At 66.9% G+C, this 108,629-nt stretch carries 117 protein-coding genes (2 of these 117 only partly in view); 44 read left to right on the forward strand and 73 right to left on the reverse strand.

The genetic code is table 11. The annotated features are described in order from the left end of the window. Both aat and VFG17_RS03905 read right to left on the reverse strand, forming a co-directional pair. Positions 1-64, reverse strand: partial view of a leucyl/phenylalanyl-tRNA--protein transferase gene (gene aat / locus VFG17_RS03900; RefSeq protein WP_325028299.1) — the 5' portion only. The gene continues 728 nt to the left of window position 1, outside the view; 64 of the gene's 792 nt are visible here — the first part of the coding sequence; it begins with the start codon at positions 62-64; its stop codon lies off the left edge, out of view. Then, complete coding sequence (locus VFG17_RS03905; protein WP_325028152.1) at positions 61-891, reverse strand: class I SAM-dependent methyltransferase; 831 nt, start codon at positions 889-891, stop codon at positions 61-63. The genes aat and VFG17_RS03905 overlap by 4 nt, the downstream gene beginning before the upstream one ends. A gap of 79 nt (positions 892-970) precedes the next feature. Here VFG17_RS03905 and VFG17_RS03910 point away from each other — a divergent pair, with 79 nt between their 5' ends. Continuing rightward, positions 971-1,159 carry a hypothetical protein gene (locus VFG17_RS03910; protein ID WP_325028153.1) on the forward strand — a complete coding sequence of 63 codons (189 nt, stop codon included), beginning with the start codon at positions 971-973 and terminating at the stop codon, positions 1,157-1,159. A 3-nt stretch (positions 1,160-1,162) separates the two neighbouring features. On the opposite strand, the gene VFG17_RS03915 is transcribed toward VFG17_RS03910, so the two are convergent. The 6 genes from VFG17_RS03915 to VFG17_RS03940 all read right to left on the reverse strand — a co-directional run bounded on the left by VFG17_RS03915 (position 1,163) and on the right by VFG17_RS03940 (position 7,781). After that, entirely contained in the window at positions 1,163-2,659 is a 1,497-nt protein-coding gene (locus VFG17_RS03915; RefSeq protein ID WP_325028154.1) for a CpaF family protein, read from the reverse strand. A 190-nt stretch (positions 2,660-2,849) separates the two neighbouring features. Continuing rightward, positions 2,850-3,107, reverse strand: coding sequence for an ATP synthase F1 subunit epsilon (locus VFG17_RS03920; RefSeq protein ID WP_325028155.1), 258 nt, complete (start codon positions 3,105-3,107; stop codon positions 2,850-2,852). Positions 3,108-3,153: 46 nt separating this feature from the next. Next, entirely contained in the window at positions 3,154-4,689 is a 1,536-nt protein-coding gene (atpD, locus tag VFG17_RS03925; protein ID WP_325028156.1) for a F0F1 ATP synthase subunit beta, read from the reverse strand. Positions 4,690-4,713: 24 nt separating this feature from the next. Next, on the reverse strand, positions 4,714-5,589 hold the full coding sequence (locus VFG17_RS03930) for a F0F1 ATP synthase subunit gamma (RefSeq protein ID WP_325028157.1): 876 nt from the start codon (positions 5,587-5,589) through the stop codon (positions 4,714-4,716). Positions 5,590-5,646: 57 nt separating this feature from the next. Beyond that, the gene (atpA, locus tag VFG17_RS03935; protein ID WP_325028158.1) at positions 5,647-7,176 is read right to left on the reverse strand and encodes a F0F1 ATP synthase subunit alpha; all 1,530 of its coding nucleotides are present in this window, start codon (positions 7,174-7,176) and stop codon (positions 5,647-5,649) included. 38 nt (positions 7,177-7,214) lie between these two features. Then, positions 7,215-7,781, reverse strand: a complete 567-nt coding sequence (locus VFG17_RS03940) for a F0F1 ATP synthase subunit delta (RefSeq protein WP_325028159.1) — start codon at positions 7,779-7,781, stop codon at positions 7,215-7,217. 256 nt (positions 7,782-8,037) lie between these two features. Here VFG17_RS03940 and VFG17_RS03945 point away from each other — a divergent pair, with 256 nt between their 5' ends. Genes VFG17_RS03945 through VFG17_RS03955 form a run of 3 tightly spaced genes read left to right on the forward strand, consistent with a single transcriptional unit; the run spans position 8,038 to position 10,030 of the window. After that, the gene (locus VFG17_RS03945) at positions 8,038-8,715 is read left to right on the forward strand and encodes a dienelactone hydrolase family protein (protein ID WP_325028160.1); all 678 of its coding nucleotides are present in this window, start codon (positions 8,038-8,040) and stop codon (positions 8,713-8,715) included. Beyond that, positions 8,712-9,245 (forward strand): AAA family ATPase, encoded by a 534-nt coding sequence (locus VFG17_RS03950; RefSeq protein ID WP_325028161.1) that lies wholly within the window; start codon positions 8,712-8,714, stop codon positions 9,243-9,245. The genes VFG17_RS03945 and VFG17_RS03950 overlap by 4 nt, the downstream gene beginning before the upstream one ends. Beyond that, positions 9,242-10,030, forward strand: a complete 789-nt coding sequence (locus VFG17_RS03955; RefSeq protein ID WP_325028162.1) for an alpha/beta hydrolase — start codon at positions 9,242-9,244, stop codon at positions 10,028-10,030. The genes VFG17_RS03950 and VFG17_RS03955 overlap by 4 nt, the downstream gene beginning before the upstream one ends. 5 nt (positions 10,031-10,035) lie before the next feature. Here VFG17_RS03955 and VFG17_RS03960 read toward each other — a convergent pair whose 3' ends face one another. After that, on the reverse strand, positions 10,036-11,574 hold the full coding sequence (locus tag VFG17_RS03960; RefSeq protein WP_325028163.1) for a serine protease: 1,539 nt from the start codon (positions 11,572-11,574) through the stop codon (positions 10,036-10,038). Between the two features lie 102 nt (positions 11,575-11,676). Here VFG17_RS03960 and VFG17_RS03965 point away from each other — a divergent pair, with 102 nt between their 5' ends. Both VFG17_RS03965 and ada read left to right on the forward strand, forming a co-directional pair. Next, a complete protein-coding gene (locus tag VFG17_RS03965; RefSeq protein WP_325028164.1) occupies positions 11,677-12,162 on the forward strand; it encodes a DUF1203 domain-containing protein in 486 nt (161 codons plus the stop codon). Further along, complete coding sequence (ada, locus tag VFG17_RS03970; protein WP_325028165.1) at positions 12,159-13,193, forward strand: bifunctional DNA-binding transcriptional regulator/O6-methylguanine-DNA methyltransferase Ada; 1,035 nt, start codon at positions 12,159-12,161, stop codon at positions 13,191-13,193. The genes VFG17_RS03965 and ada overlap by 4 nt, the downstream gene beginning before the upstream one ends. Before the next feature lie 60 nt (positions 13,194-13,253). On the opposite strand, the gene VFG17_RS03975 is transcribed toward ada, so the two are convergent. Continuing rightward, a complete protein-coding gene (locus VFG17_RS03975; protein ID WP_325028166.1) occupies positions 13,254-14,837 on the reverse strand; it encodes a hypothetical protein in 1,584 nt (527 codons plus the stop codon). Positions 14,838-14,949: 112 nt separating this feature from the next. Here VFG17_RS03975 and VFG17_RS03980 point away from each other — a divergent pair, with 112 nt between their 5' ends. Beyond that, on the forward strand, positions 14,950-15,708 hold the full coding sequence (locus VFG17_RS03980; RefSeq protein WP_325028167.1) for an isocitrate lyase/phosphoenolpyruvate mutase family protein: 759 nt from the start codon (positions 14,950-14,952) through the stop codon (positions 15,706-15,708). 6 nt (positions 15,709-15,714) lie between these two features. Here the strand turns inward: VFG17_RS03980 and VFG17_RS03985 are convergent, their stop codons facing one another. From VFG17_RS03985 to VFG17_RS04000, 4 genes are all read right to left on the reverse strand, one after another. Continuing rightward, a complete protein-coding gene (locus VFG17_RS03985) occupies positions 15,715-17,235 on the reverse strand; it encodes a hypothetical protein (RefSeq protein WP_325028168.1) in 1,521 nt (506 codons plus the stop codon). A gap of 67 nt (positions 17,236-17,302) precedes the next feature. Next, positions 17,303-19,471: a primosomal protein N' gene (locus VFG17_RS03990; protein ID WP_325028169.1), complete on the reverse strand. Its 2,169-nt coding sequence runs from the start codon at positions 19,469-19,471 to the stop codon at positions 17,303-17,305. A 170-nt stretch (positions 19,472-19,641) separates the two neighbouring features. Then, entirely contained in the window at positions 19,642-20,739 is a 1,098-nt protein-coding gene (locus VFG17_RS03995; protein ID WP_325028300.1) for a PepSY-associated TM helix domain-containing protein, read from the reverse strand. A 2-nt stretch (positions 20,740-20,741) separates the two neighbouring features. Next, positions 20,742-22,946, reverse strand: a complete 2,205-nt coding sequence (locus tag VFG17_RS04000; RefSeq protein WP_325028170.1) for a TonB-dependent receptor — start codon at positions 22,944-22,946, stop codon at positions 20,742-20,744. Positions 22,947-23,275: 329 nt separating this feature from the next. Between VFG17_RS04000 and VFG17_RS04005 the strand changes: the two genes are divergently transcribed. Further along, the gene (locus VFG17_RS04005) at positions 23,276-25,597 is read left to right on the forward strand and encodes a patatin-like protein (protein WP_325028301.1); all 2,322 of its coding nucleotides are present in this window, start codon (positions 23,276-23,278) and stop codon (positions 25,595-25,597) included. Positions 25,598-25,698: 101 nt separating this feature from the next. On the opposite strand, the gene dnaJ is transcribed toward VFG17_RS04005, so the two are convergent. Further along, positions 25,699-26,829 (reverse strand): molecular chaperone DnaJ, encoded by a 1,131-nt coding sequence (dnaJ, locus tag VFG17_RS04010; RefSeq protein WP_325028171.1) that lies wholly within the window; start codon positions 26,827-26,829, stop codon positions 25,699-25,701. 61 nt (positions 26,830-26,890) lie between these two features. After that, a complete protein-coding gene (dnaK, locus tag VFG17_RS04015) occupies positions 26,891-28,801 on the reverse strand; it encodes a molecular chaperone DnaK (protein ID WP_325028172.1) in 1,911 nt (636 codons plus the stop codon). 157 nt (positions 28,802-28,958) lie between these two features. Here dnaK and VFG17_RS04020 point away from each other — a divergent pair, with 157 nt between their 5' ends. From VFG17_RS04020 to VFG17_RS04030, 3 genes are read left to right on the forward strand one after another with little or no spacing between them, the layout of a single operon-like run. Next, entirely contained in the window at positions 28,959-29,495 is a 537-nt protein-coding gene (locus VFG17_RS04020; protein WP_325028173.1) for a copper chaperone PCu(A)C, read from the forward strand. A gap of 6 nt (positions 29,496-29,501) precedes the next feature. Continuing rightward, on the forward strand, positions 29,502-29,978 hold the full coding sequence (locus tag VFG17_RS04025) for a vgr related protein (RefSeq protein ID WP_325028174.1): 477 nt from the start codon (positions 29,502-29,504) through the stop codon (positions 29,976-29,978). Positions 29,979-30,035: 57 nt separating this feature from the next. Continuing rightward, on the forward strand, positions 30,036-31,382 hold the full coding sequence (locus VFG17_RS04030) for a DNA recombination protein RmuC (RefSeq protein ID WP_325028175.1): 1,347 nt from the start codon (positions 30,036-30,038) through the stop codon (positions 31,380-31,382). A 105-nt stretch (positions 31,383-31,487) separates the two neighbouring features. Here VFG17_RS04030 and VFG17_RS04035 read toward each other — a convergent pair whose 3' ends face one another. From VFG17_RS04035 to VFG17_RS04070, 8 genes are read right to left on the reverse strand one after another with little or no spacing between them, the layout of a single operon-like run. Further along, positions 31,488-32,198, reverse strand: a complete 711-nt coding sequence (locus VFG17_RS04035) for an META domain-containing protein (RefSeq protein ID WP_325028176.1) — start codon at positions 32,196-32,198, stop codon at positions 31,488-31,490. A 53-nt stretch (positions 32,199-32,251) separates the two neighbouring features. Continuing rightward, positions 32,252-33,067, reverse strand: a complete 816-nt coding sequence (locus VFG17_RS04040; RefSeq protein WP_325028177.1) for an RNA methyltransferase — start codon at positions 33,065-33,067, stop codon at positions 32,252-32,254. Positions 33,068-33,071: 4 nt separating this feature from the next. Further along, positions 33,072-33,350, reverse strand: coding sequence for an HPr family phosphocarrier protein (locus VFG17_RS04045; RefSeq protein ID WP_037555414.1), 279 nt, complete (start codon positions 33,348-33,350; stop codon positions 33,072-33,074). Then, a complete protein-coding gene (locus tag VFG17_RS04050; protein ID WP_325028178.1) occupies positions 33,347-33,775 on the reverse strand; it encodes a PTS sugar transporter subunit IIA in 429 nt (142 codons plus the stop codon). The genes VFG17_RS04045 and VFG17_RS04050 overlap by 4 nt, the downstream gene beginning before the upstream one ends. Positions 33,776-33,789: 14 nt before the next feature. Continuing rightward, on the reverse strand, positions 33,790-34,728 hold the full coding sequence (gene rapZ, locus VFG17_RS04055; protein ID WP_325028179.1) for an RNase adapter RapZ: 939 nt from the start codon (positions 34,726-34,728) through the stop codon (positions 33,790-33,792). Further along, the gene (locus tag VFG17_RS04060; protein ID WP_325028180.1) at positions 34,725-35,171 is read right to left on the reverse strand and encodes an HPr kinase/phosphatase C-terminal domain-containing protein; all 447 of its coding nucleotides are present in this window, start codon (positions 35,169-35,171) and stop codon (positions 34,725-34,727) included. Before VFG17_RS04060 ends, rapZ begins: the two co-directional genes overlap by 4 nt. A 55-nt stretch (positions 35,172-35,226) precedes the next feature. Beyond that, a complete protein-coding gene (locus tag VFG17_RS04065; protein ID WP_325028181.1) occupies positions 35,227-36,849 on the reverse strand; it encodes a stimulus-sensing domain-containing protein in 1,623 nt (540 codons plus the stop codon). Beyond that, on the reverse strand, positions 36,839-37,549 hold the full coding sequence (locus VFG17_RS04070; RefSeq protein WP_325028182.1) for a response regulator transcription factor: 711 nt from the start codon (positions 37,547-37,549) through the stop codon (positions 36,839-36,841). Before VFG17_RS04070 ends, VFG17_RS04065 begins: the two co-directional genes overlap by 11 nt. A gap of 281 nt (positions 37,550-37,830) precedes the next feature. On the opposite strand from VFG17_RS04070, the gene VFG17_RS04075 reads away from it, so the two are divergent. Beyond that, positions 37,831-39,435, forward strand: coding sequence for a phosphoenolpyruvate carboxykinase (locus VFG17_RS04075; protein WP_325028183.1), 1,605 nt, complete (start codon positions 37,831-37,833; stop codon positions 39,433-39,435). Between the two features lie 48 nt (positions 39,436-39,483). Then, complete coding sequence (locus VFG17_RS04080; RefSeq protein ID WP_325028184.1) at positions 39,484-39,930, forward strand: hypothetical protein; 447 nt, start codon at positions 39,484-39,486, stop codon at positions 39,928-39,930. Here VFG17_RS04080 and VFG17_RS04085 read toward each other — a convergent pair. The 3 genes from VFG17_RS04085 to VFG17_RS04095 form a co-directional block, all read right to left on the reverse strand. Continuing rightward, positions 39,927-40,868 carry a DUF2268 domain-containing putative Zn-dependent protease gene (locus VFG17_RS04085; protein ID WP_325028185.1) on the reverse strand — a complete coding sequence of 314 codons (942 nt, stop codon included), beginning with the start codon at positions 40,866-40,868 and terminating at the stop codon, positions 39,927-39,929. The genes VFG17_RS04080 and VFG17_RS04085 overlap by 4 nt on opposite strands. Further along, entirely contained in the window at positions 40,865-42,709 is a 1,845-nt protein-coding gene (locus VFG17_RS04090) for a DUF885 domain-containing protein (RefSeq protein ID WP_325028186.1), read from the reverse strand. The genes VFG17_RS04085 and VFG17_RS04090 overlap by 4 nt, the downstream gene beginning before the upstream one ends. Positions 42,710-42,835: 126 nt before the next feature. Further along, positions 42,836-43,234: a DUF3597 domain-containing protein gene (locus VFG17_RS04095; RefSeq protein WP_037554901.1), complete on the reverse strand. Its 399-nt coding sequence runs from the start codon at positions 43,232-43,234 to the stop codon at positions 42,836-42,838. Positions 43,235-43,410: 176 nt separating this feature from the next. On the opposite strand from VFG17_RS04095, the gene VFG17_RS04100 reads away from it, so the two are divergent. Beyond that, positions 43,411-44,013, forward strand: a complete 603-nt coding sequence (locus tag VFG17_RS04100; protein WP_325028187.1) for a DUF937 domain-containing protein — start codon at positions 43,411-43,413, stop codon at positions 44,011-44,013. A gap of 43 nt (positions 44,014-44,056) precedes the next feature. On the opposite strand, the gene VFG17_RS04105 is transcribed toward VFG17_RS04100, so the two are convergent. The 3 genes from VFG17_RS04105 to rplU form a co-directional block, all read right to left on the reverse strand. Further along, positions 44,057-44,653, reverse strand: a complete 597-nt coding sequence (locus VFG17_RS04105) for a GNAT family N-acetyltransferase (RefSeq protein ID WP_325028188.1) — start codon at positions 44,651-44,653, stop codon at positions 44,057-44,059. Positions 44,654-44,891: 238 nt separating this feature from the next. Then, complete coding sequence (rpmA, locus tag VFG17_RS04110) at positions 44,892-45,161, reverse strand: 50S ribosomal protein L27 (protein ID WP_037554904.1); 270 nt, start codon at positions 45,159-45,161, stop codon at positions 44,892-44,894. A 49-nt stretch (positions 45,162-45,210) separates the two neighbouring features. Next, positions 45,211-45,702, reverse strand: coding sequence for a 50S ribosomal protein L21 (rplU, locus tag VFG17_RS04115; RefSeq protein WP_325028189.1), 492 nt, complete (start codon positions 45,700-45,702; stop codon positions 45,211-45,213). A gap of 228 nt (positions 45,703-45,930) precedes the next feature. Here rplU and VFG17_RS04120 point away from each other — a divergent pair, with 228 nt between their 5' ends. Then, a complete protein-coding gene (locus tag VFG17_RS04120) occupies positions 45,931-46,440 on the forward strand; it encodes a hypothetical protein (protein ID WP_325028190.1) in 510 nt (169 codons plus the stop codon). 98 nt (positions 46,441-46,538) lie between these two features. Here VFG17_RS04120 and pspF read toward each other — a convergent pair whose 3' ends face one another. Beyond that, positions 46,539-47,567 carry a phage shock protein operon transcriptional activator gene (pspF, locus tag VFG17_RS04125; protein ID WP_325028191.1) on the reverse strand — a complete coding sequence of 343 codons (1,029 nt, stop codon included), beginning with the start codon at positions 47,565-47,567 and terminating at the stop codon, positions 46,539-46,541. A 176-nt stretch (positions 47,568-47,743) separates the two neighbouring features. On the opposite strand from pspF, the gene VFG17_RS04130 reads away from it, so the two are divergent. From VFG17_RS04130 to VFG17_RS04175, 10 genes are all read left to right on the forward strand, one after another. Further along, positions 47,744-47,914, forward strand: coding sequence for a hypothetical protein (locus tag VFG17_RS04130; RefSeq protein WP_193749205.1), 171 nt, complete (start codon positions 47,744-47,746; stop codon positions 47,912-47,914). Between the two features lie 114 nt (positions 47,915-48,028). Continuing rightward, positions 48,029-48,691, forward strand: a complete 663-nt coding sequence (pspA, locus tag VFG17_RS04135; protein ID WP_325028192.1) for a phage shock protein PspA — start codon at positions 48,029-48,031, stop codon at positions 48,689-48,691. A gap of 12 nt (positions 48,692-48,703) precedes the next feature. After that, a complete protein-coding gene (gene pspB / locus VFG17_RS04140) occupies positions 48,704-48,982 on the forward strand; it encodes an envelope stress response membrane protein PspB (RefSeq protein WP_037554911.1) in 279 nt (92 codons plus the stop codon). Position 48,983: 1 nt separating this feature from the next. After that, on the forward strand, positions 48,984-49,364 hold the full coding sequence (pspC, locus tag VFG17_RS04145) for an envelope stress response membrane protein PspC (RefSeq protein WP_325028193.1): 381 nt from the start codon (positions 48,984-48,986) through the stop codon (positions 49,362-49,364). A 42-nt stretch (positions 49,365-49,406) separates the two neighbouring features. Then, positions 49,407-49,706: a hypothetical protein gene (locus VFG17_RS04150; RefSeq protein ID WP_325028194.1), complete on the forward strand. Its 300-nt coding sequence runs from the start codon at positions 49,407-49,409 to the stop codon at positions 49,704-49,706. Positions 49,707-49,720: 14 nt separating this feature from the next. Beyond that, complete coding sequence (locus VFG17_RS04155; RefSeq protein ID WP_325028195.1) at positions 49,721-50,038, forward strand: hypothetical protein; 318 nt, start codon at positions 49,721-49,723, stop codon at positions 50,036-50,038. An 11-nt stretch (positions 50,039-50,049) separates the two neighbouring features. Continuing rightward, a complete protein-coding gene (locus tag VFG17_RS04160) occupies positions 50,050-50,313 on the forward strand; it encodes a hypothetical protein (RefSeq protein ID WP_037554916.1) in 264 nt (87 codons plus the stop codon). Between the two features lie 32 nt (positions 50,314-50,345). Beyond that, a complete protein-coding gene (locus VFG17_RS04165; protein WP_325028196.1) occupies positions 50,346-50,609 on the forward strand; it encodes a hypothetical protein in 264 nt (87 codons plus the stop codon). A gap of 23 nt (positions 50,610-50,632) precedes the next feature. Then, positions 50,633-50,878, forward strand: a complete 246-nt coding sequence (locus VFG17_RS04170) for a hypothetical protein (protein WP_325028197.1) — start codon at positions 50,633-50,635, stop codon at positions 50,876-50,878. A 148-nt stretch (positions 50,879-51,026) separates the two neighbouring features. Continuing rightward, positions 51,027-51,437, forward strand: a complete 411-nt coding sequence (locus tag VFG17_RS04175; RefSeq protein WP_325028198.1) for a SufE family protein — start codon at positions 51,027-51,029, stop codon at positions 51,435-51,437. Positions 51,438-51,539: 102 nt separating this feature from the next. On the opposite strand, the gene VFG17_RS04180 is transcribed toward VFG17_RS04175, so the two are convergent. The 6 genes from VFG17_RS04180 to VFG17_RS04205 form a co-directional block, all read right to left on the reverse strand. After that, positions 51,540-54,965 carry a TonB-dependent receptor gene (locus tag VFG17_RS04180; protein WP_325028199.1) on the reverse strand — a complete coding sequence of 1,142 codons (3,426 nt, stop codon included), beginning with the start codon at positions 54,963-54,965 and terminating at the stop codon, positions 51,540-51,542. A gap of 270 nt (positions 54,966-55,235) precedes the next feature. Beyond that, the gene (clpX, locus tag VFG17_RS04185) at positions 55,236-56,507 is read right to left on the reverse strand and encodes an ATP-dependent Clp protease ATP-binding subunit ClpX (protein WP_295322502.1); all 1,272 of its coding nucleotides are present in this window, start codon (positions 56,505-56,507) and stop codon (positions 55,236-55,238) included. 259 nt (positions 56,508-56,766) lie between these two features. Next, positions 56,767-57,417 (reverse strand): ATP-dependent Clp protease proteolytic subunit, encoded by a 651-nt coding sequence (locus VFG17_RS04190; protein ID WP_325028200.1) that lies wholly within the window; start codon positions 57,415-57,417, stop codon positions 56,767-56,769. Between the two features lie 151 nt (positions 57,418-57,568). Next, entirely contained in the window at positions 57,569-57,907 is a 339-nt protein-coding gene (gene fdxA, locus VFG17_RS04195; protein ID WP_325028201.1) for a ferredoxin FdxA, read from the reverse strand. 173 nt (positions 57,908-58,080) lie between these two features. Then, a complete protein-coding gene (locus tag VFG17_RS04200) occupies positions 58,081-58,380 on the reverse strand; it encodes an RNA-binding S4 domain-containing protein (RefSeq protein ID WP_325028202.1) in 300 nt (99 codons plus the stop codon). Between the two features lie 8 nt (positions 58,381-58,388). Further along, positions 58,389-61,154 carry a helicase-related protein gene (locus VFG17_RS04205; RefSeq protein WP_325028203.1) on the reverse strand — a complete coding sequence of 922 codons (2,766 nt, stop codon included), beginning with the start codon at positions 61,152-61,154 and terminating at the stop codon, positions 58,389-58,391. 275 nt (positions 61,155-61,429) lie between these two features. Between VFG17_RS04205 and VFG17_RS04210 the strand changes: the two genes are divergently transcribed. The 4 genes from VFG17_RS04210 (at position 61,430) to VFG17_RS04225 (ending at position 66,958) form a co-directional block, all read left to right on the forward strand. Then, on the forward strand, positions 61,430-62,971 hold the full coding sequence (locus VFG17_RS04210; protein ID WP_414712930.1) for a peptidoglycan DD-metalloendopeptidase family protein: 1,542 nt from the start codon (positions 61,430-61,432) through the stop codon (positions 62,969-62,971). Between the two features lie 180 nt (positions 62,972-63,151). Next, a complete protein-coding gene (gene hemB, locus VFG17_RS04215; RefSeq protein ID WP_325028302.1) occupies positions 63,152-64,150 on the forward strand; it encodes a porphobilinogen synthase in 999 nt (332 codons plus the stop codon). A gap of 4 nt (positions 64,151-64,154) precedes the next feature. Beyond that, positions 64,155-66,407, forward strand: coding sequence for a fused MFS/spermidine synthase (locus tag VFG17_RS04220; protein WP_325028205.1), 2,253 nt, complete (start codon positions 64,155-64,157; stop codon positions 66,405-66,407). Beyond that, complete coding sequence (locus VFG17_RS04225) at positions 66,404-66,958, forward strand: gamma carbonic anhydrase family protein (RefSeq protein ID WP_325028206.1); 555 nt, start codon at positions 66,404-66,406, stop codon at positions 66,956-66,958. Before VFG17_RS04220 ends, VFG17_RS04225 begins: the two co-directional genes overlap by 4 nt. Before the next feature lie 33 nt (positions 66,959-66,991). Here the strand turns inward: VFG17_RS04225 and VFG17_RS04230 are convergent, their stop codons facing one another. The 3 genes from VFG17_RS04230 to thiS all read right to left on the reverse strand — a co-directional run bounded on the left by VFG17_RS04230 (position 66,992) and on the right by thiS (position 68,638). Continuing rightward, positions 66,992-67,564 carry a urate hydroxylase PuuD gene (locus VFG17_RS04230; RefSeq protein ID WP_325028207.1) on the reverse strand — a complete coding sequence of 191 codons (573 nt, stop codon included), beginning with the start codon at positions 67,562-67,564 and terminating at the stop codon, positions 66,992-66,994. Between the two features lie 98 nt (positions 67,565-67,662). After that, positions 67,663-68,436 carry a bifunctional sulfur carrier protein/thiazole synthase protein gene (locus VFG17_RS04235; protein WP_325028208.1) on the reverse strand — a complete coding sequence of 258 codons (774 nt, stop codon included), beginning with the start codon at positions 68,434-68,436 and terminating at the stop codon, positions 67,663-67,665. Between the two features lies 1 nt (position 68,437). Next, positions 68,438-68,638 carry a sulfur carrier protein ThiS gene (gene thiS, locus VFG17_RS04240; RefSeq protein ID WP_037554934.1) on the reverse strand — a complete coding sequence of 67 codons (201 nt, stop codon included), beginning with the start codon at positions 68,636-68,638 and terminating at the stop codon, positions 68,438-68,440. A 79-nt stretch (positions 68,639-68,717) separates the two neighbouring features. Here thiS and VFG17_RS04245 point away from each other — a divergent pair, with 79 nt between their 5' ends. From VFG17_RS04245 to VFG17_RS04260, 4 genes are all read left to right on the forward strand, one after another. Next, positions 68,718-69,158, forward strand: coding sequence for a type II 3-dehydroquinate dehydratase (locus VFG17_RS04245; RefSeq protein ID WP_325028209.1), 441 nt, complete (start codon positions 68,718-68,720; stop codon positions 69,156-69,158). An 80-nt stretch (positions 69,159-69,238) separates the two neighbouring features. After that, a complete protein-coding gene (accB, locus tag VFG17_RS04250; protein ID WP_325028210.1) occupies positions 69,239-69,724 on the forward strand; it encodes an acetyl-CoA carboxylase biotin carboxyl carrier protein in 486 nt (161 codons plus the stop codon). Between the two features lie 8 nt (positions 69,725-69,732). Then, positions 69,733-71,094 (forward strand): acetyl-CoA carboxylase biotin carboxylase subunit, encoded by a 1,362-nt coding sequence (gene accC / locus VFG17_RS04255; protein WP_325028211.1) that lies wholly within the window; start codon positions 69,733-69,735, stop codon positions 71,092-71,094. A gap of 97 nt (positions 71,095-71,191) precedes the next feature. Further along, entirely contained in the window at positions 71,192-72,550 is a 1,359-nt protein-coding gene (locus VFG17_RS04260; protein WP_325028212.1) for a L,D-transpeptidase family protein, read from the forward strand. 171 nt (positions 72,551-72,721) lie between these two features. On the opposite strand, the gene VFG17_RS04265 is transcribed toward VFG17_RS04260, so the two are convergent. Next, complete coding sequence (locus VFG17_RS04265) at positions 72,722-73,468, reverse strand: murein L,D-transpeptidase catalytic domain-containing protein (RefSeq protein WP_325028213.1); 747 nt, start codon at positions 73,466-73,468, stop codon at positions 72,722-72,724. 171 nt (positions 73,469-73,639) lie between these two features. Between VFG17_RS04265 and arsC the strand changes: the two genes are divergently transcribed. Continuing rightward, the gene (gene arsC / locus VFG17_RS04270; RefSeq protein ID WP_325028214.1) at positions 73,640-73,984 is read left to right on the forward strand and encodes an arsenate reductase (glutaredoxin); all 345 of its coding nucleotides are present in this window, start codon (positions 73,640-73,642) and stop codon (positions 73,982-73,984) included. On the opposite strand, the gene recF is transcribed toward arsC, so the two are convergent. Continuing rightward, on the reverse strand, positions 73,981-75,090 hold the full coding sequence (gene recF / locus VFG17_RS04275) for a DNA replication/repair protein RecF (RefSeq protein WP_325028215.1): 1,110 nt from the start codon (positions 75,088-75,090) through the stop codon (positions 73,981-73,983). The genes arsC and recF overlap by 4 nt on opposite strands. Positions 75,091-75,102: 12 nt before the next feature. Beyond that, a complete protein-coding gene (locus VFG17_RS04280; protein WP_325028216.1) occupies positions 75,103-75,333 on the reverse strand; it encodes a hypothetical protein in 231 nt (76 codons plus the stop codon). On the opposite strand from VFG17_RS04280, the gene VFG17_RS04285 reads away from it, so the two are divergent. Beyond that, positions 75,332-75,460 (forward strand): hypothetical protein, encoded by a 129-nt coding sequence (locus VFG17_RS04285; RefSeq protein ID WP_268746858.1) that lies wholly within the window; start codon positions 75,332-75,334, stop codon positions 75,458-75,460. The two genes, VFG17_RS04280 and VFG17_RS04285, sit on opposite strands and share 2 nt — an antisense overlap. A 56-nt stretch (positions 75,461-75,516) precedes the next feature. Continuing rightward, on the forward strand, positions 75,517-75,696 hold the full coding sequence (locus VFG17_RS04290) for a PspC domain-containing protein (protein ID WP_325028217.1): 180 nt from the start codon (positions 75,517-75,519) through the stop codon (positions 75,694-75,696). 112 nt (positions 75,697-75,808) lie between these two features. On the opposite strand, the gene nudC is transcribed toward VFG17_RS04290, so the two are convergent. The 3 genes from nudC to VFG17_RS04305 are packed head-to-tail and all read right to left on the reverse strand — an operon-like array spanning position 75,809 to position 78,998. Then, the gene (gene nudC, locus VFG17_RS04295; RefSeq protein ID WP_325028218.1) at positions 75,809-76,675 is read right to left on the reverse strand and encodes an NAD(+) diphosphatase; all 867 of its coding nucleotides are present in this window, start codon (positions 76,673-76,675) and stop codon (positions 75,809-75,811) included. Then, the gene (locus VFG17_RS04300) at positions 76,675-77,961 is read right to left on the reverse strand and encodes a serine hydrolase domain-containing protein (protein ID WP_325028219.1); all 1,287 of its coding nucleotides are present in this window, start codon (positions 77,959-77,961) and stop codon (positions 76,675-76,677) included. Before VFG17_RS04300 ends, nudC begins: the two co-directional genes overlap by 1 nt. Beyond that, on the reverse strand, positions 77,958-78,998 hold the full coding sequence (locus VFG17_RS04305) for an A/G-specific adenine glycosylase (protein ID WP_325028220.1): 1,041 nt from the start codon (positions 78,996-78,998) through the stop codon (positions 77,958-77,960). Before VFG17_RS04305 ends, VFG17_RS04300 begins: the two co-directional genes overlap by 4 nt. Before the next feature lie 26 nt (positions 78,999-79,024). Here VFG17_RS04305 and VFG17_RS04310 point away from each other — a divergent pair, with 26 nt between their 5' ends. The 4 genes from VFG17_RS04310 (at position 79,025) to smc (ending at position 84,690) form a co-directional block, all read left to right on the forward strand. After that, positions 79,025-79,609, forward strand: a complete 585-nt coding sequence (locus tag VFG17_RS04310) for a DUF721 domain-containing protein (RefSeq protein WP_325028221.1) — start codon at positions 79,025-79,027, stop codon at positions 79,607-79,609. Between the two features lie 9 nt (positions 79,610-79,618). Further along, on the forward strand, positions 79,619-80,335 hold the full coding sequence (locus VFG17_RS04315) for a thioredoxin domain-containing protein (RefSeq protein ID WP_325028222.1): 717 nt from the start codon (positions 79,619-79,621) through the stop codon (positions 80,333-80,335). Between the two features lie 38 nt (positions 80,336-80,373). Further along, on the forward strand, positions 80,374-81,111 hold the full coding sequence (locus VFG17_RS04320) for a DsbA family protein (RefSeq protein WP_325028223.1): 738 nt from the start codon (positions 80,374-80,376) through the stop codon (positions 81,109-81,111). A gap of 135 nt (positions 81,112-81,246) precedes the next feature. Next, positions 81,247-84,690 carry a chromosome segregation protein SMC gene (gene smc / locus VFG17_RS04325; protein WP_325028224.1) on the forward strand — a complete coding sequence of 1,148 codons (3,444 nt, stop codon included), beginning with the start codon at positions 81,247-81,249 and terminating at the stop codon, positions 84,688-84,690. A 4-nt stretch (positions 84,691-84,694) separates the two neighbouring features. On the opposite strand, the gene ubiA is transcribed toward smc, so the two are convergent. The 4 genes from ubiA to VFG17_RS04345 form a co-directional block, all read right to left on the reverse strand. Further along, positions 84,695-85,603, reverse strand: a complete 909-nt coding sequence (ubiA, locus tag VFG17_RS04330; protein WP_325028225.1) for a 4-hydroxybenzoate octaprenyltransferase — start codon at positions 85,601-85,603, stop codon at positions 84,695-84,697. A 79-nt stretch (positions 85,604-85,682) separates the two neighbouring features. Further along, a complete protein-coding gene (locus VFG17_RS04335; protein WP_325028226.1) occupies positions 85,683-86,333 on the reverse strand; it encodes a hypothetical protein in 651 nt (216 codons plus the stop codon). Beyond that, the gene (locus VFG17_RS04340; protein ID WP_325028227.1) at positions 86,330-86,899 is read right to left on the reverse strand and encodes a TadE/TadG family type IV pilus assembly protein; all 570 of its coding nucleotides are present in this window, start codon (positions 86,897-86,899) and stop codon (positions 86,330-86,332) included. The genes VFG17_RS04335 and VFG17_RS04340 overlap by 4 nt, the downstream gene beginning before the upstream one ends. Next, the gene (locus tag VFG17_RS04345; RefSeq protein WP_325028228.1) at positions 86,896-88,503 is read right to left on the reverse strand and encodes a pilus assembly protein; all 1,608 of its coding nucleotides are present in this window, start codon (positions 88,501-88,503) and stop codon (positions 86,896-86,898) included. The genes VFG17_RS04340 and VFG17_RS04345 overlap by 4 nt, the downstream gene beginning before the upstream one ends. A gap of 202 nt (positions 88,504-88,705) precedes the next feature. On the opposite strand from VFG17_RS04345, the gene VFG17_RS04350 reads away from it, so the two are divergent. After that, positions 88,706-89,452 carry a 16S rRNA (uracil(1498)-N(3))-methyltransferase gene (locus tag VFG17_RS04350; RefSeq protein WP_325028229.1) on the forward strand — a complete coding sequence of 249 codons (747 nt, stop codon included), beginning with the start codon at positions 88,706-88,708 and terminating at the stop codon, positions 89,450-89,452. 7 nt (positions 89,453-89,459) lie between these two features. Here VFG17_RS04350 and VFG17_RS04355 read toward each other — a convergent pair whose 3' ends face one another. The 22 genes from VFG17_RS04355 to VFG17_RS04465 form a co-directional block, all read right to left on the reverse strand. After that, on the reverse strand, positions 89,460-90,131 hold the full coding sequence (locus VFG17_RS04355) for a glutathione S-transferase family protein (RefSeq protein WP_325028230.1): 672 nt from the start codon (positions 90,129-90,131) through the stop codon (positions 89,460-89,462). 43 nt (positions 90,132-90,174) lie between these two features. Next, positions 90,175-90,819, reverse strand: coding sequence for a ribosome biogenesis GTP-binding protein YihA/YsxC (yihA, locus tag VFG17_RS04360; RefSeq protein WP_325028231.1), 645 nt, complete (start codon positions 90,817-90,819; stop codon positions 90,175-90,177). Between the two features lie 106 nt (positions 90,820-90,925). Beyond that, positions 90,926-92,686 carry a membrane protein insertase YidC gene (gene yidC / locus VFG17_RS04365; RefSeq protein ID WP_325028232.1) on the reverse strand — a complete coding sequence of 587 codons (1,761 nt, stop codon included), beginning with the start codon at positions 92,684-92,686 and terminating at the stop codon, positions 90,926-90,928. A 191-nt stretch (positions 92,687-92,877) separates the two neighbouring features. Next, on the reverse strand, positions 92,878-93,090 hold the full coding sequence (gene yidD, locus VFG17_RS04370; protein ID WP_054586362.1) for a membrane protein insertion efficiency factor YidD: 213 nt from the start codon (positions 93,088-93,090) through the stop codon (positions 92,878-92,880). Between the two features lie 151 nt (positions 93,091-93,241). Then, complete coding sequence (gene rnpA / locus VFG17_RS04375) at positions 93,242-93,589, reverse strand: ribonuclease P protein component (RefSeq protein WP_325028233.1); 348 nt, start codon at positions 93,587-93,589, stop codon at positions 93,242-93,244. Positions 93,590-93,618: 29 nt separating this feature from the next. Then, the gene (gene rpmH / locus VFG17_RS04380) at positions 93,619-93,753 is read right to left on the reverse strand and encodes a 50S ribosomal protein L34 (protein ID WP_054586364.1); all 135 of its coding nucleotides are present in this window, start codon (positions 93,751-93,753) and stop codon (positions 93,619-93,621) included. Positions 93,754-93,854: 101 nt separating this feature from the next. After that, a complete protein-coding gene (locus VFG17_RS04385; protein ID WP_325028234.1) occupies positions 93,855-94,163 on the reverse strand; it encodes a PGPGW domain-containing protein in 309 nt (102 codons plus the stop codon). 260 nt (positions 94,164-94,423) lie between these two features. Continuing rightward, complete coding sequence (locus tag VFG17_RS04390; protein WP_325028235.1) at positions 94,424-95,203, reverse strand: alpha/beta hydrolase; 780 nt, start codon at positions 95,201-95,203, stop codon at positions 94,424-94,426. 189 nt (positions 95,204-95,392) lie between these two features. Continuing rightward, positions 95,393-96,046 (reverse strand): glutathione S-transferase family protein, encoded by a 654-nt coding sequence (locus VFG17_RS04395; protein WP_325028236.1) that lies wholly within the window; start codon positions 96,044-96,046, stop codon positions 95,393-95,395. A gap of 19 nt (positions 96,047-96,065) precedes the next feature. Next, positions 96,066-96,572, reverse strand: a complete 507-nt coding sequence (locus tag VFG17_RS04400) for a VOC family protein (RefSeq protein ID WP_325028237.1) — start codon at positions 96,570-96,572, stop codon at positions 96,066-96,068. Positions 96,573-96,597: 25 nt separating this feature from the next. After that, a complete protein-coding gene (locus VFG17_RS04405) occupies positions 96,598-97,092 on the reverse strand; it encodes a VOC family protein (RefSeq protein WP_325028238.1) in 495 nt (164 codons plus the stop codon). Next, entirely contained in the window at positions 97,089-97,514 is a 426-nt protein-coding gene (locus tag VFG17_RS04410; protein WP_325028239.1) for a VOC family protein, read from the reverse strand. The genes VFG17_RS04405 and VFG17_RS04410 overlap by 4 nt, the downstream gene beginning before the upstream one ends. Positions 97,515-97,538: 24 nt before the next feature. Further along, positions 97,539-98,249: a DUF899 family protein gene (locus VFG17_RS04415; RefSeq protein ID WP_325028240.1), complete on the reverse strand. Its 711-nt coding sequence runs from the start codon at positions 98,247-98,249 to the stop codon at positions 97,539-97,541. A 34-nt stretch (positions 98,250-98,283) separates the two neighbouring features. Further along, entirely contained in the window at positions 98,284-99,078 is a 795-nt protein-coding gene (locus tag VFG17_RS04420; RefSeq protein ID WP_325028241.1) for a VOC family protein, read from the reverse strand. Next, the gene (locus VFG17_RS04425; protein ID WP_325028242.1) at positions 99,075-99,641 is read right to left on the reverse strand and encodes a hypothetical protein; all 567 of its coding nucleotides are present in this window, start codon (positions 99,639-99,641) and stop codon (positions 99,075-99,077) included. Before VFG17_RS04425 ends, VFG17_RS04420 begins: the two co-directional genes overlap by 4 nt. Continuing rightward, positions 99,638-100,282, reverse strand: coding sequence for a glutathione S-transferase family protein (locus VFG17_RS04430; RefSeq protein WP_325028243.1), 645 nt, complete (start codon positions 100,280-100,282; stop codon positions 99,638-99,640). Before VFG17_RS04430 ends, VFG17_RS04425 begins: the two co-directional genes overlap by 4 nt. 207 nt (positions 100,283-100,489) lie before the next feature. Next, positions 100,490-101,209 (reverse strand): DUF1428 domain-containing protein, encoded by a 720-nt coding sequence (locus VFG17_RS21605; protein ID WP_414712921.1) that lies wholly within the window; start codon positions 101,207-101,209, stop codon positions 100,490-100,492. 31 nt (positions 101,210-101,240) lie between these two features. Then, the gene (locus VFG17_RS04445) at positions 101,241-101,915 is read right to left on the reverse strand and encodes a glutathione S-transferase family protein (protein WP_325028244.1); all 675 of its coding nucleotides are present in this window, start codon (positions 101,913-101,915) and stop codon (positions 101,241-101,243) included. Positions 101,916-101,944: 29 nt separating this feature from the next. Beyond that, positions 101,945-102,913 (reverse strand): alpha/beta hydrolase, encoded by a 969-nt coding sequence (locus tag VFG17_RS04450; protein WP_325028245.1) that lies wholly within the window; start codon positions 102,911-102,913, stop codon positions 101,945-101,947. 60 nt (positions 102,914-102,973) lie between these two features. Beyond that, on the reverse strand, positions 102,974-103,393 hold the full coding sequence (locus VFG17_RS04455; protein WP_325028246.1) for a DoxX family protein: 420 nt from the start codon (positions 103,391-103,393) through the stop codon (positions 102,974-102,976). Between the two features lie 25 nt (positions 103,394-103,418). After that, positions 103,419-103,853, reverse strand: coding sequence for a VOC family protein (locus VFG17_RS04460; RefSeq protein ID WP_325028247.1), 435 nt, complete (start codon positions 103,851-103,853; stop codon positions 103,419-103,421). A gap of 68 nt (positions 103,854-103,921) precedes the next feature. Continuing rightward, the gene (locus tag VFG17_RS04465; RefSeq protein WP_325028248.1) at positions 103,922-104,623 is read right to left on the reverse strand and encodes a TetR/AcrR family transcriptional regulator; all 702 of its coding nucleotides are present in this window, start codon (positions 104,621-104,623) and stop codon (positions 103,922-103,924) included. 156 nt (positions 104,624-104,779) lie between these two features. Here VFG17_RS04465 and VFG17_RS04470 point away from each other — a divergent pair, with 156 nt between their 5' ends. Genes VFG17_RS04470 through VFG17_RS04480 form a run of 3 tightly spaced genes read left to right on the forward strand, consistent with a single transcriptional unit; the run spans position 104,780 to position 108,400 of the window. Next, complete coding sequence (locus VFG17_RS04470) at positions 104,780-106,288, forward strand: YifB family Mg chelatase-like AAA ATPase (RefSeq protein ID WP_325028249.1); 1,509 nt, start codon at positions 104,780-104,782, stop codon at positions 106,286-106,288. Next, positions 106,288-106,590, forward strand: coding sequence for a DUF1905 domain-containing protein (locus tag VFG17_RS04475; RefSeq protein WP_325028250.1), 303 nt, complete (start codon positions 106,288-106,290; stop codon positions 106,588-106,590). Before VFG17_RS04470 ends, VFG17_RS04475 begins: the two co-directional genes overlap by 1 nt. Before the next feature lie 55 nt (positions 106,591-106,645). Further along, on the forward strand, positions 106,646-108,400 hold the full coding sequence (locus tag VFG17_RS04480; RefSeq protein WP_325028251.1) for a GGDEF domain-containing protein: 1,755 nt from the start codon (positions 106,646-106,648) through the stop codon (positions 108,398-108,400). A 28-nt stretch (positions 108,401-108,428) separates the two neighbouring features. Here VFG17_RS04480 and VFG17_RS04485 read toward each other — a convergent pair whose 3' ends face one another. Then, on the reverse strand, positions 108,429-108,629 hold the 3' portion of the coding sequence (locus VFG17_RS04485) for a polymer-forming cytoskeletal protein (protein WP_325028252.1). It continues 246 nt past the right edge of the window; only the last 201 of its 447 coding nucleotides appear in the window; its start codon lies off the right edge, out of view; the stop codon is at positions 108,429-108,431.

Here is a 108,629-nt window from a genome sequence, read left to right on the forward strand (position 1 = left end):
GGAAAATGCCCTGCGCATAGGCGCTTAAAAGCAGCGCCGGGTCGATCGATTCGAAATGCTTCAGGACGCGGGCTTCACGAATTTGAGCGTCATGCGGTCCGATTCGCCGATCGCGACATATTTGGCGCGGTCGGTCTCGCCCTCGGTCAGGCTCGGCGGCAACGTCCAGACGCCTTTGGGGTAATCCTTTGTGTCTTTCGGATTGGCGTTGATCTCGCTGCGGCCGGCGAGCTTGAACCCCGCCGCTTCCGCAAGCGCGATGACCGTGCTTTCCTTGAGATAGCCCGATTTCTCTTCCTTCGCGCTATCATCATTCTCATTGAGCCGGTGCTCGGCGACGCCGAGCGTGCCGCCGGGTTTGAGCATCGCGAAGATCTGTTTGAAGGCGTTCGCGGTGTTTTCGGCGCCGCCCGACCGCCAATTGTGGACGTTGCGAAAGGTCAGCACGACGTCGGCGCTGCCGTCGGGGACCTTGGGATTGGCCCCCGCGTTCGGAAATTCGGCGAGCTTCACCGCGCCATAGACGTCAGGTTTGGCGCCCTGCCATTCCTTGATCCGGTTGAGCCCGCGTTCCCACGGTGCCGCGGCGTAGAGCGTGCCGCCGCTGGCCTTGGTCAGCGGGGCGAGGATTTCGGTGTACCAGCCGCCGCCGGGCCACAGCTCGACCACCGTGTCGCCGGGCTTCACGCCGAAAAAGGCCAGCGTTTCGGCGGGATGGCGATAGGGGTCGCGCGGGGTGTTCGCCGGGGTGCGTGTGGGGGCGGCGACCGCGGCGGCGATCGCATCGCCGCCCTGAGGCGCGGCATGACCGGCGTGGCCGTCATGCTGCATCGCGGCAGCGGGAACGGCGATCAGGGCGGCGGCACTTGCAAGCAATGACAGGACACGCATATGGGCACCTCTCTGCTGAGGGATTCGTCTCCTTGCGGAGACTGGGGGAATGCCCCTGTTTGCGAAGGGATGCGCGGCAATGCAAGTGTCGATGCTGTCGGTGGCGATTGCGGCCGCGGTGCTGTTCGGCGTTGCCGAGATCGCCAACTGGCGCCGCAACCACCGGCGCGACGTCGACGACGTCGGTTTCATGCCGTGGCGCGGGATCGCGCTGGCGGCGGCGGCGGTGGCGCTGTTCGCGACGGCGTTCTGGCTGAGTGGCCGTTAGGCCTTACAGGCACGCCTCGAGATAGGGCTGATCGAAGCCATACTGGCGCGCCTTTTCGAGCGTATAGGGGCGCAGGCCCATCGCGCGATATTCGCCGACGATCTTGCCGTCCTTGTCCTCGTCGAGATATTCGAACTTGAACAATTCCTGCGTGACGATGACGTCGCCTTCCATGCCGATCACCTCGGTGACGTTGGTGACGCGGCGCGAACCGTCGCGCAGGCGCTTGATCTGGACGATCAGGTCGACCGAGTCGGCGATCTGCTTCGAGATCGCTTCCTTCGGAATCTTGATGTCGCCCATCAGCACCATGTTTTCCATACGGCCGAGGCATTCGCGCGGGCTGTTCGAGTGGAGCGTACACATCGATCCGTCGTGACCCGTGTTCATCGCGGCGAGCAGGTCGAAACACTCGGCGCCGCGAACCTCACCCATGATGATGCGGTCGGGACGCATGCGCAGCGCGTTCTTGACGAGGTCGCCCATGTGGATCGCGCCATTGCCTTCGAGGTTCGCGGGGCGCGTTTCGAGCGGCAGCCAGTGCGGCTGCTGCAGGCGAAGTTCGGCGGCGTCCTCGATCGTCAGCACACGCTCGCCGGGGTCGATCATTTTCGACAGCGCGTTGAGCATGGTGGTTTTACCCGAGCCCGTGCCGCCCGAGATGACGATGTTGAAGCGGCTGGCGCCCGCGATCTTCAGCGCGGTGCACATTTTCTGGCTCATCGCGCCCCATTGGCAGAGCATGTCGAGCGTGATCGGCTTGGCCGAGAATTTGCGAATCGAAATCGCGGTACCGCGCAAGCTGAGCGGCGGGACGATCACGTTGACGCGGCTGCCGTCCTTCAGGCGCGCGTCGGCGAGCGGCGTGGTCTGGTCAACGCGGCGGCCGACCATGTTACAGATGCGCTGCGCGATCTGGAACAGATGCTGTTCGTCGCGGAACTGGATCGGCGCGATGACGAGCTGGCCCTTGCGCTCGACATAGGTCTGGTACGGGCCGTTGACCATGATGTCGCTGATGTCGGGGTCGGCGAGCAATTCCTCGAGCGGACCGAAGCCGAGCAATTCGTCGACGAGCACCTTTTCGAGCGCGAACTGCTCGCGGCGGTTCAATGTGATGCGGAGTTCAGCGAGCACCTCGAGGATGATCGGGCGGAATTCCTCGGTCAGCTCGTCCTTGCTCAGCGTCGCGGCCGCCTCGGGATCGACGCGTTCGAGCAGGCGCGGCAGCACCTGTTCCTTGATCTTGTGGACCGATGCTTCGAATCCTTGCGCCTTTTCGGGCTCGGCCATTTCGGCGGTCGAGCGCTGATTGAGCCGCTCCATCGCCTCTTCTTCGGGCGTCAGGTTCGACGGGATCGGCGGCGGGGCTTCGGCGGGCGCGGTGTCTATCGCGGGGAATTGCGCGCCGCCGGGCACGCCGGGGCCAGTCTGCATCGGCTTCGCCACGCCAAAGGCGGGGCGGCCAGCGGTTCCGGGGCGGCGTCCGAATGCACTCATCCGTTTTATCCTGCTTCGTATCTCATGCGGGAATGCCGCCGACTTCCCGGCGAAACCCCCATCCGACACGGTGAATAAATCGGAAACTTTGACATTGTCCTAATGCCGCGGGCGTTTGCCGCGCGGACATGAAAAAGCCCGCATCGGCGAGGATGCGGGCTTTTGGTCCCGGCCGCGGACGGCAGGGAATTCAGCCGGCGATATGCTCGGCGAGCACGGTGAGGCCCGCTTCGTTGACCTCGGCGAAACCGCCTTCGACCTCGATGACTTCGGGTTCGGCACCCTGCGACGCATAGATCGTCAGCGGGCCGTTGCGCAGCGTCGCCATGAAGGGCGCGTGGCCTTCGAGCACCGAGAAATCGCCCTCGGTCCCCGGCACGGTGACCATATGGACGTCGGCGGACCGCTCGAGGCGGGCGGGGGTGACGAGTTCGAACTTCAGGGCCATGATATGTCCTTAAACCCCTCCCGCGCGGGGGAGGGGTGTAGGTGTGTTATGCGTCTTCGGCGAGCTTCGCGGCCTTGGCGACCGCTTCGTCGATGCCGCCGACCATGTAGAAGGCCGCTTCGGGCAGGTGATCGTACTCGCCGTCGACGACGGCCTTGAACGACTTCACCGTGTCTTCGATCGCGACGAACTTGCCGGGGATGCCGGTGAAGACTTCGGCGACGTGGAACGGCTGCGACAGGAAGCGCTGGATCTTGCGCGCGCGGGCGACGACCAGCTTATCTTCTTCCGAAAGCTCGTCCATGCCGAGGATCGCGATGATGTCCTGCAGCGACTTGTACTTCTGGAGCGTTTCCTGAACGCGGCGGGCGGTCTCGTAATGCTCCTGGCCGACGGTCGCGGCGGTCAGCACGCGCGAGGTCGAGTCGAGCGGGTCGACCGCGGGATAGATGCCGAGTTCCGAAATCGCGCGGCTCAGCGTCGTCGTCGCGTCCAAGTGGGCGAACGAGGTTGCGGGAGCGGGGTCGGTAAGATCGTCCGCGGGAACGTAAATGGCCTGCACCGAGGTAATCGAGCCCTTGGTGGTCGAGGTGATGCGTTCCTGCAGCGCGCCCATGTCGGTCGAGAGGGTCGGCTGATAGCCCACCGCCGAAGGAATACGGCCGAGCAGCGCCGACACTTCCGAACCCGCCTGCGTGAAGCGGAAGATGTTGTCGACGAAGAAGAGCACGTCCTGGCCTTCCTGGTCGCGGAAATATTCGGCCATGGTCAGGCCCGAGAGCGCGACGCGGGCGCGGGCGCCCGGGGGTTCGTTCATCTGGCCGAACACCAGCGCCACCTTCGACCCGTCGGGGGTCGGGTTGCCATCGGCGTCCTTGGCGATAACGCCGGCGTCGAGGAATTCGTGATAGAGGTCGTTGCCCTCGCGGGTGCGTTCGCCGACGCCCGCGAACACGCTGACGCCGCCGTGGCCCTTGGCGATGTTGTTGATCAGTTCCTGGATGAGCACGGTCTTGCCGACGCCGGCACCCCCGAACAGGCCGATCTTGCCGCCCTTCGCATAGGGCGCGATCAGGTCGATGACCTTGATGCCGGTGACGAGGATCGCGGCTTCGGTCGACTGGTCGACGAATTCGGGAGCCTTGGCGTGGATCGGCGCGGTCATGCCGGCGTTCACCGGGCCGCGTTCGTCGATCGGGTCGCCGATGACGTTGAGGATGCGGCCGAGCGTCTGCGGACCGACGGGGACCGAGATCTGCGCGCCGGTGTCGGTCACCGGCTGGCCGCGCGTCAGGCCGTCGGTCGCGTCCATCGCGATCGTGCGGACGGTGTTCTCGCCGAGGTGCTGCGCGACTTCGAGGACGAGGCGGTTGCCGTTGTTGTCGGTTTCGAGCGCGTTCAGAATCGCCGGCAGCGGGCCGGTGAACTGGACGTCGACGACGGCGCCGATGACCTGTGCGACGCGGCCGGTCGCGGTGCCGGTGGCAGCGGCCTTCGGAGCGGCGGCCTTCTTCGGCGCAGCAGCCTTGGGCGCGGCGGCCTTCTTGGCAGGAGCCTTCTTTTCAGCGGGAGCGGTTGCCATGGTCTTCTTCCTTGGGTTGATCGATTACAGCGCTTCGGCGCCGGCAATGATTTCGATGAGTTCGGTGGTGATCGCCGCCTGACGCGTGCGGTTGTAAACGATGGTCAGCTTGTTGATCAGGTCGCCCGCGTTGCGCGTCGCATTGTCCATCGCGGTCATCGACGCGCCCTGTTCGGAGGCGGCGTTTTCAAGGAGGCCCTTGAAGATCTGGATGGTGACGTTGCGCGGCAGGAGATCGGCGAGGATCGCTTCCTCGTCGGGCTCATATTCGACCGCGGCGCCGCTCGACGCCGGAACGTCTGCCGGCGGCGGAACCGGGATCATCTGCTGCCCGGTCGCGATCTGGAGCAGCGCCGAACGGAATTTCGAATAGAAGAGATGCGCGACGTCGAACGCGCCGGCTTCGTACATCTCCATGACCTTCGCCGAGATTTCGCTCGCCTGGTCGAAGCCGATGTCGCGGATGCCGGTCGTTTCATACTGCTCGACGATCTGGCCCTGGAACAGGCGCGCGATCACCGGGCGGCCCTTGCGGCCGACGAGGAAGAAGAGGACCTTCTTGCCTTCGGCCTGCAGTTCGAGCGCCTTGTCGCGCGCCGCCTTGACGATGTTCGAGTTGAACGCGCCGGCGAGGCCGCGGTCGCTGTTGAGCACGACGAGCAGGTGCGTATCGCTCTTGCCGGTCCCCGAAAGCAGCTTCGGCGCCGAATCCGACGCGCCGACCTTCGACGCGAGGCTCGCGACGACGCCTTCGAGCCGCTCGGCGTAAGGACGCGCGGCTTCGGCGGCGGCCTGCGCCTTACGCAGCTTCGCGGCGGCGACCATCTTCTTGGCCTTGGTGATCTTCTGGGTCGATTTGACCGAGACGATCCGCCCTTTGAGTTCCTTAAGCGATGCCATTACGGCCCCTCTGGTTCGTCAGCCCGGCGCGAAAGGCCGGGCTCACGGTAACTTGGCTTACGCGAAAATCTTGGCGAAGGCGTCGAGCGCCGCGACCAGACCCTTCTTGGCGTCGTCGCCAAGGTCCTTGGTGTCGCGGATCGTTTTCAGCACATCGGCATGGTCGCTGCGCAGATAGGCGAGCATCGCCTGTTCGTAGCGCGACACGTCGGTCGTCGCGACATTGTCGAGATAGCCGTTGGTGCCCGCGAAGATCGACGCGGTCTGCTCTTCGAAAGGCATCGGCTGGAACTGCGGCTGCTTCAAAAGCTGCGTCAGGCGCGCGCCGCGGTTGAGCAGCTTCTGCGTCGAGGCGTCGAGGTCCGAACCGAACTGCGCGAAAGCTTCCATCTCGCGATATTGCGCGAGCTCGAGCTTGATCGAGCCCGACACCTTCTTCATCGCCTTGGTCTGCGCGGCCGAGCCGACGCGCGACACCGACAGACCGACGTTGATCGCCGGGCGGATACCCGCGTTGAACAGGTTGGTTTCGAGGAAGATCTGGCCGTCGGTGATCGAAATCACGTTCGTCGGAATATAGGCCGACACGTCGCCCGCCTGCGTTTCGATGATCGGCAGCGCGGTGAGCGAGCCTGCGCCATTGTCGCTGTTCATCTTCGCGGCGCGCTCAAGAAGGCGGCTGTGGAGATAGAAAACGTCGCCGGGATAGGCTTCGCGGCCCGGCGGGCGGCGCAGCAGCAGCGACATCTGGCGATAAGCGACGGCCTGCTTCGACAGATCGTCATAGACGATCACGGCGTGCATGCCGTTGTCGCGGAAGAACTCGCCCATCGTGCAGCCCGTATAAGGCGCGAGGAACTGCAGCGGAGCGGGCTCCGACGCGGTCGCGGCGACGACGATCGAATATTCCATCGCGCCATTTTCTTCGAGCTGGCGGACGATCTGCGCGACGGTCGAGCGCTTCTGACCGACGGCGACATAGATGCAGTAGAGCTTCTTGCTCTCATCATCGCCGGCGTTCGCCTGCTTCTGGTTGATGAAGGTGTCGATCGCGACGGCGGTCTTGCCGGTCTGACGGTCGCCGATGATCAGTTCGCGCTGGCCGCGGCCGACGGGGACGAGCGCATCGAGCGCCTTGAGGCCAGTCTGGACGGGTTCGTGCACCGAGGTGCGCGGAATGATGCCCGGCGCCTTCACTTCGACGCGCATGCGCTTGTCGGCCTTGATCGGGCCCTTGCCGTCGATCGGATTGCCGAGGCCATCGACGACGCGGCCGAGCAGGCCCTTGCCGACGGGAACGTCGACGATCGTGCCGGTGCGCTTGACGGTGTCGCCTTCCTTGATCTCGGCGTCCGAGCCGAAGATCACGATGCCGACATTGTCGGCTTCGAGGTTGAGCGCCATGCCCTGCACGCCGTTGGCGAATTCGACCATTTCACCGGCCTGGACATTGTCGAGGCCGTGGACGCGGGCGATGCCGTCGCCGACCGAGAGCACCGAGCCGATTTCGCTGACCGTGGCGTCGGTCCCGAAATTGGCGATCTGGTCCTTGATGACCTTGCTGATTTCAGCGGCGCGGATTTCCATTATTCAGCCTTTCATCGGGCAGTTTGGCGTACGGGCTTTCAGCCCTTCATCGCCTGGGCGAAACTGTTGAGACGGGTACGGATGCTGCCGTCGATCAGCTGGCTGCCCAGCTGGACGACGAGGCCGCCGAGAATGGCGGGGTCGACGGTCGTCGCGACGGTGACGTCACGGCCGACACGGGATTTGAGGTTCGCGGTCAGCTCCTTGAGCTGCGCGGCGCTGAGCGGGTGCGCGCTGGTGACCTGTGCAGTCACTTCGCCGCGGTGGTCGGCGACGATCGCGTTGAACGCGTCGATCATGCCGGGCAGGTCGGCGAGGCGGCGGTTTTCGGCGAGCACGCCGAGGAATTTGGCGGTCAGCGAATCGAGCTTGAGCGATTTGGCGACCGCGGCGATGGCATTGGCGGCGTCGGCGCGGCCGACGACGGGGCTGGCGATCAGCGCCGACAGGTCGGCCGAATCGGCGAGGCCGGTCTTGAGCGTCGCGAGGCTTTTCTGAACGGCGTCGATCGCGTTCGATTCGCGGGCCAGTTCGAACAGCGCGCTGGCATAGCGGCCCGCGAGGCCCGCCGTGATGTTGCCCTGAATGCCGCCGGAATTCTCCACGCGCGAAAGTCCTTTTCTTCGATCCCGAGGGGGATGGCTGCGCGGATTGCCCGGCATCCGGAAATGCCCCCGCTGCAAAGTCGGGGCGCGCGTAGCAACGATTGTGCCGCAATGCAAGGCGGGGGTTGGGGACTCAAACCGCCATCCCTCTGCCGTTCGCCCCGAGCTTGTCGAAGGGCCGTCCTTCCTTCAAAGGTTGAAAGAAAGAAGAACGGTGGTTCGACGGGCTCAGCACGAACGGACGAGAGGGAAATCGATGGGCGAGATGATCGCGATGATGATGGACGATGGCGCCGAAATCGCTGTCTATCACGCGCAGCCGTTGGGCGAACGCCGCGGCGGGCTGGTGCTGGTGCAGGAGATTTTCGGGGTCACCGACCATATCCGCGAGCTTTGCGACGAATATGCCGCCGACGGTTATGAAGTGCTCTCGCCCGCGCTGTTCGACCGCGAGCATCCGGGGTTCGAGAGCGACTATTCGGGGCCGCAGTTCGAACGCGCGGTAGAACTCGCGCGCAAGCTGCACCCGTTTGAGCAGAGCCTGAAGGATGCGCAGACCTGCATCGACGCGCTGAAGGGGAAGGGCCCCGTCTTCATCACCGGCTATTGCTATGGCGGCTCGGTCGCGTGGCGGATGGCGCAGATCAGCCCCGACCTCGCGGCAGCATCCGCCTATTATGGCAGCCTGGTTCCGACGCAATTCGCCGATCAGGCGCCCGCCTGCGCGGCCATCGCCCATTTCGGGCGCTTCGATGGCGGCATCCCGATGGCGGGGGTCGAGGCGCTGATCGCGAAGCAGCATCCGACCGCGCAAATCTTCGTCTATGAGGCGGGGCACGGCTTCAACAGCGATCGGCGCAAGGATTATCACGAGCCGTCGAGCGAGCTCGCGCGCGAACGCACGCTGATGCTGTTCCGGGCGTGCGGGGGATGAGGCTGGTCTTCATCCACGGCCCCGCGGCGTCGGGAAAGCTGACGGTGGCGCGCGAACTGGCGGCGCGCAGCAGCCTGCCGCTGTTCCACAATCACCTCATCGTCGACGCATTGCTCGCGGTGTTTCCGTTCGGCAGCCCGGCCTTTGTCGAACTGCGCGAAGCGATGTGGATGGACGTGTTTCGCGCCGCCGCCGCCGAGCGGCGGTCGCTGATCTTCACCTTCCACCCCGAGGCAAGCGTCGCCCCCGATTTTCCGGCGCGCGTCGTGGCGCTGGTCGAAGCGGCGGGCGGCCGGGTCGATTTCGTCGCGCTCAACTGTGCGCCCGAAACGGTCGCGGCGCGGGTCGAGGCCGCATCGCGGCAGGCGAGCGGTAAATTATCGTCGCTGGCGCTGCTGCGCGAGCTGGAGGCACAGGACGCCTTTGCCTATCCGCCGCTGCCCGCCGCGATCGCGATCGACACCGGCGCGGTCGAGCCGGGCGAAGCGGCGATCCGCATATATGAGGGTCTGGAACTGGCGGACCGATGAAGTTCGCGGTCAATCTGCTGGTCTTCCTCGTCGTGCTCGCGCTGGTGACGACCGCGCTGCTCTACACCCAGCAGCGGCGCATCATCTTTCCCGCGCCGCGCGATTATCCGCACGAAGCCCTGCCCGGCTTCCGGCTCGTCCACACGCAAACCGACGACGGCTTGCGGCTCTCGGCCTTCTATCGCCCCGCGGCGCCGGGACGAAAGACGATCCTCTTCTTTCACGGCAATGGCGACAATATGATCGGCGCGATCGAGGCGACGCGCGGGCCGGCGGCCGCGGGGCACGGCCTGATGCTCGTCGAATATCGCGGCTATGGCGGCAACCCGGGTTCGCCGGGCGAGGACGGACTCTATCGCGACGCCGAAGCGGCGATGCGCTGGCTGGGCGAAGCGGGGGTCGCGGCGGATAATATCGCCGTCGTCGGCAATTCGATCGGTTCGGGCCCCGCGACCGAAATCGCGCTGCGGCACGACGTCGCCGCGCTGATCCTCGTGTCGGGCTTGTCCGACCTGCCCGCGGCGGTGCGGCGTCAGGCGCCGTTCGCGCCGCGCTGGCTGGTGCGCGACCGCTTCGACAATCTATCGAAGCTGCGCCGCGTGAAGGCGCCGGTCTTTCTGATGCACGGCGACGCCGACACGCTCGTCACCCCCGACCATCTGGACCGGCTGGCGGAGGCGCGTCCCGATGCGACGGTCGCGCGCGTCGCGGGTGCGGGGCACGAACTCGCCTATACCGCGCCCGCGCAGGCGATCCTGACCCGATGGGTCGACGGGCTGCGCTGACCGCGTCAGTCGCCGGGTGATGTCGCCGCCGCGCCCGTCGCCGGCTGGCAGCGATAGACCAGCCGTTCGTTGGGGGTGCCGGGAAGCGCGCTGCGGATCGCGTCCTGCTGCGCGGCCAGCCCCGCGAGTTCGTCGGGGTCGGCGGTGCAGCTCTTGAGCGTGACGGCGGCACGCGTCTCGCGCGCCTTCGCCATCGTTTCGGCGTCGAGCAGATAGCGTTCGACGCGATAGTCGCGCCCCGCCGAATCGATCGACGCGACGGTGACGGTCGCCTCCTCGTTGGGCACGAGGATGCGCTGCCAGCGGTCGTCGGGCCCCCGCGTATATTGGGTGCGTCCGTTGACGCAGCCGCCCTTGCCGATGCTGATCGGCACGTCGGTCGTCGCCGACACGGTGATGCGGCTGCGGTCGGGGCGGATCGTGCAGAGCAGGCTGCCCTGCGCGAGCTTCGGTGCGTCGGCGGCGGGCGTCTTCGCCGCCTCCTCGGCGATTTCGGCATGCGCGTCGGGGCGCGTCGCGAACAGCACCGCCGCGACCAGAATCAGCGCGACGCCGGTGCCGCCCGCGATCTTGGCCTTGCGCATATTCTTCTGGCCATAGAACATCAGCCCGGCGCCCGCCGCGAGCGCACCGATCACGAACAGCACGCCCGCCAGCGCGATGCGATTCTCGCGCGCGGCGAGCGCCTCGTCCTCGGCGCGCGCCTCCCTGAGTTCGCGGTCGAGCTTCGCGGCGGCGTTTTTCGCGGCATTGGCCTCGGCATCGGCGCGCGCTTCGGCGTCGATCGCGGCGCGGCTCCGCGCGTCGGCCTCTGCCATCGACAGGCAGGGGGTGCCGACGCTCGTATATTGCTGGTCCGCATCGGCGAGGAAGCGCATCAGCTCGCGCCCGGCGATGGCGAAGGCGAAGGGCGAATCGCCGTCGTCGGCACGCGTGATCGCGGTGTTGATGCCCGCGATGCGCCCGCACTGGTCGACGAGCGGACCGCCCGAATTGCCGCGCGAGATTTTCGCGGTATGGATCAGCATCGCGACGCCGTCGACCGTCTGGATATTCGACATATTGCCCTCGCTGCGCGTCGGGGTGCGCGGGGTGATATAGTCGTTGGCGCTGCGCGCGGTCGCGAGGTCGACATTGCCGGGATAGCCCAGGGCGACGACGTCGGCGCCCGATTCGAGCGGGCCGGTGTAGATGGCGGCGGCGGGCAGCCGCCCCTCGGTGATCTCGACCAGCGCGAGGTCGCGCGCGGTATCGATCGCGATCAGTTTGCCGGCATAGCTTTTCTGCCCCTCCGACGGAACGACGCCGAGCGCGACATTGCCCGGGTAGCGCGCGGCCGATTCGACGACATGCGCGTTGGTGACGATGCGCGTCGGCGAGATGGCGATGCCGCTGCCGTGGCCGAAACCGACGACCTCGCCATCCATCATCGCGACGGTGACGACGCGCACGACGCTGCGCGATGCGGCGCTGATATCGTCGGCGGCGCGCGCCGGAAGCGTGAGGGCGAAGAGGGCGAGCAGCAGGGTGAGCAGGCGGGTCATGGCGCGCAAAATAGAGCCGCACGCTTTGAACGCAAGCATCGGGACGCGGTGCGGATCGCGCCGTGGCATTCCCTTTCCGACAGCCGAGAAAGGATGTTTTCGATGACCTATCTGATCGAGGGGCTTTGCCCCGATCGCTTTACGCCCCTGTTTGCGTTCGACGACGCGGGTCTCGCCGCGATCAACGCGCGGCGCGTCACCGCGACCGCCGACCGCGGTTTCCCGTGCCGCATCAGCCTGGAGGATGCGAAGGCGGGCGAGGAGCTGATCCTGCTCCACCACACCAGCCACGATGTCGCGACGCCCTATCGCAGCGCCTATGCCATCTATGTCCGGGCGGGCGTCGCGGCCGCGCGCTATCAGGGCGAAACCCCGCCGGTGTTCGAGGGCCGCCCGCTTGCGCTGCGCGCCTTCGGCGCCGATGGCATGCTGCAAACCGCGCGGCTCGCAGCGCCGGGCGAGGCCGACAGCGCGATCCGCGACCTGTTCGAGGATGCGGGCGTTTCCTATATCGATGCCCATAATGCCGCCTACGGTTGTTTCGCCGCGCGGATCGAAAGGGACGAGCCCCAGAGGAGCGAGAAATGAGCCGCGACCTGATGACCGACGACGACCGCTGGGCGGCGGTGCAGGCGCGCGACAAGGCGTTCGACGGACGCTTCGTCACCGGCGTGCTCACCACCGGCATCTATTGCCGGCCGAGCTGCGCCGCACGCCACCCGCTGCGCGCGAATGTGCGTTTCTTCGCCGACGGCGCCGCGGCGCGCGCGACGGGACTCCGCCCGTGCAAGCGCTGCCTGCCCGATGACGTCGCGCGCGACGAAAGCGCGGTAATCAAGGCGATCGCCGCGATCAAGCAAAGCGAGGAACCGCTCGCGCTCGCCGATCTCGCCGCGCGCACCGGCTATTCGCCGACGCATTTCCAGCGCGTCTTCACTCGTCACACCGGCCTGTCGCCCGCCGCCTATGCCCGCGCGCTGCGCGAGGAGCGCGCGCGCGCCGCGCTGAGCGAGGGCAATCGGGTGACCGACGCGATTTACGACGCGGGCTTTTCGGGGCCGTCGCGCTTTTACGAGAATATGGAGGGACGCATGGGTATGACGGCTTCGGCGTGGGTCAATGGCGGCAAGGGCGCGACGATCCACTGGGCGGTGGTGCCGACCAGCCTCGGCGACATGCTCGTCGCTGCGACCGACAAGGGCGTGTGCCGCCTGAGCTTCGCCGAGGGACGCGAGGCATTGGAGGAGCGTTTTCCCGCGGCCGATCTGGTCGAGGGCGGCGATGACTTCGCCGCGCTGCTGGGGCAGGTCGTCGACGCGGTCGAGGCGCCGGTGAACGGCTTCGACCATATCCCGATCGACGTGAAGGGCACCGCCTTTCAGGAAGCGGTGTGGCGCGAGCTCAGGAAAATTCCGGCGGGCGAGACGCGCAGCTATTCGGACATCGCCGCCGCCGTCGGCAAACCCGCCGCGGTGCGCGCGGCGGGCAGCGCCAATGGCGCGAATAATGTCGCGGTGCTGATCCCCTGCCACCGCGTCGTGCGCAGTGACGGGTCCTTGGGCGGCTATGCCTATGGCTTGCCGATCAAGGAAGAATTGCTGAAGCGCGAAGGGCGCTGAGCGACAGTGGCGCCGGGCAGTGCGACATACGGCCCGGCGCTACTGGTTGACGCGGCCCGCTTAGCTGTCTTCCTTTTCCCGATCGGCGAAAATGCCCGCCATGGTGGCGCGCGCCGCGTCGATCTGGCCGGCGTCGATCTCGTCGACCACCTTGGCGACCTTGTTCGCCTTTTCCTGCTTGTGGCTCGAAAAGGCGAGGGGGGCGAGGACCGATCGCGCGAGCTTGCCCTTGTTTTCGTTGAGCAGCTGGCGCGCGAGGACCATGCGATAACCATCGTCGTAGGACGAATAGTCGAACACGCTTTCGAGCGCGATGAGGGCGGGTTCGGGGATCGGCTCCTTCGCTTCATAGAAGGACATATAATAGCCGATCGCCGCGCGCGGGTCCTTGGGGTCGAGCCGGTACGCCTCGGCGAACCAGGTGCGCGCCGTCGCATAGAGCGCCGGTTTCTTCTCCTCTTCGGCGCGCGTCATGAACAGGCCGCCCATCAGCACCTGGGCGTCCTGCGATTCCGGATCCAGAACGAGTGCCCGCTTCAGCGCGGTCTCTGCCTTCGCGAATTGCTGGGCGTCGGTATAGGCCTCGCCGGCGATCAGTTGCACGGGCAGGCTGTCGGGATATTTTTTGTCCATGCCGTCGACGTCGTCCGCGACGGCGCGCGCCTGACGCTCGGAGACACCACGCTCGCTCCGGATATGCGCCTGGATCACGGCTTCCTCGGGCGCTGTCAGGCGCCGCATATCGACTTTCGGCGCGACATAGTCCGCCGGCTTGACGTTGAGCGTCGGGAACGGCCCGCTCTTGTAGTCGCGCAGTTCGTCCTGCAGCGTGTCGAGGTCGCCGAACGCGCGCTGCGCCGCGGTCAGGCTGTCCTCACCGGCGTTCAGCGCCTTCAGATATTGGGCGAGCTGCCCCTGCCTCGCCTTGTTGAAATTCAGATAGTGGGCGATCATCCAGCCGAACGAATAGGATTGATAATATTCCTGTCCGTCGAGCCGCTTGTTGTGATCGAACAAGCGAGTGAGCCGGATGCCGGGCAGTTCGAACAGGTCGTCTCCGCGGTGCTGCGGGACGTCGCCGACGCGGAAGGCGCCGCCGTCGAGCAGTTCGAGCGTGCCGTAAAGTTCGGCAAAGCCCTCGACATACCAGTGCGGATAGGCGGTGCTGAATTTCTGCAGCATGAAGTGATGTACATATTCGTGGAACAATATGCCTTCGGCGGTCAGCGCCGTCTTCTGGTTGAGTTCGCGCTGGTCGAGATGGCGGCTGAAGCGGTCGCGCTGGCTCTCGACTGCCGGAACGAAGGATACGGCGGCACCGGCGCGCGGAATGTAAAAGCCCGCGACGCCGGAAGTGCCGGCAAGGCGGCCGATGTCGTCGGTGTCGCCAAAGCGATAGACGCGGACCTTGTTCGACTCGCCGATGTCGGGGCCGGGTATCGGAAGCCCCTGCATATAGCGCAACGCGTTGTCGAAACGCTCGAGCCGCGTCGCGAAGCGTTCGGTATCCGCTTTGCTGCTTTCGGAAACGATGATGAAGTGCGCGGTTTCGGCTTCCCACCATTCGGCGTGAGCCACGCTCCCGAAAGCGAGCAGCGCAACGGCGAAACCACCGCGCAGGGCGGCGTTCAGATATGCGATCACTTTGTTTCCCCCGGTAAAAATTCCGCGCCTATCTATATCAAGCCGGACAAATGCTTCAACCGCGCCACCAAACACCGAAGCCGCCCAGCGAAAAATCAAAGGAGAAGATACGATGACCGACAAGATTGCCGCCTTCCGCGCCCTGCATATTCCCGGCGACCCGCTGATCCTCGTCAACATCTGGGATGCGGGGAGCGCGAAGGCGGTGGCAGGCGCGGGCGCGAAGGCGATCGCGACCGGCAGCTTCGGCGTCGCGGGCGCGCAGGGCCGCGCCGATGGCGAGGATTTCCCGATTGAGGATGTCTTCGAGAATCTGGGCCGCATCCTCGCGGTCACCGACCTGCCGGTCACGATCGACATGGAATCGGGCTATGGCGCCGATCCGGCAGCGGTCGGCGTCTCGGTCGGCCGCGCGAGGGATGCGGGCGCCGCGGGGATCAATATGGAGGACCGGCTGCCCGGCACCGCCGAGCTGCTCGCGATCCCCGAAGCGGTGGCGCGCTATCGCGCCGCGGCGGACACCGGCCTCTTCGTCAACGCGCGCTGCGACACGTTTCGCGGCGCCGATGCGGCGAAGGACGGCGACGCGCTCGTCGCCGCGACGCTCGATCGCGCGCGCGCCTATGCCGACGCCGGGGCGGGCTCGCTGTTCGTGCCCTTCCTGCTCGATCCCAAATGCATCGGCGCGATCTGCGACGCGTCGCCGCTGCCCGTCAACATCCTGCGCGGCAAGGGCGGCCCGACGCACAAGGAACTCGCAGCCTTGGGCGTTGCGCGGATCAGCCACGGGCACCAGCCCTGGGCGGCCGCGATGGGCTGGCTCGCGGCGCAGGCCGGACAGGTGATGGGCGGCGCCGAACCCGATTATTGAGCGAAGCTATTCGGCCCCGCCCGTCCCACCGTGGCGCTGGTCGCGCATCCGCAGCAATTGTTCGAGAAAGGGCCGCGCCTGCGCCCCCATATGCGGGTCGAACGCAATCGATTGTGCCAGCCTGATCGCCGAGGTGAATTGACCCCGGTTGGCGAGCGCAAACGCATGGGCGACCCGCAACTCGATATTTTCCGGCGCGAGCCCGAACGCCCGTTCGAGCCCCTGTATCGCAATGTCCGGCGGTGTTTTGCCCTGATCGAGGAAGCTCTGGAAATAGATGTAGAGCGGTAGCGGATCGTCCGGATTGGTCCTGTTCGCAAGAGTGATCGGTTCGCGCGCCTTTTCCCAGCGCGTATCCTCATAGTCGCCCTTGCTGTCGAGTTCGTGCATCAATAGCTCGCCCAGCAAGACATTGGCGCGGACATGATCGGGCTTGATCGCGATCGCGCGGTCGAGCGCGCTCCGGACCGCGGCGAGGTCGCGGGTGTCTTTGTCGAGAGCCCATTCCGCAGCCGCATATTCGAACCACACCGCCGCGTCGCCCGCATGCGTTGCGGAGAGGCTCCGCAGGCTGTCGCGGACCGCACGGCCGCTATCGTCCCCCGGGCGGGCGCTCAGCCGTGCGAGCCGGAGCGGGATCACGGCGTCCTCGCCGGGGCGCAATGCAGTCACGGAGATATTGGTGGGAACAGGAATCGCGTCCTTGGTCATGCGATAGCTGAGCGGGCGCCGGAGATAGGCTGCGAGATCCTTGTCGAGTTGATCGAGATCGCCGAACGCTTGCCGCGCGGCTTGCTCGGCTTCGGTGCCCGCATTGATCGCTCTCGCATAGGCGACGAGTTGCCCCGCGCGCGGCGCGTCGTGGAACAGCATATGGGTCAGAAGCCAGGCGCGCCCGTAATAGACATCGACTTGGCCGACCGTTTTCAATGAATGGGGGTCGGTCGCGAGCAGCGTCTCGACCGGAATCTGCGGCAATTGAACAAGGCCGTACTGGCGGCCATAAGCGGGCTTGCCGATCAGCGCCTTGCCATTTTTGTCGAAATCGATGGTCGAATAATATTCGGCGAACCCTTCGATGATCCACGCCGGATAGGCGCCCGTGCGATAGCGCTTCATGAAATGATGCGCATATTCGTGGAACAGCGTTTCCTGCGACGCCGACGTGCCGCGAGAGCGGCCGCCATTCTCCCGATGCGATACCGCAAAGCTGCCGTCGCGGCCGGTCCGGTAGAAGCCGACGAAAGACGAGGAGCGCGAGCCCGTGTAGAGTTTCGCGACCTCGCCGGTCGAGGCGAGCAGGTAGATGGGCAGACGGTTGGATTCGCCCTGTTCCTTGACATCCAGCAGCAGGCGCAGCGCCACGTCGAAACGCTGAAGTGTCGAGGCGAATTCGCGCAACGATTTTTCGTTGCCTTCGCTGTAGATGATGAAACTGTCGGTCTCCGAACGCAGCCAGCGTGCTTCGGCGACAGTTGCGATAAGTGCCGCGGCCATCGCTGCCGCCGATATCAAAATCCTGATCATGAAAGCCCCCCAGCTTTACTTCCGCCATGCTGGCAGGGAGTTGCCGGACTGTAAAGCCCTCTGCTGGCTAGACAAAGCTGTAGGGATCGATGTCGATCGCGAGCCGCGCCTTCGTCGACCATTCGACGCTGTTCACCCAGTCGCGGATCGTCCCCTGCAGATCGAAGCTGCGCGGCGCGTGGAGCAGCAGGCGAAAGCGATGACGGCCGCGCAGCATCGCGAGCGGGGCGGGGGCGGGGCCATAGACCGCGAGGCCGTCGGCGACGGGCGCCTTCGCGCCCAGCCGCTGCGCCTGCCCGCGCGCGACCTCGATATCCTCCGACGAGATGACGAGCGCTGCGAAGCGGCCATAGGGCGGCGCGCCCGCGAATTTGCGCGCCGCCGCCTCGGCCGAATAAAAGCCGTCGCGGTCGTTCGCGACGAGCGCGGCCATGACGGGGGCCTCGGGAACGCGCGTCTGGATCAGCACTTCGCCGGGCTTGACCCCGCGCCCCGCGCGCCCCGCGACCTGCGCGATCTGCTGGAAGGTGCGCTCCGACGCGCGGAGGTCGCCGCCGTCGAGCCCGAGATCGGCGTCGACCACGCCGACGAGCGTGAGGTTGGGGAAATGATAGCCCTTGGTGACGAGCTGGGTGCCGATGATGATGTCGACCAGCCCGCCCTCGACATTGTCGACAAATTCGGCGGCTTTCGCGGGCGACCAGAGGGTGTCCGAGGTGACGATGGCGGTTCTTGCTTCGGGGAAGCGCAGCGCGACCTCGTCGGCGACGCGCTCCACGCCGGGGCCGCAGGCGACGAGGCTGTCCTCGTCCTCGCACTCGGGGCAGAGCCGCGGCGGCGGCATCACATGCCCGCAATGGTGGCACGCGAGGCGGTGGACGAGCCGGTGCTCGACCATCCACGCGGTGCAATTGGGGCACTGGATGCGGTGGCCGCAGGTGCGGCACAAAGTCAGCGGCGCGAAGCCGCGGCGGTTCAAAAAGAGCAGGCTCTGCTCGCCCTTCTGCAAGCGGTCGGCGAGCGCGTCGACGAGCGGCGGCGCGAGCCAGCGGCCGCGGTCGGGCGGGTCGGCCCGCATGTCGATCGCCGCGAGATCGGGCAGGGTCGCGCCGCCGAAGCGCGCGGGCAGGACGATATGGCGATAGCGCCCCGCCTCGACCATCGCGAGGCTTTCGAGCGCGGGGGTGGCGCTCGCGAGCACCACCGGCAGGCCCTCGAAAGCGCCGCGCATCACCGCGACGTCGCGCGCGTGATAATGGACGCCATCCTCCTGCTTGAAGCTCGTCTCGTGCGCCTCGTCGACGACGATCACGCCGAGCCGGGCATAGGGCAGGAACAGCGCCGATCGCGCGCCGACGATGATTTTCGCCTCGCCCGCCGCGATGCTGTGCCACGTGCGGCGGCGCTCGGTCGAGCGCAGCCCCGAATGCCAGGCGACGGGTTCGCAGCCGAAACGCGCGGCGAAGCGCGTCAGCATCGGTTCGGTGAGCGCGATTTCGGGAAGCAGCACGAGCGCCTGTTTGCCCGCATCGATCGCGGCGGCGATCGCTTCCATATAGACTTCGGTCTTGCCCGATCCGGTGACGCCGTCGAGCAGCAAGGTCTCGAACTTCGCGGCGGCGACCGCCTCGCGAAGCTGCTCCGCCGCCGCCGTCTGCTCGTCCGACAGGTCGGGCGGCGCGAAGCCCGAATCGGGTTCGGGATAGGGCTGGTCGGCCGAAACGCTCACCGCCTCGAGCGCGCCGGTATTGACGAGCCCGCGGATCACCGCTTCGCTGACCTCGGCGAGCGCCGCGAGTTCGCGCACCAGCCCCTGCCGCGTGCCGATCTTTTCGAGCGCGACGGTCCGCTGCGGCGTCATCCGCGCGGGCAGCTCGCCGGTCGCGCGATATTCGACGATCGGGCGCCGCGCGTCGGCGAAGGCGGCGCCGGGGAGCACCATGCGCAGCACCGATCCCGGGGGCGCCAAATAATAGTCGCTCGTCCATTCGATCAGGCGGCGGAGCGGCGCTGCGATCGGCGGCACGGGCACGACTTCGTAAAGATTGCGCAGGCGATTGTCGCCGACCGGCTCGGGCGCGCCGAAGCTTGCATCCTCCCACACCACGCCCCCCATCCGCCGCGGCCCGAGCGGCGCGACGACGACGCTGCCGAGCGGCGCTTTGCTCCCCTGCGGCACGCGATAGTCGAGCGGGCCGAGAGCGGCGGTCAGGAGGAGGACGCGGGCGCGGGTCATGGGTCGGGCAGGATATAGGCGCGCGGGGAAAATAGGAAAGCGCCGAGGTCGGCGAAGGCGGATTTCGACGGAAGGTGGCCGTTTGAAAAGAAAGCCCATCCCCTGAAGGGGAGGGGCTCAAATTTCCCCAACGTCCGCTCCCCACCCCGAAACAGAAACCCGCCCGGCGCCTATGCCGACGCCAGCGCCGCCTTTTTCACCGGGCGTTTCGCGGGTTTCGGCCGCTTGAACCAGAAGGTCCACACCGCAAGGCTGCCGAGCAGCGTCAGCGACAGGCCCGAGATCGTCAGCACGATACGCCACGCCCAGCCGCCGACCTTCGACGCGTGGATCGGGAAGGCCATGTTGAACGCCTGCGCGCCGGGCGCGAGCTTCAGCGCGTCGCGCGCGCCGAGCACCTCGCCGGTCGCGGCGTCGAAGGCGAGCGTCGTACGGCCGTTGGGCAGCCATTCGGCGGGCTGCTTCATGCGCAGACCGATCGGGTCGCCCGCCTTGCGCGGCAGGCTGAGAATACGGAATTCGGCGTCGGGGAAGCGGCGGCGCGCCTCGGCGAGCATCGCGGTGTAGTCAGGTTTGTCGGCGAGCGGGCCGCCGCGGTATTTCGGCGGGTCGAGCGCCTTCGCGGTCTCGGCGACCGGGCCGAAGGGCGCGACCATCCCCAGGGCGAAGGGGCGGAAGATCATCATCGTGCCGGTGACGATCGAGATCAGCAGCAGCGGCGCGACGACGACGCCGAGGTCGCGGTGGTGCATCACGATCGCGGGGCGGCTCATCCGCTTGGGCCACAGGCGGAGCTGGAAGGTCCGCCGCGTGCGCCACCACAGGATGACGCCGCTGATCACGAAGAACAGCCCGCACAATCCCGCGACGCCGATCACCCATTCGCCATTGTCGCCCGCGAAGAGATGGTGGTGGAAATCGAAGATCCAGAGTTCGGGGCGTTCCCACTGGCTCGCCCAGCGCGCGGCGATTTCGCCCGACTGGCTCGCATAGGCGCCCGCGCCCTCATTCCCCGGGCCGCCGAAGCGGAGCTGGTGCAGCCCGAAACGCTCGTCGGCGTAGATGATGCCCTGCGCGCCGGGCATCGCCATCAGCTTTTCGGTGGTCGCGGCGACCGTAGCGAGGTCGCCGCGCAGCGGATCGCCCGTCCCCGGCACCCCGATCCACAGATGCTCATAGAGCAGGATCGTGCCCGACAGGCCGAGCAGCGCGAGCACGAGGCCGATCAGGCCCCCCGTCCAGCGATGCAGCGTGTCGAGCAGCTTGATCATCAGAAGCGATAGTCCCAACCGAGCGTGAAGGTGCGGCCGCGGCCCGCGAAGTTGAAGAAATTGTCGGTCGGCCGCTGGGTGTCGCTCGCGTAGCTGATATATTGCTTGTCGAACAGATTCTGCACCGCGAGGCTGACGCCGCCGAGGCTCGTCTGATAGCGGACGAAGGCGTCGGTCAGATTATAGCCCTCGAAATCGTTGAGTGCGTCGCGGTCGGGGCCGCGGAAGCTGCGCGCGAAGTAGAATTGCGTCTGGATGCGCGCCGACAGCGGACCGCTGGCATAGGCGGCGGCGAGGTTGAGCCGGTCGGGCGAAATGTTCGCGCCGTCGAGGTCGGTCTCGACCACCCCGTCCTGATCCTCGTCGAAGCGTCCGGTGATATGGGCATAGCCGGCCGAAACGGTCAGCCCGTCGATCGGCAGCTTGACCGCGAGGTTGATCTCCAGCCCCTCGATCTCGACGCGCTGGCGCACGACGTCGAAAATGCCGTCGGGCCGCGCGATCAGCAGTTGTCCCTTGGTGCTCGTCGACCAGAAATAGGTCGCGCTGGCGTCGAGCGGCCCGCGCTTCACCTCGACCCCGATCTCGCGGTTGTTCGATATGATCGGCGCGATGTCGAGATAATTGTCGATGTCGACGCCCGCGATCTTCACCGCGCGGGTGATGCGGCCGATGTCGGGAACGGTATAGCCCTCGGCATAGCTCGCATAGGCGCGGATGCCGGCTGCCGGCTCGACGATGACGCCGCCGTTCAGCAAGATGTCGTCGAAGCTGGGGCTGCCGCCCGCGACGTCGACGCCGCCATAGGTCGAAACGCCGCACGGGCCGCTGGGCACCGCGGGCGGTGCGGGGCAGGCGACAAAGGTGTTCGCGGCGAGCGTGCGATAATCGTCGATCTTGATCTTCACATTCTCGTAGCGCGCGCCGCCCGCGAGGCGGACAAGGCCGTCGGCGAGCTTGAGATTGGCCTGGCCGAAGGGCGCGAAGCTGCGGAACTCGCTCGGCGGCACCCACGCGCGGTCGGTCGCGATCAGCCGCTGCTCGGTCGTGTCCCACAGCGCGTCGAAACCGGCGATCAGCGTCAGTGCCTCGAAACCGGGGACCGCGCGCTCATAGCTCAGCTTGCCGCCGATCTTGCGGCTGCGGTTCTGCGACTGGTCGAAGAGCGTGCCGACCGGCGCGATCGTCGGGTCCTGAAAACTGGCGATCGGATTGGGCTCGCCGCCGAAGGTGTCGCGGCTGCGGTTCCAGAAAATCTGGCTGACGAAATTGCCGCCGCCCAGATCGGTGTCGGTGAGCGACAGCGCGACGCTTTCGGTGCGATTGGTCGCGGGCACGCCCGGCGGCACGCCGGGCTCGGCGCTCGTCGGCAGTCCGGCGGCCTTGTCGCCCGCGACCGGGGCATAGTCGCCGTCGCCCTCGAGCTCGAAGCGGCTCGCGATCAGGTCGAGCCGCATCGTGTCGGTCACCGCATAGCCGAAGCGGCCGAAGAGCGAGAGCGCCTTCGAATCCATCGTCTCGCCCTGCGTCAGGTTGATCCCGACCGGACGGCCCTCGCCGTCGCGGAACAGGCCGCGCAGTTCGTAAGCCGCGCCGACCGAGGCGTCGAAACGTCCCGCCTTGTACTGGACGAGCCCCGCGGCCTTGCCGCCCATGCCGGCGTCCGAAAATTCATTATCCGCCGTCGCCTGCAGCAGCGCGCGGCCCGATACGCCCTCTTCGGTCGGGGCGCCGACGGTGACCTGGTTGACGATGCCGCCGGTGCCGCCGATCCCCTGCAGCGCGTTCGATCCGAAGATCACCTCGACCCGGTCGATGAAGAAACCGTCGATGGTGAAGCCGTCGCGGCTGCCGTCGCGCATCGGAGTCGATTGCGGGATGCCGTTGATCGCATAGAGTGGGGCGCGGCCGCGCAGCGTCTCGCCCGCGCCCGACAATTTCTGGCGCGTCGGCGAGAAGCTGGGGGTCAGCGTCGCGACCGCGTCGGTCACCGAGCCCGAAATCGCGATCTGCTGATCGAGCGCCGTCTTGTCGATCACCTCGATCGTCAGCGGCAGCGCGTTCGGCGGCAGGATCGTGCGCGCGGCGGTGACGACGATCGCGTCTTCGCCCGCGGCCGTGTCGGCGGGCGCGGCATCCTGCGCGAAGGCGGGCGAGGAAAGCGCCGTGCAGGCGAGCGCGGCGAGAGCGAATTTGCGATTCATATGAACTCCTGTTTCGGAGCGCGCGCTAGTGCGACACATTCGCAAAAGCAAGGGGTTTGTGGGTGGTGGAGGGGTAGCGACGGTAACGCCAAGGCCCCTCCGTCAGCGCTTCGCGCTGCCACCTCCCCATCGCTGCGCGACAGGGAGGATGTTTCTTTCATCGTCACCCCGGACTTGATCCGGGGTCCATTCAGGCGACGGTTGGAAGAATGGATCCCGGATCAAGTCCGGGATGAAGAAAGTGGGCAACATCAGCTTAATACCCTAAGCAGGCCCAATTACCCCGCAAGGGGTGACTTGGCGGATCAAACCTCGCTATCAGCTTGACCATGCGGGAAAAGGAACTGCGCTTCGCCCTGATTTGCTACGGCGGCATCAGCCTCGCCGTCTATATGCACGGCATCACCAAGGAGATCTGGCGGCTCGCCGCCGCGTCACGCGCCTTTCATGAGGAGGCGGCGCCCTCCGGTGCATGCGGCGTCTATCACGACTTGCTGGCGCACATCGCCGAAAAGAGCGGGGTCAAGCTCCGCGTCCTTGCCGACATCGTCGCCGGGGCGAGTGCGGGCGGGATCAACGGCATCTTCCTGGCGCGCGCGCTCGCCACCGGCCAGTCGCTCGATCCGCTCACCGGGCTGTGGCTCGACGGCGCCGACGTCGACCGGCTGCTCGATCCCGACGCGCGCGCGCTGTCGGCGGCGACGAAATTCTGGGCGGTGCCGATCGCGGGCTGGGCGATGAAACGGCGCGGCAACGTCATCGACCGCACCGTGGGCGAAGCCGCGCAGGACGAGGTGCGCGCCAAGCTGTCGCGCTTCGTGCGTGCACGCTGGTTCGAACCACCTTTCGGCGGCGCGACCTTTTCGAACCTGCTGCTCGATGCGTTCGATGCGATGGACGCGGCCCCCAAGGGGCCGCCGCTCGTCCCCGCCGGGCAGCCCGTCGACCTGTTCGTGTCGGTGACCGATTTTGCCGGGCACAGCGCGCCGCTGTCGCTCAACAGCCCGCCGCGCGTCACCGAGCAGGAGCACCGGCTGATCATGCGGTTCCGCGAGGATCGCCGCACCGGGAAACGCATCGACGATGTCCCCGCGCTGGTCGCCGCGGCGCGCGCGACGGCGAGCTTTCCTGGCGCCTTCCCGCCCTTCACGCTCCGCGAACTCGACCATGTGCTCGAAAAGCGCGGGATCGACTGGCCGGGGCGCGGCGCCTTCCTCGCCGCGCAGCTGCCGGCGAGCGGCGAGGCCGATCCCGCCGACCGCGTGCTCATCGACGGCTCGGTGCTCGCCAACGCCCCCTTTCGCCCCGCGATCGCCGCGCTCAAGCAGCGGCCGGCGCGGCGCGAGATCGACCGCCGCTTCGTCTATATCGACCCCAAGCCCGATTATCGCTCGATCAGCTTCGGCAAGCCGGGCGAGGCGGCCGAAGGGCCCGAGGATGGGGCGCCCAAGCTGCCGGGCTTCCTCTCGACGATCCTCGGCGCGCTGTCGGAGATTCCGCGCGAACAGCCGATCCGCGAAAATGTCGAGGCGATCGAGGGTATGTCGCGGCGGATCCGCCGCATGCAGCGCATCGTCGATGCGATGAAGGTCGAGGTCGAGGAACAGGTCGCGGCGCTGTTCGGCACGACCTTTTTTCTCGACACGCCGACGCCTGTCCGGCTCCGGAAATGGCGCGCCAAGGCGCAAGCTCAGGCGGCGGCGCGCGCGGGCTTCGCCTTTGCGCCCTATGGCCATCTCAAATTGTCGGCGGTGGTCGAGGAATTGGTGACGCTGGTCGACCGGCTCGCCCCCGCCGAGGGCGACATCCATCGCCGCAATAGGCGCGGGGCGATTTGGGACGAGGTCCGCGCGCGCGGGCTCGACCGCATTTCGGGCAAGCGCGGGTCGGGCGCGAGCGACGATGCGGTCACCTTTTTCCGCAGCCACGACCTCGGTTTTCGCGTGCGGCGGCTGCGCTTCCTCGCGCGCGAACTCGACCGCGTGGTCGAGGCGAAGCGCGACACGCGCGATCCGGCGTGCGACGCGATGCGCGACGCCATCTACACGGCGCTCGGCCTCTATCTCGAACGCGAGGGCGACAATTGGTTCGCCGATCTCGATATATCCGCCGAAGCCGGGCCGGGGGCATGGATCGACGCGATCGGCGAACGGCGCGACCTGATCGGCGCCGATGCCGCGGCCGACGCGCTGATGGCCGAGGCGCTGGCGCTGCTGCCCAAGGATGATCGGCGGACGCTGCTCCTCGCCTACCTCGGCTATCCCTTTTACGACATCGCGACCCTGCCGTTGCTGCAAGGCGAGGGGTTCGACGAGTTCGACCCGATCAAGATCGACCGCATCTCGCCTTCGGACGCGACCGCGATCCGCACCGGCGGCGCGGCGGCGATGCTCAAGGGGGTCGAGTTCAACAGTTTCGGCGCCTTCTTCAGCCGCGCGTACCGCGAGAATGATTATCTGTGGGGGCGGCTCCACGGCGCCGACCGGTTGATCGACATCGTCGCGAGCAGTGTGACCGGCGACGGCGCGCTGGCGGCCGACGAGTTGAAGGCCATCAAGCGCCGCGCGTTCCACGCGATCCTCGACGAGGAGGAAGAGCGGCTGCCCAAGGTGAAGGCGCTGATCGCGGAACTGAGGGGCGAGATAGGATAAAGCTCGTCGCCCCCGCGAAGGCGGGGGCCGCTGGAAGTTTGCGCAGCGCCGAAGGGGCAAGGCCGACGGCGGCCCCTGACTTCGCGGGGGCGACGGACCACCTAGTCCGTCAGATCGTCCCACATTTCCTTGATGCGGCCGAAAAAGCCCTGGCTCGCCGGGCATTCCTCGCCGGTCTCGGTCTCGCGGAACTCGCACAGCAGTTCCTTCTGCCGCGCGCTGAGCCTCGTCGGCGTTTCGACGTCGATCTGGACGACAAGGTCGCCGTGACCGCGGCCATTGAGCACCGGCATGCCCGCGCCGCGCTGACGCAGCTGCTTGCCCGACTGGATGCCCGCCGGAATATTGATGTCATGCTTCTTGCCGTCGAGCCCGGGAATGGTGATTTCGCCGCCCAATGCCGCGGTGGTGAAGCTGATCGGCGCGCGCGTGAACAGCGTCGTGCCCTCGCGCTCGAACACCTTGTGCCGCGCCATGTGGAGGAAGATGTAGAGGTCGCCCGGCGCCGCGCCGCGCGCGCCGCTCTCGCCCTCGCCCGCCAGGCGGATGCGCGTGCCTTCGTCGACCCCGGCGGGGATGTTGACGGTCAGCGTCTTGCGCCGGTCGACGCGGCCTTCGCCGTGGCACGAATTGCACGGGTCCGCGATCACCTCGCCCGCGCCCTGACAGGTCGGGCAGGTGCGCTCGACCATGAAGAAGCCCTGCTGCGCGCGCACCTTGCCGTGGCCGGCGCAGGTCGAGCAGCGGTTGGTCGCGGTGCCGGGCTTCGCGCCCGATCCGTCGCACGTCTCGCAGCGCGCGGCGACGTCGACCTCGATCTCGCGCGTGATGCCCGAAAAGGCGTCCTCGAGCCGGATTTCCATGTCATATCGCAGGTCGGCGCCGCGCGCGGGGCCGCGCTGCTGGCGCCCGCCGCCACCGAAGGCCGAACCGAAGATCGATTCGAAAATATCGCCGATGTCGCCGAAGTCGGCATTGCCGTTGCCGCCGAAACCGCCGCCGCCGTTGACGCCCGCCTTGCCGAAGCGGTCGTAGGCGGCGCGCTTCTGCGGGTCCTTCAGGCAGTCATAGGCTTCGCTGATCGCCTTGAAGCGCGCTTCGCTGTCGCCGCAGCCCGGATTCTTGTCGGGGTGATATTTCATCGCGAGCTTGCGATAGCTCGCTTTCAGCGCCGCATCGTCGGCGGTGCGCTCGACTTCCAGCAGTTCGTAATAATCGATGTCGAGCGACATAATCCAAAAGCCCCCTCAACTCCGCCGCACCCATGGGGGCGCGGCGGAGAGAGTTTCATTCTTACTTCTTGTCGTCTTCGACTTCCGAGAATTCGGCGTCGACGACGTCTTCGTCGGTCTTCGCCGCGCCGGCATCTTCGTTGGCGCCGGGGGATGCGGCCGACTGCTGCTCCTTCTCGTAGATCGCCTGGCCGAGCTTCATCGCGACCTGCGCGAGCGCGCCGGCCTTTTCGGTCATCGCGGCGGCATCGCCGCCTTCGACCGCGGTCTTGGCTTCGGCGATCGCGGCTTCGATCTCGGACTTGAGGCCCGCGTCGACCTTGTCGCCATGTTCGGCGATCTGGCGTTCGGTCGAGTGGATCAGGCTTTCGGCGTTGTTCTTCGCCTCGGCCGCCTCGCGGCGCGTCTTGTCCTCTTCGGCGAACTGCTCGGCGTCCTTGACCATCTGGTCGATGTCCGCGTCGCTGAGCCCGCCCGAGGCCTGGATCTTGATCTGCTGTTCCTTGCCGGTGCCCTTGTCCTTGGCGTGGACCGACACGATGCCGTTGGCGTCGATGTCGAAGGTCACTTCGATCTGCGGCACGCCGCGCGGTGCGGGCGGAATGCCGACGAGGTCGAACTGGCCGAGGATCTTGTTGTCCTGCGCCATTTCGCGCTCGCCCTGGAACACGCGGATCGTCACCGCCGACTGATTGTCGTCGGCGGTCGAATAGACCTGCGACTTCTTGGTCGGGATCGTCGTGTTGCGGTCGATCATCTTGGTCATGATGCCGCCTAGCGTCTCGATGCCGAGGCTCAGCGGGGTCACGTCGAGCAGCAGCACGTCCTTGACGTCGCCCTGCAGCACGCCCGCCTGAATCGCGGCGCCGATCGCGACGACTTCATCGGGGTTCACGCCGGTGTGCGGTTCCTTGCCGAAGAAATCCTTCACGACTTCGCGGACGCGCGGCATGCGCGTCATGCCGCCGACGAGCACGACTTCGTCGATCTCGCTCGCCGAAATGCCGGCGTCCTTGATCGCCTTCTTGCACGGTTCGAGCGTGCGCTTGACGAGGTCTTCGACCAGCTTTTCGAGGTCCGAACGCGTGATCGTCTTGACGAGGTGCTTCGGCCCGTTGGCGTCGGCGGTGATGAAGGGCAGGTTGACCTCGGTCGTCGCGGCCGACGACAGTTCGATCTTCGCCTTTTCGGCGGCTTCCTTCAGGCGCTGGAGCGCGAGCTTGTCGCCGCGCAGGTCGATGCCTTCGTCCTTCTTGAAGCCGTCGGCGAGATATTCGACGAGCTTCGAGTCGAAATCCTCGCCGCCGAGGAAGGTGTCGCCGTTGGTCGACTTCACCTCGAACACGCCGTCGCCCACCTCGAGGATCGAGATGTCGAAGGTGCCGCCGCCCAGGTCATAGACGGCGATCGTCTTGTTCTCGGTCTTGTCGAGGCCATAGGCGAGCGCGGCCGCGGTCGGCTCGTTGATGATGCGCAGCACTTCGAGGCCCGCGATCTTGCCGGCGTCCTTGGTCGCCTGGCGCTGCGCGTCGTTGAAGTAAGCGGGAACGGTGATGACCGCCTGCTCGACCTTTTCGCCGAGATAGGCCTCGGCGGTTTCCTTCATCTTCTGAAGGATGAAGGCCGAAATCTGCGACGGCGAATAATCTTCGTTGCCCGCCTTGACCCACGCGTCGCCGTTGCTGCCCTTGACGATCGTGTAAGGAACCAGCTCGGTGTCCTTCTTGGTGATCGGATCGTCGAAGCGGCGGCCGATCAGGCGCTTCACGGCGAAAACGGTGTTTTCGGGGTTGGTGACGGCCTGGCGCTTCGCCGGCTGGCCGATCAGGCGCTCGCCATCCTTCGCAAAGGCGACGATCGACGGGGTCGTGCGCGTGCCTTCGACATTTTCGATAACCTTGGGTTTCCCGCCTTCCATCACCGCGACACAGCTGTTCGTGGTGCCGAGGTCGATCCCGATCACTTTGGCCATTGATAATACGTCCTTGTTGCTTCTTTCGGCGCCCTGAAAAGGCACGCCGTCCATGGGTTTTGATGGGGGCGATATAGGTGCGCTTTGCCTTGGCACAAGGGTTTTGACCGCGTATCTGGAAATCCGAAATATCGCGTTTTTACGGAGTCCTCCCAAAATGAAACCCTTTGCACTTGCCGCTCTCGCCGTCGCCGCGCTCAGCTTGACCGGCTGCGGCGAAAATCTCGGCGCCGGACAGCCGCTCAATGTGGTGAGCGGCCATATCGTGATGGGGGCGACGGCGGACCGCCCGGCGGTCGGCTATTTCCGCGTCGAAGGCGGCCCGCGCGACGTCGAGCTGGTCGCGGTGACCAGCGACCTCGCGCAGCGCGTCGAGATGCACGAGAGCGTGCGCGAGAATGGAATGATGACGATGAAGCCGCTGCTCCGCGCCGCGGTCCCCGCCAAGGGAGAGCTGGTGTTCAAGCAGGGCGGCAAGCATTTGATGATCTGGGGGATCAACGGCGCCGCGGTGCGCGCGGGCAAGCTGCCGATGGCGTTCGTCTTCACCAACAACAATAATGAACGCATCCTCTTCGACATGGTGATCAAGCCCGCCGAAGGCAGCGCAGACGCGGCCGATCATGGCGCGATGGATCATGGGTCGACGGAGAAGGGCGCCGAAACGGCGGCGCCGGACGCGGCGAAGAAATAAGCGCGGGTGCCGCGCCCGTCGCGACCGCTGACGGCTGGCGAGATCGCGCTCGCGCGGACGGTGTTCGGCGACGCGATCGCCTATGACCGCGTCCGGGTGAATCACCATAAATGGATTTTCTTCCAGCCGCGCCACATCGTGATGGCGCCGATGGGCAGCCTGCACTTCAATCCGCACGGCGACCTTTATTGCGAGGATTTCGGCGCCGCATCGCAGCGGCTCAAGGGGCTGTTCATCCACGAGATGACGCATGTGTGGCAGGCGCAGACGCGCGGGCGCTGGTATCTGGTGCTGATGCGCCATCCCTTCGCGACATACGGTTACAGCCTCAAACCCGGCTGGCCGCTCGCCCGCTACGGGCTTGAGCAACAGGCCGAGATCGTGCGCCATTATTGGCTGCTGACGCAGGGCATGACCATCGGCGGCGCGCCGGGGGTTGAGGCCTATCGCGCGATCTTGCCTGCTTCGTGGCACGCGGCGTGATGGCCCGTGAGAAATAGCGACTAGCCAGACGGACCGTGTTCGTCCTATGTTCCGCTCATGGATGGAAGCTCGCTCGTCGCCGCCCTTATTGCCCTTGCCATCGGCGCGCTGATCGGCTGGCTTTTCGCCGGCCGGCAATCGGGCGGGCTCAAGGCCGAGCGCGACGGGCTTTCGGAGCGGTTCAAGAGCGCGGTGACCGATCTTGCGGCCGAGGCCGAGGCGCGCAAGGCGGCCGATATCCGGCTCGCGGCGCTGCTCAGCGAGCAAAAGGCGCGCGACGCCGCGCACGATGTGCAGATCGCGCAATTGAAGGACGCGCAGGCGGCGCTCACCGCGCAGTTCCGCGAGGTCGGGCAGACGATGCTCGGCGAGGCGCAAAAGGCGTTCCTCGAACGCGCCGATGCGCGATTCCGGCAGAGCGAGGAGACCGCGGGGCAGAATCTGAAGGCGCTCCTGTCGCCCGTCCACGAGCGGCTGCAGAAATATGAGGAAGCCGTCGGCAAGGTCGAGGCCGAACGCCGCGACGCCTTCGGGCTGCTCCACGGTCAGATCGCCGCGATGCGCGAAGGCACCGAACGCGTGTCGAGCGAGGCGGCGAAGCTCGTCAACGCGCTGCGCAACGCGCCGAAGGCGCGCGGGCGCTGGGGCGAACAGCAGCTTCGCAACGTGCTCGAAAGCTGCGGGCTTTCCGAACATGCCGATTTCCAGACCGAGGTCAGCGTCCAGGATGGTGACGGCGGCCGGCTGCGCCCCGACGTCGTCGTCAAGGTGCCCGGCGGGCAGAGCCTCGTCATCGACGCCAAAGTCTCGCTCAACGCCTATCAGGACGCCTTCGGCGCGATCGACGAAAGCGAGAAGGTCACGCATCTCGCCGCGCATGCCGCGGCGATGCGCGCGCACGTCAACACGCTCGGCGCCAAAAGCTATTGGAACCAGTTCGACGACACCCCCGACTTTGTCGTGATGTTCGTTCCCGGCGAGCATTTCCTCGCCGCCGCGCTCGATCAGGACCATGAGCTTTGGGACTATGCGTTCGAGCGCAAGGTGCTGCTCGCGACCCCGACCAACCTCATCGCGATCGCGCGCACCGTCGCGGCGGTGTGGCGGCAGGAAAAGCTCGCGGGGCAGGCGCGCGAAATCGCGGCGCTGGGCAAGGATCTTTATGCGCGCATGTCGGTGATGGGCTCGCACATCGCGCGCGTCGGCAAGAATCTCGATCAGGCGACGGGCGCGTACAACGCCTTCGTCGGCAGCTTCGAAAGCCAAGTGCTGACGCAGGCGAAGCGGTTCGAGGCGCTCGACGTCGAGACCGGCGGCAAGGAAATCCCGTCGCTCCCCGTCGCCGAACAGGCGGCGCGCCCGCTCGCGAAGCTGGCGCCGGCGGCGGTCAACGACGGCGATTGAACGCAGATAAATCGTCGCCCCCGCGGAGGCGGGGGCCGCTAGCGGCTTACGCGACGCCGCCGAGTAAGGCCGCAGGCGGCCCCCGCCTCCGCGGGGGCGACGGTTTTAAATCACCCGCTTCAGCACCGTCGTCTGCCCGTCGCTTCCCGTCAGGATCAACGTCCCGTCGGTCGGGAAGGTCAGGCTCACCGGGCCGCGCATCAGCGCGAAAAAGGCGTTTTCCTGCGTCATGCCCGCGCCGGGGCACGCCATCTTGGTCGCCATCAGCGGCCCGGCGGTCAGTGTTCCGTCGGCGAGAGAATAGCCGCCCGAAAACCGGTTGCAGCCCGCGCTGCCGCTCAGCCGGTCAGCTTCGAAGGCGAGCGCGGTCGGGCGATCGGCCGCAACCGGAACCCCGCCGATCGACACGAAGCTCCAGTTGGTTCCCGCGAGCTCGGTCGGCGGCAAGATCCCGCCGCCGCAGCCCTTCACCGTCTTGCCGTCGGCGACGACCGTCACCGTGTCGCGATAGCGGCGGTCGCTCATCCCGTCGCTGCATTCGCCGCGCGTGACCTCGACCTTCAGCCGATCGGTCACATAATGTTCGCCGTTCGCCACAGCGCGCGCGCCGGGGTTCGGCACCATGATCTTGGTCTCGCCATAATCGCCGTCGTAATTGAGCCGCGACGGCGTGATCTCGAGCGTCCAGCCGGGTTCGGTGCCGAGCGCCATATAGGCGGCGGGCGGTTCGCCGGGGCCTTGCGGCATGTCACCGGCGGGCGCGCAGGCGGCTAGGGCGAGCGCGGACGTGAGGGCGGGCGGGGCAATTCTGATCATGCGGCGTCTCCTATCGCGGCGGGACTGATCGACCGATGAACGAGGGGTGGTGGCTATCGGTTCCGCCGCTGGTTCAGCACCTCATAGGCCATCACCGCGGTCGCGACCGCCGCGTTGAGGCTGTCGGCCTTGCCCAGCATCGGCATCTTGACCCGCATGTCGGCGGCGGCGGCATAGGCGGGGGGCAGGCCCTGCGATTCATTGCCGGTGAGGATGAAGGTCGGCGCGGCATAGCGCGCCGCCTGATAATCCTCGGTATCGTCGCCGAGCCAGGTCGCGACGAGCTGGCCGGATCCCTGCCGCAGCCAAGGGAGAAATTCCTCCCAGCGCGCGACCACCAGCTTCTGCGTGAAGATCGCCCCCATGCTCGCGCGCACCGCCTCGACTGCATAGGGATCGGTGCTGTCATCGAGCAGGATCAGCCCGCCCGCGCCGACCGCGTCGCCGGTGCGCAGCATCGTGCCGAGATTACCCGGATCGCGCAGCCGCTCGGCGACGAGCCAGATCGGGGCCGCGGCGCGGTCGAGATCGGCGAGCGTCGTCTGCGGTTCGGCGTAGATGCCGACGACGGTCTGCGGATTATCCTTGCCCGACAATTTGGAGAGGATCGCGCCCGTCGTGTCGATCACCTCGCCCCCCGCCGCCATCGTCGCGTCGGCCAGCGCCTTCGCCAGCGGATGCGCCGCGCCCTCGGGGCCGAGAAACAACCACTGCGGCAGCACGCCCGCCTCGCGCGCTTCGGTCGCGATGCGCAGCCCTTCGGCGAGGAACAGGCTCTCGGCGCGGCGATGGCGCTTCTCGCGCAACAGCCGCATCCGCTTGACTAGCGGATTGGAGAGGCTTTCGATGGTAGAACGGCGACCGGTCATGCGGTCAGTCTTCGCCGAAGCTGTCCTTGACCAGCCCGACCAGCTTGAGCAGCGCCGCGTCGGCGCCGTCGCCCTTCGTATGGATCGTGATCGAATCGCCCTTGGCGGCGCCGAGCATCATCAATCCCATGATCGAGGTGCCGTTGACGCGGCTGCCGCCCTTTTCGACCTCGACCGACACGCTTTCGGGCAGGCGGCTGACGAAGGTCACGAATTTGGCGCTGGCGCGCGCGTGGAGGCCGCGCTGATTGGTGATTTCGACCGTCTCGCTATTTTCGTTCAAGGGCCTACTCCCAGCATCTCCGATGCGACCGAAATATATTTCTGGCCCGCTTCTTTCGCCGCGATCACCGCGGCGCGCAACTCCATCGTCTTGCGCGCGCTTTCGAGGCGGATCAGCATCGGCAGGTTGACGCCGGCGATCACTTCGGTGCGCCCGGCTTCGAGCAGGCTGATCGCGAGGTTCGACGGGGTGCCGCCGAACAGGTCGGTCAGCATCACGACGCCGCGGCCTTCGTCGACCTTGCGAATCGCGTCGGCGATTTCCTTGCGGCGCATTTCCATATTGTCGTTGGGGCCGATGCACACCGTCGCGATGGCCCTTTGCGGACCGACGACATGCTCCATCGCGCGCACCATTTCCTCGGCGAGGCGGCCGTGGGTGACGAGCACCATTCCCAGAAGCGGCAAAGCCTTATCGTGCGCCATGCAGTCGTCGACCCTTATATGTTGCCGCCGGATGCGGGAGACGCGGGCGGGGGCCTGCCCTCAAGCCCATCTTGCGGGGCGGAGTCAAGATTGCGGTGGGTCAACGCTGGCTCATATCCGGACTCGCGCAGCGTTTGGGCCACCCGCGTCGCGACGTGGACCGAGCGGTGCCGCCCGCCGGTGCAGCCAAAGGCGATGGTGACATAGCTTTTGCCCTCGGCGCGGTAGCGCGGCAGCAGCGTCAGGATCAGCCGCTCGATCTGCGCGACACTATCCTCATAGGCGGGGTCGGCGATCACATAGGCGGCGACGTCGGCATCGAGCCCGGTCCCGGGCTTGAGCTTCGGGTCCCAATGCGGATTGCGCAGATAGCGCATGTCGAACACCAGGTCGGCGTTGCGCGGCAGGCCGCGCGCGAAGCCGAAGCTCAATATGTTGAGCACCGGCTCGCCGTCGTCCGCGGCGGCGAAGCGCTGGCGGATTTCCTGCTGCAAATCGTTGCTGCTGTAATTGGTCGTGTCGACGACATGCTCGGCCCAGCGGCGGAGCGGCTCCATCATCTCGCGCTCGCGCGCGATTCCGTCGGCGGCGGGGCGGTCCTCGGCCATCGGGTGGCGACGGCGCGTTTCGGAAAAGCGGCGCTCGAGCTCGGCGCCCGCGCAATCGAGGAACAGGGTCTGGATGTCGCGGCGGCCGCTTTCACGCAATTCCTTGATCCGCCGGACGAGCAGGGCGGGGCGGAAGCCGCGACTCCGGCTGTCGATGCCGATCGCGAGCGGGCGCCCCGCTTCGCCGGGCTTGACGGGGGCGTCGATCAGCGTTTCGAGCAAGGCGAGGGGGAGGTTGTCGACGACCTCCCAGCCCAGATCCTCGAGCACCTTGAGCACGGTCGACTTGCCCGCGCCCGACAGGCCGGTGACCAGCAGCAGCCGCGATTCGACATCCTGGCTCATGCGGCGGGCGCCAGCTGTTCGAGCGCGAGCAGGATCTTGATCGGCGCCGACGCCTCGAACGCCGACAAGAGCAGCGCGGGAAGCGGGTGGCCCGCAACCGTCTCGACCTGCCCCACCGCGGGCATGCGGTCGTAACGGTCGGACAGCCGCACCGCGAGCGCGAGCGGCACCGGTGCCGTCCACGGCCGCTCGATGATCCCGATTCCACGCACTTCGAGCTTGCCGGCGAGCGTCTCGGGCGGGCGGCACCACAGGCGGCCGCGCTCGAACCAGATATCGCAGCGATCGTCGGCGACCAGCCGGGCGCCGCGATCGATCAGCCGCAGCGCGAGGTCCGATTTGCCTTGCCCCGAATTGCCGAGAATCAGGACGCCGCCATTGCCCGCCGCGACGCAGCTGGCGTGGATGTTGACGATTTCGGTTCTGGTCCGGCTCGGAAGCATGGCGCAAGGCTTACCGGCGCCGAAGCGGGGCCGCAAGGCGATAGGATGCGCGCGGTCAGCTCGCCTCCTGCCCTCCGTCGCGCGCCGGCAGGGTGATCAGCAGGCTCGCGCCGGGACTGCCGTCGTCGCGATCCTTTGCGCTGATCGTCCCGCTGTGCCCTTCGACGATCGTCCGCGCGATCGCGAGGCCGAGGCCGCTGTGACGGCCGAACGCCTCGCCCGCGGGCCGCTCGCTGTGAAAGCGGCGAAAAATCGCGTCGCGCTGCGCCGGTTCGATCCCGGGGCCGTCGTCGTCGACCTTCACATGCACCTCGTCGCCGAGCAGGGTCGCCGACACACAGACGAGGCCGTCGGCGGGTGAGAAGCTGATCGCATTGTCGATGACATTGTCGATCGCCCGCTCGAGCCGGTGGCCGTCGCCCATCACGACGGTCGTCCCCTTGCGCGGGCGCGCGAAGGCGACGCGCGGGTGCGGTGTGCCCGCCTCGACGCGCGCGGCGCGGGCGGCGAGCATCGATTCGATCATGATGCCGACGTCGACGGGTTCGAATAGCGTGCGCGACAGCTGGGCATCGACGCGACTCGCCTCGCTGATGTCGCTCACCAGCCGGTCGAGGCGGCGAACGTCCTCGTCGGCGATGCGGAGCAATTGCGCGCGCTGCTCGTCGCTCTTGACGCGGCCCAGCCCCTCGATCGCCGAGCGGACCGAGGCGATCGGATTCTTGAGTTCATGCGTCACGTCGGCGGCGAAATGCTCGCCCGCGTCGATGCGCTCACGAAGCGCTTGCGTCATATCCGACAGCGCGCGCGCCAGCGTGCCGATCTCGTCGCGGCGGCTCGGCAGGCGCGGGACGACGACTTCGCGCGCGCGGCCGAGCCGGACGCGGACCGCGGCGCGCGCGAGGCGGCGCAAGGGGCGGACGATCGTGCGCGCGAGGAAGAGCGAGAGCAGCACCGACGCCATCAGCACGACGAGGATGACCACCGCGAGGCGGAAGCGTTCGGCGCGCACCGTCCGCGTGATGTCGCGCGCGTTGAGCGTCATCAGCACCGTCTGCGGCGTTTCGAGTTCGACGACGCGCGCGGCGCTAAGCAGCGGCGTGCGCTCGGGCGCATAGCGGAAGCGGCTGGCCGCGAGGCCGCTTTGCTGCGCCTCGACGACCTCGGGCCACGACCGCGCGCGGTCGTCGCGCGGTTCCTCGAAATCGGGATAGCTCGGCGCGCCGACGATCCAGTCGATGCCGCGATCCATCGCGCGCGCGGCGTCGCGTTTCCACGGCTGCAGCTCGGGATCGCGCAGCGTGTAGGTCGGCGGTCCGCTCGCGAAGCTGTCGGAGACGCGCCTTCCGTCGGCGCCATAGAAGCGCAGCCGCGATTCGGTCGCCTTGGTGAATTCGCGGATCAGGGTGGCGCGCTGGTCGGGGCGTGCTGCCTCGAGCGCGCTGTCGAGCATCGCGAGCTGGTCCTTCATCACCTCGATCCGCGTGTCGACCAGCCGGCTGCGATAGGTGTCGAGATAATAGAAGCCACCCGCAAGCAACGCGACGGCGAGGATGTTGACCGCGAGGATGCGCGTGGTCAGTGACCAGCGCGCCGACCAGACGAGCGGCGATTCCTCCTGCTCGGCGATGCTCGCGTCGGCTTTCAGCCGGTCGTGTTTCCGGGCCTCAGCTTTCATCGGCAAAGCGGTAACCCGCGCCATAGAGGGTCGCGATCGCGTCGAATTCGGGATCGACCTCGCGGAACTTGCGGCGCAGGCGCTTGATGTGGCTGTCGATCGTGCGGTCGTCGATATAGACGTCGTCCTGATAGGCGGCGTCCATCAGCTGGTTGCGGCTGCGTACGACCCCGGGGCGGCTCGCGAGCGTTTCGAGGATCAGGAATTCGGTGACGGTCAGCGTCACATCCTTGCCGTCCCAGGCGACCTTGTGCCGCGCGGGGTCCATGCTCAGCCGCCCGCGCGTGATCGGCTCGGCGACGGGCTCGTCGTCGTCGCTCGGCGCGCTCCGGTTGAGCTCGACGCGGCGAAGGATGGCGCGGATGCGCGCGATCACCAGGCGCTGAGAGAAAGGCTTGGCGATATAGTCGTCGGCGCCCATCGCGAGGCCCAGCGCCTCGTCGATCTCGTCGTCCTTGCTGGTCAGGAAGATGACCGGAAGCTGGCTCTTCTCGCGCAGCCGGCGCAGCAGTTCGAGCCCGTCCATCCGCGGCATCTTGATGTCGAAGACGGCAAGGTCGGGCGGATTGTCGATCAGCGGCTTCAGCGCCGCCTCGCCGTCCGAATAGACGCGCGTGACGAATCCTTCGGCTTGCAGCGCGATCGACAGCGATTGCAGGATATTGCGGTCGTCGTCGACCAGCGCGATGGTTGCCGTCATGCTCTTTCCATTGGGCGGGCTCCAGGGGAGCGATTAGCCTATCCGGCGTTCAGCGACAACCGCGCGCGCATGGCACCGGTTCCCTCGCCAAGCGCTCGTCGCACATGCTGCACTGCGCCACGTTAATCTTTTGACCTTGGCCCCCGCCCTCGCTAACGCGGCCGGGATTTCGGAATCGGCGGACACGTCGGCACCCATGCAAATGCGGGCCAGCCCATTAGCGCGCTGAGCATTGCATAGGTATGCAGGCGGCGGCGCCGGACAAGGAAAGGCGAAGGAAAATGACCAAGGTTGTGATCGGCAGCGACACCGTCGACACGCAGGCGGACGTGGCCGAAAACTGGGGCACGTCGGCGCTGATCGAGGACGCGGTGCGCCATGGCGAAGGCCGGCTCGCCAAGGACGGCCCGCTCGTCGTCGAGACGGGCAAGCACACCGGCCGCAGCGCCAAGGACAAGTTCATCGTCCAGGACGACGAGACGCGCGACACCATCTGGTGGGGCAAGACCAATGTGCCGATGACCCCCGATCATTTCGCGGCGCTGAAGGCCGATTTCCTCGCGCACCTTGCCGAGCGCCCGCGCCTCTATCGCCAGCAGCTCTTCGGCGGCTCGCAGCCCGAGCATCGCGTCGCGGTGCAGGTCGTCACCGAATTCGCCTGGCACAGCCAGTTCATCCGCACCTTGCTCTGCCGCCCGACTGCGGCCGAGCTCGCATCGTTCGCGGCCGAATATACGATTATCGACCTGCCGAGTTTCCGTGCCGATCCGGCGAAGCACGGGTCGCGCAGCGAGACGGTGATCGCGGTCAACTTCACCGAAAAGCTGATCCTGATCGGCGGCACGCAGTATGCGGGCGAGATGAAGAAGTCGGTGTTCGGCATCCTCAACTATCTGCTCCCCGTAAAGGGCGTGATGCCGATGCACTGTTCGGCGAACATCGGCGCAAACGGTGATACGGCGGTTTTCTTCGGCCTTTCGGGCACCGGCAAGACGACGCTGTCGGCCGATGCCTCGCGCACGCTGATCGGCGACGACGAGCATGGCTGGTCCGACACCGCGGTCTTCAACTTCGAGGGCGGCTGCTATGCCAAGATGATCCGCCTCTCGCCCGAGGCCGAGCCCGAGATTTTCGCGACCACCAAACGCTTCGGCACGATCCTCGAAAATGTCGTGATGGATTCCGAAACGCGAGAACTCGACTTCGACGATGCGAGCCTCGCCGAGAACAGCCGCGGCAGCTATCCGATCGACTTCATTCCGAACACGTCGGAACAGAATATGGGGCCGGTGCCGCAGACCGTCATCATGCTTACCGCCGATGCTTATGGCGTGCTGCCGCCGATCGCGAAGCTGACCCCCGACCAGGCGATGTATCACTTCCTCTCGGGCTATACCGCGCGCGTCGCGGGGACCGAGATCGGCGTGACCGAGCCCGAGGCGACCTTCTCGACCTGCTTCGGCGCCCCCTTCATGCCGCGCCACCCGTCGGTCTACGGCAACCTGCTCAAGGAACGCATCGCCAAGGGCGGCGTCCAGTGCTGGCTCGTCAACACCGGCTGGACCGGCGGCATGGCGACGATGGACGGCATCAAGCGCATGCCGATCAAGGCGACCCGCGCGCTGCTCAACGCCGCGCTCGACGGCAGCCTGAACGACGCCGAGTTCCGCAAGGACCCGAACTTCGGCTTCCTGGTGCCCGTCGCGGTGCCGGGCGTCGATAGCGGCCTGCTCGACCCGCGCGAAGCCTGGGCGGACAAGGCGGCCTATGACCGCACGGCGCAGACGCTCGTCGGCCAATTCATCGACAATTTCGCGCAATTTGCCGAGCATGTCGACGAAGGCGTCCGCCAGGCGGCGCCGCAGCAGGCGGCCGTCGCGGCATAATTGACCCGGAAACTTCCGGGTGCTCATTCACCCGGAAGGACCGGACCCATGACCACCGAATATAAACCGCGCCTGTTCGCGCGCGATTCCGACATTCACGCGCTGGGCGAGGGTTTGCTTGCCTGTGCCTTGCCGCGCGAGGCGTGGACGCACGAGGCCCACTTGGGCGCGTGCCTCTGGCTGCTCAGTGAACGCCCCGACATCGACCTCGATGCCGAGATCGCGGGGCTGATCCGCCGCTTCAACGAGAGCGTCGGCGGCGTGAACGACGATCACGGCGGCTATCACGACAGCATCACCCGCGCCTATGTCGCGGGGGTCAAGCTGTTCCTGCGCGAGACGGCCGAGACGGGGCTCGCGGCGCGCGTCAATGCGCTGCTGCTGTCTGACGCCGGCCGCCGCGACTGGCCGCTGCGCTTCTACAGCCGTGACTTGCTCTTTTCGGTCCCGGCGCGCCGCGGCTTCGTCGAACCCGACCTCGCGCCGCTCCCCTAGAGCGTGATCCCCGGGGTCCACCCGCTTTCCGCAAGAAAGGCCGCGGGATCCGTCATCTTGATGATCGCCTTGATCGCCGCCGCCTTGTCGGGCGTGCGGTTGTAATAGGCCTTGGCGACGCGGTAGCCGACCCAATAGCCGAGGTCGCCCGGCCAGCCATCGGCGCCCTTCTGGTTGTAGAGCCAGCGCGAACCGATCGCCTTTTGGTCCTTTTCGGCGAGGAAGATCGTCTCGAGCTCCTTCTCGCGCCCCTTCGCCCATTGGTGCAGCAGCGGATAGGCGACCGATCCCGTCATCCGCTCGGCGACGAATTCGGCCGCGCCCTCGACGAGCGCCGCGCGCAGCACCGATTCTTCGCGATCCTCGACCTGCGCTAGCGGCTGCTGCACATGGACATATTCATGCGCGATGACATGGACGAAGCGGTCCTCGTCGTCGGCTTCGATGAATTTGGCGGCGCACAGGGCCTCGAGACCGATGTAGAGCCCCTTCGCATTGGCGGTCCCCGCGGTCGTCGCGCGGCCGATGGCGATGGTGATCGGCGGAAATTTCGCGGCGGGATAAATTTGCGCAAGGCGGTCGGTCGCGGCGACAAGGCGCGTGCGGACATCGGGAAGATTTGCCGCGCAACCGCGCGCGTCGTCAAAGACCTGGCGCTTGTTGCGCAGCGCGGCGGCGAGCTTTTCGGGCGTGATGCGGCGCATCACCATGAATTCGGCGAGTCCCGGCGAAGGAGTGGCAAGATAGCGCGCCGCCACCACCTCGGGCTGCGCCGCGAGCGCGGGATCGTCATAGAGCGCGTAAAAGCGATCGACGTCGCTCGTCGCGATAGTGACGCGCCCCGCGCCGGGCGCGTCCGCCGCTTCATGCGCGTGGGCGGGGATCGCGGCGAGCAACGCGGCGCCGAACAGGCTCTTCATCATGACGTGCGGCCTCATGCCTTCGCTCCCCGCACATATTCGTCGACATTTTTCGCGAGCACGTCGAGCGGGACGTTGCCGCCCTTGACGACGACGTCGTTGAAATCGCGCAGGTCATATTTGGCGCCGAGCGCCTTTTGCGCGAGGCCGCGCTGGCGCACGATCTCACTGTGCCCGACCTTGTAGCCGCAGGCTTGCCCCGCCCAGCTGCAATAGCGGTCGACCTCGCTCGCGACCTCGAGCGGGTTCGAGCCATTCTCGTGCACGAAGAATTCCACCCCCTGTTCGCGCGTCCAGCGTTTGGCGTGGAGGCCGGTGTCGACGACGAGGCGGCACGCGCGGAAGGCGAGCGACTGGAGATAGCCGAGACGTCCAACCTCGAAATCGTCGTAGAGGCCGAGTTCGTCGGCGAGTTGCTCGGCATAGAGCGCCCAGCCTTCGGAATAGGCGTTGAACGCCAGCATCGTGCGGATCAGCGGCATCGCATGCGCATATTCGCCCTGCCACGCATGGCCGGGGATCGCCTCGTGCATCGTCAGATCGGGCAGCGAATATTTGCTGTGCAGCTCGGTCGTGCGCAGGTTGATCCAGAAGCGCCCCGGAATGCTGCCGTCGATCGACCCCGCGCCGCCATAGGCCGCGGGCGCGCCGGGTTCCTCGGCGAGCGGCAGCCGCTTCACCTCGACATTGCCCTTTACGAGGGTGCGGAAGGCGCGCGGAAGTTCGGCGCGGATCTTGCCGAGCCAGGTCTGGATATAAGCGACGATCTCGGCGCGGCCCTGATCATTGTCGGGGAACTTATATTTGGGGTCCTTGGCGAGCGCGTTCATCCGGTCGCCGACCGAACCCTGCGTATAGCCGAGCTTCTTCAGGATCGGGTCCATCCGGCCGTGGAGTTCGGCGAGCTCCTCGCGGCCCATCGCGTGGATCTCGTCGGGGGTCATGCGGGTAGTGGTCGAGGCGCGGAGCCCCCACGCATACCATTCGTCGCCGCCCGGACGCGCCCACATCCCCGCGTCCATCGTCGCCTTCGGCCGCTGCGCCTTCAGCTCGGCGAGCTGGCGTTCGAGCGCCGCCGCGACGGGACCTTGCACGATCTTCGCCGAACGCGCCGACCAGTCGCCGGCGATTTTCGCCTCGCCGGTGCGGCGGACGAGGCTTTCGACCATCGACCCGCCCGCCTTCGCGTCGGCGATCGTCGCTTCCATCGCCGTCACCGCCTTGTCGATCAGGAAGGCGGGGGCGATGAGCCCCTGTCCGCCCGCCGCCTTCAGCCGGTCGGTCTCGCCGTCGAGCACGCCTGGAAAGGCGTTGAGGCGCGAAAGATAGGCCTCGGCGTCGGCCGAGCTTTTCACCGGATGGTCGCTGTCGAGGAATTTGGGGACGTCGAGATAGGCGCCGACATTCTGGATCACCACGTAAGGCGTGTTGCGCCAGCCGCCGACCGCGACGTCGCCATAGGGCAGGGCAAAGCCGGCAAGCGCGACGTCATAGGCGCTTTCGACGACCGCGAGGCTGGTGCGCGTCGCATGGTCGAGCCCCGCCGTGTCGAAGGCGCGGACGCGCGCGACGTCGGCCTTCAGCGTGTCGGCGAGCGCCTTCACCCCCGCCGCCGAGCGATCGCTAAGCTGCCCGCGCATCGCCGCGCGCGCGCCGGTGTCGATGCCGAGCGAGGTCGCGCCCTCGGGCGACTGCGCGAGCAGATTGTCGGCGACCGAGTCGAGCAACTGCTGCGCATCGCTCTTCGGCGCGTCCTGCAGCGCCGCGGCGGGACCCGCGATCGCGAGGCCCGCGGTGCCGGCGCCAAGCGTGGCGAGCGTGCGGCGGCGACTGACGGGGGTGGAAAGCGGATGTTGCACTGGCGGCTCCCTGCGACTTTGTTTCTTGTGAAACCTGTCTAGGGAGTGGGGCGCAGCGCGGTCAACGAAAAGGGGGCGGGAAAGCCGAAGCTCGCCCGCCCCCGGTCGAAAATTATCGGCCGTCTATCAGTCGGTAAGGTCGGCGGGCACCTTGCCGCCATTTGCCGCGAGTTCGCGCATCACCGCCTTGTGCAGCCAGATGTTCATTTCGGCGCTGCCGTCGAGCGCGCCGGTATAGCCGAGTTCCTGCGCCAGTTCCTTGCGGTTGGCGAGGCTCGAATCGATGCCGAGCAGCTTCATCAGGTCGACGATCGACGTGCGCCAGTTGAGATCCTGCCCGGCCTTCGCCGCCTCGGCGGTGAGGATGGCGTCGACGTCGACCGGCGCCGCGGCGGCCGACGCCATCGCCTGCGTCGCGGCGTCGAGCGCGGTGCCGACGGGGCTGGGCGCGGCCGGTGCGGCGGGTTCTGCGGCGACCGCCTTCTTGCCGAAAATCGCGTCCTTGATCTTGCCGAAAATGCTCATTGTGTAGCTCCCACTAGAAACCACGGCGCTCCCCGGAAAGGCGAGTCGCACAGGTGCAAGCTAGGACTATGCAATTGAGAATGACAGCCAAATGACGACTCCTCCTGATCCCGCCGGCTGCTATACTGTTTCCTATCCGGCGCGATCCGATCGGCGCCGTAGCGGGAGTATGATCCATGAATCTGACCGATATTCTGGCGCAGGCCGGCGGCATCGAATCGATGGCGAAAGAATTGGGCATTCCGCCCGCGATGGCGAAACAGGGCGCCGACGCGCTGCTCCCCGCGATCCTCGGCGGGTTCAAGAAACAGGCGCAATCGGGTGGCGGGGGAGCCCAGGGACTCGAGGGACTCGGCGGGCTGCTCGGTCAGCTCGGCGGCGGCGGCCTGCTCGATTCGGTGCTCGGGTCGCAGCCGACCCCGGTGAGCCAGGGCAACGAGGTGCTCGGCCAGATTTTCGGGTCGAAGGATGTCAGCCGCACCGTCGCCGGACAGGCTGCGGCGCAGACCGGGATCGACACGGGAATCCTCAAGCAGATGCTGCCGATGCTGGCGATGATGGCGGCGGGCTATATGGCGAAGCAGGGCGGCGCAAGCGGTGGGGGCGCCGCGAGCGGCGGTCTGGGCGGCATGCTCGGCAATGTCCTCGGCGGCGCGATGGGCGGCGGCGCGGCGCCTTCCGCCGGCGGTCTGGGCGGCATCGGCAAGATGCTCGACATGGACGGCGACGGCAATCCGCTCGACGACATCATGGGCATGGTCAACAAGATGCGGGGGTAAGGGAAGGCCGTCGTCCCCGCCTTCGCGGGGGCGACGCCAACTTTTACGCTGCCATCAACCTGATATCCTCGCGGAAATCCTCGTCCACCCCGATGCGGCTTCGCATCGGGGTGACGGTGCTATCGGCATCGGCGTCGCCTTCCTCGAACAGCGCGCACGGCGCATCGCCGCCGCGCGCGAGGCTGTAACGCTGCGCGACCTTGCCGGTGGGCTTAAAACCCAGCTTGCGCAGCACCGCGCCCGACGCCGGATTGTCGAGGAAATGGCCCGCCGACAACCGGGGCAGGTTCATCGCGCGCGCGATGTGGAGCAGCTGGCGCCCCGCCTCGGTCGCGAAACCGAGACCCCAATAGGGCCGCGCGATCCAGTAACCCATTTCGAGTTCGCCTTCCGGACTCGGCGAAATGCCGCAGCCGCCGACGAGGCGCGGGGCGGCGCCGGTACGGGCGAAGATCAGGAATCGCGGCTGGTCGGGATCGATCGGCTTAGCCAGAAACTCCTGCGCCTGCGCCTCGCCATAGGGCCAGGGCGCGGTCGCGAGGTTGCGGACCACGGCTTCTTCGCCGATCGCACGGGCGAGCGCGGGGGCATCTTCCTGCCAGCCGGGCCGCAGCAACAGTCTTTCGGTACGCGCGAACATATTCTCAAACTCCCAATGCCTGTCGCCTTGGCGCCAGATGGTGACGCTTTGACGACATTCGATGTGGAGGGAGGTGGAAGGCCCCGTTTTCGCGCCGGCCCGCTAGACTGCGGATTTCAGGCAAGAAAAAAGGGAGACCGGGGTGACCCGTCTCCCTCTTTTCGAACCTTGTTTCCGCGTTTCGCGGAAAGGACAGCTCCGGGTCATCCCTTGGTGGACGACCCGTCAGCGATCGTCCCTATTCGGCGGCTTCGGCCATCATGTCGACCGATACATATTTGCGGCCGAGCTTGCCGTCGTGGAATCGGACGCGGCCGTCCGCGGTCGCGAACAGCGTGTGGTCCTTGCCCATGCCGACATTGGCGCCCGGGTACACCTTGGTGCCGCGCTGGCGCACGATAATGTTGCCGCCGATCACTTCCTGACCGCCGAACTTCTTCACGCCAAGGCGGCGGCCGGCTGAGTCGCGACCGTTGCGCGAAGAACCGCCTGCTTTCTTATGTGCCATGACTGATGCTCCTTAATTCGTTCGGGGAAGCCGAGCCGCGTTGCCGCGCTCAGGCGTCCTTCTTGGGGGCCGCTTTCTTGGCGGCGGGCTTCTTTTCCGCGGCTTCCGCCTTGGGTGCGGCTTCCTTCTTGGGAGCAGCGGCCTTTTTCGGCGCAGCTTCCTTCGCGGGAGCAGCCTTGGCTTCGGCGACGGGAGCGGCTTCGGCCTTCGGAGCGGCTTCCTTCTTCGGCGCGGCCTTCTTGGCATCGCCGACGGCGAGGATGCGCAGCAGCGTCAGCGACTGGCGGTGACCGTTGCGGCGGCGGTAATTGTGCCGGCGGCGCTTCTTGAAGACGATGACCTTTTCGCCGCGCGTCTGGGCGATGATCTCGGCCGAAACGACGAGACCCTTCGCATCCTTCACCTCGCCGCCGTCGCCGGCCAGCAGGATGTCGCCCAGCGACACGGTGTCGCCGGCTTCACCCTCGATCTTCTCGACGGCGATCTTGTCTCCGGCGGCAACGCGATACTGCTTTCCGCCCGTGCGCACGATTGCGAACATGGTCTTCCATCCAATCAGAAACTAGAACACCCGCGCTGCCAGTCCCCCGCCAAAGCAGGCGATTTTTCCGGCATGCGGGAAAGTCAGCGCCACTAGCGAGCCAGGCCCGCGCTGTCAACCGCCAAATCCCGCGCTTTTTATCCGAAAGCGCGCGGCGGCACCGATTATCGCATGCGCTGCCGATTCGGCACTTGCTGCGCCGCGAACGCAGCCATATCAGGGGCGGCGATGAAGCGCGTCCTTCTTTTCACCCCGTTGTTCCTGTCGCTGCCCGCCTGCGCCGCGGCGCAGTCCAATGACGGCCCTTCGCTGGCGAAGCGCGCGGTCGAGGGGCGATTCGACGTCGCGCCGCCCGCGGTCGTCTTGGCGCCGCCGGGGCCGCTGCCCGCCGACCTCGCCGGACGGCTCGACCGCTGGGAGGCCGATGCCGCCGCCGGGCAACAGGCATTCGCCGCCGAGCGCGGCACCGCCGCCTCGCTCGTGTCGGCGGCGGCGGGCGCGCCGGTCGCCGGCGAACGCTGGGTCGTCGCGCAGCAGGCGATCTCGCGCCTCATCGCCACGCGCGCGCCGCTGACCGCGGCGCTCGCCGACATCGACCGGCTCTATCTCGATCGCAGCGTCGATGAGCAGATCGACGGCCTGCCCGATATCTATGCGCTGCGCGACCGGCTCGCCGATCTGGTGTCGACGCAGGATGCGGTGATCGAGGCGTTGAGCGCAGGGTTGCCGAAAGGGTAATGCTCCATTCGTCATCCCGGACTTGATCCGGGATCCACTCGGCGGCCGCATCATGGATGCCCGATCAAGTCCGGCATGACGCTGAAGAATGCGCCGGGTTACTGATTCAGCCCATGCTTCTTCAGCGCGTGGCGGATCTGGTCGTAACTCAGCCCCAGCGCCTCGGCCGCGACCTTCTGGTTGAAGCGGCAGCGCGCCATCGTGTCGGCGAGGATCGTCCGTTCATAGCCGTCGACCGCGGCGCGCAGGTCGCTGACCGGGCCCGGGGTTGGAGCGGCGGCGGGAGCGGTATCGCCTGAGGGCGCCGGGGCGGACGCCGCGGGTTTTGGTGGTGCCTTGCGCGACATCGGCTGCCACGGGCTCGCGAAGGGGTCGAAGCTCAGCGCGTCGACCGGCTTCGTCGGGTCGGCCCAGCGATAGATGGCGCGTTCGATAACGTTCCTGAGTTCGCGGACATTGCCCGGCCAGTCGTGCCCCTCCATCGCCGCGAGCGCGCGCGGGCCGAAGCCTGGCCATTCGTCCCAGCCGATCACCGCCGCCATGCGCGTCCCGAAATATTCGGCGAGCACCTCGATATCGCCTTCGCGCGCGCGCAGCGGGGGCAGGGTGATGACCTCGAACGACAGCCGGTCGAGCAGGTCGGCGCGAAAGCGGTTATCGTCGACCAGCGCGGGCAGATGCTCGTTGGTCGCCGCGACGATCCGCACGTCGACGCGAATCGGGCGCGACGCGCCGACGCGCGTGACCTCGCCATATTCGACCGCGCGCAAGAGGCGCTCCTGCGCGCCCATCGACATTGTCGCGAGTTCGTCGAGAAAGAGCGTGCCGCCGTCGGCCTCCTCGAAGCGCCCCGCGCGGCTGCGCGTCGCGCCGGTGAAGGCGCCCGCTTCGTGCCCGAAGAGTTCGCTTTCGATCAGCGTCTCGGGCATCGCGGCGCAGTTCATGATGACATAAGGCCGATCCCACCGCGTCGACAGGCGGTGGAGGCGCTCGGCGATCAGCTCCTTGCCCGTGCCGCGCTCGCCGATCACGAGCACCGGGCGGTCGAGCGACGCCGCGAGGCTCGCGCGCTCGACCGCGTCCTGAAAGGCCGCAGACTGACCGATGAACTGCGTTTCGCGCTCCATTCCCAATCATTGGCAAATTTTCCCGCTGATTGGCAAGTCAAATCGATCCGGCTACCGATTCCGCTGTGAAGTTCGGCGGTTTTCCGTTGTTTCGTCCAATTGGCACGCCTCCTGCAATGATTTCAACGAACCGGCGCACATCGCACCGGTGCAGCGAAACCAGGGAAAGTTGAACCATGAAGACGATGTTTGCCCAAGCCGCCACCTTCGCGCTCAGCGCGGCCGGAGCACTGGCCATTCTCGTCGGCGTGATCGACCAGCCCCAGGTCGCCGCCAGCGTCACCGGCACTCCCGCCGGCCCGCTGGTTGCCGCTGTCATGTCCCCGGCGGTCAGCGCTTTGGCCTGACCGGCACTGGTGCCGGGGCACTCTCCCCCCTTGCCCCGCCCCGGCACCAGCCTTTTTTAAGAACAGACACCCCCAAAAAGACATAAGGTCTCAAGTTTTCGACAGGAGTTTCAAATGGGTATTTTCTCACGAACCCGCGACATCATCGCCGCCAACGTCACCGACCTGCTCGACCGGGCCGAGGATCCGGAAAAGATGATCCGCCAGATCATCTTCGAGATGAACGAAACGCTCGTCGAAGTCCGCGCCTCCGCCGCCCGCACGATCGCGGACCAGAAGGAGATGCGCCGCCACATCGCCAAGCTCGAAAGCCTGCAGGACGGCTGGAAGGAAAAGGCCGAACTCGCGCTGTCGAAGGACCGCGAGGACCTCGCCACCGCCGCGCTCGTCGAAAAGCAGAAGGCCGGTGACATGGCCGAGAAGCTCAAGGCCGAGATCGCCGTCCTCGACGACGCGCTGACCGGTTACGAGGCCGACATCGCCAAGCTGCAGAAGAAGCTGAGCGAAGCCCGCGCGCGCCAGTCGAGCGTCGTCAACCGCCTCGAAAGCGCCGAGAACCGCTACAAGCTGCGCGAGATGACCAACGGCGACCGCGTCGAAGACGCCTTCTCGCGCTTCGAAATCCTCGAACGCCGCGTCGACGAAGCCGAAGGCCGTGCCGATGCGCTGGGCCTCGGCTACAAGAAGTCGCTCGACGAGGAAATCGCCGAGCTGCAGGCCGCCGACAAGGTCGCCGACGAACTCGCCGCGCTGAAGGCCGCGCAGGGCAAGAATTAAGGAGCCGGACCGATGGAAGAAGTCATCATTGTCCCGATCGTCATCGGAACGCTCTTCCTCGGTCTGCCCTGGCTGATCCTCCACTACATCACCAAGTGGAAGCAGGCCAAGACGCTGACCGGAGAGGATGAACAGCTGCTCGACGAACTTTACGATACGGCTCGTCGGCTCGAGAATCGTCTACATACCGTCGAACGTATCATCAGCGCCGACCATCCCGACTTCCGCCCCGCGGTACGCAGCGATGAGGAGCTGGCGCAACTCGAAAACATGACGAACCGGAGGAACTGAGATGTCTGCCAGCCGCACCAAATTCTATCTCGACAAGCAGAACGCCAAATGGAGCGGCGTGTGCGCGGGGATCGCGGACTATAGCGGGATCGACGTGCTCTGGGTTCGCGTCGGCGCGGTGCTGCTCACGCTGATGGGCGGCTTCCCCTGGACGCTGATCGCTTACTGGATGGTCGCCTGGATGGGCACTCCGAAACCTTTCGCGCTCTATGGCTCGACCGAGGAAGCGAAGTTCTGGCAGGGTGTGCGCAGCAACCCGACCGCATCGACCCGCGACATCAAATCACGCTTCCGCGACATCGACCGCCGACTTGCCGACATCGAGCAATATTACACCAGTCATAATCGCCGCCTTGCCGACGAGATCGAGGCTCTTCGGTAATCCGGAACGCCGATCGAACTGGGGCAAACAGGGAGACTAACTATGAATTTCGGTGGTACCACTTTCGTCCTCGCCATCATCGCCTTGTCGATCGGCGGCTGGATGTTCACCACCTGGATCCGCGCCAAGCACGGCTATCCGATCGAGAATGAATGGGGCGGCACGGTTCATCGAACCGACCGCGACGCTGATCGAAAAATCGCCCTGCTGACCGACGACAACGCCAAGCTGGCGGGGCAGGTCAGCCGGCTGGAAGAACGGATTTCGGTGCTCGAACGCATCGCGACCGAAGAAGGCGGAAAGGCGGCGCAGCTCGCCGACCAGATCGACCGCCTGCGCTGAGAGGATATGAGGCAATGAATTTGGACGTCCTGAACACCATCGCCCCCGTCGCCGCGATCGTCGGCCTCGCCGGGGTTGCCGGATGGGTCTTCACCACCTGGCTGCGCGTCAAGAACGGCTATCCGCTGGAAAACAGCTGGGGCAAGGCGGTCTATCCCAAGACCAGCGACGAGGCGATGGAACGCGTCAAGCTGATCAGTCAGGAAAATGCCCAGCTGCGCGCCGAACTCGGTTCGGTGAAGGATCGCCTCGCGGTGATCGAGCGCATCGTCACCGACGAGAGCCACCGGGTGGCAAGCGAGATCGAGGCGCTGCGGCGCCCGGCGAACTGAGGAGAGCAACCATGGAAGCCATCGTCATCCTCCTGATCGTCGTCGGCCTGCCCGTCACGCTCGGCATCGGCTACGCCGCCTATGAACGCCACCTCAAGTTCAAGGAACGGCAGTTCAAGGCGATCACGAACGAGACCGCCGAAAAGGCCGCCCAATATGCGGCGCACACCGAACGGCTGGAGGCCCGCGTCCGCGTTCTCGAGCGCATCGTTACCGACAAGGGAATTGATGTCGCCGACGAGATCGAAAAGCTGCGCGACGCCCCGCTCAACTGACAATGATAAGAGAATAGGAAAGGAACCTCCCCATGGGCCCGTTTGAAATGGTCATCGGCATCGTCCTCATCGTGACGGTCGGCAGCATCATCCGCGCCAAGCACGGCATCCGCCGCGACCACAAGGGGGGCGAATATTATGTCGCCCAGGACAATAGCGAGACAAAGGCGCTGCAGGCCGAGATCCGTTCGCTCAAGGAGCGTATCCAGGTGCTCGAGCGCATCGCCACCGACAATAACCGCGCTGTCACGCTCGACCAGGAAATCGAGAAGCTGCGCGACAGCAGCAAAATCTGAATGCCGGCAAAGGAGCAACGCTCATGGCTTTCATCACTCCCGACTTCACCGCCGCGGCGGTCGCGCTCAGCGCGCTGAGCATCGTCAGCCTGGTCGCGCTGCGCGGCTGGCGCGACTGGATCCAGCTCAAGCGCGAAGAACTGGCGGCGGCACATGTCGCGGCGCCGAACGATCCGGGCGTTCCCAATGCCGGGTCGCGGATCGAGATCGCCGACCTCAAGGAACGGCTGCGCAAACTGGAAGCGATCGCGGCGGGGGTCGACCTGTAATAAAGCGTCGCCCCCGCGAAGGCGGGGGCCGCTAGCGGTCTGAAGCCGCGCCGCGACAAGTCGACAGCGGCCCCCGCCTTCGCGGGGGCGACGAAAAGGGGAGGCCTCCCTCTTTCAACTCCTCCCCAAATCTGCCAGTGCCGCCGCCATGCGCAGCCTTGACGACATCTTCGAAGAATATGATTTTCTCGACGGCGACGATCGCTATCGCCTGCTGATCGAGCTTGGCCGCGAGTTGGAACCGATGCCCGACGCGCTCAAGACCGATGCGACGCTGGTGCGCGGCTGCTCGGCAAGCGTCTGGGTCTATCCGGTGCCGCGCGACGACGGCCGGCTCCATTTCCTCGCCGACAGCAATGCCGCGATCACCAAGGGGATCGTCGCGCTGGTGCTTTCGGCGGTGCAGGACAAGCCCGCCGCCGAAGTCGCCGCGATGGACGTTGCCGCCGCGCTCGCCCCCTTCGACCTCACGCGCCAGCTGTCGTCGAACCGCACGCAGGGCGTCCCCAACATGATCGCGCTCGTCCAGGACACCGCCCGCCGCATCGCTACGGACTGACCCGTCCTCGCCGCCAGTGGGGCGGCGGTCTGCCTGTTCCGCCGAAAGAGAAAGGGCGCGGGAGTTGCCTCCCGCGCCCCATTTTTGTGGTCGATCCTGCGATCAGAATTCGTAGGACACGCCGACCTTCAGACGCCACACCGACGAGCTGGTGTTGATCTGGTTATCGCCGGCATAGCCATCACCGTTGAAACCGCTGATGATATATTGGCCGGTATCTTCGTCGATGCCGCCGCTGGCAATATCCTGCAGCCCGGCGAAGTTGCGCCGGCGCTGAACGTTCCAGTCGTTGTCGAGGAAGTTCAGGAAATTGTCCATCGTGGCATAGAGCTTGAGCTTGTCATTCTTGCCGAACAGGCGGCCGGGGCCGGGCAGTTCCTGCGAGAAGGACAGGTCCATGTCGAAATACCAGTCGTTCGAGCAGGTATTGCGGGCGATCGTCTTGCCGATATATTTCTTGGCGCAGCCGAGACCGCTGGCAAAAGCGACCAGATCCTGCACCGCATCCATGTCCGACGCGTCCGAGATATTCGGATCGTCCACGCCGGTCGGCAGATAGACGAGCGCGTTTTCAAAGCCCGAAGCGCTGTCGTTGAACACGCCGCCGCCGGTAAAGGTCAGGCTGTACGGACGGCCCGAACGCGCGACGAAGCTGATCGCAAAGCGCGTCGACAGATCCTCGAAGAATTCCTCGCGGAAGGCGAGGCGCGTCGAGATATTGTGCTTGCTGCTGAAGAAGCCGCGCGAAGCCGCCGGATTCTGACGGTCGAACGCGGCGACGAGGTCGTAGTTCGACCCAGCGGTCGAATTGTACATGCTGCGGCGATCCTGCGCGTCGGTGTAGCTGTAGCCGACGTTGAAATCGACGCTGCCGTTCGAGGTGAACAGGCCGCCGTCGAAGGTTTTCGACAGGATGAACGACGCGATATGGCTGCGATAGCCCGGCCCGTTGGTCAGCTGCAGTTCGTCGTCGCGGCCGGTGTCGAAGCAGATGGCGTTGACATTTTCCCAGACCGGGGCGGGGTTGAGCCCGACCAGTTCGGCGGTGCAGCCGGCGTTGTTCGCGTCGATCGCGCGATAGATCGGGCGACCATCGACAGTGTAGCCGTTGATGCCGAGCGCCGGGTTCACCGTCTGCGACAGATCGACCAGCGTGAACGGATTGCGATACTTGCTGTAGATATAGTCGAGGTTGACGAACCAGTTGCTGAAGAAGCCGGTGTCGGCAAAGTTCAGCTGCGACTGGAAGCCGATGTTGGCGCGCAGCACCGACGGCATCGTGATGTTCGGGCTGATCGACTGGGTGTCGCCGCGACCCGCAGCGGCATTGGCCGAGGCGGACTCCTGGAAACAGTCGGGAACGCCGGTAAACTGGCCACCCGTGACGACGTCGATCTGATCGGTGCCGCAGGCCGCGTCGGTCGTCGTGCCCGTGGCGAAACCGCGGCCGTCGTTCTGGAACGCGTTGCCGAACCACACGAGCGGATCGCCGCCCGAGAAGATGCCGACGCCGGCGGTCAGCTTGGGCCGGCCAAACACCGCGAAATCGTCCATGTCATAGGTCAGCGCGAGGCGCGGCATGACGATCGGATCGAGGTTGCTGAAGCCCGTGGTGTTCGAGAAACCATAGCGTTGCAGGAACAGCGGATTGAGGTTCGGCTGGCCGCCCGAATACCAGTCGGCGCGGACGCCGACGACGGCGTTCAGCCGATCGCTGACTTCCCAATCGTCCTGCGCAAAGACCGAGAAGGTCGTGCGCTTGAAGGCCGCCGCCGCGTCGCGGACGTTGCCCGTGGCGGTGAAATTGCCTTCAGCGCCGACCGCTTGGCCAAGCCCGATCTGCTCCGCCGTCGGATTGGTGCGCGTGCCGTCCGACAGCAGGCCTTCGCGCAGCGCGTCGATGTCCTGGAAATAGAGCGTGCCGGTCGCGTTCTGGACGAACAGGTTGAACAGGTCGGCGCGGTTCATTTCGAAGCCGACCTTCAACTGGTGCGCGCCCTTGTCGAGCTTGCCGACCGCGCGGAAGGCGTCGACCTGGGTGCGCAGGTCGTTGGCGGCGCGCGAAAAGCCCGGGCCGGCCAGAACCTGGCCGTAAATCTCTTCGCCGGGCTCGCCCGTCGTGACGCCGACGATGATGCGCGGGATCGGATTGTCCGACTGCGCTTCGCCGCCGCCGATCGGATCCTGACGGTCGGTGATCTTCGAGCGCGAATAACGCAGCTCGGTCGAGAATTCGTCCGACCATTGCGAATAGAGGCGCGCCGAATAATAATCCGACTTGGTGCCGCTGAGGTAGAAGGTGTTGAGACCGGTGACGCGCGGGCTGGTCGACGAGCTGCTGAAGTCGTCGGCGCGGGTGGTGGCTTCCTCGAGGCGCTGATAGGTCAGTTCGAGGCGGTGGTCGTCGTTGACCTGCCAGTCGAGGCGGCCGAAATAGCGGTCGTTTTCATAGGGCCGGCTGCGAACGAGCGGACCGGTTTCGACGCCATAGACGCTGCTCAGCACGTCCGAGATTTCGTTGAAGGCTTCGACCGGAACGCCGGGGATTTCGTTGGCATAATTCGCGCCCGCCGGGCCGTCGTCCTGCGCCTGGCCGGCTTGCTGATGTTCATAGGCGCCAAAGAAGAAGAGGCGATCCTTGATGATCGGGCCGCCGGCCCAGACGCCCCAGCGCTTTTCGGCTTCGACCGGCGCGACCGGCTCGCCCGCGACGCTGTTACCGCGCAGGCCGTTGTCCGAATATTCGAAAAAGCCGCCGAAATGATAGTCGTTGGTGCCCGACTTGGTCACGACGTTGATCGCGCAGCCGGTGAAGGCGCCGTAATCGACGTCGAACGGCGCGAACTGGACCTGCGTTTCGCGAACCGCGTCATAGGGGATCGGGGTCGAGCTGCGCGAAGAGAAACCCGTGTCGTTCAGGCCATAGATGTCGCCCTGACTGATGCCGTCGACGGTGAAGGCGTTGCCGCGGTCGTTACCGCCAAGGCACGAGATGCGGTCGACGCCCGAACCGCCGTCATCGCGATCGAGGCTGACGCGCGGGTCGAGGCGGATGATGTCGCGGATGTCGCGGTTGAACGAGGGTGCGCTGGCGAGGACTTCGGTGGTGAAGCTGGTGCCGGGGCCGACTTCGAGTTGCGTCACGCGCACGCGGCTGCCGGTGACGACGATCTCGCCGCCGCCCGAGGTGAGCGCGAAGGTCAGGTCGGTGCTGCCCTGCAGCGTGGTGTAAATGTCCTGGAGCGACTGGCCTTCATAGCTGTCGGCGTTGACGCTGACCGTGTAGGGGCCGCCGGTGGTGAGGCCGGTGGTCGAGAAGCGGCCGTCGACGCCCGTGGTGATCGTGCGCGCGGCGCCGGTGCGGGTGTCGGTGATGACGACCGTCGCGCCGCCGATCGCGGCGCCGCTGTCGTCGTTGACCTGGCCCTGGATGCCGGTCGTGATCTGCTGCGCCTGGGCGGGCGCCGCCACGACGGTCGCGACGCTGATAGCCATCAGGCTAGCCGCGATCGAATAACGAAGTTTCATGTCAGGATGTCCCCTATTGGTGCGTTCGGCAGGCACGCAATCGGGGCGCGCCATGACCTGCGAGCGCCCCTGAAGCCCGCATGTGGCACGATTGTGACAGCAATTGTGACAGTGCAAGCGCCACGCGGCGGGCGGTTGGGAAGGGGGTGGAAAAAGCCCGAATTTCCGTCGCGCGCCCGATTTTATCCACAGGCGCGGTTTCGTTTTTCAGGGCTACTGTTGCTGCAATGCAACATAAAAGTCGCGCGCCGCTCGGACGCGCGACTCGGATCAGGCGGCGTCGCCGGCGGCTTCCTTGCTTTTGTCGGCATAGACGCGGACCGGGTCCTTGCGGCCTTCGACGACATCCTTGTCGACGACGATCTCGACCACATCGGTGAGGTCGGGCAGGTCGAACATCGTATCGAGCAGGATCGCCTCGACGATCGAGCGCAGCCCGCGCGCGCCGGTCTTGCGTTCGATCGCCTTCTTGGCGACCGCGACGAGCGCATCGTCGGTGAAGGTCAGCGCGACTTCTTCGAGGTCGAACAGCTTCTTATACTGCTTGACCAGCGCGTTCTTTGGCTCGCCCAGAATCTTGACCAGCGCGTCGACGTCGAGATCCTCGAGCGTCGCGATGACGGGCAGGCGGCCGACGAATTCGGGGATGAGGCCGAACTTGAGGAGATCCTCGGGTTCGATCTGCTTCAGCACCTCGCCGCTGCGCCGCTCGTCGGGACCGGCGACATGCGCGCCGAAACCGATCGACTTGCCCTGCAGGCGGTCGCCGATGATCTTTTCGAGCCCGCTGAACGCGCCGCCCGCGATGAACAGGATGTTCGTCGTGTCGACCTGCAGGAATTCCTGCTGCGGGTGCTTGCGGCCGCCCTGCGGCGGAACGCTCGCGGTCGTGCCTTCCATCAGCTTGAGCAGCGCCTGCTGCACGCCTTCGCCCGACACGTCGCGGGTGATCGAGGGATTCTCGGCCTTGCGCGAGATTTTATCGATTTCGTCGATATAGACGATGCCGCGCTGCGCCTTTTCGACATTATAGTCGCTGGCCTGGAGCAGCTTGAGGATGATGTTCTCGACATCCTCGCCGACATAGCCCGCCTCGGTCAGCGTCGTCGCGTCGGCCATGGTGAAGGGCACGTCGAGGAAGCGCGCGAGCGTCTGCGCGAGCAGGGTCTTGCCGCTGCCGGTCGGGCCGACGAGCAGGATGTTCGACTTTGCCAGTTCGACATCGTCGCCGCGGCCGCTGTTCGCGAGCCGCTTGTAATGATTGTGCACCGCGACCGACAGCACGCGCTTGGCGGTGTTCTGGCCGATGACATAGGCGTCGAGATGCTGGCAGATTTCGAGCGGGGTCGGGACCGCGCCGTCTTTGCGCGCGGCGACGCCGCCCTTGATCTCTTCGCGGATGATGTCGTTGCACAGCTCGACGCATTCGTCGCAGATGAACACGGTCGGCCCGGCAATCAGCTTGCGGACTTCATGCTGCGACTTGCCGCAGAAGGAGCAATAGAGGGTGCTCTTGCTGTCCGAGCCACTCAATTTCGTCATAAATCTTCCTATGGCGGGCCCAAAACGGGCGCGGCCGTCCTTATCCTAGCCCCCGGTCACCCAATTACAATATGGCAATTGGGTGACATCGGTTCAATGTTCCGCCTAGCGCCAAGGCGCCAAGCGGATGTCAACAAATGCGGTTACCGGGGAGTTTCGTCGGCAGGCGGCACCGGCCCGCTCCCCCTCCCAGCCTCCCGACATAGTATCCTATGGGAGGCTGGGAGGGGGAGCGGGCCGGTGCCGTAACACTACCGAATCAGGGCGTCGGGCCCTCGCTCACATCCTTCGGTGCCTCGTCGCCGGGCAGGCCCGGACGGCGGTCGTAAACATGGTCGACGATGCCGAATTCCTTCGCTTCGTCGGCTTCGAGGAAGGTGTCGCGGTCCATCGCCTTCTCGATCTCTTTCAGCGATTTGCCGGTATATTTGACATAGAGGTCGTTCATCCGCTTCTTGATGCGCAGGATTTCCTTGGCCTGAATCTCGATGTCCGACGCCATGCCGCGCGCGCCGCCCGACGGCTGGTGGACCATTACGCGGGCGTTGGTCAGCGCGACGCGCATCCCGGGCTCGCCCGCCGCGAGCAGGAAGCTGCCCATCGACGCCGCCTGGCCGATGCAGACGGTGCCGACGCGCGGGCGAATATATTGCATCGTGTCGTGGATCGCCATGCCCGCCGTGACGACGCCGCCCGGCGAGTTGATGTACATATAGATGTCCTTCTTCGGATTTTCCGATTCGAGGAACAGGAGCTGGGCGGTGATCAGCGAGGCCATCTGGTCCTCGACCTCGCCGGTGACGAAGACGATCCGTTCGCGCAGCAGGCGCGAGAAAATGTCGAAGCTGCGTTCGCCGCGGCTCGTCTGCTCGACGACGACGGGAACAAGGGCGGCGAGCGGGTCGATCATTGGGAATTCGTCCTTCACTATCGGGAGCGCCTTGCCGAGAACCGGCGGGCTGGCCCCTTCGCCGTCCTACATCGTCGCCAAACGGGCCCGTTTCAAGAGGGCAAAAAGAAGGGGCGGGAAAGTCCCGCCCCGCTGTCTCGTATCGAAGCGATCAGTCGCCTTCGCCCGGTTCGGGCGAGAAAAATTTGTCGAACTTATCCTCGACGCCCTTGAACTCGTCGGCGTCGGCCGGCGTTTCCTTCTTGACCGTGATGTTCGGCCATTCGGCGCTGAACTTGCTGTTCACCTCGAGCCACTTTTCGAGGCCGCTCTCGGTGTCGGGCAGGATCGCCTCGGCGGGGCATTCGGGTTCGCACACGCCGCAGTCGATGCACTCGTTCGGGTTGATGACGAGCATATTCTCGCCCTCATAGAAACAGTCGACGGGGCACACCTCGACGCAGTCCATATATTTGCACCGGACGCAGGCATCGGTGACGACATAGGTCATGGGTATTCGCTCCCTTGGTCGGCGGCACCCTTGCCGTCCGGACAATGAATGCCCCCGCCTCTAAGCCGCGCGAATGTTACGCGTCAACGCAAAGCGACAGTTGCGAATCACTCTCACTCGATAGGCAAAAGTGCGCGCTTTCGGGCGACAGCTTTTCCTCACCCGCCGATAGTTCAGCTGGAGGGGGCGGGATATGGCGAATCGAGCCGGACATAGCAGGCCTGCGCCTCGGGCGCTGGGCCGCGGCGCAGGGGAAGGGTCAGGAGGCGGATCACCTCGATGCGCTCGCCGACCGGCAGCACCAGCGTAGCCCCCGCGTGGACCGCGCAAGATGAGCGCGTGACGCGCCGCCCGTCGAGCCGGATATGCCCCGCCTCGACCATCGCCTGCGCGATGCTGCGCGACCGCGCGAAACGGAGGAACCAGAGCAGCTTGTCGAGCCGGATGCTTCCTGCCGCGCCGGGACTCGCCATGCGCCGCGTCAGTCCTTGCGTGCGTCCGCGAGCAGCGCGGCGAGGCCCGCGAACGGGCTGTTGGGCGAGGGACCGCGGCGCGGCGGTCGATCCGGACGCGGCGGGCGCGGTGCGTCGGAACGGATTTTGTCGGGCTTGCCGCGCTTGCCCTTTGCCTGGTGCGCGGGCGGGCGCCTCGTGTCGCCATTCGCGGCGCGCGGCGGCGCGGCGGCGTTTTTGCGATGCGGATGCGGTTTGCGGCGCGGGCGCTTGTCGGCGGCCTTGCGCAGCCCCGACCAGCGCCAGCGGTGCAGCGCGGCTTCGCCGACGCTGCGGAAGCCGAAGCTGCCGAGCAGCGCGCGGCGCGTTTCCTCGTCGAGCCCGAGCGATGTCGCGAGCGCGGGGTCGATCACGAAGCCCGGCGGCGCGGCGCTGTGCGCTTCCTCCTCGCCCTGATCCTCATGATGCTCGGCGCCGCCCGCGACCGGCGAGGTCGGCGGGGCGGCTGCCTGCATGCGCGCGGCATGGGCCTGCCGTGCCAGCTTTTCGGCCATGTCGATGCGCAGCCAGCCCGATGCGCAGCGGCGGAAGCCCGCGATGGCGAGCCCCGCCTGGCTGCCCGTTTTTTGCAGCACCGCGCCATGCGGCGGCAGTGCGGGGACGGAGGCGCCCTGCTGCGCGGCGGTCAGCGCGGCGCGCCAGCGCACCGCCTCGGGCTTGAGCAACAAGGGATGGAAGATATCGAGCGAGCCGATGGTGAAGCCCAGCTTGCGCAGCTGCGGGCGCTCGTCGGGCGTCAGCGCGTTCAGCTGCTCCTCGACCGCGGCGCGCGCGATCGTCCCGCTATTGTCGGTGAGCGCAGCGAGCAAAGCGCGGACGCGCGGCGGGGTGAAGAGGTCGCCTGCGGCCTCGCCCATCGCGGCGAGCGGCCCCGCGTGGCGCGCGAGCTGCGCGGCGACGAAGCGCTGGAGCCGCTCGGCGATCGCCTGCACCTGCGCGGGCTCGAGGCGGCGGAGCGACGCGTCGATCTGGATCGCGGGCTGGACGAGCGTCGGCCCGCGTGCGAGCGTTGCGATCGCATTGCCGTGCCAGGCGAGGCGCGGCTCGGTGCCAGGCTCGGCGATCAGCGAGAGCGCGGCGTCGTCGCCCTCGGCGAGCGCGGTCGCGCGGCGCGCGAGCTCGGCGCGCAGATGTTTTTCGGCCGCCGCGAGCAGCAACCGGTGGTCGCTCGCCTTGGCGACCGGATCGACCTTGAACTGAAAACCCTTGAGCGTGCCGATCGCCTCGCCATCGACCGCGACGGTGCCGTCGGCGCCGACCGCGACCGGCAGCGCGGTGCCGCGCTGCCCCGCGTCGCGCAGCAGCAGTGCGAGCCGCCGGTCGACGAAGCGCTGCGCGAGCGCCGCGTGGAGCGCGTCGGACAGGCGCGATTCGAGCGCCTGCGCCTGCTCGGTCCAGCCCGCCGCGCCGGCGATCCAGTCGCCGCGCTGCGCGATGAAACAGAGCGTGCGGACGGCGGCGATGCGGCTCGCGAGCTGGTCGATGTCGCCCTCGACATCGTCCAGCCGGGCGAGGCGCCGCGCGAACCAGTCGGGATCGATCATCCCGTCGCCGCTCGTGCGCCACTGCCACAGCTTGAACACGGTGCGGCTGTGATGCTCCGCGCCCAATTGCTCGAAATCGGGCAGGCCGCACACGTCCCAAAGCCGTTCGACGGCATCGAAATCGCCGCCGCGCGCGCGCACTTCCATGTCGCCCGCCAGATGCTTGAGCACCGCGATATCGACCGCCTCGGGCGCGGCACGCAGCATCGGCTGGCTCGGCGGCTGCGCGAGATCGGCCAGAAGCTGGTCGAGCGAGCCGAAGCGCGGCGTCGGATTGCGCCAGAACAGGCTGGCGAGCGGCGGGAAATGGTGGCCCTCGATCGCGTGGATTTCCTCGGGCGTGAAGCCGCCTTGCGGCAGGCCGACGGTGCCGAAGCTGCCATCCTGCTGGTGGCGCCCGGCGCGCCCGGCGATCTGCGCCATTTCCGCGATCGTCAGGCGGCGCAGGCGGCGACCGTCGAATTTCTGCAGGCTCGCGAAGGCGACATGCTGGACGTCGAGGTTCAGCCCCATGCCGATCGCGTCGGTGGCGACCAGATAATCGACCTCGCCCGCCTCGAACATCGCGACCTGCGCGTTGCGCGTCTTGGGGCTGAGTGCGCCCATCACCACCGCGGCGCCGCCCGAAAAACGGCGCAGCATTTCGGCGATCGCATAGACCTCCTCAGCCGAGAAAGCGACGACCGCCGAGCGTTTGGGCAGGCGCGACAGCTTCGACGATCCGGCATAGCTCAGCGTCGAGAAGCGCGGGCGGGTGATGATCTCGGCCTCGGGAACGAGGCCGCGGACGAGGCCCTTGATGCTCGCCGACCCGAGGATCATCGTTTCTTCGCGACCCCGCGCGCGCAGCAGCCGGTCGGTGAAGACATGGCCGCGTTCGGGATCGGCGCCGAGCTGCGCCTCGTCGATGCCGACGAAGGCGACGTCGCGGGTGACCGGCAGCGCCTCCATCGTGCCGAGCAGATAGCGCGCCTCGGGCGGCAGGATTCGCTCTTCGCCGGTGACCAACCCGACCTGCGCCGCGCCCTTGATCGCCACGACGCGGTCATAGACCTCGCGCGCGAGCAGGCGCAGCGGGAAGCCGATCATGCCGCTCGAATGGGCGGTCAGGCGCTCGACCGCCAAATGGGTTTTGCCGGTGTTGGTGGGGCCAAGGACAGCCTTGACCGGCTGGGAAGAGGAAGAGGTCATTTTCTTGGAGAACACGCTGGCATGGGCGCGGTCGGCGCGCAACTGCCGATCGTCGAATAGCAGGGCAGAGGCCGATTTTTCCCACAGCGTCCCGCAAAATATCCCGACCCCGCCACGCCTCGCCGCAACGCAGCGCGGCAAATCCGCCATTAAATTGACTTTAACGGTCTTTCTTTACAGACAAGCTCTCGAAAACATCATTCGGCGGCCGGGTATAGGGAGGTCCGCCGAGCGGGGGTTGCACTTTGTTTCAGCGTCACGAACCCATTGCGGGGATGTCGGGCAACGCGGCCGCCCTCACGATGTCGCAAGCGATCCCGCTGCGGCGGGCCGATTCGGGCGCCGAACCCCATCTCGGCTGGCGCGACCGGCTGGCGCAGCTCGACCTTGTTCCCGACCTCGGCAGCAATATCGGCTCGGCCGAATGGTGGCGCGGCCTCGCGACATTAACCCTGCTTTGCGGCACCGCGATCGCGACCTTCCCGGGCGTCCAGCCGCTCGCGGTCGGCGCCCCCGCGCTCGACGCCGCCGATTTCAACGAAGCGCGCGGCCAGATGATCGTGCCGCTGGCCTTCGGCGGCGACACCGGCCGCCACATGGCGGCGACCGACGCCGTCCGTCCGCTCACCCAGACCCCCGAACGGCCGCAGATCGAACTCACCGCCACCCTGGGACGCGGCGACAGCTTCGCGCGCCTGCTCGAACGTTCGGGCGTCGGCAGCAGCGAGGCGCAGGCGCTGGCGACCCGCGTGTCGGGCGCGGTTCCGCTCGCCGACATCGCGCCGGGCACGCGCATCGACCTGATCCTCGGCCGCCGGCCCGCGCGCACCATGCCGCGCCCGGTCGAGGCGCTCGCGATGCGCGCGCGCTTCGATCTCCGCATCGAAATGGAACGGATCGGCGGCCAGCTCGTCATGCGGCGCATCCCGATCGCGGTCGACGCGACCCCGCTGCGCATTCGCGGAAAGGTCGGCGACAGCCTCTATCGCTCGGCGCGCGCCGCGGGCGCGCCGCCGGAGGCGATCCAGTCCTATCTGCGCGTCATCGGCCGCCAGATTTCGGTCAGCCGCGATATTCGCAGCAGCGACGAGTTCGACATCATCGTCGATTATCGCCGCGCCGAAACGGGCGAGAGCGAGACGGGCAAGCTGCTCTACGCCGGGCTGATCCGCGGCGGAAAACCCAAACTCTCGATGCTCGAATGGAACGCCGATGGCCGCTCCCAATGGTTCGAGGCGTCGGGCGTCGGCGAACAGCGCGGCGGCATGACGCGCCCGACGCGTGGACGCGTCACCTCGAACTTCGGGATGCGGCGCCACCCGATCCTCGGGTACAAGCGCATGCACAGCGGCATGGATTTCGGCGGCGGCTATGGCGCGCCGATCTATGCGGTGACCGACGGCGTCGTGACGATCGCCGGGCGCCACGGCGGTTTCGGCAATTATGTGAAGCTCAACCACGGCAAGGGCCTCGGCACCGGTTACGGGCATATGAGCCGCATCGCCGTACGATCGGGCCAGCGCGTCAAGCGCGGGCAGGTGATCGGCTATATCGGTTCGACCGGCCTGTCGACCGGCCCGCATCTCCATTACGAGCTTTATCGCAACGGCCGCGCGGTCAACCCGTCGTCGGTGACCTTCGTGACCCGCGCGCTGCTCGAGGGCAAGGCGCTCGCCGCCTTCCGCGCGCGCATCCGCGAATTGACCTCGGTCGCCCCGGGCGCCGCGCTGACCCCGATCGCACCGAAGCAGGTCGAGGGGCCGCAGCTTGGCAGCCTCGCCGACGTCGCCTCGAAGCGGGCCGGCGACGGGATCTGACCTTATGTGACCCCTCCTCTTCAGAGGAGGGGCAGCGAGACTTGCGAACTTGTTCGCTAGTCGCAGCGGGGTGGTGCTCCTGCACCGGCGTCCATCACCCCAACCCCTCCTCTGAAGAGGAGGGGCTTACTGTTGCCAATATCCATTTGCCCCGCGCCCGCGCGCGGCTATGCACGCCGCATGACCCACGCCGCTTTCCCCGACCTGCGCCTGCGCCGCACCCGCCGCACCGGCTGGAGCCGCGCGATGGTGCGCGAAACGCATCTTTCGCCCGCGAACCTCATCTGGCCGCTCTTCGTCTGCGACGGCGCGGATAGCGAGGAACCGGTCGCGAGCCTGCCCGGCGTGTCGCGCTGGTCGGTCGATCTGCTCGTCGAGCGTGCGAAAGAAGCGGTCGCCGCGGGCATCCCGTGCCTCGCGCTCTTTCCCTATACGCAGGCCGAACGGCGCAGCGAGGACGGCGGCGAGGCGCTCAATCCCGATAACCTCATGTGCCGCGCCACCGCCGCGATCAAGCAGGCGCTCGGCGACGATATCGGCATCCTCACCGACGTCGCGCTCGATCCCTATACCAGCCACGGGCAGGACGGGCTGATCGACGATGCGGGCTATGTCCTCAACGACGAGACGGTCGAAGTGCTGGTCGGGCAGGCGCTCAACCAGGCGCGCGCGGGCGCCGACATCATCGCGCCCAGCGACATGATGGACGGCCGCATCGGTGCGATCCGGCAGGCGCTCGAGGCCGAAGGCTTCGGCCATGTCCAGATCATGAGCTACGCGGCCAAATATGCCTCGGCCTTCTATGGCCCGTTCCGCGATGCGGTCGGCTCGCGCGGGCTGCTCAAGGGCGACAAGAAGACCTATCAGATGGACCCCGCGAACGCCGAGGAAGCGCTGCGCGAGGTCGCGCAGGATCTGGCCGAGGGCGCCGACAGCGTGATGGTCAAGCCCGGGCTGCCCTATCTCGACATCATACGCGCGGTGAAGGACAATTTCGCGGTGCCCGTCTACGCCTATCAGGTGTCGGGCGAATATGCGATGATCGAGGCCGCGGCGGCGGCTGGAGCGGGCGACCGCGACGCGCTCGTCCTCGAAACGCTGCTCGCCTTCCGCCGCGCCGGCGCGTCGGGCGTGCTCAGCTATCACGCGCTCCACGCGGCGCGGCTGCTCGGCGCCTGATAGCATGGCCGCTTCGCGATCGCCGCGCCGCTGGCTGTTCGTGCTGACGATCCTCGTCGGCAGCTTCCTCCTCTTCCTCGTCCAGCCGATGGTTGCGCGGATGGTGCTGCCCAAGCTCGGCGGCGCGCCCGCGGTGTGGAACAGCGCGATGCTCGTCTATCAGGCGCTGCTGCTCGGCGGTTACGCCTATGCGCACTGGCTCGGCCGTTTTACGGTGCGGCGGCAGGCGATGATCCATCTCGGGGTGTTTCTCGTCGCCGCGCTCTGGCTCCCGATCGGCATCGCCGAGATCGCGCCGCCCGGCCCGGGGCAAGAGGCTTTGTGGGTGCCCTTGCTCCTGCTCGCATCGATCGGCCCCGTCTTCTTCGTCGTTTCGGCGCAAGCGCCGCTGATGCAGCGCTGGTTCGCCGCCGATCCCCGCGCGGGCGACCCCTATTATCTCTACGCCGCGTCGAACCTCGGCAGCTTTGCGGGCCTGATTAGCTATCCGGCGCTGGTCGAACCGGCGATGCCGCTCGCCGCGCAAAGCTGGGGCTGGACCGCGGGCTATGCGCTGCTCGTCCTGCTCGTCGCGGGCGCGGCGGCGGCGCGCTGGCACGGCGGCGCCGAAGCGCACGCCGATGGCGCCGACGAACCCGCGCCGACCTGGCGCCGCCAGCTCCACTGGTTGCTGATCGCCGCGGTCCCGTCGGGGCTGATGCTGTCGACGACGACGCACCTCACCACCGACATCGTCGCGATGCCCTTGCTCTGGGTGCTGCCGCTCGGCTTCTATCTCTTGAGCTTCGTCATCGCTTTTTCGACGTTCACCCGGGCAACGGCGATCATCACCTTGCTCGCGCCGGTCGTGCTGCTCGCGGTCGGCGGGCTCGGGCTCTTGAGCTCGGGGGGCGGGTCGATGATGGTCGCGCTCGCCAGCCTCGCGATGCTTTTCGTCGTCGCGGTCGCGCTCCACGGCTATCTCTATCATCTCCGCCCCGGCGCGCGACACCTGACGCTTTTCTATCTGATCATGTCGGCGGGCGGGGTGCTCGGCGGGCTTTTCGCCGCGCTGTTCGCGCCGCTGATCTTCGACTGGGTCTATGAACATCCGCTGCTTATTCTCGCCGCCGCGATGCTGATCCCGCTGCCCGCGCTCTTCCCGTGGGACAAATGGCTGGGACTCGAGGCGAAGACGGTGCGCGCCGTGACGGTGCTGCTCGTCGTGATCGCTGCCTTTGCGAGCTGGCACATGGTGGATCAATGGACCGGCCGGCTCGACGGCACGGTGGCGGGCTGGGGCATCGCGATCTTCGTCATCGGCATGCTCGTCATCGGCTGGCGCTGGGCCTATGTGTCCGCGCTCGCGCTGCTGATGATCGGCGTCGGCGGCTGGGACACGATCCAGGAAAGCTTCACCGGGGCGCGCGTGCGCAGCTATTTCGGTGTCTATACCGTCACCGATTATCCCGAAACGAACCAGCGCCGCTTGGCGCACGGCACGACGCTCCACGGGCTCCAGCGCACCGATGCCGAACACCGGCGCGACCCGACGACTTATTATGGCCCCCAGTCGGGCGTCGGACTGACGCTGGACAAGGCCGAGGCGCTCGCCGGGCCCGGCGCGTCGGTCGGCATCGTCGGGCTGGGGGCGGGAACGCTCGCCTGCTACCGCAAGCCCGGGCAGGACTGGACGATCTTCGAGATCGATCCGGTGATGGTCGACATCGCGCGCGATCCCGCCAAATTCACCTTCCTTTCCGACTGCGCACCCGACGCGCCGATCGTCATCGGCGACGCGCGGCTGCAGATCGCCGAGCAGCCCGCGGGCCATTTCGACATCATCGTCATCGACGCCTTTTCGTCGGACGCGATCCCGCTCCATCTGCTGACGAAAGAAGCGATCGGCATCTATGCGCGGGCGCTGAAACCCGACGGCATCCTGCTCATCCATATCTCGAACCGCTTCTTCGGGCTCGAACCCGTGCTCGCGGCGGAGGCGAAGGCGCGCGGCTGGACCGCGGCGATCCGCATGGATCCCGGTCCGGTGGGCGACGAATATGGCGATCTGACGGGATCGAACTGGGTCGCGCTGACCGCGACGCCGGACCGGATGCGGCAATTGACCGGCGGCATCCGTCCGCGCAAGGATAGCCAGGAAGACGGCGCCTGGGTCCCGCTCGAGGCGCGCAACGGTTTCACCCGCTGGACCGACGATTATGCCTCGACGCTGCCGGTTCTCTTCTGGAAGAATATCATCGGAGGCCGTGACGAATGACATATCAGGACGCCCGCATCATCAGCGTCAATGGCAAGACGCCGCAGATCGACGCCAGCGCCTTCATCGCGCCCGGCTGCCGGATCATCGGCGACGTGACCATCGGCCCCGACGTCAGCATCTGGTATAATTGCGTGCTGCGCGCCGATGTCAGCCATATCGTCGTCGGTGCGCGATCGAATATCCAGGACGGCAGCGTCGTCCATTGCGACGGCCCGATGCCGCATCACCCCGAAGGCTTTCCGACGATCATCGGCGAGGATGTGCTGATCGGCCATCTCGCGATGGTGCACGGCTGCACGCTCGCCGACCGCGCGTTCGTCGGCCTGAAGGCGACGGTGATGAACGGCTGCCGCATCGGCAGCGACGCGATGCTCGCGGCGGGGGCGCTGCTCACCGAGAATAAGGAAATCCCCGACCGCGAACTCTGGGCCGGATCGCCCGCGCGCCGCGTGCGCGAGATCGGCGATGCCCAGGCGGCGGGTATGCAGCTCGGCGTCGCGCATTATGTGATGAACGGCCGCATGCACAAGGCGGCGATCGAGGGATAGTTTTCCCCTCCCGCAAGCGGGAGGGGAACAAGATCAGCTGAAATTCACCATCGCATAGAGCATCGGGATCGACAGCAAGGTGTTGGTCCGCGAAAAGATCATCGCGGTCCGCGCCGCCTTCGCCTTGGCCGCGTCGTCGGCCTCGACGATCCCCAGCGCCTTTTTCTGGTTCGGCCAGATCAGGAACCAGACGTTGAAGGCCATGATCAGGCCCAGCCACATGCCGACCCCGATCAGCCGATAGGGATCCTGCAGGCCGAGCGCGGGGGCGAGATATTTGGCGTGCCCCGCGACAGCGATCCCCAGCAGCACGGTGATCAGCGCCGCCCAGCGGAACCAGAAGAGCGCGGCGGGCGCGATATGCTTCGACACGCCGGCTTTCAGTTCGGCGGGAATCTTGGGCATCGTCGGCATCTGGACGAAGTTGAAATAATAAAGCAGGCCGATCCACAGCACGCCGAAGAAGGTGTGCAGCCAGCGCATGATCGCGTTGCCCGCGGCGACGCCATCCTCGAAATTCTGGCCGTTGAGGCACAGCATCAGGATAATCGCGAGCACGAGCCCCGTGCCGAGCACGGCGTGCAGATTTCCGAAAAACTTGTCCATGGCAGTTCCCCCTCCATTATATCGGCGCCGTGCGACCCGGTGCCTGTGCGCCGATATGCCAGCGACGGGGGAAGGGCTCAAGCCTGTCGAAGCGGGTCCTAGATCAACCCCGCCAGCGGGCTCGACGGATCGGCGTAACGACGAACGCCCATGCGCCCCGCCAGATAGGCGTCGCGCCCCGCCTCGACCGCGCGCTTCATCGCGCGCGCCATCAGAATCGGGTCCTTCGCCTCGGCGATCGCGGTGTTCATGAGGACGCCATCGCAGCCGAGTTCCATCGCCACCGCGGCGTCGCTCGCGGTGCCGACACCGGCATCGACCAGCACGGGCACCGACGCGCCCTCGACGATCAGGCGGATCGTCACCCGGTTCTGGATGCCGAGCCCCGACCCGATCGGCGCGCCAAGCGGCATGATCGCGACCGCGCCGGCATCCTCGAGCTGCTTCGCGGCGATCGGATCGTCGACGCAATAGACCATCGGCAGAAAGCCCTCTTTCGCAAGCACCTCGGTCGCCTCGAGCGTCTCGCGCATGTTGGGATAGAGCGTCTTCGCCTCGCCGAGCACCTCGAGCTTGACGAGATCCCAGCCTCCCGCCTCGCGCGCGAGGCGCAAGGTGCGGATCGCGTCGTCGGCGTTGAAGCAGCCCGCGGTGTTGGGGAGGTACGTGACCTTCTTGGGATCGATATAGTCGGTGAGCATCGGCGCCGCGGGATCGGACACATTGACGCGGCGCACCGCGACGGTGACGATTTCGGCCCCCGACGCTTCGAGGGCGGCGGCGTTCTGCTCGAAATCCTTGTATTTTCCGGTGCCGACGATCAGCCGCGACGTAAATGTCCGGCCGGCGACGCTCCACTGATCCGCTGACAACTCAACCGCCTCCTACGAAATGAACGATTTCGAGCGCATCGCCCTCGGCAAGCGCCACGTCGGCGAGCGTCGAGCGCGGCACGATGTCGCGATTGCGCTCGACCGCGACCTTCTTGACGTCGAGGCCGAGTGACGCGACGAGATCGGCGATGCTGCCTTCGCGCACCTGCCGGGGTTCGCCGTTGAGGATGACCGAAATCACGTCAATTCGCCTCGCTTTGCCTTTTGCCGAGCAGCCCATATAGGGGGAGCCCGCAACGCCGCAACCGAAAGGCCGTGTCTTGGCTGAACTTCCGACCGTCTTTGTCCTCTCCGGCCCCAATCTCAACCTGCTCGGCACGCGCGAGCCCGAGATCTATGGCCATGACACGCTCAACGACATTCATGCGCGGCTCGAAGCGCAGGCGGAGGGGCTGGGGATCAAGCTCGAATGCCGGCAGACGAACCATGAGGGCGTGCTGATCGACTGGCTGCACGAAGCCTATGTGGCGGGCGCCAAGGCGGTGCTGCTCAACGCGGGGGGCTATACGCATACTTCGATCGCGATCCACGACGCGATCAAGTCGATCAAGGTGCCGGTGATCGAGGTCCATCTGTCGGACCCCATGGAGCGCGAAGAGTTTCGCCATATCAGCTATGTCGGCATGGCGGCGGCGGCGCATTTTGCGGGGCACGGCGCGAACAGCTATACGCTGGCGCTGGACGCCGCCGCGCGTCTCTGACAATAGGGCGCATCAAAAATAGGGGTCCGGGCGTTGGAAGGGTTCGTCCTTCGGCGCGCCGCAACAACAGGAAAATTCTCATGGGTGACCATAAAGACAATGGCATCAACATCGATCCGGCGTTCGTCCGCGCGCTCGCCGAGCTGCTCGACGACACGCAGCTTTCGGAGATCGAGGTCGAGGACGGCGACCGCAAGGTGCGCGTCGCGCGCACGCTGACCGCCGCCGCGCCCGTGGCCTTCGCGCCGGCCCCGGTGGCCGCACCCGCCGCCGCGGCCCCGGCCGCCCCCGCTGCGGCGCCCGCAGCAGCCGCACCCGCCGCCGACAGCTTTGCCGACGCGGTGAAATCGCCGATGGTCGGCACCGTCTATCTAGCGCCCGAACCCGGCGCGCCCAATTTTGCGGCGGTCGGCGCGGCGGTGAAGCCCGGCGACACGATCCTGATCATCGAGGCGATGAAGGTGATGAACCCGATCACCGCGACCGCGTCGGGCACGCTCAAGGCCGTGCATGTCGAGAACAGCCAGCCGGTCGAGTTCGACCAGCCGCTGTTCACCATCGGCTGATCCATCCTATGGCTATCGAGAAACTGCTGATCGCCAACCGCGGCGAGATCGCGCTGCGCATCCACCGCGCGTGCCACGAAATGGGCATCAAGACGGTCGCGGTCCATTCGACCGCCGACACCGACGCGATGCACGTCCGCCTCGCCGACGAGGCGGTGTGCATCGGACCTCCCGCGGCAAAGGACAGCTATCTCAATATCCCGGCGATCATCGCGGCGGCCGAGATCACCGGCGCCGACGCGATCCATCCCGGCTATGGCTTCCTTTCCGAAAACGAGCGGTTCGCCGAGATCATCGAAGCGCATAATATGGTCTTCGTCGGGCCGAAGCCCGAGCATATCCGCACGATGGGCGACAAGGTCGAGGCGAAGCGCACCGCGGTCAAGCTGGGCCTTCCCGTCGTTCCCGGCTCGCCGGGCGCGGTGACCTTCGGCGAGGAGACCAAGAAGCTTGCCAAGGACATCGGCTATCCGGTGCTGATCAAGGCCGCGTCGGGCGGCGGCGGGCGCGGCATGAAGGTCGTTCCCGACGAGGACAGCCTCGAAAGCCTGATGGGTCAGGCCTCGTCCGAAGCGGCCGCCGCCTTCGGCGACCCGACCGTCTATATGGAAAAATATCTCGGCAACCCGCGCCACATCGAATTCCAGGTCTTCGGCGACGGCAAGGGGGGCGCGATTCACCTCGGCGAGCGCGACTGCTCGCTCCAGCGGCGGCACCAGAAGGTGCTCGAGGAAGCGCCATCGCCGATCATCTCGGCCGACGAACGCGCGCGCATGGGCGGCATCTGTGCCGACGCGATGGCCAAGATGGGCTATCGCGGCGCCGGCACGATCGAGTTCCTGTGGGAAAATGGCGAATTCTTCTTCATCGAGATGAACACGCGCATCCAGGTCGAGCATCCGGTGACCGAGATGATCACCGGCTTCGACCTCGTCCGCGAACAGATCCGCATCGCCGGCGGCGCGGGGCTGTCGGTCAAACAGGAAGACCTCGAATTCCGCGGCCATTCGATGGAATGCCGCATCAACGCCGAGGATCCGCGCAGCTTCCTGCCCTCGCCGGGCAAGGTGACGAGCTATCACGCGGCGGGCGGCATGCACGTGCGCGTCGATAGCGGGCTCTACGCCGGCTATTCGATCCCGCCCTATTACGACAGCATGATCGGCAAGCTGATCGTCTACGGCCGCAGCCGCGAAAGCTGCATGATGCGGATGCGCCGCGCGCTCGAGGAAATGGTGATCGGCGGGGTCAAGACGAACATCCCGCTGCATCAGGCGCTGCTCGCCGACCCGGACGTCATTCACGGCGATTATACGATCAAATGGCTCGAGGAATGGCTGGCGCGGCAGGATGAGGAAGGCGCCGCTTAACGGCGACACGCACCCCGGCGAAGAAAGTTTTGATCTGCGACGGAGTGTGCTCCGCCTCACTTCCGCTGGCTGCGCTTTTTGGCTATGGGCTTTGACCATGGCCAAAAATGCTTCCTTTTCTGCGCGTCGCGCGGCGTCTCTCCTTCTCCCGCTGACCCTGCTCGCGGGTCCCGCCTTCGCGCAAACCGAGGTGAAGGAGGATTCGGTGATCCTCCAGCCCGACAAGGTGCGCGACGACGCGCCCGTCGTCGCGGTGCGGATCGACATGCCGAACTGGACCGAGGAAAACGCCACCGCGCTTTTGAGCTTCATCGAAAAGGTCGGCGACGAAGGCCTGTTCGCGAAGGATTATAACCCCGACGGCCTCGCCGCCGCGATCCTCGGCGGCGATCAGGCGGCGCTCGACAAGGTCGCGACCGACAGCTTCCTGCTGCTCGCGACGCATCTGCGCGACGGGCGGACCCCCAATGCCGCGCGCAAACAATGGTTCATGGTCGACAGCGACGGCGACAGCGAACCCCTGCTGTCGCTGCTCACCGCGGCGCTCGGCGCCGGAACGGTGCCCGAAACGCTCGCCAGCCTCGACCCGGTGCACCCCGATTTCGCGCTACTCAAGGCGTCGCTCAAGACGGCGAAGACCCCCGCCGCGGCCAATGCGATCCGCGTCAATATGGAACGCTGGCGCTGGATGCCGCGCGACCTCGGCGAACGCTATGTCGTCAGCAACGTCCCCGAATATCTGACCCGCGTCGTCCATGGCGGCACGACCATCGCGACGCACAAGGCCGTCGTCGGCAAGAATTCGACCCCGACGCCGCAGCTCAATCCGATGGCAACGGGCATCATCGTCAACCCGACCTGGACGCTGCCGCGCAGCATCATCAACGAAGGCATCGGCGCGACGATCGCGCGGAACCCCTCCTCGGCGCGCGCGCAGGGCTATACCTGGACGGGCAAAGGCAAGACGCTGTCGGTGGTGCAGCAGCCGGGGGCGAACAATGCGCTCGGCGTGATGAAGATGGAAATGCTCAACGAGCATGCGATCTATCTCCACGACACGCCCTCGAAGGGCGCGTTCAACGCCGCCGCGCGCGCGTTCAGCCACGGCTGCATCCGCACCGAGCGCGCGCTGCACTTCTCGGGCCTGATGGCGGTGATGTTCGCGGGGAGAAGCCCCGAGGAATTTGGCGAGGCGATCGCGAGCGGCAAGACGACGCGCTTCGGCTTCGACCAGCCCTTTCCCGTCTATGTCGCCTATTGGACGATGGTTCCCGACGGCAAGGGCGGCGTGAAAAAGCTTGCCGACATCTACGGCCGCGACGCGCCGGTGGTGGCGAGCTTCGCCAAGCCCGGCCGCCCCACCGCGACGATCATCGCGCCCGAGCCGCCGCCGGTCGTCCCGACGATCCCGACCGCCGCGCGCGTAACGACGCCCTCGACGAGCGGGATTTATTGAGCGGGGTCCGCTAGCGGCCGGAAGCTACCATCATATTCCTCGTCACCCCGGGCTTGACCCGGGGCCTGCCTTGTCCTTTCGACGTTGGGCAGGAGGAAGGCGGGTCCCGGGTCAAGCCCGGGATGACGAAAGGGGGACGTCCGCTCACTACCATAAAGCGGACTTCGCCGCTTAATCCGCCGTCGTCGGCAGCGTCCCACTGAAACTGCTCGCGCGCCGCAAATTCTCGGTTCCCGGCAGCGGGTCGGCCGGCGGCAGCTGGAAGGGCGCCGGCGTCGGCGGATGCGCGCTCAGCCGGTCGGCGAAGAGCAGGCGGCCGGGCCCCAGCTTGTAGAGGATCATCGGCAGCAGTTCCTCGCCGAAGACGAAGCAGCCTTCGCTGCGCCCGAGCTTGCCCTGCGTGGCGATCAGCGCCGGGTCGGCGTACCAGGCGCCGTGCACGACGATCGCGCGCTGGTCGGCGGTATAATTGTCGGGCTCCAGCCCCGCGAGGCGCATCGACGATCCGTTCGCGCCCCAATAATAGTCGCTGGTGCGATAGGCGCCGCGCGAAGTCGCGAGGCTGCCGACGCGGCTCGAGAAGCTTTTGAGCCAGCCGTCGTGCTGCGGATCGGATCCGCGTCCGTGCGTCACCGGGAACATCTCGATCTTGCCCGCGACCATGTCGACCAAAGCGAAGCGCGGGCGCGACGAGGGCAGGCCGAAATCGACGACGCCGACGCGGTCGGTCTGCGGGATATTGCGCGCCTGCATCGCGAGCTGCTTCTTCGCGACGGCGAGATAGTCGACCGGCGGCGGCAAGGGCGCCACCGGCTGCTGAATCCAGTTCGGAAGCTGCGCGCGCGTCGGAATGGCGGCGAGCGCCCCCGCGCCGGCGATCCCGGCGAGCAGTCTCCTGCGATCGATCAATTCATTCACTTGCAACCCAACCCCGCATTGGCCGCCCTTTGGCGGTCCCTCGACTTCGCATAAGTCGTGCGTCGGCCGCGAAAGGCAAGCTGATGGTTCCCCTTCATGCGGGAAGATGTGCCATATATGCCATGAATAGCGCGTTTACGCCGCGGCGAGGCCGCGTTAGGACCATTCCCCATGAAAGCGACCATCTGGCACAACCCCGCATGCGGCACCTCGCGCAAGACGCTGGCGATTCTCGAAGAGACCCCGGGCATCGAGCTCACCGTCGTCGAATATCTCAAAAATCCATACAGCGCCGACAAGCTGCGCCAGCTCTTCGCCGACGCCGGCCTCGCCGCCCGCGACGCGCTGCGCCTGCGCGGCACCGACGCCGAGGAGCGCGGGCTGAAGGATGCGGGCGAGGACGCCATCATCGCCGCGATGGCCGCGAACCCAGCCTATGTCGAACGCCCGATCGTCGAAACCGACAAGGGCGTGCGGCTGTGCCGTCCGCAGGATGTGGTGCGCGAAATCCTCTAACCCGCCGCGATCCGCCCGCCCGCGACGCGAAAGCGCGTCACCGGCCCCGGCATATCGTCGAACAGCGCCGCTTCGGTCCCGGTGAGCCACGCCTGGCCGCCTTGCCCCGCGAGCCGATCATAGAGCGCGGCGCGGCGCAGCGGATCGAGATGCGCGGCGACCTCGTCGAGCAACAGGAGCGGGCGCCGCTCTCTGGCGCGCGCGACGCAGTCGCTGTGCGCGAGGACGAGCGAGAGCAGCATCGCCTTTTGCTCGCCGGTCGAGCAACGCGCCGCCGCGCGGCCCGTCGCGGCATGGACGGCATCGAGGTCGTCGCGGTGCGGCCCGGCGGTCGCGCGGCCCGCCGCGGCGTCGATCCGCCGGCGCGACGCGAACAGCGCCTTCAGCGCATCGGGCTCGTACGGCGCGGCGCGCGCCTTGCCGTCGCTGTCGACGAGCGTCAGCAGCGGGCGGGCGAAGGGCGCGTCGGGCTGGCCCGCGAGTTCGGCCGACAGCCCCGCGAGCATCGCCTGCCGCGCGGCGTCGATCGCCGCGCCATGCTCGGCGAGCTGCGCCTCGAGGCTGGCGAGCCAATGGGGGTCGGCGCCGGCGGGGTCGGCGAGCAGCTTGCCGCGCGCGCGCAGCGCCGCTTCATAGCGGTTGCCGTGCTGCGCATGGCGCGGGTCGAGCGCGAGCACGAGACGGTCGAGGAAGCGCCGCCGGTTCCCCGCGGTCTCGACGAACAGCCGGTCCATCGCGGGGGTCAGCCACAGCACCGCCAGCCATTCGCCGAGCGCCGTCGCCGCGGCGGCGGCGCCGTTGATGCGCACGATCCGCCGCCCGGGCTGCGCGGGCTCCATTCCGGTGCCCAGCGCGACGGGGGGCAGGTCGGCGCCCGCCTGAACCTCGGCAAAGACGGCGAAGCCGCCGCCCGCTCCGTCGCGCACCATGTCCGCCAGCGGCGCGCGGCGCAGCCCGCGTCCGGGCGCGAGCAGCGAGATCGCCTCCAATATATTGGTCTTGCCCGCGCCATTGTCGCCGTAGAGCGCGACGAGTCCCGGCCCGGCCGCCATGTCCGCGGCGGCATGATTGCGAAAATCGGTCAGCGAAAGGCGGGTCAGCGTCATTCTGAATCGCGCCTACCGCAGCGCATCGGGCGAAGCCAGCCCGTCGCGCCCCGAACCGGCATCGAAATTTTTCCGACGAACGGGAATTTTCACCATCTTGGCGTATTTTTCGCGCTGAAATAAAATTTCCGGAACCAAAAAACCGCGCTTAACCGCCAATGAATGAAATTGGCACGGTCCCTGCAGTACTTCCGGCATCCACCGGATGGTCCGGATGGAAGGTTCAAGGAAGGAAAATATCATGGCCCATTTCAACGTCGAATCGTTCAAGAGCTACGCGATCGCTGGTGTTGCCTCGCTCTACTGCTCGCTGATGTTCCTCGCCGCTGTCGGCCCGAACGCTGCGCACTTCGGTGGGCTGGTCGCCTGACCAGCCCCCCTGCCGCCCAAAACGCCGGCCCCAAGGCCGGGATCGAAAGGAAAGAAATGAACCAGGGTTTTCGCAAGAATCGCCGTAACGGGATGATCTTCGGCGTGTGCGCCGGGATGGCGGACCAGTTCGGCATCGATGTCTTGTGGACGCGCATCGGCTTTGTCGCCCTGACGCTCTTGGGCTTCGGCCTGCCTCTGCTGCTGTACCTCGCCGTCGCGATCCTCGCGCCATAGGACAGCCCGGGCCGGACGCTTTCGAAGCGCACAGTCGCACCGGCCCGCACATTCCCAAAAGACCAAGGGCTCACCGGCCGGACCGGTGGGCCCTTTTCATTCAGGACAGACTCTAGGCCGCCCAATCCTCGAGCAGATAGCGCGCGATCGCCAGCGACGGCGGCGCCATGAAGGGGGCGCCCATGTCGCCTGCGAGCGCGGCGCGCACCTCGGTGCGGTCGACCCACATCGCCGCCTCGATCTCGGTCGTGTCGAGCGTCAGCGCCGCACCGGTCGCGACCGCGCGGCATCCGATCATCAGCGACGAAGGAAAGGGCCACGGCTGGCTCGCGACATAAGCGACGTCGGTGACGTGGATTCCGGCCTCCTCGAACAATTCGCGCGCGACCGCTTCCTCCAGCGATTCGCCGGGCTCGACAAAGCCCGCGAGCGCCGAGAAGAAACCCGGCGGAAAGCCGCCCTGCCGTCCGACGAGCACGCGGCCCTCAAATTCGGCGAGCATGATCACCACCGGGTCGACGCGCGGGAAATGTTCGGCGTTGCAGCCGCCGCAGCGCCGTCCCCAGCCGCCGCGGAACAGCTCGGTCGGCGATCCGCAGGCGGCGCAGAAACGGTGCCGCGCGTGCCAGTCGACAAGGCTGCGCGCGCCGCCATAGAGCGCGGCCTCCTCGGCCGACAGCAACGGCAGCATCCGCATCACCGTGCGCGACCGCGCATCGACACGCGCGCCCGCCGCTTCGCGCACGAAGCGCGGCGCCCCCGCATCGTCGATCCCGAGCAGCATCAGCGCGCGCTCGTCGGCGGGGTCGAGCGGCTCCCACAATAGTCCGCCGCTCGCCCCGGGAACGAAATCGATCCCGTCGAGCGTCAGGCAGGTTGCGCGCGGATCCGCCGTCGCGGCGGCGAAGGCCTCGGCATCGGTCCGAAGCTGGTCGGCGCGGTCGAGCCGCGCGCCGGTGAAACCGAGCGGCAGCGGCATCAGCTCATCACGTCCTTGAACAGGGTTTCGCCGAACTTGCTCTGGAACGACACGGCGTCGGGCGGCATGATCTGCGTATAGCCCGCGGCGCGATAGCCGAGCCCGCGGTGGACGAAACCGATCGTCCCCGCGGCGCCCGCCCAGCCGAAAATGCCTTCGCCGCCGGGCGAGGTCGGCAGCGACACGCGCCCGCCGGCGCCGAACCCCTCGCCGTCGATGAAGGTCCCCTTGCGGTCGACGCTGTCGGCGATCAGGTTCGACATCGCGAGCCGCGCGGTTTCGGGTTTCATGATCCGTACGCCGCTTGTCGTGCCCTCGCCGAGCAGCATCGCGAGAAAACGGTCGTAATCGCGCGCGCTCGATACCAGCCCGCCGCCGCCGAAGGGATAGGGTGGGGGATCGAGATAGATCGAGCTCGCCGCGGGGTCGAAGGGAATGAGCGCGCCGCCGAACGGCGCGTAATTGCTCGTGAAGCGCCCGACGTCCTCCGCCTTCACCATGAACCCGGTGCTCGTCATGCCGAGCGGATCGAACAATCGCGCCTTCAGGAAAGCGTCGAACGCCTGTCCCGACACCACTTCGATCAGCCGCCCCATCAGGTCGAGGCTGATCGAATAGCTCCATTTCGTTCCCGGTTCATAGACGAGCGGCAGCTCCGCCAGCCGGTCGGCCATCACGGCCAGGCTCGGCGCCGGCGCCACTTCGGCGAAGCCGGGGATCGGCAGGCGGCTCGCCTGCCCGCCGACGATGCCCGCGCGGTCATAGGCCGCCTTGATCGGCCCCTTCTGGATGATGTTGTAGCCGAGCCCCGCGGTGTGGGTGAGCAATTGCCGCACCGTGATCGGGCCCTTCGCCGGGCGCACGTCGGTGATCGATCCGTCGGGGGTGTTCTGCACCTTCATATTGGCGAAGGCGGGCAGGAAATCGGCGATCGGCTGGTCGAGCGTCATCTTGCCGTCCTCGATCAGCAGCATCGCCGCGATCCCGGTGATCGGCTTGGTCATCGAATAGAGCCGCCACAGCGTGTCGGGACCGACCGGCGTCGGCAAGCCGTTCGACTGCACCCCCGCGCCGATGAACACCGGCGCTTCCTGTCCCTTGCCGATCGCGGCGAGCGTGCCCGCGAGTTCGCGGCGGTCGACGAAGCCCTTGATGAACGCGCTGGTCGCGGGATAGAGCGCGGCGCCGTCGGCGCGCCACGCGAGCGCGGCGCGCGGCAGCAGCGCCCCCGCGCCGGCCAGCGCCATTCCGCCCATCAGTGCGCGGCGCGAAACCATCATGTTCATGCATCTCTCTCCAGCATCTTGTCGGTCAGCTTGCGATAGAGCGTCGGCAGTCCGGCGGCGTCAAGCTCCGCGATCGGCCACCATATGCCTTCCGCTGCGGCGGCGGGGGATTCGGGCGGCGCTTCGCGGCGCACCAAGGTCAGCGTCAGGTCGAAATGGGTGAAGCCATGGTCGACGCGGACGATTCCCGACTCGGACGGCGGATCGTCCGACCAGTCCCCGCCCGGCAGCGCACGCATTCCGCCGAGCATCCCCTTGTCGGGCCGCCGCGTCAGCCAGATCGCGCCGTCGCGCTCGATCCACCAGGCGATCCCGTGCCGGTGCGGCTTCGCCTTTTTCGGCGGCTTGACGGGAAGGCGCTCGATATCGGGCCGGCCGCGCGCCCGGCAGTCGGCCATCACCGGGCAGATTGCACAGAGGGGCGAGCGCGGCGTGCAGATAGTCGCGCCGAGGTCCATCAATGCCTGCGCGAAATCGCCCGGTCGGTCTTCGGGAACGAGCGGGGCCAGCGCGTTGCGAATCTCGCGCTTCGCCATCGGTAGCGGAGTTTCGATCAGCCGGTGGCGCGCGATCACGCGCTCGATATTGGCATCGACGACCACCGCCGGCCGGCCGAAGGCGATCGCCGCGACCGCCGCGGCGGTATAGTCGCCGACACCGGGCAGCGCGCGCAGCCCCGCCTCACTGTCGGGAAAAATCCCGCCATGATCGGCGACGACGGCGCGCGCGCAGGCGAGCAGGTTGCGCGCGCGGGCATAATAGCCGAGCCCCGCCCATGCCGCCATGACGTCGGCATCGTCGGCCGCGGCGAGGTCGGCGACCGTCGGCCAGCGCGCCGTGAAGCGCGCGAAATAGCCCGCGACCGCCGCCACCGTCGTCTGCTGCAGCATCACCTCGGCCAGCCAGATGCGGTAGGGATCAGGGGCCTCGTCGCTCCCCGGCGCGATCCGCCACGGCAGCACCCGCGCCGACCGGTCGTACCAGCCGAGCAGGCGGCCCGCGAAATCATCGACGATAGCGGAAGTCTGGACGCTCACCCCCCGCCTATGGCATGGCCTCCGGCATGACGAAAGAGACGGGAGACGGCACGCCCGCCAAAAATGCGAAGGCGAAGGGCGCGGCGAAAGGCGGCGCGAAAACCGCGAAGGCCCCCGCACGTCCCTACGAACGCCCGCGCGGCGGCGAGGCGCGCGCGATTTCCGACCTCGTTCCCGAAATCGGCCGCACCGCCTTTCGCAAGTTCGGCTTCGTCCAGTCGTCGGTGGTCAGCCGCTGGCGCGAGATCGTCGGCGACCGGCTCGCCGACGTCACCCAGCCCGCGATGATCCGCTTTCCCGCCGGACAGAAAGCGGGCGGCACGCTCCACCTGACGATCAGCGGGGCGCACGCGCCGATGCTCCAGCATGTCGCGCCCGACATCATCGCCGCGGTCAACCGCTTCTTCGGCTATGCCGCGATCGCCGCCGTCCGCATGACGCATGGGCAGGTCACCCCCGCCGCGCCCGTTCAGCCGCCGGCAATGCTCAAACCCGTACCCGCCGAACTGGGGGACAGCCTCCGCGACATCGGCGACCCGGAACTCAGGACCGTGCTCGAACGCATGGCCGCCGGCCTCGCCGCGCCGCCCAGGCTTCCGAAGATCAGTTAGGAAAGAGCGATGTCCGCATTTGACGACCCGCTTATCGACCGCCGCACCGCGGTGCTCGCGCTCTCGGGCGCGGCGCTCGGCCTGATCGCGGCGGCGCCCGCCAAATCCGCTGCATGGTCGCAAACCGTCACGACCAGCCCTATCGGCGCCTTCGTCGTCGGCAATCCCGCCGCAAAGGTCCGGCTCGTCGAATATTTCAGTTACACCTGCCATATCTGCGCCGATTTCGCGAAGGCGAGCGCGGTGCCGCTCAAGACGGGCTATATCGACCGCGGGCTGGTGCTGTTCGAATATCGCAACCTCGTCCGCGATCCCATCGACATGACCGCGGCGCTGCTCGCGCGCACCGGCGGTGCGAAGGCGTTCGCGGGCAATCATCAGGCGATTTTCGCCGCCTTCCCGGCGATGATCGCCAAGGTGCAGAAAGCGACCGAGGCGCAGAAAAAGAGCTGGTTCGAAGGCAGCACCGCCGAGCGCGCGCGCAAGATCGCCGCCGACACCGGCCTCACCGCGCTGATGCGCGGACGCGGCTATACGCAGGCGCAGCTCGACGCGGCGCTCGACAGCGAAGTCGCGCAGGCCGAACTCACCGGCATGACCAACATCGGCCGCGGCGCCGATAATGTCCAAGGCACCCCCAGCTTCTTCGTCAATGGCCGCAATGCCGAAGTCACCGCCTGGCCCGCGCTCAAATCGAAACTCGACCTCGCGCTCAAGGCCTCTTAAAAGCCCCGCATTCGCCCCTTTGTGGAGAAAGAAAGATCATGACCCTGCTGCGTACCGTCCTCCTGACCTCGATGGGCGCGCTCGCCCTTGCCGCCTGCGGCGAAAGCAAGACCGATCCCGCCAAGGAGCAGGAGGTGGTTGCGAAGGTCGCGCCGCCCGCCGGCAAGAGCTGGTCGCAGGTCGTTCGCGTCGACGGCGATGGCGTCGTGATGGGCAATCCCGAAGCCCCGATCAAGCTCGAGGAATTCGGCGCCTTCACCTGCGGTCACTGCGCCCAGTTCACCAAGGATTCGCACGAGGAGCTGAAGCGCGACTTCGTCGACACCGGCCGCGTGTCGTACAAGCTGACCCCGTTCATGCTCCACCCGGTCGACGCGATCGCCGGCGCGATCGTCAAATGCGCGGGCCCCGAGCGTTTCTTCCCGCTCGCCGATGCGACCTTCATCGAGCATGAGGCCTTCATCGCCGGCGCGTCGAAGCCGCAGCCGGGGATCGAGGAAGCGATGAAGCTGCCCCCCGCGCAGCGCTTCGCCGCGCTCGCCAAGGGCTGGGGGATCGACCAATTCTACCAGCAGCGCGGCGTCCCCGCCGCGACGATCCAGCAGTGCCTCGGCAAGGTCGAAAATGTCGAGGCGATCGAAAAGGGCACCAACGCCGGGGTCGAGAAATATCAGATCACCGGCACGCCGACCTTCGTCATCAACGGCCAGGTCGCCGAAGGCATCGCATCGTGGGGTCCCTTGCGCGACCGCCTGCGCACGATGGGCGCGCGCTGACGCTGAAATGAGCAAGGGGCAGGCAAATCCTGCCCCTTGCGACTCCCCCCGCCACGCGGCATGACGGCTGCATGGGGGATCTGTGACACCAAGGTTGCACCAGCTCCGATTCGATGAGCTGCCCGGGGGCATCCCGTGCAGATAAAACGGCTGCGCCTCACCGGTTTCAAAAGCTTCGTCGAACCCACCGAATTGCGCATCGAGCCCGGGCTGACCGGCGTCGTCGGCCCCAACGGCTGCGGCAAGTCGAACCTCCTCGAAGCGATCCGCTGGGTGATGGGCGAATCCTCGCCCAAATCGATGCGCGGCGGCGGGATGGAGGATGTCATCTTCGCCGGCACCTCGTCGCGTCCCGCGCGCGACTTTGCCGAGGTCGCGCTCCACTGCGACACCGAAGGCGCGCTCGTCGCCGGCCTGTCCGATGGCGGCGACGGCGACGATCTCGAGGTCATCCGCCGCATCGAGCGCGGCGCGGGGTCGGCCTATCGCGCCAATGGCCGCGACGTGCGCGCGAAGGATGTCGCGCTGATCTTCGCCGACGCCGCGACCGGCGCGCACAGCCCCGCGCTCGTCAGCCAGGGCAAGATCGCCAACGTCATCGCCGCCAAGCCCACCGACCGCCGCGCTATGCTCGAGGAAGCGGCGGGCATCGCGGGGCTCCACGTCCGCCGCAAGGACGCCGAGCAGAAATTGCGCGCGACCGAGACCAATCTCACGCGCCTCTCCGAAATCGTCGCCGACATGGAGGTGCGCGCGAACGCGCTGCGGCGGCAGGCGCGCGCCGCGGAGAAATACAAGAAGCTCTCGGACGAGATCCGCATCGCCGAGGGCCGGCTGATCTATGCGCGCTGGCGCGACGCCGCTGAAGCCGCCGATCAGGCGCGCCGCGACGCCGACGCCGCCGAGGCAGCGGTCAAGACCGCGCAGAACGAACTCGAAACCGTCTCCAAGGCCCAAACCGAGGTCGCGACCCGCGTCGCAGCCGCACGGACCGACGCACAGACGCAGCGCGACGCGCTCGCCGAGGCGACCGCGACCCAAGTAAGGTTGCAGGGCGAGGAACGCGCCGCGCTCCAACGGCTCGAAGATCTCGCGGCGCAGCAGCGGCGCATCGCCGACGACCGCGCGCACGAAGGCGAACTCGCGCGTGAAGCGCATGCCGCGCTGACCGCGCTCGACACCGAGACGAAATCGCTGGCGCAGGAGATTGCCGGGCACGATAGCGGCAAGGCCGCGCTCGCCGACGCCAGTCTCGCCGCACAGGCGCGCCTCCGCGACGCCGAGGTCGCGCTCGCGCAGGCGCGCGCCAAGGCCGCGAGCGAAGCCGCCGACCGCCGCATCGCGGTATCGGCGGTAGACAGCGCCGAAGCCGCGGTGCGCCGTGTCGTGCAGGACAAGGCGCGCGTCGATGCCGAGGTCGCCGCGCTCGGCGACAGCGCCGCGCTCGCCGCGACGCATGCCGACAGCGTGCAGGCGGCCGAAGCCGCCGAAGCCGCGATCGCGACCGCCGAAAATGCGCTGCACGCCGCCGAAGCCGACCGCGAAGCCACCGCCGCCGACCTCGCGAGCGCCGAAGCCGGGCTCGCCGAAGCGCGCGCCGCCTTGGCCGCGCTCGAAGGCGAAGCCGTGACGCTCGAACGCGCGCTCGCCGCCGCGCGCAGCGACACGCACCGCATCCTCGACCAGCTCCGCGTCGCGCCGGGTTACGAAGCCGCGCTCGCCGCCGCGCTCGGCGACGATCTCGACGCCGGCACCGACCGCGACGCCGCGCGCAGCTGGGGCGCCGCCGATGCAGCGAAGGGCGACCCCCCGCTGCCCGCCGGCACCAAGCCGCTCGCCGACCATGTCCAGGCGCCCGCCGCGCTCGCGCGCCGCCTTGCGCAGGTCGCGGTGGCCGACACCGACGGCGGCCAATCGCTCGCGGTCGGCCAGCGCCTCGTCACCACCGATGGCGTGATGCGCCGCTGGGACGGCTTCGTCACGCGCGGCGACGGCGCGACCGCGACCGAGCGGCTGCAGCGCCAGAACCGCCTCGACGCGCTCGCGGCGCAGCGCCCGCAGGTCGAGCTCGGCGTGCAGGAATTGCAGGATCGCCGCGACGTCGCCGCCGCGAAAGCCGCCGCCCTCGCCGAAGCCGCCGCGGCGGCGCGCAAGGCGCTCGCCCAGGCTGACGAGGCGCGCCGCACCGCGCTCCGCGCCGCCGACCAGGCGCAGGCCGCGCTCGATCGTCACCGCGACGCCGCCGCGCTGTTCGACCGCCGCCTCGCCGAGATCGCCGAGGCCGCGACGGAAGCCGCCGACACGCTCGCCGCGCAGCAAGCCGCGCTCGCCGCGCTCCCCGACGAAAGGCTGGCGCGCGCCGCGCTCGACGCCGAGGAGGCGGCGGCCGAGCGCGCGCGCGCCGACGCCAATGCCGCCCGCGATGCGCTCGCGGCGCACGAACGCACCCTCGCGAGCCTCAGCGAACGCCAGGCGGTCGTCAGCGCCGAGATCAAGAGCTGGAAGGCGCGCGCGGGCGAGGCCGCGCGGCGCGTGACCGAGATGGACAAGCGCGCCGAGGCGCTCGCCGCCGAGGCGGCCAAGCTCGCCGACCTTCCCGCGCGGCTCGCGCAGCAGCGCGCCGCCGCCGAGGCGCAGCAGGACGCGCTGCGCGACAAGGTCGCCGCCGCCGAGGCGCAGGAACGCGCCGCCGAAGCCGCGCTGCGCGAGGCCGAAACCGCGCTGAACGCGATCCGCGAGCGCGTCGCCGCGGCGCGCGAAACGCGCGCGGGCGCCGTCGCGCGCTCCGAAAATGCCGAACTGCGCCGGATCGAAATGGGCCGCCTGTCGGGCGAACGCTTCGAATGCCCGCCGCCGCTGCTCCCGCAAAAGGCCGGGTTCGAAAGCGCGGGCGTCGGCGATGCCAATGCCGAATCGGCGCAGCACGACCGGCTCGTTTCGGACCGCGAGCGACTGGGTCCGGTCAACCTCGTCGCCGCCGACGAGCTGGTCGAACTCGACACCGAACGGGCACGAAACGCCGCCGAGATCGAGGAGCTGACGCAGGCGGTGAACCGCCTGCGCGGCTCGATCGGCAGCCTCAACCGCGAAGGCCGCGCGCGGCTGCTCGCGGCGTTCGAGGCGGTGAACACGCATTTCCAGCGCCTCTTCACGACGCTCTTCAACGGCGGGCAGGCGCATCTCGAACTCGTCGATTCGGACGATCCCTTGGAAGCCGGGCTCGAAATCATGGCGCAGCCGCCGGGCAAGCGCCTCGGCACGCTGACCTTGCTTTCGGGCGGTGAGCAGGCGCTGACCGCCGTGGCGCTGATCTTCGGCCTCTTCCTCACTAACCCCGCGCCGATCTGCGTCCTCGACGAGGTCGACGCGCCGCTCGACGACGCCAATATCGAGCGCTTCTGCGACCTCCTCGACCGCATGGCGCGCGAGACGAACACCCGCTACCTGATCGTCACTCACAATGCGGTGACGATGGCGCGCATGCACCGCCTGTTCGGGGTAACGATGGTCGAACGCGGCGTCTCGCGCCTCGTCTCGGTCGACCTCGGCGGCGCCGAGGAACTGCTCGCGGCCGAATAAAGCCTTAGGGCGCCATCCCGACCACGAGCATCGCGGCGAACACCAGCAGCCCCGCAAAGCGATTGCTCCGGAATTTCGCCAGCGCATCCTCGCCGTTCGCGGGATCGAGCGTCACCACCTGTCCGGTCAGATGCACCGCCGCGGGCAGCAGCGCGGCGAGCGCCAGCGGATCGGGGCGCACCGCCCACAGCGCGCCGCCCCAGCAGGCAAGCGCGACCGCGTAGCACATCGCGACCCCGCCCTTCACATGATCGCCCATCGCACGCGCGCTCGACTTCACGCCAACCAGCATATCGTCCTCGATATCCTGCAGCGCATAGATGGTGTCGTATCCGATCACCCACGCGATACAGCCGGCATAGAGCAAGGGCAGCGCAAGTCCCTGCTGACCGCCCACCGCGACCCACGCGACGAGCGCGCCCCAGCTGAACACCAGCCCGAGCCACGCCTGCGGCCACCAGGTGATGCGTTTCATGAAGGGATAGCCCGCGACGAGGATCAGGCTCGCGAGCGCGACGATCTGCGCGGGGCGTGGCAGTTGGAGCAGCACGAGGAGGCCGATCAGCGACAGCGCGATCGTCCACAGCAACGCATTCCGCACCGAAACCGCCCCGCTAGCCACCGGCCGCGATGCGGTGCGCGCGACCTTGGCGTCAAGATCGCGGTCGACGATGTCGTTATAGACGCAGCCCGCGCCGCGCATCGCGATCGCGCCGAGCAGCAACCAGATGAATAGCGGCCAATGGCTGACTGCGCCGCCGCCGAGCGCGATTGCCCAGGCGCACGGCCAGTAAAGCAGCCACCAGCCGATCGGCCGGTCGAAGCGCGCGAGCAGCGCATAAGGCCGCGCCGCGGCGGGGAGCAGCGCGACGAAGCCGCGAAGCTGGCTGTCGGGAGGATGGGTCGCCGTCATCGATGCGCGCGCGATAGCAGGCGGAGCCTCGCGAATAAATGCCCGATCGACGCCGCCCGACTCTCGCCGTCGCGCGTCGTCAGTCGCAGTCGGCCCGGTCGCCCGGCGACTTCACCCCCGACAGGTCGCGCGCTTCGCGGATATTATAGGCCGCGGTCGACCGGATGGTCTGCGGCCCCAGCCAGGCGCCGAACAGCAGCGGCTCATATTCATAGGTGACTTCGACGAACATGATCGCGGTGCCCGCCACCGCGGTGACCTCGCGGCCCTCGGGCCCCATGCCGGGGAAATCGGTCCCGGTCGCGCCGATGCCTTCGACGCCATAGTCCGAATCGACCTCCAGATTGCCGAAGCAACGCTGCCATTTGATCGTCTGGCCGCCATCGTCGTTGCGCTGGAGGCTCGACAGGATGATGCGGCCGTTATTCTCGAAATTCAGGCTCGCCGCCTGCCGTTCGGCGCCGGCGAAGACCTCGTTGATATCGACCTCGCGCACTTCCGGCTGCGCCAGATTGCTGCCCGCCGCGATCCGCGCGGCATTGTCGGCGGTGTTGAGCCCGAGCTGGCTGACGCGCGTATGCGCGAGCGTCAGATTGGCGATCTCGAGCCCGCCGAAGCCGACGAGCACGAGGAAGGGAATGGCAAAGGCCATTTCGAGCATCACGGCGCCGCGGACGTTCCGCGCGAAATGGCGCGCGGTGACCCGCATCCTGCTGGAAAAGGTGGTCACGGGCATTGCTCCGGGGCGATCTCGCCCCCGGCGGCGAACGGCTGGTTGCGCAGCAGCGTCGTCGAGGTGAGCGTCTTGGACTGCGGCTGCCCCAGCATCTTCCACACCGGCAGCACGCGATCGAACTCCATCGACACCGTATATTGGATGACGTCGTCGGCGCCGCCATTGCCCTGCGTGCCGCCGTCTTCCCAGCAATCGTCGGGCGAGGGGTCCTGGATGCCGTTGCCATTGGTGTCGACCCAGCGCAGCGGCTTGATATTGCTGTAATCGTCGAAGGCGCGGCGGTTGAAACTTACCGTCGCGTTCTTGAACACCTTCTTGACCTCGGCGCCGACCGCATTGTCGAGTGCGGTCTGGTTGGCGGAAAAGCTTTCGAGCGTCGCGTCGCGGCCCGCCTTGGCGACCACGCCTTGCAACACTTGCTGCGCATACATTTGCCAGCAATAATCGAAGATGCCGAGCAGGATCAGGAGGAAGACCGGCGCGGTCAGCGCGAATTCGACGAACGCGGTGCCGCGCTCGCTTCGCCGCAGCCGGCGGAGCAGGGTGCGGGCGCCGGTCATTGCGACAGCCTCAGCTTGGAAATCTGTCGCGCGATCGCCTGGAACTGCTCGTTGAGCTGGGCGGAATCGTCGGCTTTGAAGGCCTTTTTCGACGAAGCGCATTTGTCGAGGGTGGCGAGATTTGTTTCGTTGTTGCTGTCGTCGCCAAAGGATACCACCCAGACGGTCGCTCGCTTCGCCGCCGCCGCGCACAATTGCAGGAAGCGGTTGTTGTGACGCGCCCTTGCGGCTGAGTCGCTGCTTGCCCCGACCCGCGGCTGCGACCGCTCCATGCCCTGGTGCGAATAGATGGTCGGCCGCGCGTCCATCGCGCCGTCGGTCATGAACAATATGTGGCGGCTGATCGGACGCTCGTTGTCCTCCGCCTTTTCATTCTCGTCCGCGAACAATCCGGTCGGCGAGATCAGCCGGGCGCCCCACGCCATGCCGACGTCGTGATAGGTGCCGCCGACGGGTACCAGATCATCGATATACCCGTCGAACTCCGCCTGATCGTCCTTGGTCATTATCTCGAGCTTTCTCGCCGGTTGGGGGCAGGCGGTATAAAGCGTCTGCCCCAGGTTCGACGATGTCGTGGTCCGCGGCGCCACCTGCCCGCGCTCAAAGGCGAAAGGCTGAAGCATCGGGTCCCATTTGGTCGCATCGTCGGCCGTCGGTGGCGTGTCGACGTCCATGTCGAAGGCCTCGCGGGGCGCGGTCTCCTCCGGCCCGAACGCTGTCGTCTGCCGCTCGACGATGCAGCCGCCCCATTCGGCGGTGACATTGGCGCCGTTGTTTCCGGTGTTGAAGGTCAGGTCGTCGCCGGGCGCGATCGACCCGACGGACAGGTCGCGATCTTCATAGACGTAGCGCCATTGCAAGCTGCAATTATTACCATATTGATTGCACACATTGACCCGGCGATAGCTGCGTGACGGCAGTCTGACCGTCTCCGAAAGCCACGACGGATCGGCCTCGTGCAGAATCGCGCCGACATTGACCGTGCTGCTATAGGGAACGACGCCGAAACGCAGTTGTCCGTCGCCGATATGCGCGCTGGTCAGGGTAGCGAAAAAGCTCTTCGCCGCCGCCTGCAGCCCCGCCATTCTCGTTATCGTGTCGCCCGAATTGGTTTCCAGCATCGACCCCGTGACGTCGAGCACCATCATCACATCGACGTTCGAAATCTCCAGCTTCGCCGTGCAATTGGCGGTCAGGCGGAATTGGTCCTTGCCGAACAGGAACATCAACTGGGTCGGCAAGATCGCGGACGCCTGCCCGAGGACGTCCGACGCGTCGTCGTCGGTCTCGGACGAAAAGAGGATACCCGACGCGCCATATTTGGCCTCGGGGAAGTTGAAGTTGAACATCTTGTTCGCTTCGGCCTCCGCCTCATCCGAATAGGTCGCGCCCGTCATCGCTCGCCGTCCCGCGAGCACGCCCGAGTCGCATGCCTGCTGCAGGCGCAGCTGCGTCATATAGGCGCGGCCGATGTCGACCGCCGAGCCGACGATGCCGATCACCGGTATGATCGCCGCCGCGGTCAGCATGAAGGCGTTGCCGCGCTGGTCGCGGTGAAGCGCTTTGGCGCCGGCGCGCAGCCGGCTGATCCAGGTCCCTCGCATGGTCAAACCCCTCTTCGGCCCGCGGCGCCCCCACCAGATGGGCCGCTGGTATTGTCGCACCTAGGGGGGAACTGCTTACCAAATGGCTAATCGGCGTAGCGAGGAGGGGCCCGGATCGGCGCTTTTGCCCCGGATCGGGACAGGCTGTCCCATCTTGCGGCAAAAGATGCACGACAGGCCGCCTTCTGCTATCGCGCGCGCCATGCCCGCGACTCCCGCCTGGCCGCCCGCCAGCACGCCCCGCCTGTTCATCGATCAGCCGCTCGGCCTCGACGCCGCGCCCGCGATCGACGGGCCCGCGGCGCATTATCTGCTCGGCGTCATGCGGCTGAAGGCGGGCGATCCGGTGCTGCTGTTCGACAACCGGACGGGCGAGTGGCTCGCGGTCGTCGCCGACGCTGCGAAACGCTCGGCGACGCTGCGCGTCGAGCGGCAGACGCGCGCGCTCGAACGGGTCCCCGACCTCTGGCTCTGCTTCGCGCCGGTGAAGAAGGCGCGGCTCGACTGGATCATCGAAAAGGCGACCGAGCTGGGCGTCGCGCGCTTGCAGCCGGTGATCACCGAACGCACGATCGTCGAACGCGTCAAGAGCGAGCGGATCGAAGCGCAGATCATCGAGGCGTGCGAGCAATGCGGCCGCACCGCGCTCCCCGAACTCGCGCCGCCGGTCAAACTGCCGCAGCTGCTGAAGGACTGGCCCGCGGAGCGTGCGCTGCTCTTTGCCGATGAGGCCGGGGGCGTCCCGCTCGCCGGTGTCGCCGCGCCGGCGCCCGCCGCGATCCTCACCGGCCCCGAGGGCGGCTTCACCGATCGCGAGCGCGACATGCTGCTCGCCCACGCCGCGGTGCGCCGCATCGCGCTCGGCCCGCGCATCCTGCGCGCCGAAACCGCCGCGATCGCCGCCGTCAGCCTGTGGATGGCGCAGCGCGGCGACTGGGCGGGCGGATAGGCAGTCCCTATCCCTCGGCCGGCCCCTCGAACGCCTCGATGACCCAATCCTCGGCCTGCGCGCCGCCGATCCATTCCTGCATGCACGGATGGCTGATCACCGCCTGCGCATAGGCGGCGACGAAGCGCGGCAGCGGGATCGAATAAGTGACGAAGCGCGTGACAACCGGCGCGAACATGATGTCGGCGGCCGACCAGTCGCCGAAGAGGAAATCGCCTTCGCCGCCGAAGCGCGCGCGCGCCTCGGCCCAGATCTGGAAGATGCGCACGACGTCGGCCTGCACTTCGGGCAGCAGCTCGGTCGCCGGATAGATGCGCCGGATGTTCATGCTGTGCTCGCGGCGAAGCGCCGCGAAGCTCGAATGCATCTCGGCCGCCATCGACCGCGCCATCGCGCGCGCCGCCATGTCCTCGGGCCAATAGCCCTTCGTTCCGCCGGTCTTTTCGTTGAGATAATCGATGATCGCGAGGCTGTCCCACACGACGATATCGTCGCCGTCCCACAATATCGGCACCTTGCCGCCCGACGGCGCGAACTCGTCGCCTTCGCGCCGGTTCGACCAGTCCTCGTCGTAAAGCGGAACAGTGACTTCCTCGAACGGCAGCCCGCTATGCTTGACCGCGAGCCAGCCGCGCAGGCTCCAGCTCGAATAGGCCTTGTTGCCGATGAACAGTTTCATGGAGTCTCCTTGTCCTCCACCCTCAAGGCGAGGGACGCAAAGGTCAACTCTCCACCGCCTCCAGCACCGCGGTGCGCAGCTCGGCGATGCCCATCCCCTTTTCGCTGCTCGTCGCGATCACCTCGGGGTGCGCGGCGGGGTGCTTGCGCGCTTCGGCCTCGGTCGCGGCGTGGACTTCGGCGAGCGCGCTCGCCTTCACCTTGTCGGCCTTGGTCAGCACGAGGCGGTAACTCACCGCCGCGATGTCGAGCATCTCGAGCACGTCGCGGTCGACATCCTTGATCCCGTGGCGGCTGTCGATCAGCACCAAGGTGCGCTTCAGCACCTGCCGCCCGCGGAGGTAATCATTGACGAGGAAGCGCCACTTTTTGACGACATCCTTCGGGGCCTTGGCGAAGCCGTAGCCGGGCATGTCGACAAGCCGGAAAACCAGCGGCGACCCCACGTCGAAATAGTTGAGTTCCTGCGTCCGTCCCGGCGTCACCGACGTGCGCGCGAGCCCGTTCCGGTTCGTCAGCGCGTTGAGCAGCGACGATTTGCCGACGTTCGAGCGCCCCGCGAAGGCGATCTCGGGCACGCTCGGGCTCGGGAGATGCTGCAGCGCGGGCGCCGATTTCAGGAAGGCGATCGGACCCGCAAACAGCTTGCGCGCCCGCTCGGCGCGGTTGTCGTCGTTCAATTCAGTCATAAGCCTGTACCCCTGCGAAGGCAGGGGTCCATCTCCTGTTGTCTAAGGCCGAAACCACCGGAGATGGGTCCCCGCCTTCGCGGGGACACACCTCAAATGACGACGGTTATTTGGTAACCGGCGCCGCCTTCAGCGCCGGGAATTTGCGGTACATCCACTGCTGCTGCCCGATCGACAGGATATTGTTGGTGATCCAGTAGAGGAGCAGGCCCGCCGCGAACGGCGCCATGATGAACATGAACAGCCACGGCATGATCTTGAACACCTGCTGCTGCACGGGGTCGGTCGCCTGCGGGTTGAGGCGGAACTGCAGCCACATCGTGATGCCGAGGATCACCGCGAGCACGCCGATCGACAGGATCGAGGGCGGGGTGAAGGGCAAGAGGCCGAACAGGTTCAGGATATGCAGCGGGTCGGGCGCCGACAGATCCTTGATCCACAGGATGAACGGCTGGTGCCGCATTTCGATCGTCAGCATCAGCACCTTGTACAGCGCATAGAAGATCGGGATCTGGATGACGATCGGCAGACAGCCCGCGAGCGGATTGATCTTCTCGTCCTTATAGAGCTTCATCAGCTCTTGCTGCATCTTGGGCTTGTCGTCCTTGTGGCGTTCCTGCAGCGCCTTCATCTTCGGCTGGACGAGGCGCATCTGCGCCATCGACGAGAATTGCCGGTTGGCGATCGGGAACATCAGCAGGCGGATGATCAGCGTCAGCGCCATGATCGCGACGCCGAAATTGCCGACCTGCTTGAACAGCCAGTCGAGCAGCTTGAAGATCGGCACCTCGAAAAATTCGAACCAGCCCCAGTCGATCGCGTTCGACAGGCGCGTGATGCCCTGGTCGTCCTGATATTGCGACAGGATGCTGACTTCCTTCGCGCCCGCGAAGATTCGGCTCGTCGTCGTCACCTGCGTGCCGGGAGCGATCTGGCGGAAATCGCGCGCGAACAGCGTTTGGTAATTGTTCGCGGCCGGCGAACTGATCGCCGCAGTCACGCGCTCGCCCTTCGCGGGGACGATCGCGGCGAGCCAATATTTGTCGGTGAAGCCCAGCCAGCCCGCCGAATTATAACGGACGGTGCGGTTCGGCGCTTCCTCGACATCGTCATAATCGGTGTCGAACACCGACTTGCCGTCGAGATAGCCCGTCGGGCCGACGTGGATCGTCCAGCTATCGACTTCATGCGGGTCGGTCGGCTTGCCGAGCCGGTCGATCAGCGCAAAGCTGCTCGCGCTGACGGCGGCCGTGCCGGTGTTGGCGATCGTCTGCTTCGCGGTGATCAGATAATTGCTGTCGATGCTATACTCGATACGGAACGTCTGGCCGGTCGTATTCGCCCAGCTCAGCGTCACCGGCGTCGTCGGGGTCAGCTTCGCGCCGCTCGCGGTCCACACCGTATTGGCATTCGGCACCGCGATGCCCTGCGCCGCCCAGCCGAGGCTCGCGAAATAGGCGGCCTCGGTGCCGCCCGGCGCGAACAGGCGCACCGCGGGCGAATCCTTCTGGATCGTCTGGCGATATTTGCTGAGCGTGATGTCGTCGACGCGCGCGCCGACGAGGTTGATCGACCCCTTGATCGCCGGGGTTTCGATCGGAATGCGTTGCCCTTCGGCGAGCACCGCGTCGACCGGGCGGATCGCTTTCGCGGCGGGCGCGGCGGGCGCCCCCGGCGTCGGCAGCGCGCTCGGCTGGCCTTGCGTCGCGGGCGTCGCGGCGGGCGCGGCGCCGTCGGCGCCCGCGACCGTCGTGGTCACATCGGGCTGGTCGGGAGTCGGAAAAAATTTCTCCGAGACGAAATTCCAGCCCAGCAGGATGGCCACCGACAACAGGATTGCCGCGATCAGGTTACGCTTGTCGTCCACGCTTTTCGGTCTCTCTTCGTCTCTCAAAAATGTCGGGATGGGCCGTCTAGGCTGTGTCGTCATTTCGCTCGTGGTGAGCCGAAAATGGTGGATTCTCGGGACCCGGAGCGCAGCGTACGATCAGTACGTGAGCACCGGAAGCCCGGGAATCCGCCATTTGCAGGCCGCCATGGGCGGAATGGCGATACAGCCTAAGGGACGGGGTCGTAGCCGTGGCCTCCCCAAGGATGGCAGCGCAATAGCCGCTTTGTCGCCAGCCAGCCACCCTTGATCGCACCGTGGCGTTTGAGCGCGACGATCGCATATTCGCTGCACGACGGCGCATAGCGGCAGGTGGGGGGCAAAATGCGCGACGGGCCCAACTGCCAGCCGCGCGCGATCAGGATCAGCAGTCGGGCGATCATTGCGAAAGCCCGGAAATCGGCCGAACTTCACTCGCGATCGATGTCTTTTTTCCTTCGTCATCCCGGACTTGATCCGGGATCCATTCACCCAACGTTGGAATGGTGGACCCCGGATCAAGTCCGGGGTGACGGCGAAGGGGAGGGGGCGTAGTCATGGCGCTTTCGCCGCCAGTTTCTTCGCCGCGCGCTTCAGCGCCGAATCGAGATGCTCGCCCAGCTCGGCAAATTCCATCTCGTTGGCGCCGGGGCGGCCGATCAGCACATAGTCGGCGCCGGCGATCCCCGCCCCCGGCAGCGCGGCGCGCGCGAGTTCGCGAAAGCGCCGCTTCATCCGGTTGCGCGTGACCGCGTTGCCGACCTTCTTGCTGACCGTATAGCCGATGCCCAGCGCATCCTCATCGTCGCCGCGGTGGCGGACGAGCAGGACGAAGCCGGGCATGGGAAAGCGAAGGCCGCGATTCGCGGCCAGAAACTCGCTACGTTTTGAAAGCGTTCGCACCAGACACGCTGGCGACGAAGCGTCGGCGATCAGGCCGACAGCTTCTTGCGGCCCTGGGCGCGACGGTTGGCCAGAACCTTGCGGCCGCCGACAGTCGCCTTGCGGGCGCGGAAACCGTGGCGACGCTTGCGAACGAGGCGGCTCGGTTGATAGGTACGCTTCATCGCGGTATCCCCAAATTCTCTTTAAAGGCTCTAACAGAAAAGGGCCGCCAAACGTGGGCGGCCACTGATGGGGGCGCGGATAAGCAAGAGTCGGTGGAAAGTCAATCGCCATCTGGCGTTTCCAGCGCGGAGCGCGCCCGCCGCCGCGCGGCACTGACGCGGCGCATGATCCGGTCGGCCCATGCCCCATATTTGGGGTGGCGCCATTTGAAACGGACATAGACGCGCTTCGCCCAGGCGCTGTTCTGGAGGCAGAGCATCAGCCCCAAGGGAAAGATGATCAGGAATCCGGGACCCGGCAGCGGCCCGATCGCGATGCCCGCGACCATCATCAATATGCCGAGCGCGAACAAGGCGGTGCGCATCTGCGCGTTCGACCGCATCCGCTGATAGAGACTCCGCTTCGCCATTAGGGGCGATGTGGGGGAGGGGACGGCGTGTTACAAGGCTAAAGCAGCTTGGTGCGCGAGGACGATGACCGCGAGCGACGGTTTTGGAGTGAGGAGGGGACGCTCTCTGTTCGTCATCCCGGGCTTGACCCGGGACCCGCCTTCGCCCTGCCCAACGTCGAAAAGGATAAGGCAGGCCCCGGGTCAAGCCCGGGGTGACGAGTAATGCGATGTCCGCTTCCGGTCGAAAGCTGCCTTACGGAACGCCGCAGCGACGACCCTCAATCCAGCGCCACGAACCGCGCCATGTCGCCGCGCGTCAGATAACGCACCTCATCGAACGGCGTCGCATTGGTCAGCGCGTAAAATTCGCGCGCCTTCGCGGCGTCCATCCCCATTTCGCGGTAATAGCCCAGATATTCGGCATGCACCGGATCGTTCGCCGGATAGTCGTTCGCCTCGCGGCCATATTCGTCGGCCCAGCTATGGACGCCGAATTCGGCGTCGGGCGCGGCGCGGCGGACGGTGCCGGCGAGCCACAGCTCGACCGCGCCCGATCGGATCGATCCGCCCGCGGGCACGACCGTTTCCATCCCCTGCCGGCGGATCGCGCGCGCAAGGATCAGATTGGCTTCCTCGTCGAGGCTGCCGGGGCAATCGACCATTTCGAGCCGCCTCAGCCCCGGAAAGGCCGCGAGCATCGCCGCGAACTGGCGCGGGCTTGCCGAGGTGACGTCGCCCGCCATGCGTGCCGTGCTTCCGTCGATCACCGCGAAGGGTCCGAAGCGCGCCTTCGCATGGCCGAGCGTAGCGAGCGTGCCCGCGGGCGCATAGCGGCGCGTCGCGGCGAAATCGGCGTCGTCGGTCAGCGCCTCGTCGCCCAGCAGCGCCGCCTCTTCGTCGATATATTCGGGGCCCTCGTCGTCGCCCTCATCCGCATAGGTCCAGGTCACCGTCGTCGTGATCGTCACGACCTGCTGCGCGTGCGCCGGCGCGAACGCCAGCACCGCCGCCAAAGCGGCGACGATCAGCGTGCGAAGAAAGGCGGACGGCGAACCCATGGCCCCGCTTTCGCGCGGGCGCGATGATCAATTGGCAAACGGGCAGCGTCAGCGCGCTATTAACCCCGTTTCGGGACACTGCTCAGGAGCCCTGAAATCCGTTCGCATCGAGCGAAGTCGAGATGCCCATCGGCTTGGCGTTTACTGCCGGGTGTCTCGACTTCGCGCGACACGAACGGATGTAGAGGTTCAGTCCCGATCGGGCGCGCCGAGCGGGAAGTAAGGGCGATACGGCCGCGCGTCCTCGACGCAGCGCGAAACCGACGGATGTGCGAGCAGCCGCGCGCGATAGGCGCGCAAATTCTCGTGCCGCTCGGGAATCGGGTGGACCCAGTCGGCATAGAAAAGCGACGGCGCCGCCGCGCAATCGGCGAGCGTGAAGCCGTCGGGCGTCGCCCAGCCGCCGCCCGCCAGCTCCTTGTCGAGCCAGCCATAGACGCTTTCGAGCGCCGCCTTCGACTGTTCGACGATCATCGGCACATGATTTTCGGGACCGCGCAGCGCGTCGGCGACCACCGCCTGCATCCGGCCCATCACATGATTGTCGAAAATGCGGTCGAAGAAGCGCACCTTCAGCGCCGCCCCGAAATCGGCGGGGATCAGCCGCGGTTCGGGCACCAGATGGTCGAGATATTCGATGATGATCGACGATTCGAAATAGGGCACGCCGTCCGCGACGAGCAGCGGGAATTGCCCGACCGGCCAGTGCGCCTTGAGCTCCTCGCCATGGGTCGGGGCGTCGGGCCCGATCACGCGATAGTCGAAATCGACCCCCTTCTCGTAAAGCGCGATCAGCGCCTTCCAGGTGTAGGAGGAGAAGGGGTGTCCGTAAAAAATCAGCATCGATCGCCTTTCTTGCGCCTCAGCCAGCCGCGACGGCTTCGCCTTTAAGTGCCGCCTCGATCTTCGCGATGTCGATCTTCTTCATCGTCATCATCGCGTCCATCGCGCGCTTCGCGGCGGCGCGGTCGGGGTCGGTCATCGCCCGCGTCAGCACGCGCGGGGTGATCTGCCAGTTGACCCCCCATTTATCCTTGCACCAGCCGCACATGCTCTCGGCGCCGCCATTATCGACGATCGCGTTCCAGTAACGGTCGGTTTCTTCCTGCGTGTCGGTATTGATCACGATCGAAAAGGCCTCGTCCTGTTTGAACGCGGGGCCGCCGTTGATCGCGATGAAGGGCACGCCCATCACGGTGAATTCGACCGTCAGCACATCGCCTTCCTTGCCGTCGGGAAAGTCGCTCGGCGAGCGGTTCGCCGCGACGAATTCGCTGTCCGGAAAGGTCGCGGCATAGAATTTCGCCGCCGCTTCGGCGTCATGATCGTACCACAGGCACATCGTGACCGGTTCGCTTCCTTCGCTCATGATCCTTCTCCCTTGTCCGCGGCCGTCAGGCGACCGCTTCGCCGCGCACCGCGGCCTCGATTTTCGCGATGTCGATCTTCTTCATCGTCATCATCGCCTCGAACGCGCGCTTCGCCGCCTCGCGGTCGCTGCCGGTCGTCGCGTCGAGCAGGACGCGCGGGCTGATCTGCCACGAGACCCCCCATTTGTCCTTGCACCAGCCGCACACGCTTTCCTGACCGCCGTTATCGACGATCGCGTTCCACAGCCGGTCGGTTTCTTCCTGCGTATCGGTCTGGATCTGGAACGAGAAGGCCTCGCTATGCTTGAAGATCGGCGGGCCGTTGAGCCCGACGCACGGCGTGCCGAGCAGGGTGAACTCGACCGTCTGCACATCGCCTTCCTTGCCGCCCGGCGAATCCGCCGGCGCGCGGTTCACCGCGCCGACTTTGCTGTCGGCAAAGGTCTTCGCGTAAAAGGCGGCGGCCTCCTCGGCATCGCCTTCGTACCAGAGGCAGAGCGTCATCGGGGTCTTCGTCATGCGTCTTCTCCTTTCAACGGGTGACCGATCGACCAGAGATGGCCGAACGGGTCGCGCACCTGCGCGTAGCGGTCCCCCCAGAACATATTCTCGGGCGCCATCACCGACGCCGCGCCCGCGGCGATCGCGCGGTCGTACCAGCCGTCGGCGTCGTCGACCTGCAGATGGAGCACGACGCACGCGGGCTCGGACGCCGGGCCGCCCGAATATTCGGGAAAGTCGTCGTGCATCATCAGCGACGCGCCGTTGATATGGACGTGCGCGTGCATCAGCCGCTCGCCGTCGTCGGCGGGGACGCGCGTGACCTCGGTCGCGCCGAAGGCCTTGGCGTAAAAGTCGATCGCCTCCTTCGCGCGCCGGTCGCGGATCGTGATATGCGGGGTCAGGCCGCCGGTCGGAGCGCTGTTCGCTGGGTTCGCCATCGTCTCTCTCCTCTTCCTATGGCTTCAATCGTCGTAACGCAGGCTGGGATACCAGTCGGTCCCGCGTCCCCCGGGGGTCAGGTCGAGCAGGTTCCACAGCGGATTGGGGTCGGGCGCGCCGTGCGGATCCTGCCCCGGATCGGCGATCTCGGGGCCGCCCTCGACGCTCCAGAAATGGCGGATCGTCCCGCCCTTGCGCGTGAAGACGCTATACCCCGCCATATCGTCGTCGCGCGTCTCGCCAATATAATCCTGCCAGAAATCGCCGCTCGGGTCCGAATAGAGCTTCAGATGATTCCAGCCCTGCTCGCGCGCGAAGGCGGCGAGGCGCGGATAGGGCGAGCGCGCGACGATCGCGAAGCCGATCCGCCGTTCGAGGTGCGGCACCTCGGGGTCCCAGCTCGCCACCGTCGCGGTGCACATCGGGCACGCCTGCTGACGCTCGGGCCCGTACATCATGCCATAGACGAACAGCGTGTCGTGCCCGCCGAACAGCTCGGCGAAGCCGACCTCGCCCGCCGCGCCGACGAAGCGATAGTCGTGCGTCACTTCGCCGCCGGGGGGCAGTGCGCGCCGCTGCGCCGCGACGCGCGCGAGGTGGCGGCGCAGCTCGATCTCCTCGACCAGCAGCGCGTCGCGCGCGGCGCGATATTCGGCGCTCTCGTTGGGCAGTGCCCGGCGCTCGCTCTTGCGCACCAGCTCTGCGGCGGGGATCAATGTCGGACTGTCGGTCATGTCGCTTTCCTTTCCGTCCCCCCGAATGCTGCGGTTATCGGCGCGGGCCGACGAGGCCGAAGGGCGCCCCCTGCGGGTCGATGCCGTTCATCGCATATTCGCCGCCGGGAATTTCCATCGGCTCGCTGGTGACGGTGCCGCCGTTCGCGGTCACCGCGGCGTGCGCGCGGTCGATGTCGTCGACGCCGATGTAGAAACTCCACACCGGCACCGGATAGCCTTCCATCAGCGGCATCACCGCGCCCAGCCCGACGTCGCCGCGCTGGAGGAAGCGATAGGAACCGAGCGGCCCCATATCCATCGCGCCTTCCTGGCCCCAGCCGAAATGCTTGCGGTAAAAGGCGATCGCGCCGTCGGAGTCGCTCGTCGCGAGCTCGTTCCAGCGCATATGCTGCGCCTCGGTCACCGAAAAGACGTCGCTTTCCATGTCCTCCATCCCCTCGGGCGGGATCGGATCCATGACATAGAAATGCGCGCCCTGCGGGTCCGACACCATCGCGATGCGCCCGACGGGCAGGTCGGTCGCGGGCATATGCACCGCGCCGCCGTCGGCCTTGATCGCCGCGAGGGTGGCGTCGACGTCGTCGACCTCCAGATAGCCCATCCAGCCCGGCCGCGCCCCGCCCGCGAGCATGTCGGCATTCAGCGCGAGCACCCCGCCGGCATTGCCGCCGTCGCCGCGCACGATCATGCGATAGTCGATGTCGCCCGCCGCGGGGTCGCGTGTCGCGGCGATCGTCCAGCCGACCACCGCGCCGTAAAAGCGCGCCGCGCCCGCGGGGTCGGATGTCATCAGTTCGTACCAGATGAAGTTCGATGCTTTGCTCATCGTCTCTCTCCTTGATATCCCGCCGTCTTCTCGATCGGCGGGGCGCGAAAGCCCATCGCCGCCCATGCCTTCAGCAGTCGCCACATGAATTTGCCCGACGGCGTCCGGTAATTGGGGATGTCGCCGGGCAGCTCGATACCTTCGGGCCGGTCGCCGACGATCGTCCGCATCTCGGCCGCCGGCCGCTCTTCTGCGGCGATGCGGTCCGAATAGACGCTGAGCCAATGCCCCTTGGTGAATTCGAGCGCGATCGGCGCGTTGCAACAACGCGCGACGAAGCGCCGCGTCGGCGAGTCGGGCTTCAGCCGGTGCTCGCCCAGCCGGTCCGATCCCGACAGCCATTGGAGGCGGTCCTTGCGCATCAGCACATAGGGGGTGCCGCCATCGGCCCCGACGACCCCGGGCGCACCGGGCTCCGCTTCGAAGCGCCGGCCGGCCTCCTGACAGCTATGGCAGTAACAGGTCGCCGCGACGATCGGCGTGCCGACGAGTTCCAGTGTCACCGCGCCGCAGGAGCACGACGCGGTGCGGCTGATGCCGCGATCGCCGGCCCCGGCCATCACGCCGACGCTTCCAGCGCGGCCATGCCCTCGGCGATCGTCACCGGCGCCTTGGCGCGCGCATACATCGACTTCAGATAGGCCCGGAGCGCGGGAGCTTCGTCGAGAAGCCCTTCTTCGTTAGCCCAGTCGAGCGTGAAGGCGGCGTTGAAATCGGCCACCGTCACCCGCTCGCCGACGATGAAATCGCGTCCCTGCATATGCTGCTCGAGCACCGCGACCATCCGACGGCCGTCGCGCTTGGCGAGCGCGATCTCGTCTTCCGATTTCTCGTCCTCGGCATAGAGGAAGCTGTGCAGCGCGATCCGCCACAGCGGCGCCTCGATCTCGGTCATCAGGAAGAACAGCCAGTGGTGCATCCGCGCGCGATCTTCGGTCGTCTCGGGGATCAGCCGGCCGCCCGGAAAGCGGTCGCCATATTTATCGGCAAGATAGAGCTGGATCGCCGCCGATTCGCTGATCACCAGATCGCCGTCGACCAGCACCGGCAGCTTCGCGGCGGGATTGAGCGCGAGGAATTCGGGGGTCAGCTGTTCGCCCGCGCCAAGGTCGATCGCGATCACCTCGTGCGCGAGGTCGAGTTCATTGAGCAGCCACATCGCGCGCAGCGCGCGGGTGGGGGGAGTGCCATAAAGTTTGATCATTTTTCCGGTCTTTCCTTCAATCCTCCCTGTGGCGAAGCCATGGGGAGGGGGACCGCTCGCGAAGCGAGTGGTGGAGGGGCGGCGACGTCGCGCATTTGCCCCTCCGTCAGCGCTGCGCCGTCGGCGCAGTTTACCCTGAGCGCCTGCAAGGCAGTCGAAGGGGGCTGCCACCTCCCCATGGCCTGCGGCCACAGGGAGGATTATGGCCTAAGCCTCGACGATCGGCTCGAAGCCGCCATAGACCATGCGCTGGCCGTCGAAGGGCGACGTCTCATGCTCGTGCTTCATGCGTTCGTCAGCCATCGACTTTTCCCAGCCCGACGTGCGCGCGTCCTTGCTCGGCCATTCGATCCAGCTGTAGACGACCGCCTCGTCGTCCTTCTTGTGCGCGGCGCGGCTGTAGTCGGTGACCTTGCCGTCGGGCACATCGTCGCTCCACGCCTCGACGACGCGCGTCGCGCCATGATCGAGGAACACCTGCGAGCATTTCGCGGCGAGCGTGCGATAGGCTTCCTTGTTGCCGTCGGGGACGGGAACGATATAGCCGTCGACATACCCCATCTTGCCGTCCGCGGCGTCGTCGACGATCGAATCGAAACCGCCGATGATCATCCGCTTCGCGTCGAACGGCATCGCTTCGCCCATGCTCTGCATCCGGGGATCGCTCATCATCTTTTCGTTCGCGGCGTCGCGCGTCTGCTTATCGGGATATTCGAACCAGCTGAACACGACGGTTTCGTCGGGCTTCGCCTGCACCGCACCCTTGAAGTCGTTCACCTTGCCGTCGGGAACATCGTCGCCCCAGCATTCGACCATGCGCGCGACGCCGAATTCCTTGAACAGCGGTGCCGCCTCGGCGGCATGTTTGCGATAGGCTTCCTTGTTCGCGGTCGGCACCGCGACCACAAATCCTTCTACATAGGTCATCGTCTCTCTCCTTAAGGGGGGTGGAGGGGGTTCAGGCGGCGGGTGGACCCGCTTCGTCGCTGAAGGCGGCAAGCTGCGCGTCCATCGCGCGCTGGAAGGCGGGCCGCGCGAGGCAGCGGTCGAGATAGGCCTGCAATCGCGGCTGCTCGGCGATCAGCCCGGCTTCGACACCTTCGCGCAGCACGGTCGCCATCGCGATGTCGGCGACGGTGAAATCGTCGACCAGATATTGCTTGTCGCCCATCGCGTCGTTCAGGCGGCCGAGCCGGCCCTGGATGAATTCGATCAGGCTCGGCCGGCGCAGCTTCGCCCATTCCTCGTCGCTGGCGAAGATGTCGACATTGCCCAGTTCGAACAGCATCGGCTCGACGCTGTTATACGCGGCGAACAGCCAGGCGAGCGTGTTGGCGCGCGCCTGCGCGTCGCGCGGCATCAGCCGTTCGTCCTTCTCGGCGAGGTGGAGCAGGATCGCGCCGCTTTCGAACAGGCGCACCCCATTGTCGTTGAGCACCGGCACCTGTCCCCACGGCTGGAACAGGAAATGGTCGGCGGGGCGGTTGACCGCGCTGATCAGATGCTCGGAATAATCGAGGCCGATTTCTTCGCACGCCCAGCGCGGGCGAAGGTCGCGGACATAGCCGCGCGCGAAGTCGGGCACCCAGTCGAAGGCGGTGACTTCGATATTGCTGTCGGGGTTCACGGGCATGGCGAAACTCCTCTCGTTTTCTTGGGGGATCAAAAGGACGGCGGCGGCGGCGCCTTGTCGTCGAGAAAGGGCACGACCATCGCGGCGATCGCGGGGATTTCGCCCATGATCCCGATGTGCGAGGTCGCGGGCAGGATCGCGAGCCGCGCCTTGGGCGCCGCGGTCAGGAAACCCTGCGTCGCCGCGGCGACGTCGCCACCGCCGCGCAGCTTGAAAAGGGCGATCGCATGGTCGAGCGTGACGCCGTCGGCGTCGCCGATGATCACCATCGTCTTGCCGGGGATCGCCTGCACCGCGGCGTCGGACCAGCCGAAGGGCGTCGCGTCGAGCGCCTTGATGTTCGCGACCAGGTTCGGAAACTTGTCGGGGGCGGGCGACAGGCGCTTATATTCGGTGTCGATCGGGCTGCCCGCGAAGATTTCGGGGGTCAGCTTCGAAATCCCGGCGAGCACTTCGGGGTACCAGCCGTCGAGCTGCGAGGTCGCCGACAAGATCACCTGCTTGCCAACCTTGTCGGGATGCCCCACCGCGAGCGCGACCGCGGTCGATCCGCCCATCGAATAGCCGAGCACGTCGGCCTTTTTGACGCCCAGCTTGTCGAGCACGGCGGCGGTATCGTCGGCCATGCGGTCATAGCTCAGCGGCGTGTCGACCCCGCCCGAGCGGCCGTGACCGCGCGCATCGACCGCGATCACCGGCCGCGACGCGGCGAGCGGGTCGATCAGCGGTTTCATCGCGTCGGCGGACATGAAGGCGCCGTGGAGAACGAGCAATGGAGTTTTGCCGGAGGCGAGGTCGCCGTGGACCTGATAATGGATCGCCGCGCCGGCGACGTCGACATGCCCGTTCTGAAGGGCGCCGGCGGACGGGGCGGCGGCAGGCTGGGTCGCGCCGGGGGCCTGCGCCGCCGCCGGCTGCGGCAGCGCGGCGAGCGTCGCCACGACCGCGATCATCGCAAAGGCCGAGGCAAGCGCGGGGAGGGGAGAGCGTCGTATCATCGAACCATCCTCTTTGCGTGTAAGACGGAGACTAGGCGCGTTTGCCTTTGAGACAGGCGATCAGGCCCATCGCGGCGTGACCAGCAAGCGCAATGCGGGCGAACGTAGCCACAGACCCGCCCAGAGCATCACGCCGAGATAGACGCCGAACAAGGTATGGCTGAACAGCGGGCTGTCGATGCGCAGATGCGTGGCGATCGCGCCGCCGAGATAGCCGGTGATCAGGATCGCGCCGAGCACGGCGGTGCGCGGCCAGATATAAAGCAAGGTCGGGATCAGCAGCAGCAGGCCGAGCATATGCATCGTGCCGACCTCGAGCGGCCATCCGAGGCCCGGCGGGCTGTATTTGATCGCCGTTTCGGGCGACACCAGCTTGAGCCCGGCATCGAAGAGGAGGAAGAGGATCACAAGGCCGCTCAGCACGCGGCCGGCGATCAATTGACCCTTTCCGGGGCCATTTCCGGGGGCTGCATCGGTCATTCTCTTCCTCCTCCCTATGCTCGGATTATGCGGTGGCTTCGGCCGGTTCGCCGGCGGGGATCGCGGTGGGATCCATCCACATCACTTCCCAGATATGGCCGTCGGGATCTTCGAAGCTGCGGCCGTACATGAAGCCGAAATCCTGCGTCGGGGTCGGGTCGGCCTTGCCGCCCGCCTTGACCGCCTTGTCGACCTGTCCGTCGACCTCGTCGCGGCTGTCGGCCGAGACGCAGAGCATGACCTGCGCGGTCGTGCGCGCGTCGGGGATCGCCTTCGACGTGAAGGTCGCCCATTTCTCGTGGGTCAGCAGCATGACGTGGATCGACCCTTCGGTGACGACCATGCACGCGGCGGTCTCGTCGGTGAAGGCGGGGTTGTTCGCCGCGCCGACCGCTTCGTAAAAAGCCTTCGACTTGTCGAGGTCGGTGACCGGCAGGTTCACGAAAATCATCTGGGACATTTACTCTCTCCTTCGGGGGGGTGTTGAAAATCAGCGTGCGCGGTGCGTGGGGGCAATTACCTGTCGCATCATGCCGCGCCTCCGCGTCCGAACAGCATCCGGACATAACGCTTCAGATGGATGACGCTTTCCCGCGCGATCGCCGGGTCGTTCGTCGTTTTCGCCAGGACGAAGCTGCCCTGCAGCACCGACTGGACATGCTGCGCGAGGCCGATCGCGGTGACGTCCTCGGGGGCGCCATACAGGTCGATCGTTGCCTGGATGTCGGGGGCCAGCGCCTCGCAATAGGCGTTGATGCTCGCCTCGCACGCGGCGCGGATCGCGTCGCTCGTCGCATAGGCTTCCTGCACCATCGTGCCGACGAAGCAGGTGTAATCCTCGGTGGGACCGTCGAGCATCGCGAGGCGGAAATCGATATGGCCGAGCAGTCGGGCCAGCGGGTCGTCGAGCTTCACGTGCGGCGGCATCTCGAACATCGGCCGCGCGCGCTCGGTCCAGCCCTCGGCCGCCGCGACCGCCAGCGCCTCCTTCGACGCGAAATGGTGGAAGAAGGCGCCCTTGGTCACGCCCGCTTCGGCGCAGATCTGGTCGACCGTCGTCGCGGCATAGCCCTGTTTGCGCACCATCGCATGCGCCGCCGCGATCAGTTTCGCGCGGGCGCTGCCACGCGGCGCGCGCTTGCCCGGGGTGCCGCCGCCCGCCGAGGGGACTCGGGCGGCGGCTGCGGGGACCGCTGAGGAGGAGGGGGAAGGGCGATTCGTCGTCGTCATGCGAATCAACATACCGACCAGTTGGTATGTTGTCAAATGAGAATGCGACGGCGATATGCGCGATGATCGAAAAGTTGCGAAAAGACTCGACCTTCCCGCCACTTCGCCTAAAGAAGACATCGGAACAAAGGGGGCACATCCTGTTCCGGGGGGAATATGGTCGCGATCGTTTCAACCACCGCCTATCTCGGCATCGAAGCGCGCGGGGTCGAGGTGCAGTGCCAGGTCACGCCCGGCGTCCCGCGCTTCGTCGTCGTCGGCCTGCCCGACAAGGCGGTCGGCGAAAGCCGCGAGCGCGTCCGCGCCGCGATCGCCGCGATCGGCCTGTCGCTTCCGCCCAAGGTCATCACCGTCAACCTGTCGCCCGCCGACCTGCCCAAGGAAGGCTCGCATTACGACCTCCCCATCGCGCTCGCATTGCTCGGCGCGATGGGCGTGATCGATGCGGAGACGCTCGCCTCCTATGTGATAGTCGGCGAACTCGGCCTCGACGGCCGCGTCGCGCCGTCGCCCGGCGTGCTGCTCGCCGCGATCCATGCGGGCAGCGCCGAGCGCGGGCTCATCTGTCCCGCGGTCCAAGGCCCGGAGGCGGCGTGGGCGGGCAATGTCGAGGTGATCGGCGCGCCCGACCTCCTGTCGCTGCTCAATCATTTCAAGGGCAATGCGCCGCTGTCGCCGCCGGTGCCGGGCGAAGTCGAAGAACCCGTCCGCGCCGCCGACCTGTCGCAGGTCAAGGGACAGGAGACGGCGAAGCGCGCGCTCGAAATCGCGGCGGCGGGCGCCCACAATCTGATGATGTCGGGACCGCCCGGCGCGGGCAAGTCGCTGATGGCGGCGTGCATGCCCGGCATCCTCCCCGACCTCACTCCCGCCGAGGCGCTCGAAGTATCGATGATCGCCTCGGTCGCGGGGACGCTCGAAAGCGGGCGCCTCGTCCGCGCGCGACCCTTTCGCAGCCCGCATCATTCGGCCTCGATGCCCGCGCTCGTCGGCGGGGGCTTGCGCGTCCGGCCGGGCGAGGTCAGCCTCGCGCATCTCGGCGTGCTCTTCCTCGACGAACTCCCCGAATTCCAGCGCGGCGTGCTCGATTCGCTCCGCCAGCCGCTCGAAACGGGCGAAGTGAGCGTCGCGCGCGCCAACGCCCACGTCACCTTCCCCGCGCGCGTCCAGCTCGTCGCGGCGATGAACCCGTGCCGCTGCGGCCATCTCGGCGATCCCGCGCTCGCGTGCAGCCGCGCGCCGCGCTGCGCCGCCGATTATCAGGCGAAGCTGTCGGGACCTTTGCTCGACCGGATCGACCTCCATGTCGAGGTGCAGGCTGTGAGCGCCGCCGACCTCGTCCTGCCGCCGCCCGCCGAGGGCAGCGTCGAAGTCGCGGCGCGCGTCGCGGCGGCGCGCGATGTGCAGACCGCGCGCTATGCGGCACATAAGGCGCGCACCAATGCCGAGATCGACGGCGAACTGCTCGAGGCGGTCGCGACACCCGATGACGCCGGGCGCAGGCTGCTCGCGCAGGCGGCCGAGGCGATGCGGCTGTCGGCGCGCGGCTATACGCGGATCCTGCGCGTGGCGCGGACGATCGCCGACCTTGCGGGCGCCGAATCCGTGGGGCGCATCCATATCGCCGAGGCATTGAGCTATCGCCGGCAGGCGCCGAGGAACTGATGGAGACGTTCCATTTTCAGGCTGAGATCATCGAATGGCGCGGGCCGGCGCCCTTCCTTTTCACGGCTATTCCCGACGAGCATATCGGCGCGATCCGCTATGCCGCGATGACGGCAAGCTATGGCTGGGGCGTGGTGCCCGTCGTGGCGACGATCGGCGGCACCGAATTCGCGACCTCGCTTTTCCCGCGCGATGGAAGCTATCTGTTGCCGGTCAAGCTAGCGGTGCAGAAAGCCGAGGGCATCGGCCTCGGCGATCGGGTCGCGGTCGCCATGCGGGTCGGCCGGCTCGCGGCGCGCTGAAGCGAATTTGTCCGATGGCAAAGAATTCACAACCTATTGATGTCATAGGGCGGCGATGACTGCGATGGGCGATCTGGCGAAAATATGGCGCGGCCGGCTTTGGCTCGGTCTGTCCGCATTGCTTCTCGCCCTGATCGCGGCCCCCGCGCATGCGCGCTCGCTCGACGTCGAACGCGACCTCTGCCACGCGGTGAGCGGCACCGCGCTCGGTGACGACGCTCTGTCCGGGCTCCGCTTTTCGTGCCACGGCGCGCCAGAGGGTTATCAGCAGGCAAGCCTCTGGCTTCGCGCCCCGATCGACGGCGCCGCGCCGCGCCGCGATCTGGCGCTGATGGTCCATAATTCGCGGTTCGACCGACTTGCGGTTGCCTTCTCCTATGCCGATGGCGCGACGCGCTGGCAGCGAGTGCGCAGCGGCGATTTCGGGACACACTGGCGCGCCGGCGGACAGATATTGTTCGAGGCACCCGGGCGCGGCGTCCCCCTCACCGCCGTGACGATGCGCTTCGACGGGCTTTCGGGACACCAGTTCGTGCGGGCGCGGATCGTTGCGAATGACGAGGCGGGAATGCAATCGGCGGGCATGGCGGCGGCGGTCGGCGCCGCGCTGACCCTGCTGCTCGTCAGTTGCATCTACAGCCTCTCGCTTGCGGTCGCGGTACGCCGCAAATATCTCGCCTGGCAGGCGGCCTGGGCGGCGACGATGCTGCTCTGGGGCACACTCTGGTCGCAGGCGCATCTGGGGCTCGTGCCGTGGGCGGCGGGAACGATCACGGCGCAGGCCGGCACCTTCCTCGCCTGCCTCGCCATCGCTGCCGCGACCGCCAGCGCGGTGACCGCCGTCGAACGCGGCACCGTGCCCAAGGGACTCCGGACCGCCACGCTGCTTCTCGGCGCCGGCGTCGGACTTGCGGGCATCCCGCTGGCGTTCATCCGCGGCGGCAGCCTCGCGGCGCTGGCCGATCTGCTCGGACTCCTTGTCATCGCCGACCTTGTCATGGTCGTTCTCTATCTCGGCTGGGCGTGGCGGCGGGGTTCGATCGAGGCGCGCGATTTCCTCGGCGCCTGGGGGCTGCCCATGGCGGTGCTCGCATTCATCCACATCGTCGATATCGAGGACGGCTTCTGGGGCGGCGGGTCAAAACTCGTCGTGCTCGTCGCCGCGACCTGGCAGGCGCTATGGCTCGCCGCGGCGGCGACGCGCCGCCTCGCCCATCTGCGGATCGAGCGCGACCATGCGCGCGATGCCGAGGCGCAGGCGCAGCAGCTGGCGCGCCGCGACCCGCTGACCGGCCTGCCGAACCGCCGCGGCTTCATCGACAGCGTGACGCCGCTGCTCGACCGCGCGCGCGCCGACAATTTGCCGGCGGCGCTGCTCCTCGTCGACATCGACCGGTTCAAGTCGATCAACGATATTTACGGTCACGAGGCGGGCGACGCGGTGCTGTGCGGTATCGGCCGCCGGATCGAGCGCTGGGAAGGTTCGATGTGCACAGTCGCGCGGCTGGGGGGCGAAGAGTTCGGCCTGCTGACGATCGGGATGGAGGGCATCATCCTCAGCCGTTTCGCCGAAAGCATCCGGCGCGGAATCGCCGCGTGCGATCATAGCGAGGCGGTGGGCGAGCGGCTGGTGACCGCGAGCGTCGGGGTGGCCGAGGTGCGGCCGGCGTGCGATTTCAAGCAGCTCTACCGGCTCGCCGACGAAGCGCTTTACGATGCCAAGCGCGGCGGCCGGAACAGGGTCGCCGTCCAGCGACACCAGAATGATGCGGGGCGTGCATCCGGACGCGAGATCGCCGTGTCGAAATGATCGTCGCCGCGCCGATGCGCGGCGCGGGTCAGAGGGCGGCCGACTTGTTCTCGACGACTTCCAGCGGCGGCGGCGCCTTGGCGGCCGCGGCGCCATGGCGGCGATGCGACAGCTTGCCGTCGACCTTGCCGCCATTCTCGATCGTGATGCTCTCATAGACCACATCGCCGGTGATCCGCGCGGTCGCGTGGACGATCAGCGTCTTGGCTTCGATCGAGCCGTCGAGCAG

The organism is Sphingopyxis sp. (genome assembly GCF_035686825.1).
In the GTDB taxonomy this organism is placed as follows: domain Bacteria; phylum Pseudomonadota; class Alphaproteobacteria; order Sphingomonadales; family Sphingomonadaceae; genus Sphingopyxis.

What these genes read in the sequence shown, in the direction of transcription:
- VFG17_RS03905 (WP_325028152.1), bottom strand. Translation starts at nt 891, where the DNA reads ATGCGTGTCCTGTCATTGCTTGCAAGTGCCGCCGCCCTGATCGCCGTT.
- VFG17_RS03910 (WP_325028153.1), top strand. Translation starts at nt 971, where the DNA reads ATGCAAGTGTCGATGCTGTCGGTGGCGATTGCGGCCGCGGTGCTGTTC.
- VFG17_RS03915 (WP_325028154.1), bottom strand. Translation starts at nt 2,659, where the DNA reads ATGAGTGCATTCGGACGCCGCCCCGGAACCGCTGGCCGCCCCGCCTTT.
- VFG17_RS03920 (WP_325028155.1), bottom strand. Translation starts at nt 3,107, where the DNA reads ATGGCCCTGAAGTTCGAACTCGTCACCCCCGCCCGCCTCGAGCGGTCC.
- atpD (WP_325028156.1), bottom strand. Translation starts at nt 4,689, where the DNA reads ATGGCAACCGCTCCCGCTGAAAAGAAGGCTCCTGCCAAGAAGGCCGCC.
- VFG17_RS03930 (WP_325028157.1), bottom strand. Translation starts at nt 5,589, where the DNA reads ATGGCATCGCTTAAGGAACTCAAAGGGCGGATCGTCTCGGTCAAATCG.
- atpA (WP_325028158.1), bottom strand. Translation starts at nt 7,176, where the DNA reads ATGGAAATCCGCGCCGCTGAAATCAGCAAGGTCATCAAGGACCAGATC.
- VFG17_RS03945 (WP_325028160.1), top strand. Translation starts at nt 8,038, where the DNA reads ATGGGCGAGATGATCGCGATGATGATGGACGATGGCGCCGAAATCGCT.
- VFG17_RS03950 (WP_325028161.1), top strand. Translation starts at nt 8,712, where the DNA reads ATGAGGCTGGTCTTCATCCACGGCCCCGCGGCGTCGGGAAAGCTGACG.
- VFG17_RS03955 (WP_325028162.1), top strand. Translation starts at nt 9,242, where the DNA reads ATGAAGTTCGCGGTCAATCTGCTGGTCTTCCTCGTCGTGCTCGCGCTG.
- VFG17_RS03960 (WP_325028163.1), bottom strand. Translation starts at nt 11,574, where the DNA reads ATGACCCGCCTGCTCACCCTGCTGCTCGCCCTCTTCGCCCTCACGCTT.
- VFG17_RS03965 (WP_325028164.1), top strand. Translation starts at nt 11,677, where the DNA reads ATGACCTATCTGATCGAGGGGCTTTGCCCCGATCGCTTTACGCCCCTG.
- ada (WP_325028165.1), top strand. Translation starts at nt 12,159, where the DNA reads ATGAGCCGCGACCTGATGACCGACGACGACCGCTGGGCGGCGGTGCAG.
- VFG17_RS03980 (WP_325028167.1), top strand. Translation starts at nt 14,950, where the DNA reads ATGACCGACAAGATTGCCGCCTTCCGCGCCCTGCATATTCCCGGCGAC.
- VFG17_RS03985 (WP_325028168.1), bottom strand. Translation starts at nt 17,235, where the DNA reads ATGATCAGGATTTTGATATCGGCGGCAGCGATGGCCGCGGCACTTATC.
- VFG17_RS03990 (WP_325028169.1), bottom strand. Translation starts at nt 19,471, where the DNA reads ATGACCCGCGCCCGCGTCCTCCTCCTGACCGCCGCTCTCGGCCCGCTC.
- VFG17_RS04000 (WP_325028170.1), bottom strand. Translation starts at nt 22,946, where the DNA reads ATGAATCGCAAATTCGCTCTCGCCGCGCTCGCCTGCACGGCGCTTTCC.
- VFG17_RS04005 (WP_325028301.1), top strand. Translation starts at nt 23,276, where the DNA reads ATGCGGGAAAAGGAACTGCGCTTCGCCCTGATTTGCTACGGCGGCATC.
- dnaJ (WP_325028171.1), bottom strand. Translation starts at nt 26,829, where the DNA reads ATGTCGCTCGACATCGATTATTACGAACTGCTGGAAGTCGAGCGCACC.
- dnaK (WP_325028172.1), bottom strand. Translation starts at nt 28,801, where the DNA reads ATGGCCAAAGTGATCGGGATCGACCTCGGCACCACGAACAGCTGTGTC.
- VFG17_RS04020 (WP_325028173.1), top strand. Translation starts at nt 28,959, where the DNA reads ATGAAACCCTTTGCACTTGCCGCTCTCGCCGTCGCCGCGCTCAGCTTG.
- VFG17_RS04030 (WP_325028175.1), top strand. Translation starts at nt 30,036, where the DNA reads ATGGATGGAAGCTCGCTCGTCGCCGCCCTTATTGCCCTTGCCATCGGC.
- VFG17_RS04035 (WP_325028176.1), bottom strand. Translation starts at nt 32,198, where the DNA reads ATGATCAGAATTGCCCCGCCCGCCCTCACGTCCGCGCTCGCCCTAGCC.
- VFG17_RS04040 (WP_325028177.1), bottom strand. Translation starts at nt 33,067, where the DNA reads ATGACCGGTCGCCGTTCTACCATCGAAAGCCTCTCCAATCCGCTAGTC.
- VFG17_RS04050 (WP_325028178.1), bottom strand. Translation starts at nt 33,775, where the DNA reads ATGGCGCACGATAAGGCTTTGCCGCTTCTGGGAATGGTGCTCGTCACC.
- rapZ (WP_325028179.1), bottom strand. Translation starts at nt 34,728, where the DNA reads ATGAGCCAGGATGTCGAATCGCGGCTGCTGCTGGTCACCGGCCTGTCG.
- VFG17_RS04060 (WP_325028180.1), bottom strand. Translation starts at nt 35,171, where the DNA reads ATGCTTCCGAGCCGGACCAGAACCGAAATCGTCAACATCCACGCCAGC.
- VFG17_RS04065 (WP_325028181.1), bottom strand. Translation starts at nt 36,849, where the DNA reads ATGAAAGCTGAGGCCCGGAAACACGACCGGCTGAAAGCCGACGCGAGC.
- VFG17_RS04070 (WP_325028182.1), bottom strand. Translation starts at nt 37,549, where the DNA reads ATGACGGCAACCATCGCGCTGGTCGACGACGACCGCAATATCCTGCAA.
- VFG17_RS04075 (WP_325028183.1), top strand. Translation starts at nt 37,831, where the DNA reads ATGACCAAGGTTGTGATCGGCAGCGACACCGTCGACACGCAGGCGGAC.
- VFG17_RS04080 (WP_325028184.1), top strand. Translation starts at nt 39,484, where the DNA reads ATGACCACCGAATATAAACCGCGCCTGTTCGCGCGCGATTCCGACATT.
- VFG17_RS04085 (WP_325028185.1), bottom strand. Translation starts at nt 40,868, where the DNA reads ATGAGGCCGCACGTCATGATGAAGAGCCTGTTCGGCGCCGCGTTGCTC.
- VFG17_RS04095 (WP_037554901.1), bottom strand. Translation starts at nt 43,234, where the DNA reads ATGAGCATTTTCGGCAAGATCAAGGACGCGATTTTCGGCAAGAAGGCG.
- VFG17_RS04100 (WP_325028187.1), top strand. Translation starts at nt 43,411, where the DNA reads ATGAATCTGACCGATATTCTGGCGCAGGCCGGCGGCATCGAATCGATG.
- VFG17_RS04105 (WP_325028188.1), bottom strand. Translation starts at nt 44,653, where the DNA reads ATGTTCGCGCGTACCGAAAGACTGTTGCTGCGGCCCGGCTGGCAGGAA.
- rpmA (WP_037554904.1), bottom strand. Translation starts at nt 45,161, where the DNA reads ATGGCACATAAGAAAGCAGGCGGTTCTTCGCGCAACGGTCGCGACTCA.
- rplU (WP_325028189.1), bottom strand. Translation starts at nt 45,702, where the DNA reads ATGTTCGCAATCGTGCGCACGGGCGGAAAGCAGTATCGCGTTGCCGCC.
- VFG17_RS04120 (WP_325028190.1), top strand. Translation starts at nt 45,931, where the DNA reads ATGAAGCGCGTCCTTCTTTTCACCCCGTTGTTCCTGTCGCTGCCCGCC.
- pspF (WP_325028191.1), bottom strand. Translation starts at nt 47,567, where the DNA reads ATGGAGCGCGAAACGCAGTTCATCGGTCAGTCTGCGGCCTTTCAGGAC.
- VFG17_RS04130 (WP_193749205.1), top strand. Translation starts at nt 47,744, where the DNA reads ATGAAGACGATGTTTGCCCAAGCCGCCACCTTCGCGCTCAGCGCGGCC.
- pspA (WP_325028192.1), top strand. Translation starts at nt 48,029, where the DNA reads ATGGGTATTTTCTCACGAACCCGCGACATCATCGCCGCCAACGTCACC.
- pspB (WP_037554911.1), top strand. Translation starts at nt 48,704, where the DNA reads ATGGAAGAAGTCATCATTGTCCCGATCGTCATCGGAACGCTCTTCCTC.
- pspC (WP_325028193.1), top strand. Translation starts at nt 48,984, where the DNA reads ATGTCTGCCAGCCGCACCAAATTCTATCTCGACAAGCAGAACGCCAAA.
- VFG17_RS04150 (WP_325028194.1), top strand. Translation starts at nt 49,407, where the DNA reads ATGAATTTCGGTGGTACCACTTTCGTCCTCGCCATCATCGCCTTGTCG.
- VFG17_RS04155 (WP_325028195.1), top strand. Translation starts at nt 49,721, where the DNA reads ATGAATTTGGACGTCCTGAACACCATCGCCCCCGTCGCCGCGATCGTC.
- VFG17_RS04160 (WP_037554916.1), top strand. Translation starts at nt 50,050, where the DNA reads ATGGAAGCCATCGTCATCCTCCTGATCGTCGTCGGCCTGCCCGTCACG.
- VFG17_RS04165 (WP_325028196.1), top strand. Translation starts at nt 50,346, where the DNA reads ATGGGCCCGTTTGAAATGGTCATCGGCATCGTCCTCATCGTGACGGTC.
- VFG17_RS04170 (WP_325028197.1), top strand. Translation starts at nt 50,633, where the DNA reads ATGGCTTTCATCACTCCCGACTTCACCGCCGCGGCGGTCGCGCTCAGC.
- VFG17_RS04175 (WP_325028198.1), top strand. Translation starts at nt 51,027, where the DNA reads ATGCGCAGCCTTGACGACATCTTCGAAGAATATGATTTTCTCGACGGC.
- VFG17_RS04180 (WP_325028199.1), bottom strand. Translation starts at nt 54,965, where the DNA reads ATGAAACTTCGTTATTCGATCGCGGCTAGCCTGATGGCTATCAGCGTC.
- clpX (WP_295322502.1), bottom strand. Translation starts at nt 56,507, where the DNA reads ATGACGAAATTGAGTGGCTCGGACAGCAAGAGCACCCTCTATTGCTCC.
- VFG17_RS04190 (WP_325028200.1), bottom strand. Translation starts at nt 57,417, where the DNA reads ATGATCGACCCGCTCGCCGCCCTTGTTCCCGTCGTCGTCGAGCAGACG.
- fdxA (WP_325028201.1), bottom strand. Translation starts at nt 57,907, where the DNA reads ATGACCTATGTCGTCACCGATGCCTGCGTCCGGTGCAAATATATGGAC.
- VFG17_RS04200 (WP_325028202.1), bottom strand. Translation starts at nt 58,380, where the DNA reads ATGGCGAGTCCCGGCGCGGCAGGAAGCATCCGGCTCGACAAGCTGCTC.
- VFG17_RS04205 (WP_325028203.1), bottom strand. Translation starts at nt 61,154, where the DNA reads ATGACCTCTTCCTCTTCCCAGCCGGTCAAGGCTGTCCTTGGCCCCACC.
- VFG17_RS04210 (WP_414712930.1), top strand. Translation starts at nt 61,430, where the DNA reads ATGTCGGGCAACGCGGCCGCCCTCACGATGTCGCAAGCGATCCCGCTG.
- hemB (WP_325028302.1), top strand. Translation starts at nt 63,152, where the DNA reads ATGACCCACGCCGCTTTCCCCGACCTGCGCCTGCGCCGCACCCGCCGC.
- VFG17_RS04220 (WP_325028205.1), top strand. Translation starts at nt 64,155, where the DNA reads ATGGCCGCTTCGCGATCGCCGCGCCGCTGGCTGTTCGTGCTGACGATC.
- VFG17_RS04225 (WP_325028206.1), top strand. Translation starts at nt 66,404, where the DNA reads ATGACATATCAGGACGCCCGCATCATCAGCGTCAATGGCAAGACGCCG.
- VFG17_RS04230 (WP_325028207.1), bottom strand. Translation starts at nt 67,564, where the DNA reads ATGGACAAGTTTTTCGGAAATCTGCACGCCGTGCTCGGCACGGGGCTC.
- accB (WP_325028210.1), top strand. Translation starts at nt 69,239, where the DNA reads ATGGGTGACCATAAAGACAATGGCATCAACATCGATCCGGCGTTCGTC.
- accC (WP_325028211.1), top strand. Translation starts at nt 69,733, where the DNA reads ATGGCTATCGAGAAACTGCTGATCGCCAACCGCGGCGAGATCGCGCTG.
- VFG17_RS04260 (WP_325028212.1), top strand. Translation starts at nt 71,192, where the DNA reads ATGGCCAAAAATGCTTCCTTTTCTGCGCGTCGCGCGGCGTCTCTCCTT.
- arsC (WP_325028214.1), top strand. Translation starts at nt 73,640, where the DNA reads ATGAAAGCGACCATCTGGCACAACCCCGCATGCGGCACCTCGCGCAAG.
- recF (WP_325028215.1), bottom strand. Translation starts at nt 75,090, where the DNA reads ATGACGCTGACCCGCCTTTCGCTGACCGATTTTCGCAATCATGCCGCC.
- VFG17_RS04285 (WP_268746858.1), top strand. Translation starts at nt 75,332, where the DNA reads ATGGCCCATTTCAACGTCGAATCGTTCAAGAGCTACGCGATCGCTGGT.
- VFG17_RS04280 (WP_325028216.1), bottom strand. Translation starts at nt 75,333, where the DNA reads ATGATATTTTCCTTCCTTGAACCTTCCATCCGGACCATCCGGTGGATG.
- VFG17_RS04290 (WP_325028217.1), top strand. Translation starts at nt 75,517, where the DNA reads ATGAACCAGGGTTTTCGCAAGAATCGCCGTAACGGGATGATCTTCGGC.
- nudC (WP_325028218.1), bottom strand. Translation starts at nt 76,675, where the DNA reads ATGCCGCTGCCGCTCGGTTTCACCGGCGCGCGGCTCGACCGCGCCGAC.
- VFG17_RS04300 (WP_325028219.1), bottom strand. Translation starts at nt 77,961, where the DNA reads ATGAACATGATGGTTTCGCGCCGCGCACTGATGGGCGGAATGGCGCTG.
- VFG17_RS04310 (WP_325028221.1), top strand. Translation starts at nt 79,025, where the DNA reads ATGACGAAAGAGACGGGAGACGGCACGCCCGCCAAAAATGCGAAGGCG.
- VFG17_RS04315 (WP_325028222.1), top strand. Translation starts at nt 79,619, where the DNA reads ATGTCCGCATTTGACGACCCGCTTATCGACCGCCGCACCGCGGTGCTC.
- VFG17_RS04320 (WP_325028223.1), top strand. Translation starts at nt 80,374, where the DNA reads ATGACCCTGCTGCGTACCGTCCTCCTGACCTCGATGGGCGCGCTCGCC.
- ubiA (WP_325028225.1), bottom strand. Translation starts at nt 85,603, where the DNA reads ATGACGGCGACCCATCCTCCCGACAGCCAGCTTCGCGGCTTCGTCGCG.
- VFG17_RS04340 (WP_325028227.1), bottom strand. Translation starts at nt 86,899, where the DNA reads ATGACCGGCGCCCGCACCCTGCTCCGCCGGCTGCGGCGAAGCGAGCGC.
- VFG17_RS04345 (WP_325028228.1), bottom strand. Translation starts at nt 88,503, where the DNA reads ATGCGAGGGACCTGGATCAGCCGGCTGCGCGCCGGCGCCAAAGCGCTT.
- VFG17_RS04350 (WP_325028229.1), top strand. Translation starts at nt 88,706, where the DNA reads ATGCCCGCGACTCCCGCCTGGCCGCCCGCCAGCACGCCCCGCCTGTTC.
- VFG17_RS04355 (WP_325028230.1), bottom strand. Translation starts at nt 90,131, where the DNA reads ATGAAACTGTTCATCGGCAACAAGGCCTATTCGAGCTGGAGCCTGCGC.
- yihA (WP_325028231.1), bottom strand. Translation starts at nt 90,819, where the DNA reads ATGACTGAATTGAACGACGACAACCGCGCCGAGCGGGCGCGCAAGCTG.
- yidD (WP_054586362.1), bottom strand. Translation starts at nt 93,090, where the DNA reads ATGATCGCCCGACTGCTGATCCTGATCGCGCGCGGCTGGCAGTTGGGC.
- rpmH (WP_054586364.1), bottom strand. Translation starts at nt 93,753, where the DNA reads ATGAAGCGTACCTATCAACCGAGCCGCCTCGTTCGCAAGCGTCGCCAC.
- VFG17_RS04385 (WP_325028234.1), bottom strand. Translation starts at nt 94,163, where the DNA reads ATGGCGAAGCGGAGTCTCTATCAGCGGATGCGGTCGAACGCGCAGATG.
- VFG17_RS04390 (WP_325028235.1), bottom strand. Translation starts at nt 95,203, where the DNA reads ATGGGTTCGCCGTCCGCCTTTCTTCGCACGCTGATCGTCGCCGCTTTG.
- VFG17_RS04395 (WP_325028236.1), bottom strand. Translation starts at nt 96,046, where the DNA reads ATGCTGATTTTTTACGGACACCCCTTCTCCTCCTACACCTGGAAGGCG.
- VFG17_RS04400 (WP_325028237.1), bottom strand. Translation starts at nt 96,572, where the DNA reads ATGAGCGAAGGAAGCGAACCGGTCACGATGTGCCTGTGGTACGATCAT.
- VFG17_RS04405 (WP_325028238.1), bottom strand. Translation starts at nt 97,092, where the DNA reads ATGACGAAGACCCCGATGACGCTCTGCCTCTGGTACGAAGGCGATGCC.
- VFG17_RS04410 (WP_325028239.1), bottom strand. Translation starts at nt 97,514, where the DNA reads ATGGCGAACCCAGCGAACAGCGCTCCGACCGGCGGCCTGACCCCGCAT.
- VFG17_RS04415 (WP_325028240.1), bottom strand. Translation starts at nt 98,249, where the DNA reads ATGACCGACAGTCCGACATTGATCCCCGCCGCAGAGCTGGTGCGCAAG.
- VFG17_RS04420 (WP_325028241.1), bottom strand. Translation starts at nt 99,078, where the DNA reads ATGAGCAAAGCATCGAACTTCATCTGGTACGAACTGATGACATCCGAC.
- VFG17_RS04430 (WP_325028243.1), bottom strand. Translation starts at nt 100,282, where the DNA reads ATGATCAAACTTTATGGCACTCCCCCCACCCGCGCGCTGCGCGCGATG.
- VFG17_RS21605 (WP_414712921.1), bottom strand. Translation starts at nt 101,209, where the DNA reads ATGACCTATGTAGAAGGATTTGTGGTCGCGGTGCCGACCGCGAACAAG.
- VFG17_RS04445 (WP_325028244.1), bottom strand. Translation starts at nt 101,915, where the DNA reads ATGCCCGTGAACCCCGACAGCAATATCGAAGTCACCGCCTTCGACTGG.
- VFG17_RS04450 (WP_325028245.1), bottom strand. Translation starts at nt 102,913, where the DNA reads ATGATACGACGCTCTCCCCTCCCCGCGCTTGCCTCGGCCTTTGCGATG.
- VFG17_RS04455 (WP_325028246.1), bottom strand. Translation starts at nt 103,393, where the DNA reads ATGACCGATGCAGCCCCCGGAAATGGCCCCGGAAAGGGTCAATTGATC.
- VFG17_RS04460 (WP_325028247.1), bottom strand. Translation starts at nt 103,853, where the DNA reads ATGTCCCAGATGATTTTCGTGAACCTGCCGGTCACCGACCTCGACAAG.
- VFG17_RS04465 (WP_325028248.1), bottom strand. Translation starts at nt 104,623, where the DNA reads ATGACGACGACGAATCGCCCTTCCCCCTCCTCCTCAGCGGTCCCCGCA.
- VFG17_RS04470 (WP_325028249.1), top strand. Translation starts at nt 104,780, where the DNA reads ATGGTCGCGATCGTTTCAACCACCGCCTATCTCGGCATCGAAGCGCGC.
- VFG17_RS04475 (WP_325028250.1), top strand. Translation starts at nt 106,288, where the DNA reads ATGGAGACGTTCCATTTTCAGGCTGAGATCATCGAATGGCGCGGGCCG.
- VFG17_RS04480 (WP_325028251.1), top strand. Translation starts at nt 106,646, where the DNA reads ATGACTGCGATGGGCGATCTGGCGAAAATATGGCGCGGCCGGCTTTGG.